Raw genomic sequence first — 111,916 nt, 5'->3', positions numbered from 1 at the left:
GCCACATGTGGATTCAGCGAAATGTCGGCGACCACCAGCCCACCCGGGGCCAGCACCCGGCGCCATTCGGCGAAGGCCTGCTGCGGCTCGAGCACGGTCCAGATGAAGTGCCGGGCCGTCACGGCGTCGAAACTGGCGTCGGCGAACGGCAGCTTTTCGGTGACACCCTCCACGAACCTGACGGCGACCCGCCCGTCGGCGGCCTTGGCGCGAGCGTGCGCCAGCATGGCCTCGGACGCGTCGACGCCGGTCACCTCGTGGCCGAGCTCGGCCAGCAGCAACGCGACAAAGCCGGTGCCCGTGGCGACGTCGAGCACGCGGGACGCCTGCGGGATCGGACTCAGCGCCTCGGTCCAACGCCGACGCTCGGGCTCCGAGGAGATGCCGTGCGCGGCCCGCTGGTCGTATTGAGAACCCTCACGCTCCCAGAACTCGCGGATCGCGGTGCGGGCGACCGGAAGGCTCGCATTGGCGTCGGGCATGAGCACCTCTCGGGGACAAGGGCATTCGGCGAGCCGGGCGGTCGGGTGCCGCGGCGAGCCGGACATCGACGACAAGTCTGCAGTGCGCGCCCGCGTCACCGCAAGGCACGCGGGAGCTCGGGGCCGGCAGCCTGGCGAGTAGCCTGACCGGCGTGGACTATGCCGGAAAATTCCTCGACGAGAACCGAGCCTTCGCGGAGCTGTTCCAGGATGCCGACGAGTCCACGCCGGTGCCCACCTGCCCGGACTGGACCCTGCGCCAATTGTTCCGCCATGTCGGCCGCGGCGACCGCTGGGCGGCGCAGATCGTGCGCGACAAACTCGACAGCTACCTCGACCCGCGCACGGTGGAGGGCGGCAAGCCGCCGCCAGACCCCGCCGGCGCGATCGCCTGGCTGCGCGGCGGCGCCCAGCGGTTGATCGACGCGGTCGAGCTGACCGGCGTGGAGACACCGGTCTGGACGTTCTTGGGGTCGCGGCCGGCGAACTGGTGGGTCCGGCGCCGGCTGCACGAGGTCGCGGTGCATCGCGCCGACGCGGCGATCGCGCTGGGGCGCGAGTTCGCCCTCGATGCGGACGTGGCCGCCGACGGCATCACCGAATGGCTGGAGCGCGTCGCGATCCAGGCGGGCGGCCAGGGCGCACCGCTCCCGCTCGAGGAGGGCGACACCCTGCACCTGCATGCCACCGATCCCGGGCTCGGCGAGGCCGGCGAATGGACGATCACCGTCGAGGGGGGCCGGATCGCCTGGTCGCATGAGCATGGCAAAGGCAGCGCCGCGCTGCGCGGTGGCGCCACCGAGCTGCTGCTGGCGATCCTGCGGCGGCGGCCGCTGGCCGATACGGGCGTGGAGCGCTTCGGCGACGAGGCCGTGTGGGAACGCTGGTTGGACCGTACGCCTCTCTAGCCGCGGGGCCGCACGGTAACTTGCACACCATGACCACATCGGAGATCGCCACCGTTCTGGCATGGCACGACGCCCTCAACAGCGACGACATCGCGACGTTGATCGCGTTGTCCAGCGACGACATCGAGATCGGCGACGCGCACGGCGCCGCGCAGGGCCACGAGGCGCTGCGCAACTGGGCCTCGTCGCACCGGGCGGACACGCAGCTCGGTCAGATGTATGTGCACGACGGCATCGTCGTCGTCGAACAAAAACTCGGCGGCCCCGACGGACCGGGGGCCGCCACCAACGCGCTGGCCTTCCGTGTGGTCCGCGACCACGTCACCTCGGTGTTCCGGCACGACAGCTTGGCCGCGGCGCTGGCGGCCACCGAGCTCACCGCGTCCGACGCCGTCGAATAGGGCCCTTCAAGGCATTAGGAGCTAGCCATGCGCGGAATCATCCTGGCCGGCGGGTCGGGCACCCGCTTGCATCCGATCACCACGGGCATCAGCAAGCAGCTGCTGCCGGTCTACGACAAACCGATGGTCTACTACCCGCTGTCCACCCTGATGATGGCCGGGATCCGCGACATCCTGGTGATCACCACCCCACACGACGCGCCGGGCTTCCAGCGGCTGCTGGCCGACGGCTCGCAATTCGGCGTCAACATCACCTACGTGACGCAGGAACGGCCCGACGGGCTGGCCCAGGCATTCGTCCTGGGTGCCGACCACATCGGCAATGAGCCGGTGGCTTTGGTGTTGGGGGACAACATCTTCTACGGCCCGGGCCTGGGCACCAGCTTGAGCCGCTTCCAATCCATCAGCGGCGGAGCGGTTTTCGCGTACTGGGTGGCCAACCCGTCGGCGTACGGTGTCGTGGAGTTCAGCGACGACGGCAGGGCGCTGTCGCTGGAGGAGAAGCCCAAGACACCGAAATCCAATTACGCGGTGCCGGGCCTGTACTTCTACGACAACGACGTGATCGACATCGCCAAGGGCCTCAAAAAATCGGCGCGCGGCGAGTACGAGATCACCGAGGTCAACCAGATCTACCTGAACCGGGGCCGGCTCTCGGTCGAGGTGATGGCCCGCGGCACGGCCTGGCTGGACACCGGGACGTTCGACTCGCTGCTCGACGCCAGCGATTTCGTGCGCACCCTGGAGCGCCGCCAGGGCCTGAAGGTCAGCGTGCCCGAGGAAGTGGCGTGGCGGCGGGGCTGGATCACCGACGAGGAGCTGGCCGAGCGTGCGCACAGCCTGCTCAAGTCCGGCTACGGCGGCTATCTGCTGGATCTGTTGGAGCGGAGCCGGTTTCAGTAGGTTTGGCCAGCACCGCGGCGATGGCCGTGGTCAGCGGGACCGACAGCGCCAGAGCGATGCCGCCCACCGCGGAGCGGGCGATCTCGATGGCCACGCTCTCGCTGGTCAACACGTCGGTCAGCGAGCGATTGGCCACGCTGAATAGCAACAGCAGCGGCAGCGAACTGCCGGCGTAGGCCAGCATCAGGGTGTAGACCGTGCTGGCGATGTGATCGCGGCCCACCCGGATGGCGCCGACGAAGATCGCCCGCCGCGAGCCGCCGAGGCGGGCGAGCTCGAACACCGTCGAGGCCTGCGTCACCGTCACGTCGTTGAGCACACCGAGGGACCCGATGATGAAGCCGGCCAGCAGCAGACCGCCGATCGACACGCTGCCCAGATACGCGCTGACGGTGCTGTTCTGCTCGTCGGACAACCCGGTCAGTTGCGCCAATTGTATTGCCGCCCAAGATAACCCGGCTGCCAGCAGCAGCGCCGACAGGGTGCCCAGCAGCGCGGCGCTGGTCCGCAGGTTGACCCCGTGGGCGAGATAGATGACCGCGTACAGGATGGCCGCCGACGCGACCAGCGCCACCGGTATGGCCGGCGCGCCGTCGCGCAGCGCCGGCAGCAAGAACGTCACCAGGACCACGAACGCGACCACGATGCCCACCAGCGCCAGCAGCCCGCGCCAGCGCGCCACCGCCACGATCACCACGGCGAACGCGATCGCCAAACCGGCCAGCGCCCAGCCGCGTTCGAAGTCGTAGAACGCATAGCTGGTGGCGCCCTGGTCGTCGACCTGCCGGACGAGTCGAATGTGGTCGCCCACCGCGAATTTCGGCTGCCCGGGACCGGGGGAGGACTCCAGCAGCGTCTGGGCGCCGGCGTTGGGGCCGGAATCGATCGACACCTGGGTCAGGACGCACCGGCCGGCGCCGGGCGGCGCCTGTTGCGGCGGGCCGGTGAGGACCTGGCTGACCGACGGGCTGCCGCAGTCGCCCATCCCGCTGGACAGCACGTGCCCGGCCTGCGTGCTCACCGCGCCGCCGGCGGCGTTCTGCAGCGGCATCGGGATGTCGACGTGCTGGCGGCTGGGCCACAGCACGATCGCGCCGACGGCGACCGCCACGCCGATCGCGATTAACAACCCGACGACGATCCTGGCGGGCAACGGATCAACAGCGGACGGCCCCGGCGGCAAGCTGTGCGAGTGGGAGTGGGTCACCCGGTCGAGAGTAGAGGCGGGCGCCCCGGGGCTTACGGTCGATAGCCGACGAGGAAGTTACCCAGCCGCTCGATCGCGGCCGCCAGATCGCGGGCCCACGGCAGCGTCACGATGCGCAGGTGATCCGGTGCCGGCCAATTGAAGCCGGTGCCCTGAGTGACCAGAATCTTTTCCTGCAGCAGCAGATCGAGGACGAGCTGTTCGTCGTCGTCGATGTCATAGACCTCGGGGTCGAGCCGGGGGAACGCGTAGAGCGCACCGGCGGGCTTGACGCAGGACACGCCCGGGATCTCGTTGAGCTTGGTCCAGGCGACGTCGCGCTGCTCGAGCAGCCGGCCGCCGGGCAGCACCAGGTCGTCGATGCTCTGATAGCCGCCCAGGGCCACCTGGATCGCGTGCTGTGCCGGCACATTCGGGCACAGCCGCATGTTGGCCAGCAGGTTGATTCCCTCGATGAAGCTGCCGGCGTGGTCCTTGGGCCCGGTGATCGCCAGCCAGCCGGCCCGATAGCCGGCCACCCGGTAGGCCTTGGACAGGCCGTTGAAGGTCAGGCACAGCATGTCCGGGGCCAGCGTGGCCAGGTTGGTGTGCTTGGCGTCGTCGTAGAGGATCTTGTCGTAGATCTCGTCGGCGAGCAGCAGCAGCTCGTGCTTGCGCGCCAGATCGACGATCTGGGTGAGTACTTCGCTGGTGTAGACCGCGCCGGTCGGGTTGTTCGGATTGATCACGACCAGCGCCTTGGTCCGCTCGGTGATCTTGGACTCCATGTCGGCGATGTCGGGCTGCCAGCCCTGCGTCTCGTCGCACAGGTAGTGCACGGGCGTGCCGCCGGCCAGGGAGGTCGACGCCGTCCACAGCGGGTAGTCCGGCGACGGGATCAGCACCTCGTCGCCGTTGTCGAGCAGGGCCTGCAGCGTCATGGTGATCAGCTCGGACACGCCGTTGCCCAGGTAGACGTCGTCGACGTCGAAGCGGGGGAATCCGTCGACCAACTCGTAGCGGGTCACCACGGCCCGGCGGGCGGGCAGGATGCCCTGTGAGTCGGAGTAGCCCTGGGCGTACGGCAGCGCCTGAATCATGTCGCGCATGATCACGTCGGGTGCCTCGAAGCCGAACGGCGCCGGGTTGCCGATGTTGAGTTTGAGGATGCGATGCCCCTCGGCCTCCAGCCGCGCGGCGTGCGCGTGCACCGGTCCGCGGATCTCGTACAGGACGTCCTGGAGCTTCGACGACTGCGCGAAACTGCGCTGCGGCCGGTGATGAGCCGACGCGTGCAGGGGCAGCTGATGGGTGGTCACACCACTAATGGTGCCATCACTGTCCACTGAAATTTGCTGTCAAGCGGCAAAGACGCAGGTCAGCGCTTGCCCGGGGGACGCGCCCCACGGGCGATGCCCAGGCCTTTCACCGGTGGCTGCGCCGGTGCGTCGTCGCCGCCGGTCTCCTTTGCCGGCTCCGCGTTCGGCGCCGGCTCGGCTTCGGCCTTGGGTGTCTCCGCCTGAGGTGCTTCTGCCTTGGGTGCCTCGGCCTTGGGTGCCTCGGCCTTGGGCGCCGCCTTCTTGGCCCCGGGCCGCTTGGCGCCCGCCGCGATGCCCAGCCCCTTGACGGGCGCCGCGGGTGCCTTGGCCTCGGCCGCGGGGGCGGCTTCCGGCGTGGCCTCGGCCGGAGTGGCCTCGGTCTTGGGGGCTTCCGCCTTGGGGGCCGCCGGGGCGGCCTTCTTGGCGCCGGGTCGCTTGGCGCCGGCGGCCAGACCCAGGCCCTTGGCCGGCGCGGCGGGCGCCTTGGCTTCGCCGCCCGTCTCCGCCGGGGCTTCCGTCTTGGCGGTCTCGACCGCGGGGGCGGCCTTCTTGGCGCCGGGTCGCTTGGCGCCGCCGGCGATCCCCAGCCCCTTCACGGGTGCGGCGGTGTCCGCCGTGGCCTCGGCCGCGGGGGCCGCCTTCTTGGCGCCGGGCTTCTTCGCCCCGCCGGCGATGCCCAGGCCCTTGGCGGGGGCGGCCGGCGCGGCCGCGGCCTTCGGGGCCTCCTCGACCGGGGCCTCCTCGGCGGGTGCCTCGGCGGGCGCGGTGGCGGTGGCCGTCGAGGCCTTGGGCGCCTCGGCCGCGCGCGCTTCGGCCCTTTCGGAGGCCTCCTTGGCGGCCGTGCCCTTCTCCGGCAGCGTCGCCTTGTCGTACTCGAGGGACCCGAGCAGGATCTGCGCGACGTCGAGCACCTCGACACCGCTGCGGCCGGCCTCCTCCTGACGGTCGTTGACACCGTCGGTGACCATCACCCGGCAGAAGGGGCAGCCGGTCGCGATGGTGGCGGCCCCGGTGGCCAGCGCCTCGTCGACGCGTTCGTGGTTGATGCGCTTGCCGATGTGCTCTTCCATCCACATCCGCGCGCCGCCGGCGCCGCAGCAGAAGCTGCGCTCGGCGTGGCGTGGCATCTCGGTCAGGTTCGCCCCCGCGGCCCCGATCAGTTCCCGCGGCGCCTCGTAGACCTTGTTGTGCCGGCCCAGGTAGCAGGGGTCGTGATAGGTGATGTCCTGCGACACCGGCGTCACCGGCACCAGCTTGTTGTCCCGGATCAGCCGGTTGAGCAGCTGGGTGTGGTGCAGCACCGAGTAGTTCGCGCCGAGCTGGCGGTACTCGCGCCCCAGGGTGTTGAAGCAGTGCGGGCAGGTGACGACGATCTTGCGGTCGACGGTCTCGACGCCCTCGAACAGTCCGTCCAGCGTCTCGACGGCCTGGGCGGCCAGCTGCTGGAACAGGAACTCGTTGCCCGAACGGCGCGCGGAGTCGCCGTTGCAGGTCTCGCCGGTGCCGAGCACCAGGTACTTCACGCCGGCGATGGCCAGCAGCTCCGCGACGGCCTTGGTGGTCTTCTTGGCCTTGTCGTCGTAGGCGCCGGCGCACCCTACCCAGAACAGGTACTCGTAGCCGTCGAAGCTGTCGACGTCCTCGCCGTAGACCGGCACGTCGAAGTCGACCTCGTCGATCCAGCTGGTGCGGTCCGACGCGTTCTGGCCCCACGGGTTGCCCTTGGTTTCCAGGTTCTTGAACAGCACCGACAGTTCCGAGGGGAACTCGGATTCCATCATCACCTGGTAGCGGCGCATGTCGATGATGTGGTCGATGTGCTCGATGTCCACCGGGCACTGCTCGACGCAGGCGCCGCAGGACACGCAGGACCACAGCACGTCGGGGTCGATGACGCCGCCCTGCTCCTCCGTGCCGACCAGCGGCCGGGTGGCCTGCTCGGGGCCGGATCCCATGACGCGGCCGAAGCCGGACTCGGGAACGTGGTGGGCCTCGGCGTGCTTTTCGCCGGACAGTTCCTCGCCGACCCCGCCTTCCGGCGTGCTCTCGAGCGGGCTTTCCTTGGAACCCAGGATGTAGGGCGCCTTGGCCATCCAGTGGTCGCGCAGGTCCATGATGACGAGCTTGGGCGACAGCGGCTTGCCGGTGTTCCACGCCGGACACTGCGACTGGCAGCGCCCGCACTCGGTACAGGTGGCGAAGTCCAGCATGGCCTTCCAGCTGAAGTCTTCGATCTTGCCGCGGCCGAATTCGGCGTCGTCGGGCGGGTTTTCGAAGTCGATCGGCTTGCCGTCGTGCTCCAGCGGCAGCAGCGGGCCCAGGCCGTTGGGCAGCCGCTTGAAGATGACGTTGATGGGCGCCGTGAAGATGTGCATGTGCTTGGAGTGCAGCACGATGATGAGGAACGCCAGCATGACCAAGATGTGCAGCAGCAACGCCGTCGTTTCGATGATTTCGTTGGCGGGCTGGCCCAGCGGTCGCAGGATGACGCCGAACAGCTGCGACAGGAAGGCGCCGTTGCCGTAGGGCAGGGTGCCGTTGTTGACCGCGGCTCCGCGCACGAACACGTAGGTGAAGACGACGTTGAAGATCATGAACAGCACCAGCCAGGCACCGCCGGTGTGCGAGCCGTAGAACCGTGACTGGCGCCCGATCTCCTTCGGGCTGCGCATCAGACGGATGATGGCGAAGGTGACGATGCCGAGGAAGACGGCCGTGGCGAAGAAGTCCTGTAGGAAGCCCAGCGCGTCCCAGCGCCCGATGATCGGGATGTGGAAGTTGTCCTGGAACAGCAGGCCGTAGGCCTCGATGTAGACCGTCAGCAGGATGAAGAAGCCCCACATGGTGAAGAAGTGGGCCAGGCCGGGGATCGACCACTTCAGCAGCTTGCGCTGGCCGAAGACCTCGGAGAGCTCGGCCCAGACGCGTTTGGCGGGCTCGTCGGTGTGACCCGGGGCCGGCTTGCCGGACGTGATCAGCTTGAACAGCCACAGGACACGCCGTGCGGCGAGTGCGGCCACGATCAGCGTCATGCCCATGCCCACGATCAGCCTGATGAGCATCTGCGTCGTCACAGAAGTTCTCCCCAATGCATAGATAAATTCGGCCCGTGCTTATTTGCCTGCTTAAGCCCCGCTCATAGTTACATCTCCGCGGCTTTCGGCGCGAGAAAGGCTGCCCTAACTTGGCAGTTCACCGGTGCCTCTGGCCTGCCGATTAGTACCCACTCACCCAATGTGACGCTTGCGGAAGTGATGAGCGCCACCAAATTTCGCTAAATGACCTTTTGTCGGGGCCTTTGGCGGCCCGGACGCAATTCGTCTCGTCAGCGCCCGAACGGCGGTTGAAAGATGGGCGGCAGCGGCCGCGTGCGGGTCGTGGTCGGCGCCGCGGTGGTGGTCGCCTGCGACGTCGTGGTGGGCGGCGCGGTCGTGGTGGTGGTCGTGCTCGGCGGCGGCGCCGTTGTGGTCGTCGTCGACGGTGCCGGCGCGGGTGTCGTGGTGGTGGCCGGTGCCTCGCTGGACGGCGGCGGCGCCGGGATCACGGTGACGGTGGTGCTGTCGTTCGGCCCGGTGATGGTGACCGTTTGCGGTGGTGCCGTGGTAGTCGGCGACGTGGGACTGACCGGGGTGGACTTGGTCAGCAACAGGTTGATCGCCAAGATCAGGGCCACCAGCACCGCGGCGCCCGCTCCGGCCACGCTGAGCACCAGCGCGGTGCGTTTGTACCAGGGCAGCCGCCCGGGGGCGGTGGCGTAACGGCTGCCGGTCGCGTCGTCGAATTCCCTTGCCTCATTGGCGTATTCGCCGGTGGCATCGCGGCCGGTGTAGGGCACCGGCTCGTCGTTGTCGGCGTCTTGCGACCACGCCAGCGCGTCGTCCACGTCGGTGGCCTGCGCCGCCCAGGCGGCCTGGGTCATGTCGAGCCCGGCGGAGCCCACCATCTCCGTCGGCGTTTCCACCGCGGCGGCCGCGGCGGTGGGGGCGACGCCCGACGCGTAGTGCGGGCCCAGCACCGCGGCCCCGAGGGCGGCGCTGAGCGCAGGCTGCGCGGTGCTGTGCACCGGCAACCCGAAACGCTGCGACAGGCGCGCTTTGAGCAGCGGGATGTTCGCGCCACCTCCGGTGATCGCCACGGCGCTCAGCCCGGCGTTCGCAATGCCGTTGCGGCGCAACGACTCCTCGACGGACGCGAGGAACCGGTCCAGCGGTGCGGAGAGCAGCTGCTCGAAGTCGGTGCGGGAGAGCTGGGCGCCGTCGCCCGACGCCCCGGCGATGGTGCCCACCGCGGCCGTCGAGAGTTGTTCCTTGGCGCGGCGGCAGGCGCCGAGCAGACGGGCCTGCGACCCCATCCGCGCCGCGCCACCGAGCATGGCGGTGCTGACGTCGGAGGCCAGCAGGTGATCGAGGACCAGCTGATCGATCTCGTCGCCGGAGAAATCGGTGTTCCGCGTGGCCGGCCCGACGGGCGCGAAGCCGGCCTTGGCGTCCATCAGCGTGACGGTGGTGCCGCCGGCGCCGAAGTCGCACAGGGCAATCACACCGTCGGCCCCGAATCCCGGCGTGCCGCGCAGGGCCGCGAGCGCGGCCGTGGCGTCGGAAACCAGCATCGGTGCCACCCCACCGCGCGCCAGATCCGACTGCGCGAAGAACTCCTCCCGCAGCGCCGCGAACTGCGCGTCGGACCAATAGGCGGGCACCGCGATGGTGATCGGTGAGCCGTAGCCCACCGCCCGGGCCATGGCTTCGATCGCCTCGACCGTCAGTGCCGCACCCAGGTACTTGGTGCCGTCGGCCGCCACCAATGGCGCCCGGTCGCCCACGCGTTCGACGAACCCCCGCAGCACCAGGCCCGGTTCGGTCAGGTTCGGATTCTCTTCTGGCAGGCCAACTTCGGTGGGCCGCTGCTCGAACAGGGTCACCACCGAGCTGCGGGTGATCGGAGTGCTGCCCGCGCGGGCCGCCACCAGGTTGGCCACCCCGATCGATAGGCCGAGCGACTCGCTCATGTCCCGCACCCCTGTGTCAGTCGTCCCATTGCCGTCGCACGGTGATCCTCACCGTAACGACCGTGGATTGCAGCGAGTGTAGGGCTTCCCCGGCGCGCCGCCAGGGAACCACGGCGGGGTTTGCCACCGTCTCACTAACGCAGGCCGGGCGGCACCGTGACCGGATTCGGCACCCCCGGAACGGTGATCACCGACGGCAGCTGCGGCAAATGGTGATGATGCGACGGCTGCTGCGTCTGTCCCCCGGTGGGCTGCTGTTGCGTCGGCTGCTGCGCCGGCGGCTCTTCCGCGCTGCTGCTGGGCGAGGACGAGGTGGTGGTCGTGGTGGTCGTCGGCGTCGTCGTGGTGGTCGTGGGCGTCGTGCTCGTCGTCGTCTTGGGGACGTGGCTGACGGTCTGACCGTGGATGAGTTCGATGATGCCGAACACGATCAGCGCGATCAGGATGACGACGGAGACCAGCCAGGCGATGAGCATCGCCGGCTTGCGATACCAGGGAGTCGGCTCGCTCTCCTGGTCAAAGGGGTCGCCGCCGTCGGGCTGCTCGAGCCCCTGCGGCGGGTTCGGCGGGGGGGCCGGTGGCGGAACATCGCCGGTGGGCGGCTGTTCGCTCACCCCGAAGTCGCCGTGCTGCGTCGGCTGGTTGTGGAAGTCGTCTCGTGGGCCATTGGATGCCACGGGACCGATCGTACTGACCCCGCCTGCCAATCTCCTGATGCCAGCCCGGTGCGAGAAGTCCGAGCGCTCAGAACGCGCTCCGACGAGCCGCGATTGGTGGTTAGGTCGAGATCGTGGATTCCCTGGTGAAGTTGTTTCGGGACACCGGCGCGGTCCGGATCTTGGTCTCCGTGGCGCTCGGAGTGGCCGTCGCCGTCGTGGTGGGCAACACCGCCGGTTGGCGTTTCGCGCTGGCCGGCTGGGTCGTCACCGCCGGAACGTATGTGGTGTGGACGCAGCTCATCGTGCTCGGCATGGACGCCGAGCAGACCTGCCGATGGGCGACGCGCGAGGACCCGACCCGGTGGATCGCCGACGCCGTCATCCTGTCGGCGAGCGTCGCGAGCCTGGGCGGGGTCGGCTACGTGGTGGCCGCGGGGTCGCGCGCGGGCCACGAAGCTCTGGTCGCTGCCGTTTTCGGCATCCTGACCGTCGCGGCGTCCTGGGTGGCCGTGCACACGCTGTACACCGTGCACTACGCGCGGCTCTACTACTCGGACGAGCCGGGGGGCATCAACTTCCACGACCCCGAGCCGCCGCGCTTCCGGGACTTCGCCTATCTGGCCTTCACCGTCGGGATGACCTACCAGGTGTCGGACACCGAGATCGGACTGACCACGATCAGAGCGACGGTGTTGCGCCATGCGCTGCTGTCCTACCTGCTCGGGGCGGTCGTGCTGGCGGTGACGATCAACTTGATCGCGGGGCTGGGCTCCAAGATCTGACCGACGCGGTCACACGCCGGCCATCGAGCGGCCTCGAAGGATCCGCTCAATGTGATCCATCAGCTCGCTCGGGTGGTCGGCAGCGCCGTCTCGCCAGACGATGAGTGCGTTGAGAAGGTTGTCCGGCTGGACGGTCAGCCGCAGGCCCAGGAGCACGGTCGCGGTGGTGTCCCCGGCGGCGTCCAAGGGGCGGTAAGTAATAGCGACCTGCAACGACTCACCACCATTCGGTCTTGGGAAGATCTTGGGCTCGATCGACTGCACCAGTTCCCGCCGGATTTCGGTCAGCTCGCTCCCGCGCTCGACCAGTCGCACGGTCAATGTCCGCGGGCCGAAGCAGAGAAGACAACGTCGCCACATGCGCACGACGCCCCACACGGTCAGTGGGGTCACGCCCAGCAGCAGGAAGCCGCCGTACCGGAGCCACGCCGGATTGCCAGGCGCGAACCCCAAATCGACCATGGCGACCCCCATCAGCGGCAGCAGCAACGTCACGCTGTAGGCGCTGCCCTCGTACCAGGGGATGTAGCGGCAGACGATCTCGTCACCGGTCCGGCTGACCGCGGCACGAAGAACCCGCCGCTGACCGATGAGGATGATGCCGCCGACCACAGCCCCGCCGACAGCTAGAGACCAACGAGCTCCGACCAGCGCGTCGATGACCGCCATCAGGCACAATGCACCACCGAAGGAATAACGCAGCACCCGCCAGCGGGGCTTTGGTTTGCCGCCGGGCATCAGTGCCCCTCTCGCTTTCCGCTGCCCGGCGCGCAGTGACGACCGGCGGACGCCGGAATTGCCGCCGGACCCGGTCGGGCGGAAAGCCAGATCTGGGTCGGATCTACCGACGAGTCGCGCAGCGCGGTGACCGTCAGCTGGGCTATCAGCGTCTCCTTTTCGGCCATGATGATCCGGGACTGCGACGTGCTGTCGACGGTGCCTAGCTCATGTGCGATTTGCATCGTGAGCGCTCCCACCATACCGACGCCCTCGGCGGCCGCTGTGAATTCCCGATGCAGTTCACGGCATCTCGGCGCCGTCTGCAACTGCTGCTCGCACAGCATGACGAACACTTCGAGGGGGTCCAGCGCGGCCTGGACCCGATGCATCGTCAACACCGCGTTGGCGCAGAACACGTCGGTGCGCGGGTCATCGCGCCAAGCCCACACCCGTACACCGATGGCGGAATCGAAGGGTTCCCACCGTGGCGGTACCCCTACTTCTACAACGAAGCCGGCAAACCGATCGACCGGGGCCACAGCGAGGCCGGTCTCCGCTACGAACTCATCGAATCGCATAGGCCTACCCGAAACCGAAGACAGATTCCACGCCGCGCACGGCACTTCCGACCGCGTCCGAGACCGGCTGCCAGAGCACTTCGACCCCTTTGGACGCCACGAAGGCAGCGCCAGCACCCACGACGGCGCCTGCCACCAAGCCAACCGCCGTTCCTGCCCCGGGAACGGCCGAACCGATCAGTGCGCCAAACTCCGCGCCCGCATACATTCCTGCGGCGATACCCGCAGTCTCCCGGGTGATCGCCTCCGGCACGGAGTTGCCGTCTTTGATGTCGGACATGACGGCCGGTATGGCGCCGGCCGCACCGACCACACCGCCGATCCGCGAGAACCCCGGGATTTCGACCCCGCCGATCTTTGTGTCTTCCAGCCATCTCAACAAGGCCGGGTCCGTCTTACCGGGGCCCGTACCGGGGGACTCGGCGATCAAGTTCGTCGTCGCCTGACGAACACCGTCGGCGGTACCACCGGCGATCGCACCCGCAGCCCCGGTCGCCACCTCCCCCTTCGTGGGGGCCAACGCGGGGCCTCCGCCGGGCGGGTCGCCCGGTGCCTGACCGGGTGCCGGGCCGGGTCCCGCCTGACCGGCTGCCGCCGGGGCGGGCCCCGCCTGGGGGCCGACGGTGTCATACCCGTCCGCGTGCAAGGTCCCCATCGCGTCCTGAAACGACTTGGAGTAGCCGTCGCGTGTCGCCTGCAGCTGGGTCAGCGCGGCTTTCGTGTCACCGATGGCGTCGTCTTCGCATTTGGCGATAAACGCTTCGAGTGCGTCGAAGTCGGCCTGGCTGAGGTCGTCGTCGTCTTCCATCTCGTCGGCTTCGCCGATCAGCTCGTCGAGGTTCTGCAGCTTTGCCTCCAGTGACGCGATCTGACCGGCCGCGGTTTTCTGCGCCTCGGCCAACGTCGCGGCGATGTTCTCCAGGTCCGCGCCGATCTTCGGTATCTGCAACGATTGCGCCCCGAGGGCTTTCGTGACTCGCTGCACTTCGTCGGAGCCGGTGATCGGATGATCGCCGTTTTGGTGGTTCCAGGCGGCCTCGAAGCGCGTACGGGCCTGCTCGAATGCGTCGTTGGCCTCTTTCGTGCAGCGTCCCGCTTTGCGAAAGGCCTCTGCGAGGTTGGAAATCTGCAGTGGGTTCCCGGCTTGCAGGCTTGCGTTGATCGCCCAGGGGTCGCCGCCCGCAGCGGCGATCAGCGCCGGGATGCTGAGATATCGCAGTTGCATGGCGTCCTCAGCTGCCCGTCCGACTGCCAGTCAAGCCGGTTCTGGGCGTGGCCGAACCGACAAGCATCGCCACCCCCCTGTTGAGCTCAGGAGCAAGGTTAGTGATCCAGGCTCGGTAATCAATTCACGTCGCACCCTCGCGTCGCACGCCGGGCAAGCTGTCCTCATGGAGCGGGTGTTGTTGACCGTGGGCCATGGCGCGGCCCGCCGAGAGCGGCTCACGGAGTTGCTTGCCGGAGCGGGAATCGCGCTGGTGGTGGACGTGCGGCGCTACCCAGCCAGCCGGACCAATCCGGACGTGCGTCGGGAGGCCCTGGAATGCTGGCTGCCGCACGGCGGCATCGACTACCGGTGGGAGCCGCGCCTCGGCGGGCGCCGGCACATCGCGGCCGGCGAGCCGGAGCCCGACAGCTGGTGGACGGTGGCCGCGTTCCGCGCCTACGCCGCCTACACCCGGACGCCGGAGTTCGACGCCGCGCTCGACGAGGTCCTCGCCGACGCGGCCCAGCGCACCACGGCGGTGATGTGCAGCGAGAGCGTCTGGTGGCGCTGCCATCGGCGGCTGATCGCCGACGTGGCGGTGCTCGGCCGCGGGGTGCCCGTGCGGCATCTCATGCCGGACGGTCGGCTCAATGCGCACCGGCCCGCCGACGGTGCCCGCCGCCGCCCCGACGGCCGCCTGGTCTGGGACGGATGATCGACCGAATTACGTTGTAGCGCAAGCGATCTGATGTTCCAGGCTAGAACGTGCTGACCTTCTCGACGCTGACGAACATGCCGTGCTTGGTCTGGTCGTTGGTGAAGCGGGTGCCGTCGGCGTTGGCGATGATCGTCCAGCCCTGCGCCGCGTAGGTCTTGTAGTCGATGGTGACGGTCGGGATGGCCCCCAGGTTGCCCAGCACCCACTGCACCTTGCCGCCGCTGTTGATGCTGACGCCGTTGGCGTGCTCGCCGTCCTGCATCGGGGAGTTGGTGAAGGGCGCCTCGCAGCCGACGGTGTCCTTGTTGATCTGGCAGCGCGTCACACCGGATTTGGTCTCGATGAAGACGTAACCGTTCTGGTCGGGCGGCAAGGGGATGGCGCCGGCCGGGTTGGTGGGGTTGGCCGGCGCGGTCGACGGGCCCGGTGCCGGGGCCGCGGTGCCCGGCGGCGGCGTGGACCTGGGGGTGGGGAAAGACGGTTCGGTAGGTCCGGCTCCCGGCGAGGCCACCGGTCGGCCGCCGATGATGGAACTGCAGCCCGAGACCAGCTCCGAGCCGGCCATCAGGGCCACGAGCAGCAGCGAACCACCGGCCAGGCTTCGCCGCGCATTCTCCGAAAACCGCACCCGCCGCTCCCCAGACGATTCATATAGCGGCACTCAGGTTACGCACGCCGACGCACAAGTCGCTGCCCCGGCGCGGGTTCGATACAGAGCCGATGGCCCAGGTTTATCGCCGCGTGACCGCCCCAGCGTGGCGAGCGTCCGGATCACCGGCCACGACCTGCAGTGGCGGCTCTACGTCGCGACCTCGGCGACCCGGCAGGCCAGCGCGGCCACCCGCGCGCTGCTGGCGCTGATCGAGGAGGTTGCCGGGACCGCCACAAATTCTCTGGCACCCCGGGAACAAGCCGGGACCGACCGCCGTTAGCATTATCGACAAGTTGAGCGAACCACACTCAATACTGGGTTGACAGCCCACCGCCCCAGGGGCAGGCTTGAGCGGGGTTCACTCAGCATAGTGGCACCAGACAAGCTCTACATATTCAGGAGGAATCACTATGGCTCGTGCGGTCGGTATCGACCTCGGGACCACCAACTCCGTCGTCGCAGTCCTCGAGGGCGGTGACCCGGTCGTCGTCGCCAACTCCGAGGGTTCGCGGACCACGCCGTCCATCGTCGCGTTCGCGCGCAACGGGGAGGTGCTCGTCGGCCAGCCCGCCAAGAACCAGGCGGTCACCAACGTCGACCGCACCATCCGTTCGGTCAAGCGGCACATGGGAACCGACTGGTCCATCGAGATCGACGACAAGAAATACACCGCTCAGGAGATCAGCGCCCGCGTCCTGATGAAGCTGAAGCGCGACGCCGAGGCGTACCTGGGTGAGGACGTCACCGACGCGGTGGTCACCGTGCCGGCGTACTTCAACGACGCCCAGCGCCAGGCGACCAAGGAAGCCGGCCAGATCGCCGGCCTGAACGTCCTGCGGATCGTCAACGAGCCGACCGCGGCGGCGCTGGCCTACGGCCTGGACAAGGGTGAGAAGGAACAGACCATCCTGGTCTTCGACCTCGGTGGCGGTACGTTCGACGTCTCGCTGCTCGAGATCGGCGAGGGTGTGGTCGAGGTCCGCGCCACCAGCGGTGACAACCACCTCGGTGGGGACGACTGGGACGACCGCGTCGTCGAATGGCTGGTCGACAAGTTCAAGGGCACCAGCGGAATTGACCTGACCAAGGACAAGATGGCGATGCAGCGGCTGCGTGAGGCCGCCGAGAAGGCCAAGATCGAGCTCTCGAGTTCGCAGAGCACCTCGATCAACCTGCCCTACATCACCGTCGACGCGGACAAGAACCCGTTGTTCCTCGACGAGCAGTTGACGCGCGCCGAATTCCAGCGCATCACACAGGATCTGCTGGACCGGACCCGCAAGCCGTTCCAGTCCGTGATCAAGGACGCCGGCATCTCGGTCTCCGAGATCGACCACGTGGTCCTGGTGGGTGGTTCCACCCGGATGCCCGCGGTGACCGACCTGGTCAAGGAACTCACCGGCGGCAAGGAGCCCAACAAGGGCGTCAACCCCGACGAGGTTGTCGCGGTCGGAGCGGCCCTTCAGGCTGGCGTGCTGAAGGGTGAGGTGAAAGACGTTCTGCTGCTTGACGTTACGCCGTTGAGCCTGGGTATCGAGACCAAGGGTGGTGTGATGACCAAGCTCATCGAACGCAACACCACGATCCCCACCAAGCGGTCGGAGACCTTCACCACGGCCGACGACAACCAGCCGTCGGTGCAGATCCAGGTCTATCAGGGTGAGCGCGAAATCGCTTCGCACAACAAGCTGCTCGGCTCCTTCGAGCTGACCGGCATCCCGCCGGCTCCGCGCGGCGTCCCGCAGATCGAGGTCACCTTCGACATCGACGCCAACGGCATCGTGCACGTCACGGCCAAGGACAAGGGCACCGGCAAGGAGAACACGATCAAAATCCAGGAGGGCTCCGGCCTGTCCAAGGAGGAGATCGACCGGATGATCAAGGACGCCGAGGCGCACGCCGAGGAGGACCGTCAGCGTCGCGAAGAGGCCGACGTCCGCAACCAGGCCGAATCGCTGGTCTACCAGACGGAGAAATTCGTCAAGGACCAGCGCGAGGCCGAGGGCGGCTCCAAGGTTCCCGAGGACACGCTGTCCAAGGTCGACGCCGCGATCGCCGAGGCCAAGACGGCCCTGGGCGGCACCGACATCACCGCGATCAAGGCGGCGATGGAGAAGCTGGGTCAGGAGTCCCAGGCGCTCGGACAGGCGATCTACGAGGCCACCCAGGCCGCCGGCGAGCAGGCCGGTGGCGGCGCGGCGGGCGACGGGGCTGGCTCCGCTGACGACGTCGTGGACGCGGAGGTGGTCGACGATGACCGGGAGTCCAAGTGACGGAAAGCAATCCACACGAACAGGTGACGGTCACCGACAAGCGGCGAATCGATCCCGAGACCGGTGAAGTACGGCAGGTCCCTCCCGGCGACACGCCGGGAGGGACGCCGGCCGGCGAGCCGGCCGAGCACGCCGACGGCAAAGTCGCCGAGCTCACCGCCGATCTGCAGCGGGTGCAGGCCGACTTCGCCAACTACCGCAAGCGGGCGCTGCGCGACCAGCAGGCCGCGGCGGACCGGGCCAAGGCCGCCGTCGTCAACCAATTGCTGGGCGTGCTCGACGATCTCGACCGGGCCCGCAAGCACGGCGACCTGGAATCCGGGCCGCTCAAGTCGGTCGCCGACAAGCTGGAAAGCGCGCTCAACGGCCTTGGCCTGACGGCATTCGGCGAGGAGGGCGAGGACTTCGACCCGGTGCTGCACGAAGCCGTGCAGCACGAGGGCGACGGCTCGCGGCCGGTGATCGGCACGGTTATGCGGCAGGGCTACAAGCTGGGTGATCAGGTGCTGCGCCACGCGCTGGTCGGCGTCGTCGACACGGTCGCCGACGAGGGCGATGCGCCGGCCGCCACCGGCGAGTCCACCACGGCGGCCGGGGAAACGAAGCCGGCCGAATCGGACGATAACGCCGGCACATCCGGTGACTAGACCACACAATCAGCACAACAGAAGAAAGGTGAGGGGGTGACGCGACATGGCCCAGCGTGAATGGGTCGAAAAGGACTTCTACAAGGAGCTGGGCGTCTCCTCTGACGCCAGCCCCGAAGAGATTAAACGCGCCTACCGCAAGTTGGCGCGCGATCTGCACCCGGACGCGAACCCCGACAACCCCGCCGCCGGCGAACGATTCAAGGCGGTCTCCGAGGCGCACAACGTCTTGTCGGATCCGGCCAAGCGCAAGGAATACGACGAAACCCGAAGGCTGTTCGCCGGCGGTGGTTTCGGCGGGCGCCGGTTCGACAGCGGCGGGTTCGGTGGCTTCAACGTCGGCGGTGACGGCGCTGAGTTCAACCTCAACGATTTGTTCGACGCGGCCGGCCGCAGCGGTGGCACCAACATCGGTGACCTGTTCGGCGGCCTGTTCGGGCGCGGTTCGGGCGCCCGGCCCAGCCGGCCGCGGCGCGGCAACGACCTCGAAACCGAAACCCAGCTGGATTTCGTCGAGGCCGCCAAGGGCGTGGCGATGCCGCTGCGGCTGACCAGCCCGGCGCCGTGCACCAACTGCCATGGCAGTGGCGCGCGGCCGGGCACCAGCCCGAAGGTGTGTCCCACCTGCAACGGTTCCGGCGTGATTAACCGCAACCAGGGCGCGTTCGGATTCTCCGAACCCTGCACCGACTGCCGCGGCAGCGGCTCGATCATCGAGCACCCCTGCGACGAGTGCAAGGGCACCGGCGTGACCACCCGCACCCGCACCATCAACGTGCGGATCCCGCCGGGCGTCGAGGACGGACAGCGCATTCGGCTGCCGGGCCAGGGCGAGGCGGGGTTGCGCGGTGCGCCCTCGGGCGACCTGTACGTGACGGTGCATGTGCGCCCGGACAAGGTGTTCGGCCGCGACGGTGACGACCTCACCCTGACCGTCCCGGTCAGCTTCACCGAGTTGGCTTTGGGCTCAACCATTTCGGTGCCCACCCTGGACGGCAAGGTCGGTGTCCGGGTGCCCAAGGGCACCGCCGACGGCCGCATCCTGCGGGTGCGCGGGCGCGGCGTTCCCAAGCGCAGCGGCGGCAACGGCGACTTGCTGGTGACCGTCAAGGTCGCCGTACCACCGAATGTGGAGGGCGCGGCCCAGGAGGCGCTGGAGGCGTACGCCGCCGCCGAGCGCTCCAGCGGCTTCGACCCCCGGGCGGGATGGGCAGGTAATCGCTGATGGCCAAGGGCTCGAGCAATTCGAGAAAAGAGGACGCCCGGACCTTCCTGATCTCGGTGGCCGCCGAGCTGGCCGGCATGCACGCGCAGACGCTGCGCACCTACGACCGCCTCGGCCTGGTCAGCCCGCGCCGGACTTCCGGTGGGGGACGGCGGTATTCGGAGCACGACGTCGACCTGCTGCGCGAGGTGCAGCGGCTCTCGCAGGACGAGGGCGTCAACCTCGCCGGCATCAAGCGCATCATCGAGCTCACCAATCAGGTCGAGGCGCTGCAGGCCCGGGTCAAGGAGTTGACCGAGGAGCTTTCGCAGATCCGCGCCAGCCAGCGCCGCGACGTGGCGGTGGTACCCAAGAGCACCGCGCTGGTGGTGTGGCAGCCGCGGCGGGGGCGCTGATTCTCGCTCGTTTCACTTACGCCCCAAGGGTTCCTGCCTCCGGAGGCATGCAAAATTCGCGAAAGCGCTAGCCCATGTGCTAGCGCTTTTCGCATTCACCTGGTGACCACCAGACAGCGACTGCAGTGGCCCGAGTGGTCACTGAGATCACACCAGGATCGAAAACTGCGTGACGGCCGGCTCGCCCGGCCGCGCGCAGCGGTAGCCACCCCGCCGCAGCGCGTCGGTGGGCGCGGTCATCGGCTCGAAGGACACGATCGTCTTCGTGGGGTCCTCGGGCGCCGGGGCGAAGATCTGCGCCGCCGGATAGCCCCGCTCGAAATGCACCTCGATGCGCCGCCCGCCACCGGACACCGCGAACACCGCGCCGTCGGCCACCTGGTCGTAGGCGTCGTCGAAGGTGTTGTCGCGCAACGCCTCTTGCCGCGCCGGCTGCGGCTCGGAAGCGCCGGTGGGCAGCCCGGTATCGTCGAGGCCCAGATGCCGCAACGGCGGTGTCTCGATGATCCAGTCGGCCCGCGGGGCCTCGGGCACCTGCAGGTAGGGATGAAACCCGAAGCACAGCGGCACCGCCCGGTCACCGGTCGCTCGCACGGTGGTCCGCACCGTCAGCGTCCGGTCGGCCAGCCGCACCGCGACCGTCAGCACGTGCGGATACGGGAAGCTGGCCAGCAATCGGGGATCGGCGCCGAAGTCCAGTTCGGCGGTCAGCTCGTTGTCGGTCTCGGCCGTCACCCGCCACCCGGGGTAGGCGGCCAGGACGCCGTGGATGGGTAGCCCGTTGGGGTCGGCGCGCACCCCGTTTTCCCCCGGCGTCAAGGTCACCGTGACGTCCTGGGCCGTATAGGTGTTCTCGCCCAGGCGGTTTGCCCACGGGTACAGAATCGGGATTCCCATCGTCTTGCCGTCGGAGACGTAGGCGTCCAGGCCGCGGCGCTGCCCCAGCAGCTCCACACCCGCGTCGCGCAGCGACGTGCCGATCATCCCCGCCTCGGGAACGAACTGGGCGACCACGGGCGATGCCGGATCGCGCAGGGTGACGACATGCATGGCTACCTCCATAGCGGATCATGCTGAATGCGCTCGGGCGGAGCGCCTTTCGCGACCAGGGCTGCCTTGGTGGCGCTGACCATCGCCGGCCCGCCGCAGACCAGGATCTGCCGGTCGCCCCAGCCGCCGTATTTGGTCACCACGTCGGGCAGCCGCCCGATCTGGTGCACATGCAGGCCACGTGGCGGCGTGACGTCGGGATAGTCCGCGGCCCACGACGGGTCGCTGTTGTACTCCGAGACGGGGGAGACCGCCAGCCACGGACTGTGCGCGGCGACCTGCCACAGGGTCGGCAAATCGTAGAGCTCGCAACGGTATCGGGCGCCGAAGAACAGATGGATGCGCGGGTTCACCGCGAACCGAGACAGGTCCATGATCAGCGCCCGCAGCGGCGCCAGGCCCGTACTGCCGGCGACCATCAGCACGTCGCCCCCGTCGCGGTCGACCCGCAGACCGCCGTGCGGGCTGGACAGCCGCCACCGGTCGCCGATGCGGGTTTCGCCGACGATCGCGGGGCTGACCAGGCCGCCGGGGACCAGGCGGACGTGAAACTCGATCCCGCCGCCGGGGTCGGCCGGAATGGCCGGGCTCAGAAACCGCCAGCGATGCGGACACTGGGGCACGTGGACGTTGACGTACTGGCCGGCGTGGTAGTGCATGGGTTGATCGAGCTGCAGCCGCACGACCGCCAGGTCCCGCGACACCCGCATGTGCTCGATGACGGTGCCGTCCCACCAGGCGGGGCCCTCCTCTGCGTCCGCGGCGCCGCTCATCACCCCGGTGATCAGATTCAGCGACTGCCGGGCCGCCGCGTCCACGGCGTCGGTCCACCCCGCGCCCAGGTGCGCGCGCAGCGTCGACAGCAGCGCGCGCCGCAGGGTCTCGTAGTGCGCGGGCAGCACACCGTATTTGCGATGGTCGCGGCCGAGCTGGGCCAGGAACGCCACCGGCTCCTGCGCGCGCCGGGCGACCAGCTCGCCGTACACCCAGTGCAACGCGTGACCGAAAGCGATCCGCTGGGCGGCCATTTCGGGCGGGAACAGATCGCGCACCGAGCCGTCGAGCGCGAACCACTGGGTGTAGAAGCGGTGCACGAGTGCGGCGGAGTCACCGGCCGAGTCCGCGGGCGCGAAGGCGTCGCGCAGCACCCGCAGCGCTTCGGTGTCCTCCAGGCTCACGGGCCCCGATTCTAGGCTCGGCCGCCGGCTCAGCCCTGTCGCACGACGTTGGCCGTCCCGGCGTTGGCGATTTTGGGCGAACCCCAGTGATAGAGAACGACGTTGCCGCTCCCCGATGCGCTGACCGCGTCGGTGCTGTCGACCGCGACGTGGTTGCCGCTGCCCGAAACGCTGACGCTGGTGCAGTGCCCGGTGAGCGTGATGGTGTTCTTCTCACCACTCACCGACAGGTATCCGCCGTGGCAGGGCAGCGTCTTCGTCATACCCGTCCCGCTGACCTGCAGCGTCCCGGCCTGCGGGACCGCCGACGGGCTGCCGCCGGAGAGATCGGTGTGGAACCCGACCGCAAGCAGGCCGACGAACGCCAGCGCGAAGGCCACGCCGGCCAGCCACAGGCCGGCGCGCGGGCGCGGCGCCGTCTCGGGGTCGGTGTCGGCCTGGTCGGGGGGCTGCATCGTCTGCGTCATCGCTACGGGGGTACCCCCTGTGCCGTGCTGCTCAAAACTCGATAGAGTTGAGCGGAACACACTCAACCTTGACGGCGTTGAACTAGCGGACAAGCATTTTTGCAAACCTTTTTGTACCCGAACGGAGCTCGTCGTGGACTCTTTCAACCCGACCACCAAGACCCAAGCGGCGCTGACCTCGGCGCTGCAGGCGGCCTCGGCCGCCGGTAACCCCGAGATCCGGCCCGCACACCTGCTGATGGCCCTGCTCACGCAGGCCGACGGCATCGCCGCGCCCCTGCTGGAGGCGGTCGGCGTCGACCCGGCCACCATCCGCGCCGAAACCGAGCGGGTGCTCGAGCGGCTGCCGCAGGCCAGCGGTGCCAGCTCGCAGCCGCAGCTGTCGCGCGAGTCGCTGGCCGCCGTCACCACCGCCCAGCAACTGGCCACCGAGATGAACGACGAGTACGTCTCGACCGAGCATCTGCTGGTGGGCCTGGCCACCGGCGACTCCGACGTCGCCAAGCTGTTGACCGGCCATGGGGCCTCGCCGCAGGCGCTGCGCGAGGGCTTCGTCAAGGTGCGCGGCAGCGCCCGGGTCACCAGCCCCGAGCCGGAGGCCACCTACCAGGCGCTGGAGAAGTACTCCACCGACCTGACGGCGCGCGCCCGCGACGGCAAACTCGACCCGGTTATCGGGCGCGACAACGAGATTCGCCGCGTCGTGCAGGTGTTGAGTCGGCGCACCAAGAACAACCCGGTGCTGATCGGCGAGCCCGGCGTCGGCAAGACCGCGATCGTGGAGGGCCTGGCCCAGCGCATCGTCGCCGGCGACGTGCCCGAGAGCCTGCGCGACAAGACCGTCATCAGCCTGGACCTGGGCTCGATGGTGGCCGGCGCGAAGTACCGCGGCGAGTTCGAGGAACGCCTCAAGGCCGTCCTCGACGACATCAAGAACTCCGCCGGGCAGATCATCACCTTCATCGACGAGCTGCACACCATCGTCGGCGCCGGCGCGACCGGCGAGGGCGCGATGGACGCCGGCAACATGATCAAGCCGATGCTGGCCCGCGGCGAGCTGCGCCTCGTCGGCGCCACCACACTCGACGAGTACCGCAAGTACATCGAGAAGGACGCCGCGCTGGAGCGCCGCTTCCAGCAGGTGATGGTCGGCGAGCCCTCGGTGGAGGACACCGTCGGCATCCTGCGCGGGCTGAAGGACCGCTACGAGGTACACCACGGCGTGCGGATCACCGACTCGGCCCTGGTGGCCGCGGCGACCCTGTCCGACCGCTACATCACCGCGCGCTTTTTGCCGGACAAGGCCATCGACCTGGTCGACGAGGCCGCCAGCCGGCTGAAGATGGAGATCGACTCGCGGCCCGTCGAGATCGACGAGGTTGAACGGCTGGTGCGCCGGCTCGAGATCGAGGAGATGGCGCTGGCCAAGGAGGAGGACGAGGCCTCCAAGGAACGGCTGGAGAAGCTGCGCTCCGAGCTGGCCGACCAGAAGGAAAAGTTGGCGGAGCTGACGACGAGATGGCAGAACGAGAAGAACGCCATCGACGTCGTGCGCGAGCTGAAGGAACAGCTGGACACGCTGCGCGGGGAGTCCGAGCGCGCCGAGCGCGACGGCGACCTGGCCAAGGCCGCCGAGCTGCGCTACGGGCGCATCCCCGAGGTGGAGAAGAAGCTCGACGCCGCGCTGCCGCAGGCCGAGGCCCGCGAGAACGTGATGCTCAAGGAGGAGGTCGGTCCCGACGACATCGCCGAGGTGGTGTCCGCGTGGACCGGGATCCCGGCCGGGCGGATGCTCGAGGGCGAGACCGCCAAGCTGCTGCGGATGGAAGACGAGCTGGGTCAGCGCGTCATCGGGCAGAAGAAGGCAGTCACCGCGGTCTCGGACGCCGTGCGGCGGTCCCGGGCCGGCGTCGCCGACCCGAACCGGCCCACCGGCTCGTTCATGTTCCTCGGGCCGACCGGCGTCGGGAAGACCGAGCTGGCCAAGGCGCTGGCGGAGTTCCTGTTCGACGACGAACGCGCGATGGTCCGCATCGACATGAGCGAATACGGCGAGAAGCACTCGGTGGCACGGCTGGTGGGCGCCCCGCCCGGCTACATCGGCTACGACCAGGGCGGCCAGCTCACCGAGGCCGTGCGGCGGCGCCCGTACACGGTGATCCTGTTCGACGAGATCGAAAAGGCGCACCCGGACGTGTTCGACGTGCTGCTGCAGGTGCTCGACGAGGGCCGGCTGACCGACGGGCAGGGCCGCACCGTCGACTTCCGCAACACCATCCTGATCCTGACGTCCAACCTGGGTTCGGGCGGCGACGAGGAAATGGTGATGGCCGCGGTGCGCTCGGCGTTCAAGCCGGAGTTCATCAACCGGCTCGACGACGTGATCATCTTCGCCGGCCTCGAGCCCGGTGAGCTGGTGCAGATCGTCGACATCCAGCTGGCCCAGCTGCAGAAGCGGCTGGCTCAGCGCCGCCTCACCCTGGAGGTGTCGCTGCCGGCCAAGCAGTGGCTGGCCCATCGCGGATTCGACCCGGTCTACGGCGCGCGGCCGTTGCGCCGGCTGGTGCAGCAGGCCATCGGTGATCAGCTGGCCAAGATGTTGTTGGCCGGCGACGTGCACGACGGCGACACCGTTCCGGTGAACGTCAGCCCCGACGGTGACTCGCTGATCCTCGGCTGAGCCTCGCCACCGTGCGGCGCCAGGGGGACCATCCCACGGGACGGCTGTTCCGTCCTGTAATTGGGTTGTGACCAGCCGGACTTCTTTATTCCGGCGCGATTGCGGATACCCTGTGTGGGATGGTCCCCCTTTGGTTCACGCTCTCCGCGCTGTGCTTTGTCGGTGCGGGGGTGTTGCTGTACGTCGACATCGATCGGCGGCGCGGGCGCAGCAGGCGCCGCAAGTCGTGGGCGCGATCGCACGGTTTCGACTACGAGCCTGAATCAACCGACATCCTCAAGCGCTGGAAGCGCGGCGTGATGTCGACGGTGGGCGACGTCGCCGCCCAGAACGTGGTGCTGGGCCAGATCCGCGGCGAGGCCGTCTACATCTTCGACCTCGAAGAGGTCGCCACCGTGATCGCGCTGCACCGCAAGGTGGGCACCAACGTCGTGGTGGACCTGCGGCTCAAGGGGCTCAAAGAGCCACGCGAGAGCGACATTTGGCTGTTGGGTGCGATCGGGCCGCGGATGGTGTACTCCACCAACCTCGACGCCGCCCGCCGGGCCTGCGACCGCCGGATGGTCACCTTCGCGCACACCGCACCGGACAGCGCCGAGATCATGTGGAACGAGCAGAACTGGACGCTGGTGGCCATGCCGATCACCAGCACCCGCACCGAGTGGGACGAGGGCCTGCGCACCGTGCGCCAGTTCAACGACCTGCTGCGGGTGCTGCCGCCGCTGCCCGAGGAGGCCCCGCAGGAGACGGGGGCGCCGTCCGGACTGCGCAGCGCCTCGCCCAGCCGGCCGCTGGCGCCCGCGGGCCGCGCGGAGCTGCCGCCCCGGCGCGCGCAGCAGGATGTCGCGGGGCTGCTCGGCCCCGACGTGCAGCCGGGTCGGCGGGCCGCCGAGCCGCTGCGCCGGGAGCAGCCGCGGCCGGAGGGCCGCCCGGATGCCCTCCGGCGTCCGCCGCCGAGCGGGCGCAACGGCCACCAGGCCAGCAACTATCAGCGCTGACGGCGGGCGCCGGGCGGCCGCAAGGCCGGCGATGCCGCCGTCATTAAGATGTCGCTCATGCCTCGCCCCGTCGCCCTGATCACCGGGCCTACGTCCGGAATCGGCGCCGGGTTCGCGCGACGCTACGCGCGCGACGGCTACGACCTGGTCTTGGTCGCCCGCGACGTCGACCGCCTGACCAGGCTGTCCGACGAACTGCAGAAGCATTCCGGCTCCGTCGAGCTGCTGCCCGCCGACCTGGCCGACGCCTCCGGCCGTCAGCGGGTCTGCGAGCGGCTCGCCGCCGGGGGAGTGCGCGTCCTGGTCAACAACGCCGGCTTCGGAACGTCCGGCGACTTCTGGTCCGCCGATCCCGCCCTGCTGCAGTCCCAGCTCGACGTCAACGTCACCGCCGTCATGCACCTGACCCGCGCGGCCCTGCCGGCCATGCTCGAGGCCGGCGAGGGCACCGTCATCAACATCGCCAGCATCGCCGGGCTGGTGCCCGGGCGCGGGTCGACGTATTCGGCGTCCAAGGCCTGGGTGATCTCGTTCAGCGAGGGCCTGTCCGTCGGCCTGCAGGGCACCGGTGTTTCCGTGCACGCGGTGTGCCCGGGCTACGTGCACACCGAATTCCATGACCGCGCCGGGATCGACATGGCCAAGTCGCCGTCGTTCATGTGGCTCGAGGTCGACGACGTGGTCAGCCAGAGCCTGGCCGATATCGCCCGCGGCAAGGTGATCAGCATCCCGGGCCTGCAGTACAAGGCGATCATCGCCGCCGAACGCCTGATGCCGCGGACCTTGATGCGGGCCGTCACCAAACGAATCGGGAGTGGCCGTGGCCGGACCTGACCTTGAAGAGCTGGCTCAGCTGGTGCGACGCCTGTCGGTGGTGCACGGGCGGGTCACGCTGTCCTCGGGCAAGGAGGCCGACTACTACGTCGACCTGCGCCGGGCGACCCTGCATCACCGCGCCTCGGCGTTGATCGGTGTGCTGATGCGCGAACTGACCAGCGACTGGGACTACGCCGTCGTCGGGGGCCTGACGCTGGGCGCCGATCCGGTGGCCACCGCGGTCATGCACGCGGCCGGCCGGCCGATCGACGCCTTCGTCGTGCGTAAGTCCGCCAAAACCCATGGGCTGCAACGCCTTATCGAAGGCTCGGAGGTTTCCGGCAAGCGGGTGCTGGTGGTCGAGGACACCAGCACCACCGGAAACTCGGCGCTGACGGCGGTGCGCGCCGTGCAGGAGGCCGGCGGCGACGTGGTGGGGGTGGCCACCGTGGTGGACCGCGCCACCGGCGCCGCCGAGGCCATCGAGGCCGAGGGGCTGCCCTACCGAAGTGTGCTCGGGCTCGCCGATCTGGGGCTGAGCTAGGCCGACCTCACCGTGCGCACATTCCTTGCGATGGCGGCCTGCCTGACGCTGTGTCTGGCCGGCTGCTCGTCCTCCAGCCAGCCCGTGCGTCCCTACGGCGCCCAGGGCGCGCGGATCGGCGAATCGCTGGCCCTGCTGGGCTGGAACATGTCGGTGTCGAATCTGCGCTGGGACGGCGACTACGTGCTGGTCGACGTCGACGCGAGCCCGGCCTCGGCCAAGGATCCGCACGCCAAACCCGAGGACATCCGCTTCGGTCTCTACGGCGCGCTGGCCCACCCCATGGAGACCGCCGGCCTGGGCAGCTGTGACAACGCGAAGACCGGCGTGCGTGACGTGCCCGCGCCGCTCTCGGCGCCCCGCGACCGGCTCACCGGCACGGTTTGCCTTGGGCCGCTGAAGGATCGAAGCCAGGTGCGCGGCGTCTACGGCTACTCGCCGCGCGACCGGATCCCGAACAGCTCGTCGGCGTATCCGGTCGCCTTCCCGGTGGGGCTGCTGCCCACCAACCCCAACGACAGCGGAGGGCTCGCCGTCAAGACCGCCAGCCTGTCAGCATGGCGCGCCGACGGCGCCCCGGTGACCAAGACGCAGCTCGGTGATCCGGGAGCGTTCACCGGCAACGGCTACATGCTGCTGGGGTTGGAGGCCACCGCGGTCGCCGCCCGTTACCGCGACGAGTCCGTCAAGCGCGGCGGCCCGATGATGCTGCTGGCCTCCCCGACCCTGCCCGCCCCCGGACTGAATCCGGCGTGCTCGACCTACGGGTCGTCGGTGCTGATCCTGCCCGACGCGTCGTTGGATGCGGTGCACGTCAACGCGTCGCTGTGCACCCAGGGCGAGATCAACGACGCGCTGCTGTACGCGACGGTGGCCATCGACGGCACGCACGCCGGGGTGTGGACGCAGCGATGAGCGGACCCGGGCCCACCGAATGGTCCGCGACCCCGCCGGCCGGTGTCGGCCCGTGGCAGGGCGAGGTGCCCGACGACCCGCGGTATGACCCAATCCTGTTGCGCGAGGGCGACACCCGCAACGTCGTCGACGCCTACCGGTACTGGACCCGCGAAGCGATCATCGCCGACATCGACCGGCGCCGGCATCCCCTGCACGTCGCGATCGAGAACTTCGGCCACGACGCCAACATCGGTTCGGTGGTGCGCACCGCCAACGCCTTCGCCGTGCACACCGTGCACATCGTGGGGCGGCGGCGGTGGAATCGCCGGGGCGCCATGGTGACCGATCGCTATCAGCGGTTGTGCCACCACGACAGCACCGCCGAGCTGCTCGACTTCGCGGCCGACGCCGGCCTGACCGTGGTCGCCGTCGACAACGTGCCGGGCGCGGCGCGCCTGGAGGAGGCCGCGCTGCCGCGCGAGTGCCTGCTGGTGTTCGGCCAGGAGGGACCCGGCATCACCGACGACACCCGCACCGGCGCAACGCTGACGGTGTCGATCGCGCAATTCGGCTCGACGCGCAGCATCAACGCCGGCGTCGCCGCCGGCATCGCCATGCACGCCTGGGTCGAGCAGCACGCCGACCTGTCCCAGGCCTGGTAAGTCCCGACGCCCCCACGCGCGCACTCGACCGGGTGCGGCAGGATCGACAAGTATGGATCAGCTCTGGGCCAATCGCGCGGCCAGCAGCGAAGCCGCTGTCACGCAACGACACCTGAAACGCCTCTGGGGACTGCCGGCCACACAGCTGGGGGTGGTGGCCTGGCCGGCGACGCGGCGCGACCGCTGGTTCGGCACCTGGCACTACTGGTGGCAGGCGCATCTGCTGGATTGCCTGGTCGACGCCCAGGCGCGGGATCCGCAGCCGCACCGCCACACCGAGATCAACCGGCAGGTGCGCTCGCACCGGCTGCGCAACAACTTCTCGTGGATCAACAGCTACTACGACGACATGGCCTGGCTGGCGCTGGCGCTCGAACGCGCCGCCCGGATCGCCGGCGTGCAGCGGCGGCGCGCATTGCCCAAGCTCGCCGCCCAGTTCGTCAACGCCTGGGTGCCCGAGGACGGCGGCGGGATCCCGTGGCGCAAGTCCGACCAGTTCTTCAACGCCCCGGCCAACGGACCCGCCGGGATCTTCCTCGCCCGCTACGGGGACCACCTGAAACGCGCTGAGCAGATGGGGAATTGGATCGAGGCGACGTTGATCGACCCGGAGACGCACCTGGTGTTCGACGGCATCAAAGCCGGCTCGCTGGTGCGCGCGCAGTACACCTATTGCCAGGGCGTGGTGCTCGGACTGGAGACCGAGCTGGCCGCCCGAACCGCCGTCGAGGTCAGGCAGCGCCACGCCGCCCGGGTGCACCGGCTGGTCGCGGCGGTGGACGAGCACATGGCGCCGGCGGGCGTGCTGGCCGGGGCCGGCGGCGGCGACGGCGGCCTGTTCGCCGGCGTGACCGCCCGCTACCTGGCGCTGGTGGCCACCACGCTGCCGGGGGAGTCGACCGACGACGCGCTGGCCCGCGACACCGCCCGGCGGATCGTGCTGGCCAGCGCGAAGGCGGCCTGGGACAACAGGCAGACGGTGGACGGGCTGCCGGTGTTCGGCCCGTTCTGGGACCGCGACGCCCAGCTGCCCACGGCGGGCGGCAAAGAGGCGGAATTCGTCGAGGGCGCGGTGATGGCCTCCGAGGTCGCCGAACGAGACCTGTCGGTGCAGCTGTCGGGGTGGATGCTCATGGAGGCCGCCTGTAACGTCTCCGCCGAGTCGCCGCACGAGAAGGGGAGCACCCTGTGAGCAATAAGGTCCACGCGGACGCAGAGTCGGCTCTGCATGGCCTGCTGAAGGACGGCATCACCATCGCCGCGGGCGGCTTCGGTCTGTGCGGCATCCCCGAGAAGCTGATCCAGGCTCTGGTCGACAGCGGCATCAAGGACCTCACCATCGTCGGAAACAACGCCGGCGTAGACGATTTCGGCATGGGACTGCTGCTCAAGGGGCGGCAGGTCAAGAAGGTGATCGCCTCCTATGTCGGCGAGAACAAGGAATTCGAGCGCCAGGTGCTGGCCGGCGAGCTGGACCTGGTGCTGACGCCGCAGGGCACGCTGGCGGAGAAGCTGCGCGCCGGCGGCGCCGGCATCCCCGGCTTCTACACCCGCACGGCCTTCGGCACCAACCTCGCCGAGGGCAAGGACACCAGGGTCTTCGACGGCACCGAATACGTTCTGGAAGAAGGCATCCGGGCCGACGTCGCGATCGTCAAGGCGTGGAAGGGCGACACCGCCGGCAACCTCGTCTACCGCAAGACGGCCCGCAACTTCAACCCGATGATCGCCACCTGCGGCGCCATCACGGTGGCCGAGGTCGAGGAGCTGGTCGAGGTCGGCGAGCTGGACCCCGACCTGATCCACACCCCCGGCATCTACGTGGACCGCATCATCGCGGGCTCCGGCTACGAGAAGCGCATCGAGTTCCGCACCACCAGCGGCGGCGCCGCGCTGAAGAGTGACAGCCCGCTGCGCGAGCGGATGGCCCAGCGCGCCGCCCAGGAACTGCGCGACGGCTTCTACGTGAACCTAGGCATCGGCATCCCGACGCTGGTGGCCAACTTCATACCCGACGGCATCAAGGTCACGCTGCAATCGGAGAACGGTCTGCTCGGCATCGGGGCCTACCCGAGCGAGGACGCCGTCGACCCCGATCTCATCAACGCGGGCAAGCAGACCATCACCAGCCTGCCCGGGTCGAGCTTTTTCAGCAGCGCCGATTCCTTCGCGATGATCCGCGGCGGCCACATCGACCTTTCCATCCTGGGCGCGCTCGAGGTCGCCGAGAACGGCGACCTGGCCAACTGGATGGTGCCGGGCAAGATGGTCAAAGGGCCTGGCGGCGCAATGGATTTGGTGTCGGGTGTCAAGCGCGTGATCGTGCTGATGGATCACACCGCCAAAGACGGCAGCCCGAAGATCCTCAGCCAGTGCACGCTGCCGCTGACCGGCAAGAACGTGGTCGACATGATCATCACCAACCTGTGCGTCTTCGACGTCGCACCGGGACAGGGGCTGGTGCTCACCGAATTGCAGCCCGGCGTGACGGTCGAGGACGTCCGCGCCAAGACGGGCTGCGACTTCACCGTCGCGCTCTGACCCCGCGGCCGGTTACTCGGCCGCCGGCAGTCGCTCGGATTCCCGGTCCTCGCTGCCCTGCGCCTGCCGCCGTCCGCGGTAGCTGCGCCAGGCGGCGATGAACGCCGGCATCAGCGAGACGACCAGGATGGCCAGCAGGATCTTCTGCAGGTTGTGGTGCACGAACGGCACGTTGCCCAAGAAGTAGCCGGCCACCGTCACGCCGCCACCCCACAGGATGCCGCCGACGATGTCGAAGCCCAGGAACACCGGGTAGCGCATGTAGGACACCCCGGCGACCACCGGGGTGAACGTCCGAATGAACGGCGCGAACCGGGCCAGGATGATCGCCCAGGGCCCGTACTTCTCGAAGAACGCGTGCGACTCCGTCACGTGGTGCTTCTTGAAGAACCGCGAGTCTTCCTTCTTGAACAGCGCCGGACCGATGCGCCGGCCGATGAAATAGCCGGTCTGGTCGCCCAGAATCGCCACGGTGGCCACGGCGGGGGCCAGCACCCAGATTCTCGCCGGCGGATTGGGGTGGGCGGCCAGCAGGCCGCCGGTGAACAGCAGCGACTCGCCCGGCAGCAGCGGAAACAGCAGCCCGGTCTCGATGAAGACGATGATCAGGATGCCGGGCAGCACCGCCGACCCGAAGACGCCGTTGGCGCCCAACCAATACATCGGGTCGAAGATGTCGGGCAGGGCCGTCACGGCGGTGCTCATGATCCCTCAACATACCGGCGAAACGACCCTGGCCCGCACACACCGGGCCTTAAGGGGCGGACTGACCCGCGCCCCGCCTCGCCGGGTAGCTGTCAACCACGCATCCGTGGTTGGGTAGGACCAGCCGTCAGGAGGTGTCTGATGCCCATCGCCACGCCCGAGGTTTACGCCGAGATGCTGCGACGCGCCAAGGAAGAGGTGTACGCCTTCCCGGCGATCAACTGCACGTCGTCGGAGACGGTGAACGCGGCCCTCAAGGGATTCGCCGACGCCGGCAGCGACGGGATCATCCAATTCTCCACCGGCGGTGCGGAATTCGCGTCCGGGCTGGGCGTCAAGGACATGGTGGCCGGTGCGGTGGCGCTGGCCGAGTTCACGCGCCGCATCGCCGACAGGTACTCGATCAACGTCGCGCTCCACACCGACCACTGCCCCAAGGACAAGCTGGACAGCTATGTCCGCCCCCTGCTGGCGATCTCGGCCGAACGGGTGGCGGCGGGCCGCGACCCGCTGTTCGGGTCGCACATGTGGGACGGCTCGGCCGTGCCGATCGACGAGAACCTGGTGATCGCGCGGGAACTGCTCGCCGAGGCGGCGGCCGCCAAGATCATCCTCGAGATCGAGATCGGCGTGGTGGGCGGCGAAGAGGACGGCGTCGCCAACGAGATCAACGACAAGCTCTACACCACGCCGGACGACTTCGAGAAGACCATCGACGCGCTGGGCCATGGCGAGCACGGCAAATACCTGCTGGCCGCCACCTTCGGCAACGTCCACGGCGTCTACAAGCCCGGCAACGTCAAGCTGCGCCCCGACATCCTTGCCCAGGGTCAAAAGGTGGCCGCGGCCAAGCTGGGTCTGGGCGATGACGCCAAGCCGTTCGACTTCGTCTTCCACGGCGGGTCCGGGTCGCTGAGCTCGGAGATCGAGGAGGCGCTGCGCTACGGCGTGGTGAAGATGAACGTCGACACCGACACCCAGTACGCGTTCACCCGCCCGATCGCCGGCCACATGTTCGCCAACTACGACGGCGTGCTCAAGGTCGACGGCGAGGTCGGCGTCAAGAAGGTCTACGACCCCCGCAGCTACCTCAAGAAGGCCGAGGCGTCGATGTCCGAGCGGGTGGTGCAGGCCTGCACCGACCTGCATTGCGCGGGAAGGTCATTGGGCCGCTAGCCGGCGCGCTCAGCCGCGACACGTAAACCACGCACACGACACGCCGATGCGGGTCGCCGTGGTTTAAGTCTCGCGGAGGGCGCCGCGGCCCGAAAGCCCGATCTACCCGCTGGCGGACTGGCAGACCTTCCACTGGTCGTCGCGGTACTGCAGATCCAGGCTGCGGGTGGAGCGCAGCTGCGGGTCATACGCCATGAACGTGGTGACGTTCGCCTCGGCGTGCTGGCCGTTGACCACCACCTGGTCGATGCTGGCGATCACCGGATACTGCTTGGCCGCCGACACGCGCCGGTAGGTCTCGTCCCACGCGTGCTCGTCGTAGTCGGCGTAGCCGTCGCGGGTGGCGCCGCAGGTGATGGTGCGCAGCGTGGTCAGATCACCGCGCTGGATCGCGACGTCGAAGGTCTGGATGGTGTGGCGAACCTGGTCCTCCTGCGAGACGCTGGCGTGCTTGCCGCGGGTCAGCAGCACCGTGCCCAGGATCGCGATCGCCGCCAGCGCCAGCACGATCACCACCAGCGCCAGTATCCAGCCCCAGTTGAATTGCCGGGAGGTGCGCAGCTTCGCCCCGAAGCGCGGCGGAATCGATTGCGGGACAGCGGCTTTGGGTGGGACACCGAACTGCGCGGTGCCGTCGGGTCCCGGCGGCGTCGCGAACACCTCGGTGGCCGGTTCCGCAGTGGTGTTGATGATCGCGGTCTCTTTGGCGTCGAACCCGGGCGCGGTGAAGCGACGTTCGCGCTGCGGCCCATCCGGTATCTCTTCGGGGCCACCCTGCGGGTCGGGCCTGTTGATCACCACGGTCTCGGTCTCGGCGTCGTTGGGGACCATGGGGACGCTCTCGGTGGCGTCTTCGCCGGTGTCGAAGCCGGACTGGGCCCCCCATTCGTCGCTGTGTTCGGCGCGAGGATCGCGTGGGTCGAACCCGGGCCGGTTCGGCGCGCCGCCGCGGTCGGGTTCGGATGGGTTGGGCATGAGTACTACTGTCCTCCCGCTTCGTGGGGTAGTTGCAGAGCTTAGCGACCAAGCGCCCGGCTCGCGGCGATGCCCGAGGTGCGTCACGCGGGCAAAACGAGCGAGCTGCAGAATAGAGCCATGACGCCGATGGGAGATCTTCTAGGGCCCGACCCGATCCTGCTGCCCGGAGATACCGATGCCGAGGCGGAACTGCTCGCCGGTGAAAAGCCCGGCATCGTCGCCGCCGCGCATCCGACCGCGTCGGTGGCCTGGGCGGCCCTGGCTGAGCAGGCGCTGGCCGACGACCAGGCCATCACCGCCTACGCCTACGCGCGCACCGGCTACCACCGCGGCCTGGACCAGCTGCGCAGAAACGGCTGGAAGGGCTTCGGGCCGGTGCCTTATGCGCACGAACCCAACCGCGGCTTCCTGCGCTGCGTGGCGGCCCTGGCGCGCGCCGCCGACACCATCGGCGAGACCGACGAGTACGCGCGCTGCCTGGACCTGCTCGACGACTGCGACCCCGGGGCGCGCGCCGCGCTGGGGCTGTGACGCCCTAAAAGCTGTCCGAACAGTCGCTGTCGTCGGGGCAGTCGATCTGGACGGTGGCGTGCTCGAGCCCGCGCGCCGAGAGCACCGCGCGCGCGTCGTGCAGCACCCGGGCGGAGTCGCCGGTGCTGATCAGGTGCGCGGTGCACATGTCCTTGCCGGGCGACAGCGTCCACACGTGCAGGTCGTGCACGTCGATCACGCCGTCGACGGCACCGAGCGCGGCGCGCAGCTCCTCGACGTCGATGTGGGTCGGCGACGATTCGGAGAGGATCCGCAGCGCGTCGCGGGCCAGCGAGATGGCCCGGGGCAGCACCCACAGCGCCACGAGCACGGCCACCACCACGTCGGCGTAGGGCCAGTGGGTCGTCACCGTCACCACGCCGGCGATCAGCACGCCCAGGCTCCCGACGGTGTCGGCCACGACTTCCATGTAGGCGCCCTTGACCGCCAGGCTGCCCGACGAGTGCGAACGCAACAGCAGCGCGACGCCGAAGTTGGCGGCCAGCCCGGCCAGCGCGACCACGATCATCGGCACGCCGGGCACGGCCGGGGCCTCGCGCAGGCGCCGGATGGCCTCGTAGAGGATGAACGCCGCGACGCCGATCAGCAGCGCCGCGTTGGCGACGGCGGTGAACACCTCGGCGCGGTGCCAGCCGTAGGTGCGCGCGGGCGACGAGCTGCCGCGGCGGGCCAGCGTGACGGCGGCCAGCCCCATGAACACGGCGACGACGTCGGTCAGCATGTGGCCGGCGTCGGCCAGCAGCGCGATCGAGTTGATCAGCAACGAGGTGGCCAGCTCGACCACGAAGAATGCCGCCAGAATCGCCGCGGCCATGATCATGCGCGGGATCAGCCGAGCGTGGTCCGTCTCGGCCGGGGTGTGGTTGTGGCCTGCGCCCATGGCCCGGAATATATGCGTCAAAGCGCATATATGGCAAGGGTCAGAACCAGCGGCTCCAGAACCGGGTCAGCGCGTTGCCCCAACCCACCAGCACGCCCGGCACGCCGGACAGGTCGAACAGCGACAGCACCAGCCCGAAGAACCATTGGTTGAGCACCGGGGCCAGCAGCAGGAACAGCAGGATGACAAAGCCCCACTGCTTGGCCGGTGCCAGCGCCCGCTGGGTCTCGCGGCTCAGGTGCGGTTCCAGGGCGTCGTATCCGTCCAGGCCCGGGATGGGCAGCAGATTGAGCAGCACGGCGGTGAGCTGGAGGAACGCGAGGAAGGCCACCCCGGACCACAACACCACGTGCGCCGGGTCGAAGAACGACCGCGTCACCACCAGCAACAGCACCGCCAGCACGAGGTTGGCCGCCGGGCCCGCGAGGCTGACCAGGGTGCGCCGGGCGGGGGTCATGAACCAGGTCCGCAGGTAGACCGCCGCGCCGGGCAGGCCGATCCCGCCCAGCGCGATGACGACCATCGGCAGCGCCAGCGATAGCCCGGGATGGGCGTAGCGGCGCGGGTCCAGGGTCAGGTACCCGCGCACGGAGTCATCGTGATCGCCGAACCGCCAGGCGGTCAGCGCGTGCCCGAATTCGTGCAGGCACAGCGAGACCAGCCAGCCGGCGATCACGAAGACGAAGACCCCGGCGTAGGCCAGCGGCCGTGCGCTGGCCCCGGCAGACCAGGCCAGCGCGCCGCCGCCGGCCGTCAAGGCGAGCAGGCCCAAAAAGATCGGGCTGGGCCGTACCGATTCGTGTTGGGAGGCAGGGAAGCTCACCGAACGAAACTAGCGGACCAGCAGCCAGCCTTCGATGTGGCGGTAGAACGCCGACCGTCGCGCGGTGCGGGGCGCGGGGACGCTGTCGCGCAGCACGGCGACTCCCGTGCTGCCCAGCTGGGCCGCGCGGCCGGTGACCCAGCCGCGCCACGGCCGGCCGAGTCCGCGGCCGCCGACCGCCGCGCGCAGCCCCGGCATGGTCAGCGTGGGCTCGATCCACACGGCGGCGGCGTCGCCGTCGAACAGCGTCGTGTCGTCGACGACCGCCTCCCCGTGGATGCACCGTGCGTCATCCGGCGGCAGCCAGCCCGCCCGCCCGACGATCACCGATCCGGTCTCGTCGCGGATCAGCGGCACCCGCCCAGCGGCGCCACGCCCGGCCCGCCGCGCCGCCCGGCGCCCGGCCGGCAGCCGATAGATCCGGGTCGCCGGGGTGCGCCGGCGCGCCACGTAGGCAACCTCGATGTCGAGCCGCTCGGCGCGCAGCAGCCGGGTCAGCACCGCGGCCAGCCCGGCGTCGTCGCCCACCACGACCAGCCGCCGATGCGGGCCGATGGCGGCATCGATGTCGGTTTCGCTGACCACCCGGTGGGTGTGCATGCCCCGCAAGGCCCGGTAGCGGGGCCGTTGGCCGAACAGCAGGGCCGCGACGGATCGATCTCCTTGCGTCACAGTCCATCCAATCACGCGGTGCTCAATGCCGTTGTCTACCAGCATCTCTGGCCAAAGATGGCCGCGGCGCCGGAAGGGCTCGCGATAACGACACAGTCACAACATGGTGTCGACTGCGAAAGTTGTTGCAACGCTGCCGGTAAACAACCGGATACTTTACTCCTGCCACAGGGCCGGCGTTGCGCGGAATCCCGCCACGAGTGGTTAAGGGAACGGAGAACTACCATTCGCCGATTTACCGTCGTCTTGTCAACCGCGCGAACCGCATTGGTCGCGTCGGGTGCCGGCCCCACGCACTTGCGGTGCTGAAGAGGCAACTGCGCCGCGTCGGGGCCGTGTGGCTTTCGATTGTCCTGGCGTGCAGTGGATCTGCGACGGCCTCGGCGGACGAATCGATCGTGATCGACTTGGTGCGGCACGGGCAGTCGACGGCCAACGCGGCGAGCCTGATCGACACGGCGCCGCCGGGGGCATCGCTCACCGCGCTTGGTCAGCAACAGGCTCAGGCCGTCGCCGGCGTCCTCGCGGCCAATGGTCCGGTCGCCGCGATCTTCGCGTCGCAGTTGATCAGGACGCAGCAGACCGCGGCGCCGCTGGCTTCCGCGTTGGGGATGAATGTGCAGGCGTTGCCGGGGCTCAACGAGATCGACGCCGGCGCTTTCAACGGCCAGCCGCAAATCAGCCTCGGCGGGCTGGCCTATCTGCTGGCCCCGGTCGCGTGGCTGCTCGGGCTGCGGATCGTGCCGATGCTGGCCCCCGGCTCCACCGACTCCAACGGCTTCGAGTTCCGCAGGCGTTTCAACGGGGCGCTGCAAACCGTGTACGGGAACGCCGCGACCAACGCCGGCGGCTTCGGTGACGCGCTGCAGACGATGTACACGAGCGCGGTGGCCAACCCGGTCCGCGCCGCCAACAGCAGGATCACCGAGGTGGCGTTCTCCAGCGAGTTCGCCATCGGCGTCGGCACGATGATGAGCGTGAAGAACCCCGATCCGTTGCTCCTGCTTTTCGATCCGCTGCCCAATACGGGCATCGTCGTGATCGAGGGCAGCCCCCACGATGGCTGGACGCTGATCAGCTGGAACGGGAAACCGGTGCACGCGGGCTGGTCGGGCGCAAGGAGCGCCCGCGGCGCCAACGGCCTGTGCCTGATGCTGGACGCGTCTTCTCGGACCGGTGTGTGCGCGACCAAACCGCCCGCGTCGGCAAGTGCACCGGTCGGGGCGTCTCCTGGCTTAAGCTGATTTGCCCGGCTCCGCAGCCGGCCACCGGCGGCCCGCGTGGTCGCCAGGCTAGGGTGGGTCACCGGCTGGACCACAATACGCAGGCGAGATCAGGTGGGAGCGTGTCATGCCGGCAATCGTCCTCATCGGCGCCCAATGGGGTGACGAGGGCAAAGGGAAGGCCACCGATTTGCTCGGTGGGCGAGTGCAGTGGGTGGTGCGCTACCAGGGCGGCAACAACGCCGGGCACACGGTCGTCTTGCCCACCGGCGAGAACTTCGCGCTGCACCTGATCCCGTCGGGGGTGCTCACGCCCGGCGTCACCAACGTCATCGGCAACGGTGTGGTGGTCGACCCGGGCGTCCTGCTCGACGAGCTCAAGGGCCTCGAGGACCGCGGGGTGGACACCTCCAAGCTGCTCATCTCCGCCGACGCGCACCTGCTGTTGCCCTACCACGTCGCCATCGACAAGGTGACCGAGCGCTACATGGGCAACAAGAAGATCGGCACCACCGGCCGCGGCATCGGTCCCTGCTACCAGGACAAGATCGCCCGCATGGGCATCCGGGTCGCCGACGTGCTCGACCGGGAGGTCCTGACGCATAAGGTCGAAGCCGCGCTGGAGCTCAAAAACCAGATCCTGGTCAAGATCTACAACCGCAAGGCGCTCGACCCGCACCAGGTGGTCGAGGCGCTGCTGGAGCAGGCCGAGGGTTTTCGGCACCGCATCGCCGACACCCGCCTGCTGCTCAACACCGCGCTGGAGGCCGGCGAGACCGTCCTGCTGGAGGGCTCGCAGGGCACCCTGCTCGACGTCGACCACGGCACCTATCCGTATGTGACGTCGTCGAATCCGACCGCCGGCGGCGCCGCCGTGGGGTCGGGCATCGGCCCCACCCGGATCACCACCGTGCTGGGGATCCTCAAGGCCTACACCACCCGCGTCGGGTCGGGCCCGTTCCCGACCGAGCTGTTCGACGAGAACGGCGAATACCTGTCGAAGACGGGCGGGGAATTCGGCGTCACCACCGGACGGCGCCGGCGCTGCGGCTGGTTCGACGCCGTCATCGCCCGCTACGCCACCCGGGTCAACGGCATCACCGACTTCTTCCTGACCAAGCTCGACGTGCTGTCCAGCCTGGAGACGGTCCCGGTGTGCGTCGGCTACCAGATCGACGGGGCGCGCATCCACGAGATGCCGATGACGCAAAGCGACCTGGCGCGCGCCGAACCCATCTACGAAGAGCTGCCCGGCTGGTGGGAGGACATCTCGCACGCGCGGGAATTCGACGACCTGCCCGCCAAGGCGCGCGACTACGTGCTGCGGCTGGAAGAGCTTGCGGGAGCCCACATTTCGTGCATCGGCGTGGGCCCCGGGCGGGAACAGACCATCGTGCGCCGCGACGTGCTGGCAGCCCGCCCGTGACGGATGCCGCCCAGGACCCCAAAGACCTCGACCCCGACTACGAACACCACGGCGGCTTCCCCGAATACGGGGTGGCCAGCCCGGGCCCGGGCTTCGGGCGGTTCGTGGCGGCCATGCGGCGCCTGCAGGACCTCGCGGTGTCGGCCGACCCCGACGACGACGTGTGGGACGACGCGGCCGACCGTGTCACGGCGCTGACCGACCTGCTGGGCCCGTTCCAGGCCGCCGTGGAAGGCCAGGCGCCCGCGGGGCGCACACCCGACCTGCCCGGCATGGGCAGCCTGCTGTTGCCGCCCTGGACGTTGACGCGCTACGAGCCCGACGGCTGCGAGATGCGGGGCCGCTTCACCCGGTTTCACGTCGGAGGCAACTACGCGGTGCACGGCGGCGTGCTGCCGCTGTTGTTCGACCACATGTTCGGGATGGTCTCCCACGCCTCGAACCGCCCGATCAGCCGGACCGCGTTCCTGCACGTCGACTACCGCAAGATCACCCCGATCGATGCGCCGCTGGTGGTGCGCGGACGGGTCACCAGCACCGAGGGGCGCAAGGCGTTCGTGTCCGCGGAATTGACCGACGCCGACGACGCGCTGCTGGCCGAGGCCAACGGCCTGATGGTGCAGTTACTCCCAGGCCAGCCCTGAGATCGGCGGCCCGCGGCGGCAACCGACCTATCCTTGACCCGTGACTGACGGCGTGAGCGACGGACGGGACGACGAAACGACGGCGCTCGTCGTGCCCCAGCAAGCCCCGGCACGCGCCGAGGCCCCCGCCGACGGCAGGCCCACGGTGGTGCTCCTGGGTGCCGGCGAGATCGGCCGGGAGCTGGCGATCGACCTGGGGCGCCTCGGCGCCCGGGTGGTCGCCGTCGACGCCCGCCCGCACGCGCCCGCGCACGGCGTGGCCGATGAGGCGCTGGTGCTCGCGCTGGGCGACGCCACCGAGCTGTCCGCGGCGCTGCAGCGGCTGCACCCCGACTTCGTGGTGACCGCGACCGACTCCGTCGCGGTCGAGGCCCTCGAGAAGCTCGCCGCCGGATCCGGTGGCGACCACCCCGTGCTGGTGCCCAGCGCTCGCGCCGTGCGGCTCAGCGCCGACCGCGAGGGCCTGCGCCGCTTGGCCGCCGACGAGCTGGGGCTGCCCACCGCGCCGTTCTGGTTCGTCGGGTCGCTGGGCGAACTCGAGGCGGTGGGCGCGCACGCCGGATATCCGTTATTGGTCAAGCCGGTGGCCGGTCAGACTGGATCCGCACAGTCGGTGGCGGCGCGCCGCGAAGACCTCGGGCCGGCCTGGCAGCGGGCGGTGGGCGGTCATGCGGGGCCGGGCCAGCCCCGGGTGCTGGCCGAAACCGTGGTCGAGGTCGAGTGCTACGTGACGCTGTTGGCGGTGCGCAGCGACGGCCCGGCGGGCCCGGCGATCGAATTCTGTTCGCCCATCGGTCATCGCGACTCCGGCGGTCAGGTGCTGGAATCCTGGCAGCCGCAGAAGTTGAGCGCGGCGGCGACGGACGCCGCGAGGTCGATCGCCGCGCGGATCGTCAAGGCGCTGGGCGGCCGCGGCGTCTTCGCCGTCGAATTGATGATCAACGGCGACGAGGTGTATTTCGCTGATGTCACCGCGCACCCGACCGAGAGCGCCTGGGTGACGCTGCGCAGCCAGCGCCTGTCGGCCTTCGAGCTGCAGGCCCGCACCGTGTTGGGTCTGCCGGTGGACACCATGATGGTGTCGCCGGCCGCCACTCGCGTTATCGAGCCGGTCGACTCCCATGACCGCGCCGCGTTGGGTGGCGCGTTGAGCGTGCCCGAAAGCGACCTGCGCGTCCTCGGGGGCGGTTACCGGGCCCTGGCCACCGCCCCGGAGGTGACGGCGGCGCGAGAGCGTGCGGGCCAGGTCGCAGGCCGGCTGGCCGCGCCGCGCTCACCCGCCTGAGCCCGGCCGGCGTGGGCCGGGAACCCACCGCCGCCAGTGGGGTACGGCGGGGGCCTCGATACCATCTCAGGTCAGGTAATCGCTGTGGGTACGGGGGGAATCCGGCCGGGGCTGGACCGCCCGGGCGCGGATAGTGTGGCTGACAACGCGTACGAAGAACGAGGGAAACGAGCATGAGCACAGAGCGCGCACACTCCTACGCCGGGGACATCTCGCCCCTGGACGCATGGAAGATGCTCAGCGACAACCCCAACGCCGTGCTGGTCGACGTGCGGACCGACGCCGAATGGCGATTCGTCGGTGTGCCGGATCTGTCCAGCCTCGGGCGCGAGGTGTTGTTCCTGGAGTGGAATTCGTCCGAAGGGCGGCGCAACGAGAAATTCGGCGAGCAACTGCGCGAGCAGGTGGCGCCGGCGCAGGGCGAGGCGGAACGTCCGGTGCTGTTCCTGTGCCGCTCGGGTAACCGCTCCATCGGCGCCGCCGAGGTGGCCACGGAGCTGGGCATCACACCGGCCTACAACATCCTGGACGGCTTCGAGGGCCAACTCGACGCGAACGGTCACCGGGGCGAAACCGGTTGGCGGGCCATCGGATTGCCTTGGAAGCAGGGCTGAAACGGCGATGACCCCGGCCGACGACGATTCCATTCGCACGCCCGCGGCGTTGCCCGAGGGAGTCAGCCAGGCGACCATCGGTGTGCGCGGCGGGCTGTTGCGTTCGGGATTCGACGAGACCGCCGAGGCGATGTATCTGACGTCGGGCTATGTCTACGAGTCGGCGGCGGTGGCCGAGCAGTCGTTCACCGGCGAGGTGGACCACTTCGTCTACTCGCGCTACGGCAACCCGACCGTGACGATGTTCGAGGAGCGGCTGCGCCTGTTGGAGGGGGCGCCGGCGGCGTTCGCCACCGCGAGCGGCATGGCGGCGGTGTTCACCTCGCTGGGCGCGTTGCTGGGGGCGGGGGACCGGTTGGTGGCCTCGCGCAGCCTGTTCGGTTCCTGTTTCGTGGTGTGCAACGAGATCCTGCCGCGGTGGGGGGTCGAGACCGTCTTCGTCGACGGCGACGACCTGGCCCAGTGGGAGCAGGCATTGTCGGTGCCCACCACGGCCGTGTTCTTCGAGACGCCGTCGAATCCGATGCAGTCGCTGGTCGATATCGCCGCGGTGTGCGAGCTTGCCCACGCAGCGGGCGCAAAGGTGGTGTTGGACAACGTTTTTGCCACACCGCTCCTGCAACAGGGCATTCCCCTTGGCGTCGACGTGGTGGTGTATTCGGGCACCAAGCACATCGACGGTCAGGGCCGGGTGCTCGGCGGGGCCATTCTGGGCGACAAGGAGTACATCGACGGCCCGGTGCAGAAGCTGATGCGGCACACCGGCCCGGCGTTGAGCGCATTCAACGCCTGGGTGTTGGTCAAAGGGCTTGAGACGATGGCGGTCCGGGTGGACCACAGCAATTCGTCGGCGTTGCGGATCGCCGAATTCCTGGAAAGCCATCCGGCCGTGAGCTGGGTGCGCTACCCGTACCTGTCCTCGCACCCGCAATACGACCTGGCCAAGCGCCAGATGTCGGGCGGGGGAACGGTGATCACCTTCGCGCTCGACTGCCCGGACGGCGTGGCCAAACAGCGGGCCTTCGAGGTGCTGGACAAGCTGGCGCTGATCGACATCTCGAACAACCTCGGTGACGCCAAATCCCTTGTGACACATCCGGCGACCACCACGCACCGGGCGATGGGCCCGGAGGGTCGCGCGGCGATCGGGCTCGGCGATGGCGTGGTGCGCATCTCCGTCGGGCTGGAGGGCACCGACGATCTGATCGCCGACATCGACCGGGCGTTGGGCTAGCCGGCCTGTTTTTCGGCGGAGTCGACGTGCTCGGCGGCCGCCAGCGTCCCGTCCTGCGCTTGCCGCTCCAGCCAGTCCACCACCGGCCGGGCGTAAATCATCTGGCTGGTGATGGCCATCTGGCCGCGGGTGCGGCCCAGGAACGAGATGCCCCAGGCGAACATGGCGGCCAGCCGGTTGCGGTGGCCGATCAGGTAGTACAGGTGCAGCAGCAGCCACGCGAGCCAGGCGATGAATCCGGCGAACTCCACCTTGCCGACCTGCGCGACGGCGCTGTAGCGCGAGATCAGCGCCATGCTGCCCTTGTTGACGTATTTGAACGGCTTGCGTTCGGCCGGGTTGTCGTCGCCCTTGACGGCGCGCTTGATGAGGGTGGCCGCGTACTTGGCGCCCTGGATCGCGCCCTGCGCCATGCCGGGGACGTCGGGCACCGACATCAGATCGCCGACGACGAAGACGTACGGGTGTCCCTTGACGGTGAGGTCGGGCTCGACGATTACCCTGCCGGCGCGGTCGGTTTCGGTTCCGTCGGACTGTTCGGCGAGCATCGCGCCCAGTGAGCTGGCTTGCACCCCCGCCGCCCACACCTTGCACGCGCATTCGATGCGGCGCTCGCTGCCATCCTTTTCCTTGACGGTGATGCCCATGTAGTCGACCGCGGTCACCATCGCGTTCAGCTGCACCTCGACATCCATCTTCTCCAGCCGCCGTTGCGCCTTGAGGCCGAGTTTCGGTCCCATCGGGGGCAGCACCGCGGGCGCCGCGTCCAGCAGGATGACGCGGCATTCGCTGGGAGTGATCGTCCGGAACGCCCCGGCCAGGGTGCGCTCGGCCAGCTGCACGATTTCACCAGCCAACTCCACACCCGTCGGCCCGGCCCCGACCACCACGAAGGTCAGCCGGCGCTTGCGCTCGGCCGGGTCCGTCGCGACCTCGGCCGCCTCGAACGCGCCCAGGATACGGCCGCGCAGCTCCAGGGCGTCGTCGATGCTCTTCATCCCGGGCGCGAACGCGGCGTACTCGTCGTGGCCGAAATAGGACTGCTGCGCGCCGGCGGCCACGATCAGGCTGTCGTAGGGCGTCACCGTCTCCATGCCCATCAGGTGGGATCTGACGGTCTTCGCGGTGAGGTCGATGGCCGAGACGTCGCCCCACAACACCCGGACGTTCTTTTGACGGCGCAGGATCAGCCTGGTGGTCGGCGCGATGTCGCCCTCGGACAGGATGCCGGTGGCCACCTGATACAGCAGCGGCTGGAAAAGATGCGTGGTTGTCCTCGAGATCACGGTGATGTCGACGTCGGCGCGCTTGAGCGCCTTGGCCGCGGACAGCCCGCCGAAGCCGCTTCCGATGATGACGACGCGATGGCGCGACATGCCTGTCCCTTCTGCGTGGGCCTGGGTGCCGATCTTCCCCAGCGCATGTCCACCGTACGACGCCACCCCGCAGAAAGGCGAGCATCGGACCGAACGCGGATGCCGCGCGACGACCACAGATGGCCGGCGGCCCTCTGGCCCGTAGTGAAACCCGTTGCAGGAGACCGAGTCTGGAGATCACCGGTGGGGTGGCTGCGCGCCAAGACGCCCCGGGTCCACCCGAAAGGCTCTGTGTCGTACGGGATCCCGACCGGAGCCGCGCCGTGCCATGGGCGCGTGTCGCGGCCCCGGCCGGTCACCCGTTGATCTTCGCCACGCGAAGTTTTATGCGAACGAAAAGCCACAAATTGCTTTGTGGCTTTTCGGTTACTGCACCGCTATCCGGTGCAGGTCAAACCGGGTCCGCAGTCGATAACTAGCGGAACCGTACAAGCCGAGGTCATCGGTGCTGCGAGAGCAATGACCAAGGCGAGGACGATTTTGCCGGTACGACGTGACATAAGAACCCCCTTCGTCTGGGAGACGATTGTCTGATGCCCGACGCGGGCGAGTTTACGCGGTCAACCGCTCGCGGCTAAGGGATTTCGTGAATATTGCCGCTCGATTCGTCAAACGGGCGATTCGCGATCGCCGGCGGTACGCGGCGGCGGTGGCGTGAATTCAATTTCAGCAAAATCGGGCACCGGCGGGAAATGGAAATATCCTGCGCCGCTATCCCGGCGGGGCTATATTGGGTCGCTATTCAACCGCTACTGGGGGCGGTGTGCGCACAGCGGATATGAATTCAAAAGAGCGCGCGGGCCGGCGGTGTCCGGATCGCGGCGAAAGTGTCGATCCGGCAATTGGTTTCACCGCAGGGGCCGTGGTACCCGCGCTCGGGGCCTAGAACGGCCACGCGTTGGCGTCGGTCTTGTACTTGCCGTTGAGGTCGCTGCAGAAGTCGGCGGCGGTGCCGGCGAGCAGGATGTAATACGTCTCGCCGCGGCGGCTTTCGTACGAGGTGGGGGTGGTCCAGCCGTTGTTGCACATCGCGGCTTCGCCACCGGCCGACGACTTGCGCCAGTTGGTCTTGGCGCAGGCGACCAGGCCGTCGACGTTCGGCGTGGCGCTCTTGGCCGCCACCACCATCGCGCCGCCCCACTGGCCGTCGTTGCGTCGGTAGGCGCGGGCGCCGAAGCCGGCGTTGTTGGTCTGGCAGGTCAGCGCCCTGCGCAGCAGGGCGAAGGGGCCCGACAGCTGCTGGTTGGCGGCCCCGGCCGCGGCGTTGATGAACTGCGCCGCGTCCGAACCGTCCACCTCCTGCACGACGTTAGGGTTGCCAAAGCTGAAGAGCTGCTGGGAGATTCCCTGTCCGGCCGTCGAGCCGCCGCCGATGATCGGCCCGCTGCCGCCGTGGGGTCGGCGCCCGCCGCGGGCACGCCGGCGGCGGCGCCCAGGGCCAGCAGCGCGATCGTGCTGCGAATCCGGCGCGCGGTGAGTCTCATGACCTTTATTTCAGCACGTCTGCGTAGTCGGCGCGGCGGTCGTCGGCGATCAATCCGGTCAGCACGTGGCGCGTCTGCAGGGCGATGTACTGATCGAGGCTGTAGTTCGTCCCGAAGTGCCAGTGTTTGAGCGCCCAGCCGTGGGCGAGCAGCAGGATGTCGAACACGGTGAGATCGACGTCGACGCCGCGGAAGACGCCCCGCGCGATGCCCGCCTCGATCACCGCGCGCAGCGGTGCGGCGGTGGCGATTTCGAGGTCCTTGATCTGGCTGCGGCCGGGCGACCCGAGGGTGCGGCTCTCGCGGTAGGTCAGCACCACGCCGTCGAGGTTGGCGTCGACGATCTCGATGTAGCGGCGCACGCCCGCCCTCAGCTGGTCGACGACGTCGTCGCCGGCCGCGGCGATGACCGGTGCCAGTTGATCGCGGAACGCGTCCAGGATCCGCACGATCGTCGCGAGCAGCAGGTCCTCCTTGCCGCCGAAGTAGGTGTAGATCAGGCCGACGGAGACCTTGGCCTCGGCCGCCAGCTCCTGCATGGACATCTGGTGAAACCCGTTGCGGCCCATGACCTTGACCGCGGCGTCGAGCACCTGGCGGCGCCGCGACTCGGCCCGGGCCGCGCGCACCGCCACCTCGACCGGAAGCTCGCTGTAGTCGACGGCCATCAGATGCCCAGGTCCTTGGCGATGATCGTCTTCATGATCTCGTTGGTGCCGCCGTAGATGGTTTGGATGCGGGCGTCGACGAAGGCGCGCGCCACGCCGTATTCGCGCATGTAGCCATACCCGCCGTGTAACTGCAGGCAGCGGTCGGCGGTGCGCACCTGCAGGTCGGTGGTCCACCACTTCAGCCGCGCGGCGCGCGCGGCGGTCAGCTCGCCCGCCAGGTGCTCGGCGAGGCAGTCGTCGAGATAGGTGCGGGCGATGTCGATTTCGGTGGCCAGTTCGGCCAGGACGAATTGGCTGTTCTGGAAGCTGGCGATCGGCGAGCCGAACGCCGTGCGGTCACGCACGTAGTCGAGCGTCTCGGCGAGGATGGCTTCGGCGGCGGCCACCGCCCCCACCCCGAGCGCCAGCCGCTCCTGGGGCAGGTTGTTCATCAGCTGGTAGAAGCCCTTGCCCTCTCCCTCGAGCAGATTGGCCCTCGGCACCCGCATATCGGTGAAGGTGAGCTCGCTGGTGTCCTGGGCGTGCAGGCCGATTTTCTCCAGGTTGCGGCCGCGGGAGAAGCCGGGTGTGGCGGGGTCGACCACCAGCAGCGACAGCCCGTCGTGGCGGTCCGGCGAGGTGCGCACCGCGACGACGAAGAGGTCGCCGATCTGTCCGTTGGAGATGAACGTCTTGGCGCCGTTGACGACGTAGTCGTCACCGTCGGGCACCGCCGTCGTGCGGATCCCGGCCAGATCGCTGCCGGTACCGGGCTCGGTCATCGCGATGGCGAGCACCGTCTCGCCGCTGACCACGCCGGGCAGCCAGCGCCGTTGCTGCTCGGGGGTGGTCAGATCGGTGAGATAGGGCAGCACCACGTCGTTTTGCAGCGTGAAGGCGATGGCTTCGGCGGCCGCCCCCGCCCGCTGCAACTCGTCGATGACGATCGCGTTGTAGCGGAAGTCCGCCACGCCCGGGCCACCCAGTTGCTCGGGCACCGAAAACCCCAGCAGCCCAAGCTTTCCGGCTTCGATGAACAGCGAGCGATCCCACTGGCCGTCCCGTTCCCACTTCTCGTGATTGGGCACGACCGTCCGCCGCACGAAATCGCGCACCAGTTCCCGGAACTGGTGATGCTCGGACGTGTATTCCAGGCGGGTGGCCATCGGTCTCCTGTCAGCGGAAGGCGTCGCTGCCGGTGAACGCCTGGCCGAGGACGAGCTGGTGCATCTCGGGTGTGCCCTCGTAGGTCAGCACCGATTCCAGGTTGACCATGTGCCGGATGACGGGGTACTCCAGCGATATCCCGTTGCCGCCCAATATGGTTCGCGCCGTGCGGCAGATCTTGATCGCCTCGCGGGTGTTGTTGAGCTTGCCGAAGCTGACCTGCTCGGGTCGCAGCCCGACGCTGTCCTTGAGGCGGCCGAGGTGTAGCGAGAGCAACTGGCCCTTGTGCAGCTCGACCGCCATGTCGACGAGCTTGGCCTGGGTCAGCTGGAATCCGGCGATGGGACGGCCGAACTGGGTGCGTTGCGTGGCGTAATCCAGTGCCGCCTGCCACGCGGAGCGCGCCGCCCCCATCGAGCCCCAGACGATCCCGTAGCGCGCCTCGGACAGACAGGACAGCGGCCCGCGCAGCCCCTTGGCCTCGGGCAGCATCGCCTCGGCGGGCACCCGCACGTCGTCGAGCACCAGCTCGCTGGTGATCGAGGCCCGCAGCGACAGCTTGTGATGAATCGTGTTGGCGGAGAACCCCGGTGTCTTGGTGGGCACGATGAAGCCGCGGATCCCGTCGTCGGTGGCGGCCCAGACGACCGCGACATCGGCCACCGAGCCGTTGGTGATCCACAGCTTGCGGCCGTTGAGCACCCAGTCCGAACCATCTTGGCGCGCCCGGGTTTTCATGGCCGCGGGATCGGAGCCGACGTCGGGTTCGGTCAGCCCGAAGCAGCCGAGCAGCTCGCCGGTGACCATGCCGGGCAGCCATTCCTGCTTCTGCTCCTCGGATCCGAAATTCCAGATCGCGAACATGGCCAGCGAACCCTGCACCGAGACCATCGATCGAAGGCCGGAATCGGCGGCCTCCAGCTCCACGCACGCCAGCCCGTAGTGCACGGCCGAGGCGCCGCCGCAGCCGTAGCCCTCCAGGTGCATGCCCAGCAGGCCGAGCTGGCCGAACCCCTTGGCCAGTTCCCGCACCGGGAGGTCGCCGATCTCGAACCACTCCGCCACGTGCGGCAGGACGTGCTCGGCGCAGAATTCCCTGACGGTGTCGCGCACCGCGATCTCGTCGCTGGAAAGCGAGGCGTCGAGGCCGAGCGGGTCGTCGCGGTCGAAGGCGGGCGGTGTCTGAGTGCTCATGCCCTCAGCCTGCCACCGCCGGGCCGCCGGTTACCACGCCGGACCGTCGCAGTGAATGAACATTCATTGCGGACGAATTTAGGTTCACCGCGGCTGCGCGGTCAAGGATTGTGCGGCGTCCCGGTAGTCTCGCTGCATGCTTAGGCTCCAACGGCCGGCCTGGCTCGCGGTGGACGTCATCGGCGTGCTGGTGTTCTGCGCCGTGGGGCGCCGCAGCCACGACGAAGGTCTCGACATCACCGGCGTCGCCGTGACGGCGTGGCCGTTTCTCACCGGCACCGTCGTCGGGTGGCTCGTGTCCCGCGCGTGGCGGCGGCCGACCGCGGTGGCGCCGACCGGGGTCGTCGTGTGGTTGTCCACCGTGGTCGTCGGCATGCTGTTGCGCAAGGCGAGCTCCGCGGGCGTGGCGGCAAGTTTCGTGGTGGTGGCGACGACCGTCACCGCGCTGTTGTTGCTGGGCTGGCGGGTGGTCGCCGGCCTGACCCTGCGGCGCCGCTCCGGGGTCTGAGACGACCATGGCGCAGACGGCCGACCTGGCGGTGACCGCGACCTTCGGGGCGGCGGCGCGGGCGGTGGCCACCCACCAGGGCCTGCTGAACGATCCGTTCGCCGAGCCGCTGGTGACCGCCGTCGGCATCGACTACCTCACCCGCGCGATCAAGGATCACGTCTTCGCGGCCGACGAGGGCGACGACCCGGCCATGACGGCGCTGATGGACGTGCTGGCGGCGCACACGCGGTTCGTGGACGAATTCCTCGCGGGCGCCGGCCGGGCGGGGATCCGGCAGGTGGTCATCCTGGCGGCGGGCCTGGACACCCGGGCGTACCGGCTGTGGTGGCCCAAGGGCACCACGGTCTACGAGATCGATCGGCCGCAGGTGCTCGACTTCAAGGCCGAGGTGCTGCGCGGACTGGACGCCGCGTTGGCCACCCGCCGGTGCGCGGTCGGCGTTGAGCTGCGCCAGGATTGGCCGGCGGCGCTGCGCCGGGTCGGGTTCGACGCCGCCGAGCCCACGGTCTGGGTCGCCGAGCAGTTGCTCGTCGGGTACCTGCCACCGGGCGAACAGAATCAACTGCTCGACGCCGTCACCGCGTCGAGCGCTCCCGGTAGCCGGTTCACCGCCGACCACATGCCCACGTGGAATCCGTTGCAGCTCGGGGCCGAGCGCGCCTTCGTCGAGGGCTGGCGGCAGCGCGGTCTGGACGTCGACCTGGCCAGCCTGACCTATCCCGGTGAATACCATTATGTGCCAGACTATTTGGCGTCCCACGGTTGGGAAACGACTGGCCGCCGCATCGCCGAACTGTTGGGTGCGATGGGCCTGGGCGGCCGGCGACGGACCGGGCCCGGCGACTCGGAGTTCATCCCGGAATACGTCACCGCGACACGCGTTTGATGCTTGGTGATGCCGGAATCAACGCCCCACGGCCAGCTGCGGTTCTTCTCGGCCGCCCACGACGACCCGCTGGCGCAACCGCTGCTGGCCGAACTGGCCGTCGAGTATGCGCAACGGTACGGCGGCACGCCGAGCACCCACCTGACCTGGCTGCCCGTGCCGGAGGCCGAGTTGGCGCCGCCGGACGGCGGCCTGCTGATCGGCGTGGTGGACGGCGTGCCGGTGACCGGCGGCGCGTTTCGCCGCTACGACGCCGACACCGCGGAACTGAAGCGGATCTGGACCGACGCCGCGCACCGGCGCCGCGGCTACGCGAAGGCGCTGCTGGCGGCGCTGGAGGCCGAAACCCTGGCGCGCGGCTATCGGCGGCTCTACCTGATCACCGGCAACCGGCAGCCCGAGGCCGAGGCGCTCTACGACGCGACGGGATACACCCGGATACCACCGGACCCGCTGCCGTCGTGGGGCCCGTTCGTTCCGATCGCGTTCGAGAAGTGGCTGACCTGAGCGTGTGCGTGGCCTTGGCCGTCGCCGGGTCGCCTTCGCCGTCGCCGGTTGAGTGTGAATCGTCGGCTTTCAGTGTGAATTCTTGGCGGCGACACGCCGACAGCACCCGCCCTAGGTTCACACTCAACGCCGACGATTCACACTCAAAGCCGTGAATTCACAGCCAGTTTCGCCAGGGCTGCTCGTGCCCGCCGGACGACCGTCTTTGGCCTATTGCCGTCGATCGGTCACCGGAGCGAGATCGGGCCCCGAATCGGCGGTCACCGAGCCAGCGAGATCGCCCGAGCGGTCGCCTCCCGGATCGGGCCGCGCCACACGTCGCCGTGCCCGGGCAACAAGACCTCGGTGTCCAGCAGCGCCAGCGCGTCCAGGCTGCGCAGCGAATTCTGCTGGCTGTGGCTGAACACCGCGGGCAGCAGCTGCGGACCACCCCGGCGCAGCAGTGGGTGCCCGGTGATCAGCGCGTCGCCGCTGACCAGCACCCCGTCCACCACGTACGAGCAATGCCCGCTGGTGTGCCCCGGGGTGAACACCGGCCTCGGCCGGCCCGGCAGCCCGTCCGCCACGTCGGCGGTCAACGGCTGGGTGGAGGGGATGCCGTCGCGGATCAGGCCGCCGCTGCGCAGCACGTGCAGGCCCCACGCCGCCCAGCGTGGCCGCCAAATACGCAGCGCCACATCGAAAACGGATGCCTGCTCCAGATATTCGCGCTTGGCGTGGCCCACTTCCTCGGCGTGGCAGTACACGGCGGTGCCGTATTCGTGGGCGAGCCAGATCGCCGAACCCAGGTGGTCGATGTGTGCGTGGGTGAGCAGCACGGCGCGCACGTCGCCGGGGCCGTAGCTCAGCTCCCGCAGCGACGACAGCACGTTCTCGCGGTCGCCGGGGTACCCGGCGTCGATCAGCAGCACGCCAGTGCCGTCGACGACCAGCGTCCAGTTAACGGCCTCGCCCTGGGCGAGGTACACCGTGTCGGTCACTTGAACAAGCGTCGGGGCCGATCCCATGCCCGCGAGTGTAGGAGCGGCGCGAGGAGCGATCGCAAGCGCTTCGCAGCCGGGCCGCGGCGGATCGCGACGGTCAAGACAGGAGTAGAAAGAACGAGTGGCTGAACTGAAACTCGGATACAAAGCGTCCGCTGAACAATTTGCACCGCGCGAGCTCGTCGAACTCGCTGTCGCCGCCGAGGGGCACGGCATGGACAGCGCCACCGTCAGTGACCACTTCCAGCCGTGGCGGCACGAGGGTGGACACGCCCCGTTCTCGCTGGCCTGGATGACCGCCGTCGGCGAGCGCACCAAGAGGCTGGTGCTGGGCACCTCGGTGCTCACCCCGACCTTCCGGTACAACCCCGCCGTCATCGCGCAGGCGTTCGCCACGATGGGGTGCCTGTATCCGGATCGCATCTTCCTCGGTGTCGGCACCGGCGAGTCGCTCAACGAGATCGCCACCGGATACGAGGGCGAGTGGCCGGAGTTCAAGGAACGCTATGCCCGGCTGCGTGAATCGGTGCGGCTGATGCGCGAACTGTGGCTGGGCGACCGCGTCGACTTCGAGGGCGAGTACTACCACACCAAGGGCGCCTCCATCTATGACGTGCCCGAGGGCGGCATCCCGATCTACATCGCCGCGGGCGGTCCGCAGGTGGCCAAGTACGCCGGCCGCGCCGGTGACGGCTTCATCTGCACCTCCGGCAAGGGCGAGGAGCTGTACAAGGACAAGCTGATGCCCGCCATGAAGGAGGGCGCGGAGGCGGCCGGCAAGAATCCCGACGACATCGACCGCATGATCGAGATCAAGATCTCCTACGACACCGACCCGGACAAGGCGCTGGAGAACACCCGGTTCTGGGCGCCGCTGTCGCTGACGGCCGAACAGAAGACCAGCATTCACGACCCGCTGGAAATGGAGAAGGCCGCCGACGAGCTGCCCATCGAGCAGGTCGCCAAGCGCTGGATCGTGGCGTCGGATCCCGACGAGGCGGTCGAAAAGGTCGGCCAGTACGTGAAATGGGGCCTCAACCACCTGGTGTTCCACGCGCCCGGCCACGACCAGCGCCGGTTCCTGGAGCTCTTCGAAAAGGACCTGGCGCCGCGGCTGCGGCGGCTGGCATAGGTCTGCGCCGCCGTGCCCATCCAGTGACAGCGATCTACATCGCGGCCCCCGAGCCGGAGACCGGCAAGTCGACGGTCGCGCTGGGGTTGCTGCACCGGCTGACCGCGACCGTCGCCAAAGTCGGTGTGTTCCGGCCCATTACGCGCTCCGACGACGGCGAGGACCGCGACTACATCCTCGAATTGTTGTTGTCGCGGACCACCGCGGGGCTGACGTACGAACAATGCGTCGGCGTCACCTATCAGCAGTTGCACGCCGACGGCGACGCGGCCATCGCCGCCATCGTCGACGCCTACCACGCGGTGGCCGACGCGTGCGACGTGGTGGTGATCGTCGGAAGCGATTACACCGACGTGACCCGGCCCGCCGAGCTTTCGACCAACGCGCGCATCGCGGTCAATCTCGGTGCGCCGCTGTTGCTGACGGTCAGCGGCAAGGGGCGCACGCCCGCCGAGGTCGCCAGCGTCGTCGAGGTCTGCCTGGCCGAACTGGACGCCCAGCACGCCCACACCGCCGCCGTGGTGGCCAACCGCTGTGAGCCCGCCGAGCTCGCCGACGTCGCCCAGGCCCTGCGTAGCTTTCCGCAGCGCAGCTACGTGCTGCCCGACGCGCCGCTGCTGTCCGCGCCGACGGTGGCCGAGCTGGAAAAGGCGGTCGGCGGAACGCCGGTCAGCGGCGAGGAGTCCCTGCGCGAGCGCGAGGTCACCGGCGTGCTGGTCGCCGGAATGACCGCCGACCACGTCCTGGAACGCCTGCGCGACGGCATGGCGGTCATCACGCCCGGTGACCGCTCCGACGTGGTGCTCGCCGTTGCCAGCGCCCATGCGGCGGAAGGCTTCCCGTCGCTGTCGTGCATCGTGCTCAACGGGGGATTTGCGCTGCATCCATCCATCGCCGCCCTGGTCGCCGGGCTTCGGCTGCGCCTGCCGATCGTCGCGACGGCGCTGGGCACCTACGACACGGCCAGCGCGGCGGCCTCGGCCCGCGGCCGGGTCACCGCGACCTCGCAACGCAAGATCGACACCGCGCTAGAGCTGATGGACAGCCACGTCGATATCGCCGATCTGCTTGCGCAGCTTGCTATTCCGATTCCCACCGTGGTCACGCCACAGATGTTCATTCACCAGCTGACGCTGCAGGCACGGGCGGATCGCAAGCACATCGTGCTACCCGAAGGGGACGACGACCGTATCCTGCGGTCGGCCGGCCGGGTGCTGCAGCGCCGCGTCGCCGACCTGACCATCCTGGGCGACGAAGGCCACATCCGCCAGCGGGCAGGAGAGCTCGGCGTAGATCTGGGCGACGCGACCGTCATCGATCCGCGCAGCAGCCCGCTGCGCCACGAATTCGCCGACCAGTACGCCGAATTGCGCAAAGCCAAGGGCGTCACCGTCGAGCAGGCCCGCGAGGCCATGCGCGACGCGACGTATTTCGGCACCATGCTGGTGTACAACTCCCATGTCGACGGCATGGTGTCCGGCGCCGCGCACACCACGGCGCACACCGTGCGGCCGGCATTCGAGATCATCAAGACGGTCCCGGATGTCTCGACGGTGTCCAGCATCTTCCTGATGTGCCTGCCCGACCGGGTGCTGGCGTACGGTGACTGTGCGATCATCCCGAACCCGACACCGGAGCAGCTGGCCGACATCGCCATCTCTTCGGCGCGCACCGCCGCGCGGTTCGGCATCGAACCGCGGGTGGCGATGCTGTCGTATTCGACCGGCGACTCCGGTACCGGTGCGGACGTCGACAAGGTCAGGGCGGCAACGGAATTGGTGCGCAAACGCGATCCCGACTTGCCGGTGGAGGGGCCCATCCAGTACGACGCCGCGATCGAACCGTCGGTCGCGGCCACCAAATTGCGCGACTCGCCGGTGGCCGGTCGTGCCACCGTGCTGATCTTTCCCGACCTCAACACCGGCAACAACACCTACAAGGCGGTGCAGCGCAGCGCGGGCGCGCTCGCCATCGGCCCGGTGCTGCAGGGCTTACGCAAGCCGGTCAATGACCTGTCGCGGGGCGCGCTGGTCGAAGACATCGTCAACACCGTGGCCATCACCGCGATCCAGGCGCAGGGACAGCCGTGACGGAAGCGAGCGGCTCGCGCCTGGTGCTGGTGATCAACTCCGGCTCGTCGTCGCTGAAATACCAAGTGGTAGATCCGGATTCGGGCGCCGCGCGGGCGACCGGCCTGGTGGAGCGGATCGGGGAGGAATCGTCGTCGGTTCCCGACCATGATGCCGCGCTGCGCCGCGCGTTCGACGCGCTGGCAGACGACGGCATCGACCTGAAGAACAGCGGCATCGTCGCGGTGGGGCATCGGGTGGTGCACGGCGGCAACACTTTCTATCAGCCCACGCTGCTCGACGACGCGATGATCGGCCGGCTGCACGAATTGTCCGAGCTGGCCCCGCTGCACAATCCGCCCGCGCTCACAGGGATCGAGGTCGCGCGAAAGCTGCTGCCCGACATCGCCCACATCGCGGTGTTCGACACCGGGTTCTTCCACGACCTGCCGCCCGCGGCGGCCACCTATGCGATCGACCGGGACCTGGCTCAGCGATATCAGATCCGCCGGTACGGTTTCCACGGCACGTCGCACCGCTACGTCAGCGAGCAGGCCGCGAGCTTCCTGGACCGGCCCGTCGGCAACCTGAAACAGATTGTGCTGCACCTGGGTAACGGTTGCTCCGCCTCGGCGATCGCCGGCACCCGGCCGTTGGACACCTCGATGGGGCTGACCCCGCTGGAGGGGCTGGTGATGGGCACCCGCAGCGGTGATATCGATCCCAGCGTCGTCGGTTACCTGTCCCACGCGGCCGACATGGGAGTCGACGACATCGAGTCGATGCTCAACCAGCGGTCGGGAGTGCTGGGGCTGTCCGGCCAGCGCGACTTTCGCCGGCTGCGCACCATGATCGAATCCGGCGACCAGGCAGCGCAATTGGCATACAGCGTGTTCACCCACCGGCTGCGCAAGTACGTCGGCGCCTACCTGGCGGTGCTGGGGCACACCGACGTCATCAGCTTCACCGCCGGCATCGGCGAGAACGACCCCGCGGTGCGCCGCGACGCGGTGGCCGGCATGGAAGAACTGGGCATCGTGCTTGACGAGCGCCGTAACCTCGGTGGCGGCAAAGGGGCGCGCCAGATTTCCGCCGACGATTCACCGATCGCCGTGCTGGTGGTGCCGACCAACGAAGAACTGGCCATCGCCCGCGACTGCGTGAGTGTGCTAGGCGCCACCTAGCCCTAGCGGCCCTGTGGATAGCCGCACACCCCGACCGACTTCCGGGTGCGAGTGTGCCCGGCATGGAGGAACCCTTCATCGGCAGCGAGGAGTTGACGTCGGGAAGGCTGAGTCGCCACCAGCTGCGGGCGGCCTATCGCGCGGTGTTTCCGAACGTCTATCTGCCCGCACACGTGGAGGCGTCGCTGCCGGTGCGCACCCGGGCCACCTGGCTTTGGTCGGGCCGCAGGGCGGTCATCGGGGGAGCGGCCGCGGCGGCGCTGCACGGTGCCGACTGGATTCCCGACGGTGTTCCGGTTGAGCTGATCCACACCAACACCCGCCCTCCGGGCGGGGTGCTGACGCGCCGGGACACGCTGCGTGCCGGCGAGACGCAGCTGCGCGACGGGCTCGCCGTCACCACACCGGCGCGAACCGCCTTCGACATCGGGCGGCGGGGCGCGGTCCGCTCGGCCGTCGTCCGGCTCGACGCGCTCGCCCGCGCAACGGGTTTCAAGGCCGAGGACGTGTTGGGGGTCGCCATGACACACCCCCGTACGCCCGGGCTGCGGCGGCTGGAGGCCGCGCTCGACCTGGTCGATCCAGGCGCACAGTCGCCGCGGGAAAGCTACTTGCGGCTGCTCCTGATCGACGCGGGCCTGCCCCGGCCGAAGACCCAGATTCCGGTGCCGGGGGTCGACGGCCTTCCGGTCGCCTACTTGGACATGGGCTGGCCGGAATCGATGGTCGCGGTGGAGTACGACGGCGATCAACATCGCACCGACCGAAGGCAATACGTCAAGGACATTCGGCGGCTGGAGATGCTCGAGCAGCTGGGGTGGATCGTGGTCCGGGTGGTCGCGGAGGACCCGCCGGCCGCGATCATCCGCCGGGTGCGGGCGGCGCTGGCGAAATCGACTGTGAATCCTTGGCTTTGAGCGTGAATCCACGGCGGCGTTTCTCGGCGTGTCGCCGCCCAGCGTTCACACTCGAAGGCCCCGGCCGGGCCAGGCCCGGCTAAGGCGCCACACGCTAGAACGTGCTGGTGGGGCGCACCCTGTTCGCCATGTCCACCAGCGCGTAGCGGTGCCGCTGGGTGGGGGCAACGCGGGCCAGGTTGCGCAGCGCGGCCTCGACGCCGAGCCGCAGCCCGTGCTCGGTGAACGGGAAGCCGAGGATGTGGTTGGTGCTGGCCTTGTTGTCCTCCAGCCAGTCCATGGCGCAGCCGAGCACCAGGGCGCGGATCTGCAGCACGCGGGGCTCGGTGGGCGGCAGCGCCTCCACCCGCCGCGCCGCGTCGCGGATGTCCTCCTCGGTGATCTCGCTCTTGGTCCGGCCGGACAGCAGCGTCACCGCGCTGGTCAGTCGCGCGGTGGTGAAGTGCCGGGAGGTGGCGGGCACCTCGTCCAGCGTGCGCACCGCGGCGGACCGATCCCCTTCCGCGGACAGCGATCTGGCCAACCCGAACGCAGCCGAGATCACGCCGTCGTTCGTCTTCCACACCGTCTCGTAGAACTTGTGGTTGTCCACGTCGCCGGCCAGCTCGGCGGTGGCGGCCAGCGCCAGCTTGGGCGCCAGCTCGCCGGGGAAGGTGTCCAGCACCTCGATGAAATGTGTTGTGGCCGAATCGTAGTCGCCGGTGAGCAGCTCGGCGACGGCCTTGTACCACACCAGCCGCCATTGCCAGCCGACCCGCTCGGCCAGGTCGTCGAGCTTGCGGGTGGCCTTGGCCACGTCGCCGAGGTCCAGCAGCGCGCGCACCTCCATCAGGGGCAGCTCCACCGACTCGGACACCTCGACCCCGTCGGCGTCCAGCGTCCCGTGCCGGGCGGCGCGCAGCGAATCCAGCGTCTGCACCGGCTGCGACAACACCGTCGCCTGCAGCACCGGAGCCGCGACGTCGGCGGGATCGACCAGCGGCACGGGCAGGGCGGTCACGATCTCGCGGGCGGTCAGCTTCTCCGAGTGAACCTGGCCGTCCAGGTAGACGTCGGTGTGCGCGACCAGCAGGTCCACCCCGAAGGTCGAGCGGCTGGGGGAAAAGATCGTCGACAGGCCGGGCCGGGGGATGCCGCTGTCGTGGGCGACGACCTCGCGCAGCACGCCCATCAACTGCGCGGACATCTCCTCGGTGCTGCAGAACCGGCGCCGCGGGTCGGTGTCGGTGGCGCGACGCAACAACCGGCGGAAGGAGTCGTAGGTGGTCAACACCGGGTCGTCCTCGGGCAGGCCGTCGACGTAGCGGCCGTTGCGGGTCTGCAGGTTCAGCGTGAGCGCGGCCAGCGTGCGGCCCACCGTGTAGATGTCGGTGGCCACCGTCGGCCCGGTCCGCACGATCTCGGGCGCCTGGAAACCCGGTGTGCCGTAAAGGTATCCGAACGAATTGATCCGCGACACCGCTCCCAGGTCGATCAGCTTGAGCTGCTCTTCGGTGCGCATGATGTTCTCCGGCTTGAGGTCGTTGTAGACCAGGCCGATGGAGTGCAGATAGCTCAGCGCGGGCAGGATCTCCAGCAGGTAGGCGACGGCCTCGGCGACGGGGAGCTTCTCGCCCTTCCCGTGCTTGAGCGGCTGCCCACCGACGTACTCCATGACGATGAGGCCGACCGGATTGTTGTGCTGATCCTTGTGCTCGACGAAGTTGAAGATCTGCACGATCTGCGGGTGGACCACCTCGGCCAGGAACTGTCGTTCGGCCATGGCGATCGCCTGGGCCTCGGCGTCACCGGAGTGCACCAAACCCTTGAGCACCACCGGCCGGTCGTTGACGTTGTGGTCGACCGCCAGGTAGACCCAACCCAGCCCGCCGTGGGCGATGCAGCCCTTGACCTCGTACTGGCCGGCGACGATGTCGCCCGGATTGAGTTGCGGCAGAAAGGAATACGGGCTTCCGCAGGACGGGCACCAGCCCTCGGAGGTGCCCTTGGATTTCTTGCTGGACCGGCCGACTGGCTTTCCGCAGTTCCAGCAGAATCGCTTGGACTCCGGCACCACCGGATTGGTCATCAGGGCTTCGCGCGGATCGATGTCGCGCCCGCGCGGGATCTCGACGAGGCCCCCGCCGAGCTGGCGGACCGCCGGCAGCGATCGCGTCGCCACCGTCAAGCGGTCCTGCGGGTCGGTGTCCAGGGCGCCCAGCGAGATGTGCGGAAAGTCGTCGTCATCGTCGTCGTCGAAATCGGGACGGAACAGCGCCTGGGTGGCCTGCAGCCGCCCGGTCGCCGCGCCGGTCTGGGCGTCGGCCGGTTGGGTGCCCGGGGCGACGTCCGCGACGTCTTCCGGGCCGGGTTCCGGCTGCTCGGTTTGCTTGTCCGGCTCGGCCATCAGTCCAGATACCTCGGCGTGGGCGGGGCCGGCGCGGGACCGAGCACCGTCAACCACTTGCGGTACAACGTGTTCCACGTGCCGTCCCGGCGGATCCGTTCCAGGGTGCCGTTGACGAACCGCACCAGTCCGGTGTTGTTCAGGTTGACCCCGATGCCATAGGGCTGGGTGGCCATGTTGGGCCCCACGATGTGCAGATAGGGGTCCTCCTCGACCAGCCCGGCCAGGATGGAGTCATCCGTGCTGACCGCGTCGATCTCGCGCTGCTGCATCGCCACCAGGCAGTCGGCCCAGTTGACCACGGACACCACGACCGGCGGCGGGTCGATCTGCTGGATGCGGTGCAGCGACGTCGTGCCCTTGGCGACGCAGACCCGCTTGCCGGACAGGTCGGAGACCTTGACGATCGACGAGTCGCGCGGGGCCAGGATGCGCTGGTTGGCGTCGAGGTAGACGGTCGAGAAGTTCACCAGCTTGCGCCGGTCGCAGGTGATGGTCATGGTCTTGACCACGACGTCGACCTCGGAGTTCTGCAGCGCGGTGACCCGCTCGTCCGACGACAGGATCCGGTACTCGACGTGCGACGGCGCCCCGAAGATGTCGCGCGCGATCTCGCCGGCGATGTCGACGTCGAAACCGGTGATCTCGCCGGTGATCGGGTCGCGGAAGCTGAACAGGTTGCTGCCGATGTCCAGGCCGACGATCAGCCGGCCGCGGGCGCGGATGTCGGCGACCGCGGCGTCGGCCTCCGCCTTGGTGGGGAACGGACGCAGGCTGGCCGTCAGATCGCAGTTCTGGTTCGGGCCGTCGGGCGGCAGCGGGGGTTGCGGCGGCAACTGCTCCATGCCGACCGGTGTCGGCGGCGGCAGCGTCGGCACGCTGGCCACCCGCAACGATTCCGTGTGTCCGCAACCCGCGAGCACCACCGCGGCGGCGGCCACGGTGCACGCCCGGCGAAGCAGGGGCAGGCGGATCACTATCGGTACTCTTTCAGCCTCGGCCACAGGCCCAGCGCCACCGCGATGGCGGCGCCGAGGCTGAGCACGACGCCACCGACCTGGGCGCCGGACAGTCCGCTGCGCGCGTTGATGACGTCGTTGCGCAACGTGATGCGGCCCTGATCCATGGCTTTGGCCAGCTCGTCTTCCAGCTTGTCGAACGCCGGGGTGGAGTCTTCTTCGCTGCTGCCCAGCGCCACCTGCGTGGCGGCCCGGTAGTTACCCACCGAGATGTAGGAGGTGATCCGGTCGTTGGCCTGCCGCCAGCGCAGCAGCAGCTGGTCGGCGCCCTCGAGGTCCGGCTTGTCCACGGCGTCGCTGCGCGACATGTACTGGTCGAGCTGGCGGTGCATGGAATCGATGCGCTGGTAGAACGACTGCTTGCGTTTTTCTTCGTCGCCGCGGCGGATCAGTGACAGGGTTTCGTCGGCGCGCGCCTGCTGGGCGGTGATCGCGACGTTGGTGACGGTCTTGAGGGATTCCGCGGCAGTGTCCTTCGCGCTACGACTGGCCGTCGTAGAAATGGTCAGTGCAGTTCCAACCCAAACCACCATGACGAGAATAGCGAGTGCGCCCACCACCAGGCCCGGGTTGATTCGGCGCCGGGTGCGCCGCGCCAGCCAGCGGTGGGAGAACGCCCCGAAGACCACGGTGGCCCCGACCACCATGATGACCGGGGCGGGGATCTGCGTCGACGCCGTGGTTTCGGCGTCCACCCGCTCCGACGTCGCCTGATACAGCCGCGCCGCGTCGGGCAGGATCGTCGATTGCATCAGGCCCGACGCCTCCGACAGGTACGACGAGCCGACGGGATTGCCCTCCCGGTTGTTGGTGCGGGCGATCTCGATCAGGCCGGTGTAGACGGCCAGCTCGGCGTTGATCCGGCCCAGCAGCTGCACCAGCGGTTCGTCGGTGAGCCCGCTCGAGGCCCGGGTCACGGCGACGGACGCGTCGGTGATGGCCTGCTCGTAGCGCTGGCGCACCGGCTGCGGCTCCGCCTCGGCGATGAACGCGGTCGCCGCGGCGGCGTCGGCCACCGACAGGGTGGTGTAGAGCCGCCCGGCGGCGAACGACAGCGGCTCGGTGTGATTGAGCACCGTGGTCAGCACCTGCTGGCGGTGGTTGATGGTGGTCGACGTGGCGAAGGCGCTGATGCCGCCGAGCGCGGCCAGCACGATGCCGATGGTCAAGATGCGCCCCGGCGTCGTCGAGATGAACCACCAGCGTGGATGAGCCGGTTCGGCCGGCGACCGCGATCCCTGCGGCTCGGTCGACGGGTGTGCCAGCTCAACCGTCACGTTTGATCAGCCCTCATCTCTCGGCCACTCGATTTCGCTGCACGGACCTCTATAAGCGAAGTCTAAGAGCATGTTCGGGTGGATGGGTGGAGGCAGACGCAATTGGCGACGCCCCAACCAAGTCTGCATATCCTGAATCGGTGCAGGGCGACGGTGACGGTTGGGTGATCTCCGACAGCGGCGCCCATTACTGGGGCCGCTACGGCGCGGCGGGTTTGCTGCTGCGGGCCCCGCAGTCCGACGGTACCCCGGCCGTGTTGCTGCAGCATCGCGCCGTGTGGAGTCATCAGGGCGGAACCTGGGGGCTGCCGGGTGGCGCCCGGGACAGCCACGAAACACCGGAGGAGACCGCGGTCCGCGAGGCCAACGAGGAGGCCGGGCTGCTCGGCGAGCGGCTGACGGTGCGCGCGACCGTGGTCACGGCCGAGGTCGCCGGCATCGCCGGCACGCAGTGGAGCTACACCACCGTGATCGCCGACGCCGATGAATTGCTGCACACCGTGCCCAATGGGGAGAGCGCCGAGATCCGTTGGGTCGCCGAAAACGAGGTGGCCGACCTGCCGCTGCATCCGGGCTTCGCGGCCAGCTGGCAGCGGCTGCGTACCGCGCCGGCGGTGTTGCCGCTGGGTGAGGGCGACGAACGACGGCGATACCTGCCGCGCACGATCGAGATCGAGGCCGGCGTCTTCGTGTGGTGCATGCCCGGTGACGCCGGCCACGAGCCTTCGCAGCTGACCCGCCGGATCAGCTCGCTGCTGCCAGCGCCGAACTGAGCCGCGCGGCCGCGGCCCGCGGGTCGGGGGCCGCGGTGATCGCCCGCACCACCACGATGCGCCGGGCGCCGGCCTCGAGCACCTCGGGCAGCCGGCGCTCGTCGATGCCGCCGATGGCGAACCACGGCTTGTCGGTTCCCAGCGCGGCGGCCGCCCGCACCAGCGGCAGGCCGGGCGCCTCGCGGTCCGGTTTGGTGGGCGTGGGCCAGCACGGGCCGACGCAGAAGTAATCCGCTTCGCCGCTCGCCCCCGCGGCGGCCTGGTCGGCGCTGTGGGTGGACGCCCCGAGCAGCACGCCCGGCCCGACGATGTCGCGCGCGATCGCCAGCGGCAGGTCGCCCTGGCCGAGGTGCAGCACGTCGGCGCCGGCCGCGCGGGCGATGTCGGCGCGGTCGTTGACCGCGAACAGGGCGCCGTGCCGGCGCGCCGCGTCGGCCAGGATCTGGCACGCCGCCAACTCCTGGCGCGCCTCCAGCGGACCGAACCGCTGCTCACCGGCCGACCCCTTGTCGCGGAGCTGGATGACGTCCACGCCACCGGCCAGGGCGGCGTCGGCGAACTCGGCCAAATCGCCGCGCTCACGGCGCGCGTCGGTGCACAAATAGAGTCGCGCCGCGGCCAGCCGGGTAAGAGGTTGATGCACACCGAGACGCTAGCGCGCTAGCGTGGAGCCGAAGAGAACTACCAGACACGGGAGTCCCGGGTGGTCGAGGCGACTGCGGGGCTGAGAGTGGGCACAGCCGGAGCCTTCCGGACCTGCCCTTACCGTCACACCTGATCCGGATCATGCCGGCGAAGGGAGGCTCCAAAATGACCGGGATGCCCGCGGGACCCCCATCGGGGTCCCTGGCCGTCATCGGCGGCGGCGTCATCGGGCTCGCGGTGGCGCGCCGCGCCGCACAGGCCGGCTGGTCGGTGCGCGTGCATCGCAGCGACCACAAGGGCGCATCCTGGGTGGCCGGCGGCATGTTGGCGCCGCACAGCGAAGGCTGGCCGGGCGAAGAGCGGTTATTGCGGCTGGGCCTGGAATCGCTGCGGCTGTGGCGCGAGGGCGGGTTCCTCGACGGGCTGCCGGCCGGGGTGGTCACCGCCCGCGAGTCGCTGGTGGTGGCCGTCGACCGCGCCGACGTCGCCGACCTGCGTACCGTCGCGGAGTGGTTGTCCGGCCAAGGCCACCCGGTGGTCTGGGAGTCGGCGGCCCGCGACGTCGAACCCCTCCTGGCGCAGGGCATCCGGCACGGCTTCTCCGCACCCACCGAACTGGCCGTCGACAACCGGGCGGTGCTGGACGCGCTGGCCGCGGAGTGTGAGCGCCTCGGGGTGCGGTGGGCGCCGCCGGTGCACGACCTGTCGCGCGTCGAGGCCGACGCGGTGGTGATCGCCAACGGCATCGACGCCCCCGCGTTGTGGCCCGGCCTGCCGGTGCGCCCGGTGAAGGGTGAGGTGCTGCGGCTGCGGTGGCGAAGGGGTTGTATGCCGTTGCCGCGGAGGGTCATTCGCGCCCGCGTGCACGGCCGGCAGGTGTACCTGGTGCCCCGCGCGGACGGGGTGGTCGTCGGCGCCACCCAGTACGAGCACGGGCGTGACACCGCGCCGGTGGTCTCGGGGGTGCGCGACCTGCTCGACGACGCCTGCGCGGTGCTGCCGGCCCTCGGCGAATACGAGTTGGCCGAGTGCGCCGCGGGGCTGCGCCCGATGACCCCCGACAATCTGCCGTTGGTGCACCGGCTGGATGCGCGCACGCTGGTCGCCGCCGGCCACGGCCGGTCGGGATTCCTGTTGGCGCCCTGGACGGCAGAACAGATCGTTTCCGAACTGGCCCCGGTGGGAGCGCACCAATGATCGTCGTGGTCAACGAGCAGAAGGTCGACGTCGAGGCGCGCATCACGGTCGCGGCGTTACTGGACTCCCTGGGCTTCCCGGACCGCGGCGTGGCCGTGGCCATGGACGACGCGGTTCTCCCGCGATCACGTTGGACCACCGAGCTTTTCGACGGTGCCCGGCTCGAGGTCGTGACGGCGGTGCAAGGTGGCTAAATCCGAATTGCCCAAACTGACCATCGCTGACCGCAGCTTCGCGTCGCGGCTCATCATGGGGACCGGGGGAGCGAGCAACCTCGCGGTGCTCGAAGAGGCGCTGGTGGCCTCGGGCACGGAACTGACCACCGTCGCGATACGCCGCGTCGACGCCGAGGGCGGCACCGGATTACTCGATCTGCTCAACCGGCTGGGCATCACCCCGCTGCCCAACACGGCGGGCTGCCGCGGCGCGGCCGAGGCGGTGCTCACCGCGCAGTTGGCGCGCGAGGCGCTGAACACCAACTGGATCAAGCTCGAGGTGATCGCCGACGAACGCACCCTGCTGCCCGACGCGGTCGAATTGGTGCGAGCCGCAGAGCAATTGGTCGACGACGGGTTCGTGGTGCTGCCCTACACCAACGACGATCCGGTGCTGGCGCGCCGGCTCGAGGACGCCGGCTGCGCCGCCGTCATGCCGCTGGGTTCGCCGATCGGCACCGGCCTGGGCATCACCAACCCGCACAACATCGAGATGATCGTCGCCGGGGCCGGCGTTCCGGTGGTGCTCGACGCCGGCATCGGAACCGCCAGCGATGCCGCGCTGGCGATGGAATTGGGTTGCGACGCGGTGCTATTGGCCACGGCGGTGACCCGGGCCGCCGACCCGGCGGCGATGGCCGCCGCGATGGCCGCCGCCGTCACCGCGGGATATCTGGCCCGGCGCGCCGGGCGGATCCCCAAGCGATTCTGGGCGCAGGCTTCGAGCCCGCAACGATGAATCGTTATGTCGCGCTGGGTAGTTCGATGGCCGCAGGCCCGGGCATCCGTCCGCGCGCGGCGGGGGCTCCGCGATGGTCGGGCCGATCGGCGCGCAACTACGCGCACCTGATCGCGCACCGTTACCGCTACGACCTGGTCGACGTCACCTTCTCCGGGGCGACCACCGCCAACGTGCTCGCCGAGAGCCAGCGCGGGGCGCCACCCCAGATCGCGGCGCTGGACGGCACCGAGAATCTGGTCACCGTCACCATCGGCGGCAATGATGTCGGCTACATCCCGCTGTTGATGGCCGCGTCGCTGCCGCGGGCGCTGCGGCACCTGCCGGTGCTGGGGGAGCGCATCGCCGAACTGATGGACCGCCAGGCCCGAGATCGGGCGCTGGACGCGGTGTTTGAATCGCTGTGCGCGGTCGGCCGGGAAGTGCGCCGACGGTCCGCGAGGGCACGGATCTTCTTCGTCGACTACCTGACGATGCTGCCGCCGCCGGGCGTGCCGGCCGCGCCCCTGTCGCCCACCGATGCCGACCTGGGTCGACACGTGGCCGCGACGCTGGAAACGATGACGGCCGATGCCGCCGCGGCGACCGGTTGCGAACTCATTCGCGCCGCCGCGGCCAGCCGCGAACACCACGCGTGGTCGGCACAGCCCTGGACGACGCTGCCGTCGCGCCTCGGTGTGTCACTGCCGGGTCGCCCCGCCCCGCTACACCCGAACGCCCAGGGGATGCGCGCGGTGGCGGATCTGCTGGCGGCCGCGCTGTAACGTCAGCCGTTGGTGCGCCACCACTGGTAGAGCGCGTTGACATCGGAATTGGACGAAGTCAGGTGTCCCAGCACGTTTTTGGCGTCGGTGGTCCAGGTCAGCGTCGCGTAGTTCTTGTACGTTCCGCAGGCGATCTGGCCGCCGGTCTGGCCGTTCTGCTTCCAGGTTCCCGGTGACTGACCGGCGTCCCCACACGCGGCCAGGGAGACGTCTTTGATGGTGGAACTGAACGCCGAGCCCAGGTTCGTGCTGTTGGAGAAGAGCGCGTAGACACCCGATCCGGGTCCGCTGGAGTCGGGGCTTTGCCCGCACACCAGTTCGGCCAGTTCGCCGGCCTCGGTGAGCTCTTGGGACTTGCAGTTGTTCAGGCCGTAGCCCTTCGACAGCGAGGCGGCCAGCGTGTTCATGTCCGCCGCGTTACCGGTGTTGGGCTCGGCGTTAGCGGTGGCACAACCCGCGAAAGCCAAACTGCCCGTGAAGGCTGCGGCCGACACGACGCGCAGCGCGGTGTTGAGATGTGACATTTTCCTGACTCCCTGCGGTTGATGGAAATAAAGAGGGGCGAACGTTTGCCCGCTAAGGCCAAACCGGCGGTGAATGCCGCCGCCACCGCTGTCCTCAGCACGTTGCTGAAATCGGACATGAATGGCTCCTTAACGGCGTCTTCTAAACACGGATAGTAGGGCTATGTCGTGGTAAAGCAATACATTCCGCAGGCAATTGTCTGTGTGGGCATCCTTCCCCGGCCGAACCCGCGCCGGACCAGGCAAATGATAGTGCCGTGCGGGCCGTCGCGTGGGGTATCGAATTATGTTGAGGTGCGGGGTTTATCGAGCCCGCCGCCGAATGCTGTCGTGTTGCCGACGGGTCGCGACTGGCCCGGCCTAAACCAGATTTTTGCATTGCTAGTGCCGATCAGAGCCCGCTCGGGTATGGTTAGCACCGCTTTACGCCAGCTAACTTCTCTTGACTGGAGAATCCATGACACAACCCCCTCCTCCGCCGCCGCCTCCCCCCGGTTATCCGCCGCAGCAGCCGGCAGCCGCGCAGCCGAATAACTATCTGGTGTGGTCGATTCTGGCGACCCTGTTCTGCTGTCTGCCCTTCGGAATCGTGGCGATCGTCAAGTCGAGCCAGGTCAATGGGTTGTGGGCGCAGGGCCGGTACGCGGAGGCGCAGGCGTCCGCCGACAGCGCCAAGAAATGGGTGATCTGGTCGGTGGCCATCGGCATCGTCGTGGGCATCATCTACGGCATCCTGATGGCGGTGGGCGCGCTCAACACGGACACCAACGCGGCACTCGCCGCGATGTTCTAAAGCCTCTAGAGTTCAATCATGGTGACCCGCTGGGGGGCGGCGCACGCGAGCATGGGCGCACCACTGGTGGTGGCCGCATCCACGACGCTGATGTGCGCCGCCATCTGGGCGGGTGACCCGACCACCCCGCACGGCCCGCTGCCGGTATGCCCCACCAAGGCGTTGTTGGGGATCGACTGTCCCGGCTGCGGCAGCTTGCGCATGGTGTATTCGCTCCTGCACGGCAATCTGTTGGCGGCCGCCAGGTTCAACGCCTTGGGCCTGGCGGCTGTCGTGCTGTTGACGTGGGCCTACTTTTCCTGGACCTACGGGCGCCTGGTGGGTCGGCGCATCCGCAGCTGGCAGCACCGACGATGGGCCGCCGCACTGACGCTGTCACTGGTGCTGGCGTGGTTCGTGGTGCGCAATATCCCCTTTGCGCCCTTCAGCGCACTGTATGTCTGATACCGCCGTGTCCTGATCCGGGCCGGTTGCGCCGCGGTCTAACCTGGGGCGCGATGGTGAACAAATCCACGACGATTCCGGCGATGGTGGCCGTGATCGCCCTGACCGCGTTCTCGACCGGCTGCGCGCATCGGTCGTCCGGCTCGCAGCAAACGCATCCCGCCGCCGCCGAATTCGCCGCGGGTCTGCGTGACAAGGTCACCGCCGACGCGATGATGGCCCACCTGTCCAAGTTGCAAGACATCGCCAACGCCAACAACGGCACCCGGGCGGTGGGTACACCCGGGTACGAGGCCAGCGTCGACTACGTGGTGAACGTGCTGCGCGGCAGCGGATTTGACGTGCAAACCCCCGAATTCTCGGCACGCGTGTTCCACGCCGAGAAGCCGGTGCTCACCGTCGGCGGCAAGTCGGTCGAGGCGCACGCGCTGGACTTCAGCCTAGGCACCGGGCCGGACGGGGTGAGCGGGCCGCTTGTCAGCGCACCGCCGAACAACCTGGGTTGCGCGGCCTCCGATTACGCCAGCCTGCCGCTGCGGGGCGCCGTGGTGCTGGTGGATCGCGGCACCTGCCCGTTCGCCCAGAAAGAGGACGCCGCGGCGCAGGGCGGTGCCGTGGCGATGATCATCGCCGACAATGTCGACGAACAACAGATGGGCGGCACGCTCGGTCCGGCCACCGAGGTGAAGATTCCGGTGCTGAGCGTGACCAAGTCGGTGGGGGTTCAGCTGCGCGGCCAGCCCGGCCCCACCACGATCAAGCTCACTGCGAGCGCCCAAAGCTTCCGGGCCCGCAACGTGATTGCGCAGACCAAGACCGGCTCGGCGACCGACGTGGTGATGGCCGGGGCGCACTTGGACAGCGTGCCCGATGGCCCGGGCATCAACGACAACGGATCGGGTGTGGCCGCGGTCCTGGAAACCGCTGTGCGGCTGGGTAATTCGCCGCCCGTGCACAATGCGCTGCGTTTCGGCTTCTGGGGTGCCGAGGAGCTCGGACTGATCGGTTCGCGCAATTACGTCGAATCGCTGGACCTGACAGCGCTGAAAAACCTTGCGCTGTATCTCAATTTCGACATGCTCGCGTCGCCTAACCCCGGCTATTTCACCTACGACGGTGACCAATCGCTGCCCGCGGACGCGCGCGGCCAGCCGGTGGTGCCCGAAGGTTCGGCCGGTATCGAACGCACGCTGGTCGCCTACTTGAAGTCGGCCGGAAAGACCGCGCAGGACACCGCGTTCGACGGTAGGTCGGACTACGACGGGTTCACGCTGGCGGGCATCCCGTCCGGCGGCCTGTTCTCGGGGGCCGAAGGGAAGATGTCCGCCGACCAGGCCAAGCTGTGGGGCGGCACCGCCGATCAACCGTTCGACCCGAACTACCACCAAAAGACCGACACCCTGGACCACATCGACCGCACCGCACTGGGAATCAACGGTGGCGGTGTGGCCTACGCGATCGGGCTGTACGCGCAGGACCTCGGCGGGCACAACGGTGTCCCCGCCATGGCGGATCGCGTCCGGCACGTGCTCGTCAAATCATGATGTCCCGGCTGGCCGCGACACTGCTGCTGATCGCCGGGCTGGTGGCCGGGTGTTCGCAGACCCGGCCGGGGCCGCCGACGGCCACTCCGGACCTGGCGCACGGCCTGGCCACGCGGGTGAACGTCGAGGGCCTGCTGACCCACCTGCGAGCCCTGCAGAACATCGCCAACGCCAACGGCGGCAACCGTGCAGACGGCACACCCGGCTTCAACGCCAGTGTGGACTACGTGGCTAAAGCACTGCGCGACAAGGGTTTTGACGTCCAGACGCCGCAGTTCGACCGGCTCTACACCGTGTCGTTGGGCAAGCCGGCGTTGACGGTCGCGGGCCGCGCCTTTCCCGTCGACCAGGCCTCGCTATTGGTCCAGACGCCGCCCGGCGGACTGACCGGCCAGCCGATCCGGCCGGCCCAGCCCTCGGGCTGCGCGGCCAACGATTACCCGGCGACCCTGCCCAAGGGGTCGATCGCCGTCGTCGACGACGCGCACTGTTCGGTGGTCGACAAACAGAACAGCGCGGTGGCCAAGGGCGCGAGCGCACTGATCGTGCTCAGCGCGCCCACCGGGCGGGGCGCGCCGCCCACGCTGTTCACCCCCGGCTATTTCAAGCAGCTGACCGTGCCCGTCGCCGTGCTGGGTTCCTACGGCGCCGCCGCGCTGAGCGGCTCGACCGCACCGGTACGCCTGGTGCTCGATGCGCAGAACGTCAAGATCACTTCGCGAAACGTCGTGGCGCAGACCAAGACCGGGTCGGCCCACGATGTCGTCGTGGTCGGCGCGCACCTGGACGGCTCCCGCGCCGGGCCCGGCATCAACGACGACGGCTCCGGGGTGGCCGCCGTGCTGGAGACGGCGTTGCAGCTGGGCCCGCTCGCGCCGGTCAACAACGCGGTGCGGTTCGTGTTCTGGGGTGCCGAGGAGGACGGCCGCAACGGCGTCATGGATTACGTGTTCGGCATGGACCGCGACCAGCTCAACGACATCGCGCTGTACCTGAACTTCACCATGCTGGGTTCACCGAATGCCGGATTCTTCACCGACGACGGTGATCAGTCCGGGCCGCCCGCGCCCGGTATCTCCGCCGCCGACGTGCCCGAGGGATCGGCCGGCATCGAACGCACCCTGGCCGGATATCTGAACCTCGCCGGCAAGCGTCCCGCCGACATGCCGTTGGACACCCGGGCCGACTATCACCCGTTCATGGTGGCCGGCGTGCCGGTCGGGGGCATGACGACCGGTGCCTCGCAGCCGAAGAGCCCCGTGCAGGCCAGGTTGTGGGGCGGGCAGACCGGCGTGGCGTTCGATCCCGATTTCCAGACACCTCGCGACACCGTCGACAACATCAATCGGGAAGCGTTGGCGGTCATGGGTTCTGGCGTCGCTTTCGTGGTCGGCAGTTACGCGGAATCCATCGGGGGCGTCAACGGGGTGCCGCCGCACAACAAGCGGCATCGCACCCGGGTGCCGTAACGGCGCGGCGTGTCGAACCCGGCTGCTACAACCGGATGGACGTGCGGGAGACGCCGCGCAACGTCAAGCCGAATTCGCAACAGGACAACACCGGCTTTCTGTAGAAGGATGAAGCGGTGCGAATGCGTCTCGTGCTGGCGAGCTTCGCCGCGGTGATCGGTGCGGCCACGCCGGCCCAAGCCGAGCCGGGCGACAACCCGGATGCGAACTTCTTGGCGGCGCTCGATCAGGCCGGCGTCCCTTACCGCAACGGCACGGTCGCCATTCAGGTCGGCAAGAGGGCGTGTGAACTGATGGACCAGGGTCACTCCCAGGCCGACGTCATCCAAAGCGTGTCGTCGGAAAATGCCGGATACACCGTGGCGGACGCGACCCGCTTCACGACCAGCGCCGTCAGTGCCTATTGCCCACAACACCTGGGCGAGCCGACCACCGAGCCGCCGCCCCCGATCGCCTGGTGGAATATTCCGTGGATTCCCTTCCCGCCGCCGGGGGCGGCGTAGGTGATGGACATACGTCCGCACCATGCGAGGTCGGCATCGGCGCGCCAATCGCACTGGCACTGTGGCTCGCAATCCCTAGTTGGCTGAGGGGTTCGTGTGAACCCTTTCGCCTGCGCGGTGTGCCGCACCGCCGCTCGGGTACCTGCGTGGCCCGCGTTTGCTGGGTCGCTCGATTCTTGCTGCCGGGTGTGGTCGATGCCTCTAGGATGAGTTTCCTTGATGCTGCGCCGTAGCCGGTCGGGATGAGGTTGGTCATGAATAGCCATGCGTTCAGGTCGGCACTCGTGTGGGCGGTGACGGCGCTGGTGGTGGCCGGCTGCACGACGTTCGTCGACGGACGCGCGCTGTCGATGCTCAACGACCCGTTTCTGGTCGGCGGCCTGCCCGCGACCAACGGACCCAGCGGAATCCGTTCGAACGCACCCAGTCCCACCGGCAAGGTGCTCAACACCGACAACGGCCCCATCGACACCCTGGCGCTGCTGTCGGTCAACGACATCGAGGACTACTGGCAGTCGGTGTACGACCAATCGCTGCAGGGCAAGTTCGTTCCGGTCAGCAAGATGGTGTCCTACAACTCCACCGATCCGAGCAGCCCGATCGTGTGCCACAACGACACCTACAAGCTCGTGAACGCCTTCTACACCGGCAAGTGCAACCTGATCGCCTGGGACCGCGGCGTGTTCATGCCCATGGCGCAGAAGTACTTCGGTGACATGTCCGTCACCGGCGTGCTCGCACACGAATTCGGCCATGCGCTGCAACAGATGGCGAAGCTGGTGACCAGACGGGACGCGACCATCGTCCGCGAGCAGCAGGCCGACTGCTTCGCGGGTGTCTATCTGTACTGGGTCGCCGACGGCAAGTCGCCGCGGTTCACGCTGAGCACCGCCGACGGGCTCGACCACGTGCTGGCCGGGATCATCACCACGCGGGATCCCGTCATGGACAGCGAGACCGAAAACGACGACGCCCACGGGTCGGCCCTGGATCGGATCAGCGCCTTCCAAATGGGATTTCTCAACGGCGCCTCGGCCTGCGCGGCGATCAACCGCAAGGAAATCGAAAAGCGCCGCGGCGACCTGCCGAACGCCCTGCGGGTCGACTCCACCACCGGCGCACCCGAAACCGGCGAGGTGCCCATCAATCAGGACACCATGTCGAACCTCATGGAGCTGCTGGGAAAGATCTTCGCGCCGACCAGCCCGCCGGCGCTGTCCTACCAACCGGCAGCGTGCCCGGACGCCAAGGCCACCCCGCCCGCGTCCTACTGCCCGGGCACCAACACCATTGTGATCGACCTGCCCGGGCTCGCCGCCATGGGCACGGTCGCCGACGAGAAACAACAGACCCTGCCGCAGGGTGACGACACCGCGCTGTCGGTCGTGATGTCGAGATACGCGCTCGCCGTGCAGCATGAACGCGGCCTGCCGATGCAGAGCCCCTGGACCGCGCTGCGCACCGCATGCCTGACCGGTGTGGTGCATCGCAAGATGGCCGAACCGATCGACCTGGCCTCGCACAACCAATTACTGCTGACCGCAGGCGATCTCGACGAGGCGGTCGCCGGCCTGCTCACCAACCATCTGGTCGCCAGCGACGCGGACGGCACCAGCGTCCCGGCCGGGTTCACGCGGATCGCTGCATTCCGCGGCGGAGTGACCGGCAACGCGGACGCCTGTTACTCGCGCTATCCGGGATAACCGAGCACCAACCGGGTCAGCCTATTTCGGCGAGCCGGGGAATCACCTCGTCGCCCAGGCGCCGAACGAAGCCGACCGGATCCGGATTGCCGGGGAACGGGCCGGCGTTGACCAGCTTGACGCCGAGTGCGGCGTAGCCCTCGACGGTCCTGAAATAGCCGTCGAGGTCCTCGAAAGGATCGACGAAATAGCCGACCGTCTTGCGGATCTCGCCGGGATCGCGGCCGACCGCGTCGCAATGACGGTGCAGGACCTCGATCTTGTGCCTGATCGCGTCGACTTCGGTCACCGTGGAGTTCCAGATGTCGGCGTATTGCGCGACCAGACGCAGCGTCTTCTTCTCACCGTCCCCGCCGATCAGCACCGGGGGACGCCGAATCGGTTGTGGCGCACAGATTGTCTCGGCCAGCTGATAGTGCTTGCCTTCGTACGGGCCGTCGTTGTCGCTCCACATCTGCCGGCAGATCTGCAACGTCTCCTCGAGCATCTCGAAGCGCCGGCTGACCGGCGGATAGGGGAAGCCCAGCGCGGCGTGCTCCCGGTCGTACCAGGCCGCGCCGAGTCCCAACATCGCCCGGCCCTGCGACAAGACGTCCAGCGTCGTGACCGCCTTGGCCAGCAGCCCCGGATATCGGTAGGTGACGCCGGTGACCAACAGGCTCAGGTCGATTCGCGACGTCTGCCCCGCCAGAAATCCCAGTGACGTGTACCCCTCGAGGAACGGATCCTCCGCCCGTCCCATGGCTTCCATCTGGAAGAAGTGGTCGGCCAGGGTGAACAGCGTGGCGCCGCCCTGTTCGGCCGCCCTGGCCGACTCGGCCAGCGCCGGGCCCAGCTTGGCCGGGTCTCCGGGTAGGAAGTCTATGAAATGCAATCCCAATTCCATTGCCGATGCCGTCCTTTCGCGTCCTCATTGCTCGGTCAAGCGCTCGAGTAGCGACAACGCGTCGACGATGACACGCCGCTCGCGCTCGGTGTAGCGCTCCTGGATGGCGCGGGCCAGCCACTCCTCGCGGGCGCGCCGGTCATGCTCGGCACGCTTTCCGCAGACGCGGGCGAAATTCCCTGGCGCCGACCGCCATTCGGTTTCAGCCGGCGGCGTAGCGGGCTGAACACCACCCGGATACCGCGTGCTGCAGTCCACCGCGGGACGCTGACGCCATCCACGCCACCACCCTAGATTAGACGCCGGAGCGGTTGCAGCCGACGTGGATCACGGTGCAGGGGTAATCGCCGATTGCGATTGCCCGTGCCGTGGCGGTAGGCCGGACCGTGCGAACGAATGTCTTTCCGCCCCAATGTTTACGACGCTCCGATAGCCGGGCTAATTGGTTGTCGGTGGTGGTTGGGGTTGGAAGGGTGTGTACCACCACCAGTCGGCGCGCTCGCCGATGGGTCCGGGGCACGGCGACACCGCGGGTGGGGGTGTGGTGGGTGGGCGCGCCAGCGATCCCGGGCTCAGTGACCGGCCGACGTCGTCGGTGACCACGAGGGCGTCTGCGGGTCCGGTGATCTCCAGGCCCCCACGGTGGTGCAGCCGGTGATGATAGGGGCACAGCAGCACCAGGTTGGCCAACTCGGTGGGGCCGCCGTCTTCCCAGTGCCGCAGGTGGTGGGCATGCAGACCACGGGTGGCCCCACAGCCGGGGACCACGCAGGCGCGGTCGCGATGCTCGAGCGCGCGGCGCAGCCGCCGGCTGATCAGCCGGGTCGCCCGGCCCGCCCCGATGGGCTCTCCGGACCGTTCGAACCACACCTCGGCCGTGGCATCACAGGTCAGGTAGCGGCGTTCGGCATCGGTGAGCAGCGGACCCAAATGCAGTGCCGCGGCGGGTTGCTCGACATCGACATGTACGACCACGGTGGTGTGCTGCCCGTGCGGGCGCCGCGCCGCCTCGGCGTCCCAGCCGGCCTCGACCAGACGCATAAACGCCTCGTCAAGCCTCGGCATTGGTGGCGCCTGATCGCTGGTGTGGTCAGCGTGATCGGCCTTCCATTCGGCGATCAGCGCGTCGCGATGAGAGGCCAAGGCAGCGTCGAACTTCGCCGCATCGAGGTGCGGAAGCCTGATTCGGTAGCACGCCCCTTGGTCGTCGGTGGTCCGGGTGATCGAACGCTCGGCCTCGGGTCGGGATTCGGGGTCGGGTTGGGGTCGTGGTTCGAGCCTGACCGCGGTGCGCAGCTGGTTGACCGTGGCCACCGCGGCCAGCTGCGCGTAGTGGGCATCGGATCCGTCAGCGGCGCGCGCGGCGATGACGCCGACCTGATCGGCCGATAGTCGGCCCTCTCGCATGCCTTGGGCGCAGCGGGGAAACTCCTGCAGCCGGCGCGCGATGGTGGCGATCGTGTGCGCGGTTCCCGAGGACGAACCGAGCTTCCATGCCACCAACGCCGGCACCGACCGCGCCCCGGTGAGGCCGCAGAGCTCGTCGCGCTCGATCTCGGCGACGATCTCCACGATGCGCCCATCAATCGCGTTGCGCTGACCGCTCAACTCCGCCAGTTCGTCGAAGAGCACCTCGAGACGTTCCTTCGGGGACACTTCGACGCTGGCTGCGTTCGCGGTCGGGGACATGACGCCATCATCGCAGCCACCACCGACAAGTTCGGCCCGCGGCGATCCCCGCTCAGGTCAAGCCATCTATTTCCGGCCGAGCAGTTGCAGCGCGGCGTCGACGGCCAACGCCGGCACGTTCAATGTCTTGGACCGCAGATCGTGGCGGGCACTGGCGATCTCGACGACGGCGGTCGTCCCGCTGACCAGCGCCGCCGCGGCGCGCAATTCGTCGGGCGTGCCGAACGGATCCGACGTCCCGTGCGTGAACACCGTCGGTACCGTGATGTCGGGCAGGTGCTCGGTGCGGGCCCGTTCGGGTTTGCCCGGGGGGTGGACCGGATAGGAGAACAGCGTCAGCACGTCCACCGCCGCCTCCCCGGCCGCGACGACCATGGACGTCTGCCGGCCGCCGTAGGAATGTCCACCGGCGATCAGCGGCCCGTCGGCCAGGCCTCGGCACACCGCGATGGCCTCGGCGATTCCGGCCCGGTCGCTGGCGGCGGAACCGGACGGCGGCCCGCTGGGCCGGCGGCGCCGGTAGGGCAGGTTGTAACGCACCGCCAGCCAGCCGCGTTGCGCCCACTCGTCGCAAACCTGTTGCAGCAGAACCGAATCCCGGTTGCCGCCGGCGCCGTGGGTCAGCACCACCACGCCCTCCGGCGTACCGTCCGGTTGGTGCGCGAGGCCCGCGATCCGATCGAGGTTCATGCGATCACGTGAGCCGGAACAGTGGGGAGACGGGTCCGTGGCCGTGACCCAGCGGGTATGCGGCGCGCAGGCATTCGGTGACCCAGCGCTTGCCGAACCCGACGGCCTCCGGCACGGGCAAATCGTGCGCCAGCGCGCACGCGACGGCGCTGGCCAGTGTGTCCCCGCCGCCGTGGTCGTTGCCGGTGGCGACCCGCCCGGCGTCGAACTCGTAAAAATCGGCGCCGTCATAGAGCAGGTCGCAGCTGCGATCCGATGACCGCAGATGACCGCCCTTCACCAGCACCCACTGCGGGCCCAGCGCATGCAGCGCCTTGGCCGCCGCCCGCTGCGACTCGGCGTCGGTCACGTCGATGTCGACCAGCAGCCGCACCTCGTCCAAGTTGGGCGTCACCAGCGTCGCCAACGGAAACAGTTGGTTGCGAAGCGAATCCAGGGCCGCAGGCGCCATCAGCGCGTCGCCGTGCATGGACGCGGCCACGGGGTCGACGACGAGCGGAACCGACAAGCCCAGCGCGCGCCAGGTGGTGGCCACGGTGTCGATGATGCGCGGCGATGCCAGCATCCCGGTCTTGGCGGACTGGATGCCGATGTCGCCGACGACGGCCTCGATCTGCCCGGCGACGACATCACCGGGCACCTCGTGAAAACTCTGCACGCCCAACGTGTTCTGCACGGTGACGGCGGTGACCGCGACGCACGCGTGCACGCCCAGCAGCGCCATGGTGCGCATGTCGGCTTCGATGCCCGCGCCGCCCCCGGAGTCCGACCCGGCGATGGTCAGCACCCGCCGCGGCGTCGTCCCGGGCGCGGGCAGCGGCAGGAAACTCACAGGGCGAGATGGCAGCGACCCGCTGCGCCCGGCTGCGCCGCGCTTGCGATCATTGCTGGGCCAGCGGTAGATACACCCGGTTGCCGTGCTCGGCGAACTCGCGAGACTTCTCCGCCATGCCCTCGGACATGGCCGCCTCGATCGCCTCCTCGCTGTCGAGCCCGTGTTTGGCGGCGTAGTCGCGAACGTCCTGGGTGATGCGCATCGAGCAGAACTTCGGTCCGCACATGGAGCAGAAGTGAGCGGTCTTCGCCGGTTCGGCCGGCAGCGTCTCGTCGTGGTACTCGCGCGCGGTGTCCGGATCCAGCGACAGCGCGAACTGGTCGTTCCACCGGAACTCGAACCGTGCCGTCGACAACGCGTTGTCACGCTCCTGCGCGTGCGGGTGCCCCTTGGCCAGATCGCCTGCGTGCGCGGCGATCTTGTAGGCGATCACCCCGTCCTTGACGTCCTTGCGGTCCGGCAGCCCCAGGTGTTCCTTGGGGGTGACGTAGCACAGCATCGCGGTGCCGGCCTGGGCGATGATGGCCGCGCCGATCGCCGAGGTGATGTGGTCGTAGGCCGGTGCGATGTCGGTCGCCAGCGGCCCCAGCGTGTAGAACGGGGCCTCCTCGCACCACTCCTCCTCGAGCCGCACGTTCTCGACGATCTTGTGCATCGGGACATGGCCCGGGCCCTCGATCATCACCTGCACGCCATGCGATTTCGCGATCTTCGTCAGTTCGCCCAGGGTGCGCAGCTCGGCGAACTGAGCGGCGTCGTTGGCGTCGGCGATCGACCCCGGCCGCAACCCGTCGCCCAGGGAGAACGTGACGTCGTAGCGGGCGAAGATCTCGCAGAGCTCGTCAAAGTTGGTGTACAGGAACGACTCCCGGTGATGCGCCAGGCACCACGCCGCCATGATGGAACCGCCGCGCGACACGATGCCGGTGACCCGCTTGGCGGTCAGCGGCACATAGCGCAGCAGCACGCCGGCGTGCACCGTCATGTAGTCCACGCCCTGCTCGCACTGCTCGATCACGGTGTCGCGGTAGAGCTCCCAAGTCAGTTCGGTCGGGTCGCCCTTGGTCTTTTCCAGCGCCTGATAGATCGGCACGGTGCCGACCGGCACCGGCGAGTTGCGCAGGATCCACTCGCGGGTCTCGTGGATGTTCTTGCCGGTGGACAGGTCCATGATGGTGTCGGCGCCCCACCGGGTGGCCCACACCATCTTGTCGACCTCCTCGGCGATCGACGACGTGACTGCCGAGTTGCCGATGTTCGCGTTCACCTTGGTCGCGAACGCCTTGCCGATGATCATCGGCTCGATCTCGGGGTGGTTGTGGTTGGCCGGGATAACCGCACGGCCCCGGGCGACCTCGTCGCGCACCAGCTCGGCGGGCATCCCCTCGCGGGCCGCGATGAACGCCATCTCCGCGGTGATCTCCCCGGCGCGGGCGCGCTGCAGCTGGGTGCCGCGGTCGCGGACCACGCCGGGCCGCGCCGGCAGTCCGGCCGTCAGATCGATCGTCGCCTCCGGATCGGTGTAGGGCCCCGAGGTGTCGTACAGATCGAAGTCGTCGCCGGTGGACAGGTGCACCCGACGCAGCGGCACCCGCAACGTGAGCCCGCCCGGTCCCTCGACCTCGCGGTAGGCCTTGCTGCTGCCCCAGATGGGTCCGGTCGTGACGGCCGGTTCGACGCTGGGCGAGGCGGCGCCCGACGCGGTTCCGGAAAGGACGTCAGTCATTTTTCATCTCCCTACGCCGGCATTACCCGGTCAGGTTCGTACGGTCGACGGCCCCGAGCCGTCCTCTCAGCGCACTGGGCGTGCGCTCCCGCGTCGTATGGATGGGTCCGCACGCGACGTTACCCCCACGGCCGACCGCACGGCAGGGTGCGACGGCCTTTTCACCCGGGGCGGTAGCCGAGGGCGCTCCCCTAGTGGAAAAATGCAAACGTGCAACAGCGCAGGCGAGCAGGGGAATCGTCATCCAACGGGGACGGCGCCCGAGTTTCCGACCCGATCAAACAGGCCCCCGGATACCTGAACATCGGCGCGTTCCGCTTCTGGTTCGTCGGCCAGCGCTGGGAATGGTCCGACGAGGTGGCCAGGATGCACGGCTACGAACCGGGCGAGGTCGAGCCGACGACCGAACTGCTGCTGTCGCACAAGCATCCCGACGATCGCGCGCATGTGCAGGAGTTGCTCGACTACGCCCTGCAATCCGAAGAGTCGTTCTCGAGCCGGCACCGGTTCATCGACACCGCCGGCGCGGTGCACGACGCGATCGTCGTCGCCGACCGCATGCTGGACGAGTCGGGCGCCGTGCAGGGCACCGCGGGTTACTACATCGACCTCACCAACACCTTCGACGAGGCCCGCCAGGAGGTGCTCGACACGGCACTGCCCGACCTGTTCGAGAGCCGCGCGGCCATCGAACAGGCCAAGGGCGTGCTGATGTACGTCTACCGGGTCAGCGCCGCGCAGGCGTTCCGGGTGTTGCAGTGGCGCTCGCAGGAGACCAATGTGAAGCTGCGGGCGCTGGCCAAGCAGCTGCTGACCGACGTGGCCGCCCTGCCGGTGCCGGCGGCCGCTCTGCAGAGTCAGTTCGATCATTTGCTGCTGACCGCGCACGAGAGGATTCCGGCCGAGCCCGCCGGGTAACCTGAATCGGCAAACGGGCAGTTCGGGTACGGGTTACTCTCGGGTCATCTGCGATGCGCGACCGCGCATCTACGCCGCGTCGTCGGGCTTAGCGGCAGCAGATCCCAACGTTGGCTGCGGCGAAAGGCATGAAGTTTGTTGGCGGTCGAACACGAGGCTAACGACGACGCAGTGATCGTCAGCGTCAAAGGCGATGTCGACTCCAGTAACGTCGGTGAGCTTGCCGCTCACCTGACCACCGCGCTCGGGCTGGCCTCGACGCAGCCGGTGCGCGCGGTGGTGATCGACCTGCTGGCTGTCGAGTTCTTCGGTAGCGCGGCGCTGAACGTGGTGCTCGATTGTCATGAGGGCGCCAAAGCCGCCGGGACCGCGGTCCGGCTTGTCGCCGACCATGACCAAGTGCTTAGGCCTATCCAGGTCACCGAGTTGGACCGGGTCTTCGACATCTACCCGTCCCGGTCCGCGGCATTGCACCGAAGACGACCGCAATGAACTCGCGACTGCCGGCCGATCTGGCCGCTGCCGTTTCGTTGGGCGGTGAGATGGGCCGGCGGTTCGCCGAATACGACTGGGACACTCATCCGTTGGGGCCGCCGAGCGGCTGGTCCAGCGAGATGCGGGCGGCGGTCGCCACGACGCTGGCGTCGCGGTTCCCGCTGGTGCTGTGGCTGGGCACCGAGGACCTGTTCGTGGTGTACAACGAGGCCTACATCGAGATCCTGGGCGACAAGCACCCCCACTCGCTGGGGCAGCCCGGCCGCGAAGTGTGGTGGGACATCTGGGATTCGATCGCCCCGATGCTCGCCGGCGTGGTCGCGACCGGTGAGGCGACCTGGTCGCGAGATCTGATGCTGCCGATGGTGACCACCGGGCGGCGCGTCGAGCGCTACTTCACCTTCACCTACAGCCCCCTGATCGACGGCGACGGCAAGCCCTTCGGCATTTTCTGCCCCTCCTACGAAACCACCGAGCGGGTGCTGAGCGAGCGCCGCCTGCACCTGCTCAACACGGTCGCCTCCGCGATAGTCGAGAGCCGCAGCATCGACGACGCGGTCGGCGTCGCTGTCAGGATCTGTGCCGGCCAGCCCGCCGACCTGGCGTTCATCGCCGTGTACGCCGACGACGGCGCGACGGGAAGGGTCACGGTGCGCGGGGCGACGCCCGCCATTCTGCCGTTGCTGCCGGGCGAACTGGCCCAGCTGACCGCGTGGGATGCGGCGTCGCGGACCCGGGCCGAGGTGCAGCTGATCGACGACGTGGCTGCCGCGATCCCCGCCATCGAAGAGGCGCTGGGTGGCGACTGCCCGCAGGAAGCTCTTGTGGTGCCCCTCGGGGAGGCCTCTACGGCGGGGGCGCTGGTGGTCGCCGCCAACCCCCGGCGTCCCATGGACGCCCAATTCCAGGGTTTCTGCCAGCTGCTGGCCGACCAGTTGACGTCGACCTTCGCCTCGATCGTTTCCTACGAGCAAGAGCGGCACCGAGCCGACGTGCTGGCCGAACTGGATCGGGCCAAGACCGCATTCTTGACCAACGTCAGCCACGAGTTCCGCACCCCGTTGACCCTGCTGCTCGGACCGCTGGACGACGCGCTGTCGGACGCGAAGCCGGAAAGCGTTCTCGCGGAGCGGCTTACCACCGCGGGACGCAACGCGCGGCGGCTGCAGCGCCTGGTCGACTCGCTGCTCGACTTTTCGCGCATCGAGGCCGGCCGGGCCAACGCGAAGCTGGTGTGCACCGACGTCGGCGCGCTCACCGCGCAGATCGCGTCGTCGTTCACCGAGCTGTGTCACCGCGCCGGGCTGGAGTTGAAGCTGGACTGCGCGCCGGCTTTGGCCGATGTCGATCCGGCGATGTGGGAGACGATCGTCCTCAACCTGCTGTCCAACGCGGTGAAATACACGCTGCAGGGCACGATTTCGGTGCGGGTGCGCACCGAGGCCGCGCAGTGCGTGATCGCGGTGCGCGACACCGGCGTCGGCATCGGCGCCGAGGATCTGAAGCTGCTGTTCGAGCGCTTCTACCGAGCCGACAACGTTCGCGGCCGCAGCGTCGAGGGCACCGGGATCGGGTTGTCTCTGGTCCGCGGGCTGGTAGACCTGCACCGCGGCATGGTCGAGATCGATAGCGAAGTGGACCAGGGCACCACCGTGACGATCCGCGTGCCGCGATCGGCCTCCGGCGCGGTCGTCGACCCGTCGCCGGCGGGGCCGGACGAGACCAATCCGTATGTCGCCGAGGCTAGCCAGTGGGTAATGCCGGTCGCCGAACCCGTCGCCGCCACACCGACGATGACCCGCCAGGTGGTGCTGATCGCCGACGACAACGCCGACATGCGTGCCCACCTCGAGCGGGTGTTGTCGCCGCACTGGGAGACGGTGTCGGTCGCCGACGGCGAGTCGGCGCTGGCCGCGACCCGCAGCCTGCGTCCGGACGCGATCGTCACCGATGTGATGATGCCCGGGCTCGACGGCTTCGAATACGTCGCCGCCGTTCGCGCGGACCCGGACCTGGCGGCGACGCCGATCCTGATGCTGTCCGCGAGGGCCGGCGCGGAGGCCGTCAACGAGGGCTACGCCGGTGGCGCGGACGACTACCTGCCCAAGCCGTTCCGATCGCAGGAGCTGATCGACCGGCTGGCGTCGAGGCTGTCTGCGGTGGGCCGCGAGCGTGACCGGCAGCGTCGCGAGGCGCAGTCGCGGCTGGCCTCGGAGCTAGTGCACCTCGACTCGGCGCTGCAGGGCACCAGCTCGGTGGCCGGGATCATGGACGCACTGCTCGGCTCCTCCTTCGGTTCCGGTGACGCCGGTGCCGTTGCGATCGGCGTCCTCGACGGCGAGGACTACCTGCGGTTCGAATACGCCGGTGACCTACCCGCGGAGTTTCGGGACCGCTACCACGTCGTCGCGCTCGACGCGCCCTTGATCGGCGCCGACGTCGCGCGCACCGGCGAGTCGATGATCGTCGCCGACACGTTCGACCTGCCCCCGCGCTACGAGCACGCCGTGCAGGACAGCGCGGCGCGCATCCGCGCCTGCGTCAGCCATCCGCTGCGGGACGGGTCCGGTCGCATGCTAGGCGTGCTGGCGTTGCTGTGGCCGCAGCCGCGCCATTTCGAGGCCGCCGACCTCGACGCCTTCGCGCGGGTGACCGAGCTGACGTCGGCGGCCCTGGACCGAGTGCGGCTGATGGCCCGCGAACACGAGATCGCCATCGACTTCCAGGAGCACCTGCTCGACCTGGATCGCGGCTCCACCGCCGCGGTCGTCGCGGCCGTCTACCAGCCGGCGGGGGAGGCCATGCGGGTCGGCGGCGACTGGTATTCGGTCACCCCGCTGGAGCACCCCGGCAGGATCGCGATATCGGTCGGTGACGTGGTCGGCCACGGCCTGTCCGCGGCGATCGTGATGAGCAGGTTGCGCGCCGCGGTCGCCGCGTTGGCGCTCACCGCGGGCGAACCCGACGCGGTGCTGGGTTCGCTGGACCGATACGGCGCCAGCGTCGACGGCGCGCGCTGTGCGACGGTGGCCTACGCCCTGATCGACACGGACGGCCACGGCGGAGGCGCCACCGTCAGCTACAGCTGCGCCGGGCATCCCTATCCGCTGCTGGTGCTGCCCGACGGCCGCGCGATCTTCCTCGAGTCCGGCCGCCGCGCCCCGGTCACGGTGACGGCGACCGGCGCCCACCATGCGCCGGACCAGCCCCCGGGCCACACGGCGACGGCGGAGCTGCCGCCCGGCGGGCTGATCCTGCTCTATACCGACGGGCTGATCGAGCGGCCCGGCGAGACGCTCGACGACGGGTTCGCGCGTTTGCAGGCGGCGGCGGCGCAGTGCGCCGGACTGCCCGTGGAATCGATCTGCGCGGAACTGCTGTCCCGAATGGCCCCGCCGACGGGCTACCGTGACGACGTCGTCGTGCTCGCGCTGCGGCCGAGCCACCTCGCCCGGGCCAGTTTCGCCACCGTGCTGCCGGCCGCGCCGGCTCAGATTCCCGCCGCGCGCGAACGGTTGCGCGAATGGCTGAGCACCATCGTCGTCGCGCCGCATCGCGAGACCGACATCTTGTTGGCCACCGGCGAAGCGGTCACCAACGCGATCGAACACGGCAGCCGCAACAATGCCCGCCAAACGGTGTCCATCGAGGCCTTCCTGCATCAGGACACCGTGACGATCACCGTCAGCGACACGGGCCAGTGGAGCGGCGATTCGTCGGCCAGCCTGCGCAGCCGCCGCCGCGGACGCGGGCTCACGCTGATGAGCGGATTGGCCGACGGCGTCGAAACGCTGCGGACCGCGTCCGGCACCCGGGTCACCTTGCGGTTCGATCGCGCGGTCGCGGGAAGCGCCACGGCGACTCGGACCGGCTAGGCCTCCTCCATCGCCTCGCCGAGTTCCTCCAACAGCTTGTTGTGGTGGTTGCTGGCCAGGAAGTGTCCGGCGGCGATGACCAGCGCCACCGGCCAGTCGATGAGTTCGAGGGCCGCCAGGGCCGCCAGCCCGCCGAAGTAGGCCAACTGCTCTGGCCTGGGGATTTCCACCTGGCCGATCGCCGGCAGGTTCACCGCAAAGGTCTCACCCTCGCGGATCTTGTCCACCGCCTCGCGCTGGGTAGTGCCGCGCCGCGACTTCTTTTCCGCCATCATTTGCCTTTCGGTAACGAAGGGTTTCCCGTCTCGCTGGTTCGCGCGTCCACCGTCGGACTTATGTCGACGATGACCGACACCGGGGGCGATCCGTTAGTTTCATCGTTCGCTTCGGTGCTGAGGGTGCCGCTAGTCGAACTCTATGCGTTGTTGTGGCGCGTCGGGGTTGTCGAGATTCGGCACAGCGATCGGGCGCCTCGTCGCGGCGCGGTGTCGCCCTCCCGGGCGGTGCGGGGAGCGGTCTGCCCGGATCCGAGCGCCCATCAGCCGGATCGCGTGCTGCGCTGGACGTCGCAGCAGTTGGCCCCGGCGGTGATCAGCCGGGCGATCGGCTGATCGCGGGTTCGCCTAGTTGGTGCTGCGCAACCGCGTGCTGCCCGCCCGGCGTCCGGCCGTCTTCTTGGCCGTCGACTTGGCGGCCTTGGCGGGCGCGGCTTTCGCGGGCGCGGATCCCTGCGGCGTCGGTTTCTGCGGCGCCGAATCCACCGGCACCGATTTCAGATTCGCTTTGACCGCCCGCGGTTCGGGCTCCTGTTTGCGGCTCAACCTCTGCAACAGCAGCGCGCTGCCGCCGACCGCCAGCAGCAGCGGCCATTCGACCAATCCGGCGACGCCGAGCGCGCCGATGGCCAACGCGGCCGCGGGCGCCGAGTGGCTGCCGCTGTTCATGCCGCGCTTGACTCCCTCGGCGGCCCCGGTGACGCCGCCGATGACTCCGTTGACCGCTGCGCCGCCCACGGCACCGGCGGCCGCGGTCGTCGCGTTCGCCGCGCGGTTCACCGCCTGACTCACGCCTCGGACTGCTCCGCCGATGACACTCATGATGACTCCCTGCTCTTGCTACTGACTTTTAAAGCCTGCCACCAAGCCATCGCGCAGACAACGCGAAGCCGCATCAAAATTTGCCGGAGCTGGATGTCATGTTGCGCCCGGCCCGGGCGCGAGGGACCCGGTCAGTCGCGCCGCACATCGACGAGGACCGGCGCGTGATCGCTGGCCGCCTTGCCCTTGCGTTCGTCGCGGACGATCTGCGCGTCCGTCACGCGGCCGGCCAAAGCCGGTGAGCCGAGGATGAAATCGATGCGCATGCCCTGCCCCTTCGGGAACCGCAACCGGGTGTAGTCCCAGTACGTGTAGACCCCCGGGCCCGGCGTGAAAGGGCGCACCACATCGGTGAATTGCGCCTCGACGATGGCGGCGAACGCCCGGCGCTCCGGCTCGGAGACGTGCGTGGCGCCGGCGTAGAAGTCCATACTCCACACGTCGTCGTCCTGCGGGGCGATGTTCCAGTCGCCGGCCAGTGCGATCTCGGCGGTGGGATCGTCGCGAAGCCAGCCCGATGCCGAATCACGCAGTGCGGCAAGCCATTCGAGTTTGTAGACGTAGTGCGGGTCGCCCAGGGCGCGGCCATTGGGAACGTAGAGGCTCCACATCCGCACGCCGCCGCACGTCGCCGCGAGGGCGCGGGCTTCCGCCGCCGCGGCGACTTCGGGCTTGCTGCTCCAGCTGGGTTGCCCGTCGAACCCGATCTGCACGTCGTCGAGACCGACGCGCGAGGCGATCGCCACGCCGTTCCATTGGTTGAAACCGACATGGGCGACCTCGTAGCCGAGTTCGAAGAACGGCAGGGTGGGGAACTGGCTGTCGGAGCATTTGGTCTCCTGCATCGCCAGCACGTCGACGTCGGCGCGGGACAACCAGTCGATGACGCGGGGCAGCCGGGAGCGAATCGAATTCACGTTCCAGGTGGCAAGCCGCAGCGGCCGGTCGCCGGCGTCGATCGTGCCTTCGGGCATGGCTAGACGCTATCCCAGACGCCCGGGCGCACCGGGACGTAGCGGCGGCGGTGGTGCAGCCGGAAGCCGAGCGCCCCGGCAAGCGTCGCCACGCCGGCGTCGGGCGCCCGCAGGTAGCCGCGCGTCGCACCGCGATTCGCGCCCCACGCCAACAACGCCTCGCACAGCTGCGCCGCCGCGTGCTCGTCGGCGCCGGCCACCGAGCCCACCGCCGAGATGCCGACCCACCGCGCGCCATCGGGCGCCTCGGTCACCGCGGCGCCCGCGACGGCGATGCCGCGATGCGTGCCGAACATGAGCTCCCCGTCGACAGCGGCGGTGAGCACGTCGACCGGAACGCGGCCGTCGTGGATGCCCAGCCAGCCGTCATCGGGCAGCGGTGCCAACGTGATGGACCGGTCGGCCTCCGGGACGCTCACCTCGGAAAGGTCGCGCACGACAAGCTGTTCCGTGTACTCGTCGGCCAGCCCGGGCGGGGGTGTCAGCATCCGGTCGGGCAGGGCCAGCCGCGGCGTCAGGCCGCGGCGCTCGTACCAGTCGACGATCGCCGGAACCGTGCTCACCTGGGCAGAAATATCAAGCGGCACAGCGGAATTCGCGGCCACATCGACGCCGTGGCCGGCGCGCAGCAGCCAGCCGTCCAGCCAGGTGCGCTCCGCGCCCGGCCAGGCCGCGGCGGCGGCATGCTCGAGCGCGCGGATCTGTGAGGTGCGGATGGGGGCGTCGGTGAGCACCCGCAGCGCCACCGCGTCGGACGGCGCGAACTCGACGACCGCGCCGCTCTTCGTGCGCACCCGCACCAGCGGGTCGACCGCCAGCAGGTGTCCGACCGCGTCGGTCAACGGCGGCACCGAACCGGCCGGGCGGCGGTAGCGCACGGTCACCCGGGTGCCGGGGTCGGGCCACGAGAGCATCAGTGACCGAACGGGTCCGGTCCCTCCCCGGGCATCCAGGAGAGGCCGGGAACGCCCCAGTTGTGGGATTTGACGGCGCGTTTCGCGCTGCGCGCGTGCCGGCCGATGAGACGGTCCAGGTAGAGGAAACCATCCAGGTGCCCGGTCTCGTGCTGCAGCATCCGGGCGAACAGGTCGCTGCCTTCGATGGAGATCGGCGTCCCGTCGGCGTCGAGTCCGGTGACCCGCGCCCACTTGGCGCGCCCGGTGGGGAACGACTCGCCGGGCACCGACAGGCAACCCTCGTCGTCGTTCTCCGGATCGGGCATGGTCTCGGGTATCTCGGAGGTTTCCAGGATGGGGTTGACGACGACGCCGCGCCGCCGGTCGGTGCGGCCCCGGTCGTCGGCGCAGTCGTAGACGAAGACCCGCAACCCGACCCCGATCTGGTTGGCGGCCAACCCCACCCCGTGCGCGGCGTCCATGGTGTCGTACAGGTTGGTGATCAACTCGGCCAGATCCGCCGGCAGTGAACCGTCGGCAGCGACCGGCACCGGCTGTGTCGGGGTGTGCAGGACGGGATCTCCCACGATGCGGATCGGAACGACTGCCATGGTCGGCTAAGCTACCGCACGCCCGCGAGCTGTTCGGCCGGCGATCGGCGTCTGGGCAATCTTGGTCAATCGGCCGACTCGCGGGTCTGGATGACGGCTTGAGGGTTTGGCGCGTGTTTCAATTATCGCCGAAACACGCCCTTAGCTAAGTCAAGTCATTCGAGCAGTTCGGAATTCGCCGAAAGGGTCCAGGGGAAGCGATATGGACAGCGCCATGGCGCGGGCAAATCGATCGGGGGACGACTCTGAGATCGCAGATGGGCTGACCCGCCGCGAGCACGACATCCTGGCCTTCGAGCGCCAGTGGTGGAAGTTCGCGGGTGTGAAGGAAGACGCCATCAAAGAGTTGTTCTCGATGTCGGCGACGCGGTACTACCAGGTGCTCAACGCGCTCGTCGACCGGCCCGAGGCGCTGGCCGCCGACCCGATGCTGGTGAAACGGCTGCGCAGGCTGCGCGCCAGCAGGCAGAAGGCGCGCGCGGCGCGGCGCCTCGGCTTCGAGGTGACCTGACTCGTTACAGTAGGGCTCGATGAAAGAACGAGTTCCCGACTCCACTGGGCTGCCCCTACGGGCCATGGTGATGGTGCTGTTGTTCCTCGGCGTCATTTTCCTGCTGCTCGGTTGGCAGGCTCTGGGTTCGTCCGGGAGCTCCGACGACGATTCGGCATCGCCGGCCTCCAGCGCGAGCGCCAGCAGTTCCGCGTCCGCGTCGCCGACCACCAAGCCGGCGAGCACCCAGGCCGAGGTGCAGATCTACAACATCTCCTCGAAAGAGGGTGTGGCCGCGCGCACCAAGGACCAACTGACGTCCGCCGGTTTCAAAGTCACCAAGGTCGACAACATGACCGTGCCCGACGTCTCGGCCACCACGGTGTACTACACCGACGCCGGTGACGAGCACGCCACCGCCGACGCGGTGGGCAAAAACCTGGGCGTGCCCGTCGAACCCCGAATTCCCGCGCTCAGCGGCGAGCCGCCGGGTGTCATCGTCCTCGTCGCGGGCTAACTCCGCGCTAGGCTGCTGGCTATGCGTAAGCTGCCTCTGGTTCTGGCCGGTGGCGTCGTGCTGCTGGGTGCCTGCTCGTCGCCCGAGCAGGTGTCGTCGGTGCCGGGTACCACCCCCGCGATCTGGACGGGATCGCCCTCGCCGTCGGGCGCCAAGGCTTCGGAGGCCGGGCCCGCGGCGGCGCCGAGCGTCATCACGCACCTCAAGGCGCCGGACGGCACCCAGGTGGCGACCGCGACGTTCGAATTCAACAACGGCTATGCCACCGTCACCATCGAGACGACGGCCAACGGTGTGCTCGCGCCCGGCTTCCACGACGTGCACGTCCACCAGGTCGGCAAGTGCGAGCCCAACTCGGTCGCCCCGACCGGCGGCGCGGCGGGCGACTTCCTGTCCGCCGGCGACCACTTCCAGGCGCCCGGGCACGCGGGCGAGCCCGCCAGCGGGGCCCTGCCCTCGTTGCAGGTGCGCAAGGACGGCTCCGGGATGTTGGTCACGACCACGGACGCCTTCGCGATGGACGATCTGCTCACCGGGCAGAAGACCGCGATCATCATCCACGCCGGTGCGGCCAACTCCGCCAATGCCCCATCGGGGCGCACCAACCAGACCAGCGGCACGCCGGGCCCGGACGACATGACGATGAGCACCGGTGACCCCGGCAAGCGGGTGGCGTGCGGTGTCATCGGTGCAGGCTAAGCGGGCCGTCTCCCGCATCGACTTCGCCCGTTCACCGCGGCCCACCCTCGGGGTGGAATGGGAGTTCGCTCTCGTCGACGCCCACACCCGCGACCTGAGCAACGAAGCCACCGCTGTGATCGCCGAGATCGGCGAAAACCCGCGTGTGCACAAGGAATTGCTGCGCAACACCGTCGAAGTGGTCACCGGCATCTGCCATTCCGCGGGCGAGGCGATGGAGGATCTGCGCCAGACCCTGGGGCCCGCGCGCCGCATCGTGCGGGATCGCGGCATGGAGCTGTTCTGTGCCGGCGCACACCCGTTCGCGCAGTGGACCTCTCAGAAGCTCACCGACGCCCCGCGCTATGCCGAACTGATCAAGCGTACCCAGTGGTGGGGACGGCAGATGTTGATCTGGGGCGTGCACGTGCACGTCGGCCTGTCCTCGCCGAACAAGGTGATGCCGATCATGACGTCACTGCTCAACTACTATCCGCACCTGCTGGCGCTGTCCGCCTCCTCGCCGTGGTGGGCGGGCGTGGACACCGGTTACGCGAGCAACCGGGCGATGATGTTTCAGCAGCTGCCCACCGCCGGGCTGCCGTTCCAATTCCAGACCTGGGCGGAGTTCGAACGCTTCGTCCACGACCAGAAGAAGACCGGCATCATCGACCATGTCGACGAAGTCCGTTGGGACATCAGGCCTTCACCGCACCTGGGCACGCTGGAAATGCGGATCTGCGACGGCGTGTCCAACCTGCGCGAGCTGGGCGCGCTGGTCGCGTTGACCCATTGCCTGGTGGTCGACCTGGACCGCCGGCTCGAAGCCGACGAGTTGTTGCCGAGCATGCCGCCCTGGCACAACCAGGAGAACAAGTGGCGCGCCGCGCGCTACGGCCTGGACGCGGTGATCATCCTGGACGCCGACAGCAACGAGCGACTGGTCACCGAGGATCTCGACGACGTGCTGAACCGGCTGGAGCCGGTGGCCAAAAAGCTGAATTGCGTCGACGAGCTGGCCGCGGTGGCCGACATACCCCGCCAGGGCGCCTCCTACCAACGGCAGCGGCGGGTGGCCGAAGAACATGATGGCGACCTGCGCGCGGTCGTCGACGCGCTGGTGGCCGAACTGGAAATCTGATGACGGAACCCCTTGAGCTGGCCATGTTTCCGCTGGAGTCGGCGCTGCTGCCCGACCAGGACCTGCCGCTGCGGATCTTCGAGCCGCGCTACGGCGCGCTGGTGCGTCATTGCACGGACACCGGTGAGCCGTTCGGGGTGGTCCTGATTTCGCGCGGGCGTGAGGTCGGCGGCGGCGATGCGCGCTGCGACGTCGGCGTGCTGTCGCGGATCACCGAATGCGTCGACCACGGCGCCGGCCGGTATTCACTGAATTGCCGGACCGGGGAACGAATCCGGGTGATCGAATGGCTGCCCGACGAGCCCTACCCCCGGGCGAGGGTCACGCCGTGGCCCGACGAGCCCGGCGACGCGGTCTCGGACGCCCAGCTGCTCGACGTCGAAGACCGGGCCATGGCGCTGTTCGAGCGGATCGCGCAGGCGCGCGACATCAAGCTGCCGGGCCGCGAGGTGATCCTGGGCGACGAGCGGGGCGGTCCGGCCGGAAAGCGCCTGCTCGCGTTGGCATCTCGCATCCCGATCGGCACGGCCGATCGCTATTCGGTGCTGTCCGCGCCGACGGCCGCCGCCCGCCTCGCCGCGCTGCGCGAGGCCGTGGACGCGGTCGCCGAAGTGGTGGAGTTTCAGCTTTCCGAATGACGGGCGGGTTTCGCAGAAGGGCGGTGCATGAAGGTACAGCTTCAGGTCAGCGGTTCGCCGGCGCAGGCGGCCGCAAGCGCCGCCGAGATCGCCGCGACGGGCGCGGACGGATTGTTCACCTTCGAGGGCCAACACGATGTCTTCTTCCCGCTGCTGATCGCCGCAGGCACGACCGGCCTGGACCTGATGACCAACGTCGCGATCGCCCCGCCGCGCAGCCCCTTGCACATGGCGCACTCCGCGTACGATCTGCAGCTCTACAGCGGCGGCCGGTTCCGCCTCGGCCTCGGCTCACAGATCAAGGTGCACATCGAAAAGCGTTATGGCGGTAGATGGGAACCTCCGGCCCCGCGAATGGCCGAAGCCATCGCCGCGATCAAGGCGATCTTCGCCGCGTGGGAAGGCCAGGCCCGATTGGACTTTCGCGGCGAGTTCTACACCCACACCATCATGGCGCCCAACTTCAACCCCGGGCCCAATCCGTTCGGGCCGCCCCCGGTGCTGCTGGGCGCGCTGGGTCCGGTGATGACGCGCACCGCCGCCGAGGTCGCCGACGGCCTCTTGGTGATGCCGTTCAACAGCGCCCGCCACTTCGCCAACCGCACCGTGGCCGCCATCGCCGAGGGGCTGCGCCGCTCGGGGCGCAGGTTCGATGAGTTCCAGGTCATCGCCCAGGCCATGGTGGCCGTCGGGCGCGACGAGTCCGACCTGGAGGCCGCGGTCAACGGGGTGGCTTCCCTGATCGCGTTCTACGGCTCGACACCGGCCTACCTCCCCGTGCTCGAGGTCGAGGGCTGGGCCGAGGCGCAGCCCGAACTCAACGCGCTGTCCAAGCAGGGCCGCTTCGCCGACATGCGGCGGCTGATCACCGACGAGATGGTCGGGCGGATCGGGATCGTCGGCACGCCCGAGCAATGCGCGGAGCAGATCGCCGCGCGGTTCGGTGCGCACGCCGACGAGGTGTGCTGCTATTTCCCCGGCTACACGCCGCGCCGCGCGGACGTCGCCGACATGATCGGCGCCCTGCACCGGGTGCCCGCGCTGCCATGAGCGAGGACCTGACGGTCGACATCGACTCGGGCGTGGCGGTCCTCACCCTCAACCGGCCCGAACACCTCAACGCCTACACCGCCGAGATGGGCGCGCTGCTGAGCCGCGCGTACCGCGAGTGCGACGACGATGACGACGTGCGGGCCATCGTGGTGACCGGGGCCGGACGCGCCTTTTGCGTCGGGGCCGATTTCTCCGACGACACAAGCCCTTTCGATGCGCCCACCGATCCAGGCGCGTTCTCGGCGTCGCCGATCACGCCAGCCGCCTTCGAATTGCGCAAACCGGTGATCGCCGCCGTCAACGGCCACGCCATCGGAATCGGCCTAACCATCGCGCTGCAGGCCGACCTCCGCATCGTCGCCGAGGACGCGAAATACGGTGTGGTGCAGGTCCGCCGGGGCGTGCTGCCCGACTGCATGGCGCATTGGACCTTGACCCAGCTGACCAGCCTGGGCGTGGCCGCCGACATCATGTTGACCGGGCGGACCTTCGGCGGCGCCGAGGCCGCCGCGCTCGGCGTCGCCAACCGTGCGCTGCCCGCCGACCGGGTGCTCGACCACGCGCTGACCGTGGCCCGCGACATCGCGGACAACGTCGCGCCGCTGTCGGCCGCGCTGTGCAAACGCCTGCTGTGGGACACCGCGATCCATCGCTACACGCCGCGACAGGTCGCCGCGCTGGAAACCGCCCTGCACGAGCGGGTGATGGGCGGCGACGACGCCGGGGAGGGTGTCGCCGCGTTCCTCGAGCACCGGCCGCCGAACTTCACCGCGCGGCTGTCCCGCGAGTGGACGCCGCTTCCCGATCCGTGAACCCGGCGCGCGGTCACCGTGTCGCGCAGAGCCTTTCGGAGAGCTCCCACAGTTCGGCCGCGCGCCGCGGGTCGCGGGCGTGTGGCGCGGCCTCGCTGATCCGGCAGTCCTCAAGGTAGAGGCCGCCCCGGTCGGCCAGCTCCGGGGCGATTGCGGCCCACACCTGGGTGGCCGCACCCTGTTCGGGCATGACGAAGTCGAGGAAACCGTCGGAGGGCTCGGGCCGGTTCTCGGCGGCGAGCGCGCGCAGCTGCGAGAAATCCGCGCGCGACATGTACCGCGCGAGGGAGGTGGCCACGGTGCCCGGATGCACGGCGTAGGACCGGATTCCGTCCCCGCGCAGGCGCCGGTCGGCTTCCACGGCGTGCAGGACGTTCGCCGTCTTGGATGCCCCGTAGGCGGCGAACTTGTCGTACTCGCGGCGCTCCCAGTTGGGGTCGTCGAAGTCGACGTCGCCCATCACGTGGCCGCCCGATGACAGGGACACGATCCGGGCCCCGCCGGCGGCGGCGAGCTGGGGGATGAGCAACCGGGTGAGCTCGAAGTGGCCGAAATGGTTTGTCCCGATTTGGTATTCGAAGCGGTCCTGGGTGCGCCCGAACGGCGTGAACATGACCCCTGCGTTGTTCATCAGCACGTCGAGGACCGGGGTTATCTCGGCGATCGCGGCCGCCGCCGCGCGCACGCTGGACAGCGCCGTGAGGTCCAGCGGCACCGTCGACGTCCGCGCGCCGGCGACCTCGGCCGCGATCCACCGCGCCGCCTCCGCGAGGGCGTCGGCGTTGCGGGCGGCCAAGATGACGTGCGCGCCGGCGGCGGCCAGCGCCCGGGCGGCCTCGCGGCCCAGGCCCGATGATGCGCCGGTGATCACACACGTCATGGGGGACAGGTCGACCCCGTCGACGATCTGCAGCGCGGTCGGTCGTTCGGTCATGCCGGTACACGCTGCCACACCGCGGCGCGCTTCATCAGCCGCGGCGCCACGGCCCGGTGCAGCGGGCCGACGAAAGCCCAGGCCGTTCGGCCGGCGGTTTTGCGGCAGTACTGCACGCGAGTGGTGAGGCTGGCACGCGGACCGTCCTGGCGGCGCAGCGTCAACTCGCCGAGCATGAGTGGCCCGCGCGCCGTCAGCACGAGCTCGTCGCGATCCGACCGCGCGATCGTCCAGCCGATGATGTGCTCGGCCGACGAATGCGGCCCGAGGCGCAATCTCAGCACGTGGCGGTGGATCCACGGGACGACGCCACCGCCCCCGCTCCGCCCGACCGCATCGCGGAAGGTCTGTTCGGCGGTGCGTGAGTCGCCTTGCGGGAGAGGGACTTCGAAGACGTCCGTGTAATCGGCCCGCTCGGCGGCCGCCGCGATGCGTTTGAGCGTCCAACGGACGGCGAGGCGGTGCCCCCCGGTGCCGATGACGAGCACCCGGTAGACCTTGCCGTGTAGGCCCGGGAAGGCCGCCCAGGTCGCCGAGCGCACGCGGGTGCGGCCGCCGGCGACGGGGTCCAACTCGAACGCCCACCGGTAGACGGCGAAGGGGTGGCGGCCCTTGAGCGCGAACCGCGCCGGCGGCCGGGCCTTGTCCAGCGTGAAGCCGACCGGCACCGTCGACGGGTCGTGCGGGTCGCGGCACATCACCCGCAGCAGCGCCGACCACGTGTCGTCGCGGTTCGCGTCGATGGTTATGGCATGCTCATCGATATAGGGTAATCGTTCCATATAGAAGGAATGTACTAGATCATGGCCCCTCCGCGGAAGCACGAAACCGATGTGATTCTCGACGCCGCCCGAATGCTGGTGCTCGACGGCGGTCCGCGAGCCGCCAGCGTGGCCGCGATCGCGAAAGCCAGTGGCGCACCGGCGGGCACGTTGTATCACCGGTTCGGTAACCGCGACGGCATCCTCACGGCGGCCTGGCTGCGCGCGCTGCGCCGCTTCCAGGAGCGGGCGCTGGCCGCCGACGGCCAGACCCCGATGGAGGCCGCCGTCGCGATGGCCGTGGCCGCCGTCGGCTTCGCGCGGGCCCTGCCCGAGGACGCCCGGCTGCTGTTGACGATCCGGCCCGGCGACCTGCTCGACGACGAGCCGGACGCGGCGTTCCGGCACACACTCGCCGAGATGAACGCCCCGCTGACCGACCGCGTCGCCACGCTGGCGCGCGAACTCTATGGGAACTCCCGGCCGCGATCCGTCGACGCGGTCGCGCGCGCGGTGGCCGATCTGCCCTACGCCGTCGTGCGGCGTCACGCGCACGACGACCCGATGCCGTCCTGGCTGGAAAAGGACGTGGCGGCGTCGGCGCGGGCCGTGCTACAAAGCTTTGGCGAACGCCCGTAGCGATTCGACCTGCGTGGAATCCAAAGAGGGACGGACGTTTTCGCGCGCCGCGGCGAGGTCGGCGGCCGTCACGTCGGTGGCGTCGATGGAGCGGCGCATCGCGGTCAGTGCGGCCTCGCGCAGCAGCGCCACGCAGTCGGCCGCGCTGTAGCCGTCGAGTCCGGCCGCCACCTCGTCGAGATCGACATCGGCGCTCAACGGAATGGATTTGCCTGCGGTGCGCAGGATTTCGCGGCGGGCCGCGGCGTCGGGCGGTTCGACGAACACCAGCCGCTCGAGCCGGCCCGGGCGCAGCAGCGCGGGGTCGATGAGGTCGGGCCGGTTGGTGGCGCCCAGCACCACCACGTCACGCAGCGGGTCGACGCCGTCGAGTTCGGTCAGGAGCGCCGCCACCACGCGATCGGTGACACCGGAGTCGAAGCTCTGCCCGCGTCGGGGCGCCAGCGCGTCCACCTCGTCGAGGAAGACCAGCGAGGGCGCCGAATCGCGGGCGCGCCGAAACAGTTCGCGCACCGCCTTTTCCGAGCTGCCCACCCACTTGTCCATCAGCTCGGAGCCCTTCACGGCGTGCACGGACAGCTGACCGGTGCTGGCCAGCGCGCGCACGATGAAGGTCTTGCCGCAGCCCGGCGGCCCGTACAGCAGCACCCCGCGCGGCGGTTGCACACCCAGGCGGGCGAAGGTGTCGGGATGCTGCAACGGCCACAACACGGCCTCGGTCAGCGCCTGGCGGGCCTCGGCCATGTCGCCGACGTCGTCGAGGGTGATGTTGCCGACGCTGACCTCCTCGCTGGCCGAGCGGGACAGCGGCCGGATCACGGTCAGCGCACCGGCCAGGTCCTCCTGTTTCAGCTCCGGCGGCAGGCCGTCGGAGCTGGCCCGCGACGCCGCCCGCAGCGCCGCCTCACGCACCAGCGCGGCTAGGTCGGCGACCACGAAACCCGGTGTGCGAGAGGCTATCTCGTCGAGGTCTAGGTCGCCGATGGGCACGTTGCGCAGCAGCGACTCCAGCAGCGCCTTGCGGGTGCCGGAGTCGGGAAGCGGCAGGCCCAGCTCACGGTCGCACAGGTCGGGGGCCCGCAGCCGGGCGTCGAGCTGGTCGGGCCGCGCCGAGGTGGCGATCAGGGCGACGCCCTCGCTGGCCACCGCGGCGCGCAGCTCGCCGAGGATCAGGGATGCCACCGGTTCGGCCGCGGCCGGCAGCAGGGCATCGACGTCGGTGATCAGCAGCACCCCGCCTCCGTCGCGGACCGCCTGCACCGCCGACGCCACCGCCTTGAGCCGGTCCTCGGCGGCCAGCGCGCCGACCTCGGGGCCGTCGAGCGTGACCAGCCTGCGGTCGCCGCACACCGCGCGCACCAGGGTCACCTTGCCCACGCCGGCCGGGCCCGAGACCAGGACGCCGAGGTTGGCGCCGGCGCCCAATGTCTTGAGCAGATGCGGTTCGTCGAGCGCGAGCTTGAGCCACTCGACCAGCTTGGCGGCTTGGGGCTGGGTGCCCTTGAGTTCCTCGACGACCATCTCCGGCCTGGCGTTCTCGACCGATATCCGCGACGCGGCACCGGCGCTCGACGGAACACCGCCGCCCCAGGTGACCAGCGAGTTGGGTTGCACGCTCACCGGGCCCTCGGGGTCGGTGCCGGTGACCGTCAACAGCTCCGAGGTCCAGCTGATCCCCACCGCGGTGGCCAGCACGCGGGTGGCCTCTGACGTCGAGGTGCCCGGGCCCAGGTCGCGGGGCAGCAGCGATACGGCGTCGCCCACGGTAATCACCTTGCCCAGCAAGGCTTGTCGCAACGTGACCGGCGTGATCGACTGGGTGGCCAGCGTCGAGCCGGCCAGCGTCACCGATCGCGCGCCGTAGACGGTGACCGCGCCGACGACCACCGGGGTCCCCTCGCGCAGGCCCGCGTTGGACAGCGTCACGTCATCGAGCAGCACGGTGCTCACCGGCGTGTCCGGGCCGGCCAGGCCGGCGACCGCCGCCGTGGTCCGAGAGCCGATCAGCGACACCGCGTCCCATTCCCGAATTCCCAGTGCGGCAATGGCATTCGGATGCAATCGGATGACACCGCGGCGGGAGTCCACGGCGGAGGTGTTCAGCCGGGCGGTCAGAGTGAGTTGACGGGCCGGGCCCGCGTCGTCGCCGGAGCGACTCACGGCAGGCGCCTGCCCGGCTTGCGCAGGCCCAGCCGCGCCATCGACCGGCGGTTGGGCTGGGCCCGGCGGATCGCCCGCCGCGCGGCGCGGCGCTGCTTGGGCTCGTGATCCCACGCCTCGGGATGCGCGGCCAGCCAGCGCGAGTTGCGGATGGCGAACGGCACATGGCACAGGTAGGCGACGATGAGCACCCAGATCAACACGTAGGGCGCCAGCACGGCGGCCGCCGCGCAGATCGCCAAGACCGCCAGCAGGGGTGCCGCCCAGCTCGGCGGCACCGCGACCGCGTGCATCTTACGCATCGGGATCTTGCTGACCATCAGGATCGACGTCCCGGTGATCCAGCTGCAGAGGAACAGCGGTGACGTCCACCAGCCGTCCCCGAACTGCAGCTTGAGTCCGATCAGGCCGATCATCGAGATCGCGCCGGCCGGCGCGGGCATGCCGACGAAGAACTCGTGCGCGTAGGACGGCTGACTGCCGTCGTCCTGCAAGGCGTTGAACCGTGCCAGCCGCAACACCACGCAGACCGCGTAGAGCAGGATCACCACCCAGCCGGCCGGCGACTTGGTCAGCAGCGTCACGTAGAGCACGATCGCCGGCGTCACGCCGAAGTTCACGGCGTCGGCCAGCGAGTCGATCTCCTCACCCATCCGCGACTGGGCGTCCAGGATGCGGGCCACCCGCCCGTCGAGCCCGTCCAGGATCGCGGCCGCCGCGATCAGCGCCATGGCCGCCTTGGGCTGGTGTTCGAGGGCGAACCGGATCGAGGTTAACCCCGCACAGACCGAGAGCACCGTCATCGCGCTCGGCAGGATCTGCAGGTTGACCGCCGGCCGTCCGCGCGGCTTGCTGATCATGGCAGCTCGGCCAGCACGGTCTCGCCGGCGATCGCGCGCTGGCCGACCTTCACCAGCGGCTCGGCGCCCGGCGGCAGGTAGGTGTCCAGCCTGGAGCCGAACCGGATCAGGCCGTAGGTGTCCCCGATCGACAGCTTGTCCCCGACGTGCGCGTCGCAGATGATGCGCCGGGCCAGCAACCCGGCGACCTGCACCGCGACGACGTCCGCGCCGTCGGGGGTGCGGATGCGCAGGCTGGTGCGCTCGTTCTCGGTGCTCGCGGCGGCCAGGTCGGCCGAGCCGAAGCGGCCCAGCCGGTGCTGCACGGCGATCACCTCGCCGCTGACCGGCGCGCGCTGCACGTGCGCGTCCAGCAGCGACAGGAAGATGCTGACCCGCGGCAGCGGCGCGTCGCCCATGTTCAATTCGGCGGGCGGCGCGGCGAAGTCGATCACGCAGATCTCGCCGTCGGCGGGTGCGACGATCGCGCCCGGCCGGGTGGGTGGCACCCGCGGGGGATGCCGGAAGAATCCCGCGCAGGCACCGGCGGCCAGCAGGCCCGCCCGTCGCAGCCATCGATGCCTGCGGCCGACCAGGGCCAGCGCCAGCCCGGCGCCGACGAACGGTCGCCCGGCCGGATGCACCGGTGGGACGGCGGAGCGCACCAATTCCAGTGCATGCTGCGGGCTGAAGCCCGGGTCTTGAGCGGAGGGGCCGACAGTGCGGGGGCGGCGTGCCACGCGGCCATCTTACGGAGCCCGCGACTGATTCGTAGCGGCCCGCAGGGGGAACGCCCACCTTCGACATGCAATCGCACAGCGCCGATCGACCGGCAGTACGAGTGCGCCGGGCGAAAGTCGCGGTCACGGCGGTCTTCGTCGCCCACGGGACGATGTTCTCGTCCTGGGCCGCCCACATTCCCCACGTCAAGGCCGAACTCGGCCTTTCCGACGCGGCGCTCGGAACGGCGCTGTTCGGTGCGCCGCTGGGATCGGTGGTGGCCACCGCGCTGATGCCACTGGGCGCTGCCCCGCTGGGGTAGCCACCGGCTGATCCCGGTCACGGTGGCCGGCTATGCGGCGGCCGGAATGACGGTGGGCCTGGCCCGATCCGGGGCTTGGTTGTTCGCGGCGCTGGCGCTGTGGGGACTGTTCCAGGGTGCGCTGGACGTCGCGATGAACACCCAGGCCGGCACGGTGGAGCGGCTCGCCGAGGCTCCGATCATGGCGCGCTTCCACGGCATGTGGAGTGTCGGGGCGCTGGTGGGAGCGGTGATCGGGGCGGGGTGCGTCACCGCGGGCGTCGGCCTGACGGTCCAGCTGGCGGCGCTCGGACTGGTCGTCCTGATCGTGGCGGAAACGCTGACCCGGCGCCTGATCCCCGACGCGGCGGAGAGGGCGGCGCCGTCGGGCCGGCCGGAAGGCAACCGCGCGTGGCTGACGCCGACGGTGGCGATCCTGGCGGCCGTGTCGTTCGCCTCGTTTCTGTGCGAAGGCGCCGCCACCGACTGGTCGGCCAACTACCTGCGCAACGTCCTCGGCGCCGGCCCGAGCGTCGCCGCGGTGAGCTACGCCGCCTACACGGGCGCGATGGTGGTCACCCGGTTCGGCGCCCCGCGGCTGCACGCGCGGGCGCCCAGTCGCCGGCTGCTGCCCGCGCTGGCGCTGGTGGCCGTGGTGGGCATGAGCGTGATGCTGGCGAGCCCCAACCCCTGGATCGGCGTGCTCGGTTTCGCGGCGTTGGGCGCCGGCGTGGCGTTGCTGGTGCCGACCGCCTTCAGCGCGGCCTACGGCGCGAGCGGCGCCGGATCGGCGATCGCCATCGTGGCCGCGACCGGCTGGCTGGGTTATCTGCTCGGGCCGCCACTGATCGGGCACCTGTCCGGTCGGGTGGGGCTGTCGGCTGCGCTGGTCACCATTCCCGTGATGATGGCGATCGTCGGCATCGCCATCCGCTGCACCCCGGCTTTCGACAAGGCCGACGAGTTCCATCGCGACGTGGCCACGCCCGCGGCCTAGTGAGCCCTAGCGCAGATCCCAGACCTGCAACGGGGTGCCCTCGGGCACCTCGACGACGTCCTCGGGGATGTCCAGCAGCCCGTTCGCCGACGCCAGCCACCGCAGGTGATGCGACGCCGGCGGCCCGTAGCTGGTGACCGTGCCGGCGTCGTCGCTCAGCACCGCGCGCCGGAATTGGCGCTTGCCGCGCGGTGAGGTCAACGACTCGGCGAGCACGGCGGTGCGATGCGGACGGTCCGGGTCCGGCAGACCCATTGCCCGGCGCAGCGCGGGACGGATGAACACCTCGAAGGACACCAGCGCGCTGACCGGGTTGCCGGGCAGCGTGACGATCGTCGCGCCGGCCACCCGTCCCACGCCTTGGGGCATGCCCGGCTGCATCGCGACTTTGACGAATTCCACACCCTGGTCGCCCTCGCGGCCGAAGGCGTCCTTGACCACCTCGTAGGCGCCGGCGCTGACGCCGCCGCTGGTGATGATCAGGTCCGCGTCAGCCGCGTATCGGTCGACGATCGAACTGAATTGCGCCACTTCGTCTTCCGCGGTCGCGACGGCGACCAGTTCGGCGCCCGCATCCCGGACGGCGCCGGCCAGCATGATCGAATTGGACTCGTAGATCTGCCCGGGCTGCAGCGCGGTGCCCGGCGTCACCAGCTCCGATCCGGTCGAGATCACCAGCACCCGCTGACGCGGAATCAGCCGCAGCTCGGCGATTCCCAGCGCCGCCGCCAGGCCGAGCACCGCGGGCGTCACGACCTGCCCCTGCCTCAACACGGTGGTGCCGGGGGAGACGTCCTCGCCCGCGTGCCGGATATGCCTGCCCGCCTCGCGCGGCGCGCGGATCGACACGACGTCCACGCCGCCGTCGGTGTCCTCCACCGGCACGACGGCGGTCGCCCCGGCGGGCAGCGGTGCGCCCGTCATGATCCGGTGGGCCGTGCCGGGCTGCAGCGTCAGTTGATCGGTGCGCCCGGCCGGAATGTCTTCGGCGACGGGCAGCACCACCGGGTGTTCGGGTGTGGCGGTCGAGATGTCTTCGGCGTGCACCGCGTAGCCGTCCATCGCCGAGTTGTCGAAGACCGGCAACGCCAGCTGCGCCACCACGTCTTCGGCCAGCACCAGGTCCTGGGCCTCGGTGAGCGGGACCGCGACCGGCGGGCGGGGGCGAATCAACTCGGTGACCACCCGCTGATGTTCGGCGACTGAGCGCATCGGAGCCATTATGTCCCGGGTCAGACCGGGAAGCTGACGCCGGTGAGCTCTTCGGAGACGGCCCAGAGCCGACGCTGCAGTTCCTCGTCGTGGGACTGGGCGCTGGACTCGACCAGCTTCGGGCGGCCCCGCTGTTCGAGGAATCCCGACGGGCCGTAGTACTGCCCGCCCACGACGGCCGGATCGGTGGCGGCCCGCAGCGTCGGCAACGCGCCCATGGCCGGGCTCTGGAACAGCACCGGCCCCAGCACGGCCTTCACCGGCCGGAACACGCCCGGCAGGTTGCGGGCCAACTCGGTGTTGGAGCCGCCGGGATGCGCGGCGACGGCGATGGTCTTCGCGTCGGCCTTGGCCGCCAGCCGTCGCTGCAGCTCGTAGGTGAACAGCAGGTTGGCCAGCTTGGACTGCCCGTACGCCGCGATCCGGTCGTACCGGCGTTCTGACTGCAGGTCGTCGAAGTGGATCGCGGCGCGCAGCCGGTGACCCAGGCTGCTGACCGTCACCACCCGCGAATCCCGCACCACCAGCAGGTTTTCGAGCAGCAGCCCGGTCAGCGCGAAGTGGCCCAGATGGTTGGTGCCGAACTGCAATTCGAAACCGTCCCGGGTGACCTGCTTGGGCGTCCACATCACGCCCGCGTTGTTGACCAGCAGGTCGATGCGCGGGTAGGCCGCGCGCAGCGCGTCGGCGGCCGAACGGATCGCGTCCAGCGAGGTCAGATCCAGCTGTTGCAGAGTGACGTCCGCACGCGGGCTGGCGGCGACGATGCGCGACAGCGCCGCGTTGCCCTTCTCCAGGTTGCGCACCGCGAGCACGACGTGGGCGCCGCGGTAGGCCAGCACGGCGGCCGCCTCATACCCGATGCCGGTGTTCGCGCCGGTGACGACGACGACGCGGCCGCTCTGGTCCGGGACGTCGCCCTCCGACCAGTTGCGGTTTTCTGTGTCGTTGGAAGCCATGGCCCAAAACATACTCATCGGCGGTCGACCCGGTCGGGTTGGGCGACGGCCCGGTGACGGTGCGGCTTGTCGTGTCCTTCGCGAAAAACCGTTACCCGGACAGCGATTTCCACCGGATCCGACGCGCTCGTGGGGCTCGTCGAGGGTGGGGCAGTCGCACGCTCGCCGCGATCGCGCCCACGTGCCGCGCTACGTCGACGGCGACCTGGGGGGCGCGACGTAACGGCGGCGCGGCGCGCGCCGTACGCGGGGCCCTCGGGTCATCGCGGCCGGTGCGAGCGACAGGCGTGCCCGGGCACGATCGCGGACTCCTCGCCCGCCCCGTTGATAGCCGACGACCCGGGTGCTGCGCTCCCGCACGGCGACCGGCGTGGGCGGGCGGGGCCGAAAGTCCGGTGTGCTGCGGGGTTTTGGGCGTTTGATCCGCAGGCTGATCATCACCGGGGCGCTCATCGACCAATCGATCCTCTGCCGCATCCAGGCCGCAGCCCGTTTCGACGGCTTCCGCGTTCGCACGGACACACCCTACGCCCACTGTTCCCGCGCTCGACCTCACCGTCAGAAACGTTACGGCGGAACGAATTTCGGGTTAACGCAAGGGTTTACTGCACCCAGAAATTATCGTGGCGGATGAACCATTCCCGGCGTTCCTCGTCGGTCATATCCGCCAGTGCCGCAAAGCCTTCGAAGTATGCCTCGCGGGGTGCGCCGGGCGCGAACAGCATCAGAATCGATGCCGGTTCGTCCGCCTCGTTGCGAAAACCGTGGACGCCCCCGGGTGGCACGTAGAGGAAGTCGCCTTGGTGGCCGTCCGTCCACTGGGTGCCCTCGTAGAGTTTCATCGTCCCGGACAGGACGAAGAACGCCTCGGACATGGCGCGGTGGAAATGCGCCGGCGGGCCGCCGCCGGCCGGGGCGATGTCGACCCGGTAGAGCCCGTAGTCGCCGGCGGTGTCCTGTTGGTTGGCCAGGTAGTGGTACTTGGCCCCGGTGGTCTCGTAGTCGGGGGGCTCTTCGGCCCGCTTGAGCCAGGCGCTGATCTCCGGTTCGTCCTTGGTGTAGCGGGCTGGCGGGTAGGGCGGCACGACGAGGGACATGGTTCCAGTGTGCGCATAACATCGCCGGTGTGAAGGGATCGAGCGCCGAAGACGTTCGCGTGCAACGGCTGCTGGACGCCGAGGACAAGGCCGGGCGGCTGTTCGACGAGATCGAGCGGCGGGCCATGATCCGCCCCGGGCTGGCCGAAAAGGAACTCTCCGACCAGATCCACGACCTCGCCGGGGAGATGTTCGGGGTGACGCGGCACTGGCACCGGCGGATCGTGCGGGCCGGGGAGAACACGCTGCAGCCGTTCCACGAACGCCCGCCGGACCGGGTGATCGTCGACGACGACATCGTCTTCCTGGACCTGGGGCCGATCTTCGAGGACTGGGAGGCCGATTTCGGGCGGACGTTTGTGCTCGGCGACGACCCGCACAAGATGGCCGTTCGCGACGCGCTGCCGCGGGTGTGGCAGGCCGGCCGCGACCACTTCGCGAGCAATCCCGAGATCACCGGCGCCGAGCTGTTCGACTACGTCGTCGGCGTGGCCCGCGCCGAGGGCTTCGACTGGGGCAGCCGCATCGCGGGCCACCTGATCGGCGAATTCCCGCACAAGAAGATCGCCGGCCCGGGCGTCCAGTGGTACATCATGCCCGGATCGACCAAGCCGATGCGCCGCACCGATCCGCGCGGGCGCATCTGTCACTGGATCCTCGAGATCCACCTCGTCGATCGCGCACGCGGTTTCGGCGGCTTCTACGAACAGCTGCTCGACCTCAGTTAATCGAGGGGATAGACCACCCCGGTGAGCTCCTCGGAAATCGCCCACAGCCGGCGCTGCCGGTCGGCATCGTGCGACTTCTTGCTGGAGCCCACGATCGTCGGGTAGCCGCGGGTCTGGCCGAGGCCGTCGGGACCGTAGTACTGCCCACCGAGCACCGCCGGGTCGGTGGCCGCGCGCAGGGTGGGCAGCGCGCCCATGGCCGCGTCCTGAGCAATCCGCGAGAAGAACAGGTCGACGGCGGGCTTCAGCAGCGTGGGCGTGTAGCGACCCAATTCGGTGTTCGAACCGCCGGGGTGCGCGGCGGCGGCGATCGTCGTGCCGTGCGGGGCGAGCCGTCGTTGCAGTTCGTAGGTGAACAGCAAGTTGGCCAGCTTGGCCTGCCCGTAGGCGGCGACGCGGTTGTAGCGGCGCTCCCAGTGCAGGTCGTCGAAGTGAATGTCGGCGAGGATGCGGTGGCCGACGCTGCTGACCGTGACGATCCGCGAGCCGGCGACCGGCAGCAGCCGGTCCAGCAGCAGACCGGTGAGGGCGAAGTGGCCCAGGTGGTTGGTGCCGAACTGCAGCTCGAAGCCATCCTTGGTGGTCGACTTCGGCGTGTACATCACCCCGGCGTTGTTGATCAGCAGGTCGATGCGGTCGTGTGCGGAGCGCAGCTGTTCGGCGGCCGCGCGGACGGACTCCAGCGAGGTGAGGTCGAGTTCCTGCAGAGCGACGTCGGCGTCGCGGCTCTCGGCGGTGATGCGCGCGACGGCGTCCTTGCCCTTGTCCAGGTTGCGCACGGCCAGCACCACGTGGGCGCCGTGCGCGGCCAGCGCCTTGGCGGTCTCGTAGCCCAGGCCGGTGTTGGCCCCGGTGATGACGGCGACCCGGCCGGTCTGGTCGGGAATGTCCGCGGTGGTCCACTTCGCCATGACAGGCTCCTTGAACTTGTAGAGTAAACGGGGCGGGCGCTCCGGTTGACTCCGACTATACGGAACGCACGCCCCGCTTTGTCAACCGATGGGTGATGAACAGATGGCACAGCCCGAACGCCGGTTACGCGCCGATGCGGCGCGCAACCGCGCGCGCGTGCTGGAGGTCGCCTACGACACCTTCGCGGCCGAGGGCCTGTCGGTGCCCATCGACGAGATCGCGCGCCGGGCCGGCGTCGGGGCCGGCACCGTCTACCGGCACTTCCCGACCAAGGAAGCGCTGTTCCAGGCGGTTATCGAGGACCGGATGCAGCGGCTGGTCGACGACGGCCGCGCACTGCTGCACTCCGAAGGCTCCGGCGAGGCGCTCTTCGCCTTCCTGCGGTCGATGGTGCTGCAGTGGGGCGCGACGGATCGTGGTCTGGCCGACGCGCTGGCCGGGCTTGGCGTCGACATCGCCACCGCCGCCCCCGACGCCGAGGACGCCTTCCTGGCCATGCTCGACGAGCTGCTGCGAGCCGCGCAGCGGGCGGGCACCGCGCGCCGGGATGTCGGGGTCCGCGAAGTGAAGGCGATCATGGTCGGCTGCCAGGCGATGGAGGCATACAACTCGGCGTTGGCCGAGCGGGTTACCGACGTCGTCGTCGACGGTTTACGCGCTGGGCGATAGGGCTGACCGCTTCTTGCACTCGACATGGGCGAGTGCTAAGAATGACGTTGGCACTCGCGACCAGTGAGTGCTAGGTCGGGACGGTGAGGCCAGGGCCGCGCCAAGCGGGAGACACCTAGCCGTCCGTCGCGGGCACTGCACCCGGCCAGAACGTGTCATCCCCAATCCGGAGGAATCACTTCGCAATGGCCAAGACAATTGCGTACGACGAGGAGGCCCGTCGCGGCCTCGAGCGGGGGCTCAACGCCCTCGCCGACGCGGTAAAGGTGACGTTGGGTCCCAAGGGCCGCAACGTCGTCCTGGAGAAGAAGTGGGGCGCCCCCACGATCACCAACGATGGTGTGTCCATCGCCAAGGAGATCGAGCTGGAGGACCCCTACGAGAAGATCGGCGCCGAGCTGGTCAAGGAAGTCGCCAAGAAGACCGACGACGTCGCCGGTGACGGCACGACGACGGCCACGGTGCTGGCCCAGGCGTTGGTCCGCGAGGGCCTGCGCAACGTCGCGGCCGGCGCCAACCCGCTGGGTCTGAAGCGCGGCATCGAGAAGGCCGTCGAGAAGGTCACGGAGACCCTGCTCAAGTCGGCCAAAGAGGTCGAGACCAAGGACCAGATCGCTGCCACCGCGGCCATCTCCGCGGGCGACCAGTCGATCGGCGACCTGATCGCCGAGGCGATGGACAAGGTCGGCAACGAGGGCGTCATCACCGTCGAGGAGTCCAACACCTTCGGCCTGCAGCTCGAGCTCACCGAGGGCATGCGGTTCGACAAGGGCTACATCTCGGGCTACTTCGTCACCGACGCCGAGCGTCAGGAAGCCGTCCTCGAGGACCCCTTCATCCTGCTGGTCAGCTCCAAGGTCTCGACCGTCAAGGACCTGCTGCCCCTGCTGGAGAAGGTCATCCAGGCCGGCAAGCCGCTGCTGATCATCGCCGAGGACGTCGAGGGCGAGGCGTTGAGCACCCTGGTCGTCAACAAGATCCGCGGCACCTTCAAGTCGGTGGCCGTCAAGGCCCCCGGCTTCGGTGACCGCCGCAAGGCGATGCTGCAGGACATGGCCATCCTCACCGGTGGCCAGGTCATCAGCGAAGAGGTCGGCCTGTCGCTGGAGAGTGCCGACGTCGCCCTGCTGGGTAAGGCCCGCAAGGTCGTCGTCACCAAGGACGAGACCACCATCGTCGAGGGCGCCGGTGACTCCGACGCCATCGCCGGCCGGGTGGCCCAGATCCGCAGCGAGATCGAGAACAGCGACTCCGACTACGACCGCGAGAAGCTGCAGGAGCGCCTGGCCAAGCTGGCCGGCGGTGTTGCGGTGATCAAGGCCGGAGCCGCGACCGAGGTCGAGCTCAAGGAGCGCAAGCACCGCATCGAGGACGCGGTCCGCAACGCCAAGGCCGCCGTGGAGGAGGGCATCGTCGCCGGTGGTGGCGTGGCCCTGCTGCACGCGACCCCGTCGCTGGACGAGCTGAAGCTCACCGGTGACGAGGCGACCGGCGCGAACATCGTCCGCGTGGCGCTCGAGGCTCCGCTGAAGCAGATCGCCTTCAACGGTGGTCTGGAGCCTGGCGTGGTCGCCGAGAAGGTCCGCAACTCGCCCGCCGGTACCGGCCTGAACGCCGCGACCGGTGAGTACGAGGACCTGCTCAAGGCCGGCGTCGCCGACCCGGTGAAGGTGACCCGTTCGGCGCTGCAGAACGCGGCGTCCATCGCGGGCCTGTTCCTCACCACCGAGGCCGTCGTCGCCGACAAGCCGGAGAAGGCGGCCGCACCCGCGGGCGACCCGACCGGTGGCATGGGCGGCATGGACTTCTAAGTCCGACGACTCAAGTACGGGAAAAGCCCGGCCCCCCATCAGGGGCCGGGCTTTTTCGTTGCGACTGCCGGTCCGCCTTTACCGAGTGTGAAGCTAGCCGCACGTTCGACGGCGAGCGTGCGGCCAGTTTCACGTTCGGCGGCGGTGAGCGCTCCGAACCCGCGGCGCTCTAGGGTGAACGCGTGGCCCTTCCGACTCCCTCACCCGCCAGCACCGCCGTCGTCACCGGCGCATCATCGGGCATCGGCGCCGACATCGCGCGCGAATTGGCCGACCGCGGGCACGGCGTGACACTGGTCGCCCGCCGGGAGGACCGGCTGCGCGAGCTGGCCGACGAACTCGCCGGCCGGGTGCGCGTCGAGGTGATCGCCTGCGACGTCGCCGATTCCGCCGCCCGCGCCGGCCTTCTCGACGAGGTGGGACGCCGCGGCCTGACCGCCGACATCCTGGTCAACAACGCCGGCATGGGCACCATGGGTTCGGTCACCAAGACGCCCGTCGACGCCGAGATCGCGCAGGTGCGGGTCAACGTCGAGGCCGTCATCGACCTGTCGACCCGCGCGGTCCAGCAGATGGTGCCGCGCGGGCGCGGCGCGATCCTCAACATCGGCTCGACCGCGGGCTACCAACCCTTTCCGGGGCAGGTCGGCTACGCGGCCACCAAGGCGTTCGTCAACAACTACACCCAGGGGCTGCGCGGTGAACTCGCCGGCACCGGCGTCACCGTCGCGCTGCTGTGCCCGGGCCCGGTGCGCACCGAGTTTGTGCAGAGCGCCGGCATGGACGAGCGGGACTTCGCCGACGCGTTCCCGAAGTTCATGTGGAAGCCGTCGCGCGAGGTGGCGCGCGCCGGAGTCGACGCGCTCGAGCACGACCGCGGAACGGTGATCCCCGGGCTGCCGGGCCAAGTCAGCACCCGCGTGTTTCAGTTCATGCCGCGGCGAATCCTTTTGCCGCTATTGAAGAATCAGCATCCGAGCCTGCGCAGGGACCGCTCAGCGCGCTGACCCAGGCCAGGGCCGCATCCAGCCCTCCACCGGAAGCGCGAGCGCATTGCACAGCGTGCAGATCGTGCGATACCAGCCGACGGCCGTGAGCAATTCGATGCGCTGCTCGTCGTCGAGGTCACGGCCCAGCGCGGTCCACGTCGCCTCCGACCACGAGCCCGTGCGTTCGAGTTCGTCCACCGCCTCGATCAGCGTCCGCTCCGCAACGCTCCACCGCGGGTCGTCCGGTCCGCCGGTGACCAGCGCGTCGCACTCGTCGTCGCTGACCCCCGCGATCGGCCCCCAGAACGCCGCCTGCCCGCCCCACTCGTATGCGCAGCCGACCAGCGCGCAGATCCGCAAGATGGCGATGGTCCGCGTGCGGGCGGGCAAAAGCGCCGCGACATAAAGGGATTCGCCGAGCTTGCGCAGCCGGGAGGCCAGCGTCGGATGGCGCTGCAGGCAACGCACCAACAGCAGCGGCTCATAGGTGCGGTCGGGGTGACCCCAGCTGTTGATGCCAGTGGCATCTTCTTCGCTCCAGGGCGGAGCGAGCGGTGCGACGCGGCTCACGGATGAGACTGTACGGCCTGGCCTGACGGCGGCGCTTGCGATCGCCGCTAGGCCGGCAGCGAGAACACCACGCAGTCGTGCAGGCAGCCCTTGGCGGCGTCCGGCGAGTCGGCGTCGCGGTGCAGCAACGCGCGGGTGGGGATCACGGTCAGGCGGGCGGTCTCCTCGCGGGCGTCGGTCACCTGGGCGTTGCCGTCGACGATCAGCGAGTAGCCGCCCGGCTCGGCGGGCGGCCACAGCAGGGTCACGTCGGCGCGCCGGGCGAGGTTGTTGCGGGTCCGGCCGCCGATGAGTCCGACGTCGAGAGTGGCGTCCTCGAGCCGCGGTTCGACCGTCACGGTGTGCACGCGGTACGCGTCGTCGACCGTGATCAGGTACGCGTACGGGTAGTCGGCCAACGCATCGGCCAGCGCCTTGAGGTCGACCTTCTTCTTGGTCCGCATGATCTTCCAGGATAGGCGCGGCTGCCGCGCGCTACTGCGGCGCCGAGGGCCGCAAGAACCCGGCGATGCGTGAGGTGTAGCCGCGGGCGACGGCGCCGGAGCTGGCCGGGCGCGTCACGGCGGTGCTGGTGTTGGAGAAGCCGAGGTTTTGCAGCACCTGATTCCAGGGCGGCAGCTTGGCCACGGCCGCCGACGCGTCGGCGTGGTAGCCGAACATCGCCGCCACGTCCGAGGCCCACATCTGCTCGTAGGCGGCCTCGATGTCGGCGATGGCCGCGGTGCTCTGGCCGAGGTGGTTATTGGCCGCCAATGCGCGCACCAGGGCGCGGTTGGCCGCCACGACGGCCGGCTGCACGGTGGCCGCCAGCGCCACCTCGAATGCGGTCGCGATGGCCGACGCCTGGTGTGACACCTCTTCGGCCTGGGCGGCCGCCGCAGACAGCCAGCTCACGTACTGGCTGGCGACCGACATCATCGCCGTCGACGACGCGCCCTGCCACGACCCGCTGGCGAGATCTGACGTCACCGAAGAAAATGACGATGCCGACGATGCCAACTCTTCGGCCAGCCCGTCCCACGCGGCCGCGGCAGCAAGCAGCGGCCCGGGACCAGGACCGGAGAAAATTAGTGCCGAGTTGACTTCTGGCGGCAACCACGCAAAATGCGGGTTCGTCACGGACCCAACTTAGCTGGTATATGCCACTTTTGGTGGCGTTATCGCGAGGCTGCGGGGATGGGCTGGCGCCCACGGACCAACTTGCCTGGGCGGGCGTCGGTCGGAACGCCGTTTTCGGCGATCACTTGCCCGGCCACGATCGTGGCGACATACCCCTCGGCGGTCTGGTCCAGGCGCCGCCCCCCGGCGGGCAGGTCGTAGCTGATCACCGGCTTGTGCAGCCGCAACGCGGCGTGGTCGATGACGTTGAGATCGGCCTTGTAGCCCACCGCGATTCGGCCGCGATCACCCAGCCCGGCGACGCGGGCCGGCACC

General features: G+C 69.3%; 111 protein-coding genes, 3 pseudogenes and 1 riboswitch (2 of these 115 cut by a window edge). Of the genes and pseudogenes, 61 read left to right on the top strand and 53 right to left on the bottom strand.

Annotated features, from left to right (window positions below; all coding sequences use genetic code 11):
• Nucleotides 1–482 carry the 5' portion of a class I SAM-dependent methyltransferase gene (locus AC5Y5B_RS03050; RefSeq protein ID WP_500003393.1) on the bottom strand. 175 nt of this gene lie to the left of the window's left edge, so only the first 482 of its 657 coding nucleotides appear in the window; it begins with the start codon at nt 480–482; its stop codon lies off the left edge, out of view.
• 152 nt (nt 483–634) lie between these two features.
• Between AC5Y5B_RS03050 and AC5Y5B_RS03045 the strand changes: the two genes are divergently transcribed.
• The 3 genes from AC5Y5B_RS03045 to rfbA are packed head-to-tail and all read left to right on the top strand — an operon-like array spanning nt 635 to nt 2,694.
• Complete coding sequence (locus tag AC5Y5B_RS03045) at nt 635–1,390, top strand: maleylpyruvate isomerase family mycothiol-dependent enzyme (RefSeq protein ID WP_500003390.1); 756 nt, start codon at nt 635–637, stop codon at nt 1,388–1,390.
• A 29-nt stretch (nt 1,391–1,419) separates the two neighbouring features.
• Nucleotides 1,420–1,791 (top strand): nuclear transport factor 2 family protein, encoded by a 372-nt coding sequence (locus tag AC5Y5B_RS03040; protein ID WP_112634585.1) that lies wholly within the window; start codon nt 1,420–1,422, stop codon nt 1,789–1,791.
• 27 nt (nt 1,792–1,818) lie between these two features.
• Nucleotides 1,819–2,694 (top strand): glucose-1-phosphate thymidylyltransferase RfbA, encoded by an 876-nt coding sequence (rfbA, locus tag AC5Y5B_RS03035; protein WP_112634579.1) that lies wholly within the window; start codon nt 1,819–1,821, stop codon nt 2,692–2,694.
• On the opposite strand, the gene AC5Y5B_RS03030 is transcribed toward rfbA, so the two are convergent.
• The 5 genes from AC5Y5B_RS03030 to AC5Y5B_RS03010 all read right to left on the bottom strand — a co-directional run bounded on the left by AC5Y5B_RS03030 (nt 2,636) and on the right by AC5Y5B_RS03010 (nt 10,884).
• On the bottom strand, nt 2,636–3,901 hold the full coding sequence (locus AC5Y5B_RS03030; RefSeq protein ID WP_500003384.1) for a YibE/F family protein: 1,266 nt from the start codon (nt 3,899–3,901) through the stop codon (nt 2,636–2,638). The genes rfbA and AC5Y5B_RS03030 overlap by 59 nt on opposite strands.
• A 32-nt stretch (nt 3,902–3,933) precedes the next feature.
• Complete coding sequence (locus tag AC5Y5B_RS03025; RefSeq protein WP_500003382.1) at nt 3,934–5,226, bottom strand: pyridoxal phosphate-dependent aminotransferase; 1,293 nt, start codon at nt 5,224–5,226, stop codon at nt 3,934–3,936.
• 32 nt (nt 5,227–5,258) lie between these two features.
• Nucleotides 5,259–8,273 carry a heterodisulfide reductase-related iron-sulfur binding cluster gene (locus tag AC5Y5B_RS03020; protein ID WP_500003380.1) on the bottom strand — a complete coding sequence of 1,005 codons (3,015 nt, stop codon included), beginning with the start codon at nt 8,271–8,273 and terminating at the stop codon, nt 5,259–5,261.
• A gap of 251 nt (nt 8,274–8,524) precedes the next feature.
• On the bottom strand, nt 8,525–10,207 hold the full coding sequence (locus AC5Y5B_RS03015; protein ID WP_500003379.1) for an Hsp70 family protein: 1,683 nt from the start codon (nt 10,205–10,207) through the stop codon (nt 8,525–8,527).
• Between the two features lie 134 nt (nt 10,208–10,341).
• Nucleotides 10,342–10,884 (bottom strand): hypothetical protein, encoded by a 543-nt coding sequence (locus AC5Y5B_RS03010; RefSeq protein ID WP_112634574.1) that lies wholly within the window; start codon nt 10,882–10,884, stop codon nt 10,342–10,344.
• Between the two features lie 113 nt (nt 10,885–10,997).
• Between AC5Y5B_RS03010 and AC5Y5B_RS03005 the strand changes: the two genes are divergently transcribed.
• The gene (locus tag AC5Y5B_RS03005; protein WP_112634573.1) at nt 10,998–11,648 is read left to right on the top strand and encodes a DUF1345 domain-containing protein; all 651 of its coding nucleotides are present in this window, start codon (nt 10,998–11,000) and stop codon (nt 11,646–11,648) included.
• Nucleotides 11,649–11,657: 9 nt separating this feature from the next.
• Here the strand turns inward: AC5Y5B_RS03005 and AC5Y5B_RS03000 are convergent, their stop codons facing one another.
• The 3 genes from AC5Y5B_RS03000 to AC5Y5B_RS02990 all read right to left on the bottom strand — a co-directional run bounded on the left by AC5Y5B_RS03000 (nt 11,658) and on the right by AC5Y5B_RS02990 (nt 14,171).
• On the bottom strand, nt 11,658–12,386 hold the full coding sequence (locus tag AC5Y5B_RS03000; RefSeq protein ID WP_500003376.1) for a hypothetical protein: 729 nt from the start codon (nt 12,384–12,386) through the stop codon (nt 11,658–11,660).
• A complete protein-coding gene (locus tag AC5Y5B_RS02995) occupies nt 12,386–12,817 on the bottom strand; it encodes a hypothetical protein (RefSeq protein WP_500003374.1) in 432 nt (143 codons plus the stop codon). Before AC5Y5B_RS02995 ends, AC5Y5B_RS03000 begins: the two co-directional genes overlap by 1 nt.
• A 133-nt stretch (nt 12,818–12,950) precedes the next feature.
• Nucleotides 12,951–14,171, bottom strand: coding sequence for a putative alpha/beta hydrolase (locus AC5Y5B_RS02990; protein WP_500003372.1), 1,221 nt, complete (start codon nt 14,169–14,171; stop codon nt 12,951–12,953).
• Nucleotides 14,172–14,346: 175 nt separating this feature from the next.
• On the opposite strand from AC5Y5B_RS02990, the gene AC5Y5B_RS02985 reads away from it, so the two are divergent.
• Complete coding sequence (locus AC5Y5B_RS02985) at nt 14,347–14,868, top strand: DUF488 domain-containing protein (RefSeq protein WP_205869191.1); 522 nt, start codon at nt 14,347–14,349, stop codon at nt 14,866–14,868.
• Between the two features lie 43 nt (nt 14,869–14,911).
• Here AC5Y5B_RS02985 and AC5Y5B_RS02980 read toward each other — a convergent pair whose 3' ends face one another.
• Nucleotides 14,912–15,499, bottom strand: coding sequence for a hypothetical protein (locus AC5Y5B_RS02980; RefSeq protein ID WP_112634584.1), 588 nt, complete (start codon nt 15,497–15,499; stop codon nt 14,912–14,914).
• 127 nt (nt 15,500–15,626) lie between these two features.
• Between AC5Y5B_RS02980 and AC5Y5B_RS02975 the strand changes: the two genes are divergently transcribed.
• The 5 genes from AC5Y5B_RS02975 to AC5Y5B_RS02955 all read left to right on the top strand — a co-directional run bounded on the left by AC5Y5B_RS02975 (nt 15,627) and on the right by AC5Y5B_RS02955 (nt 20,063).
• Entirely contained in the window at nt 15,627–15,803 is a 177-nt protein-coding gene (locus tag AC5Y5B_RS02975) for a hypothetical protein (RefSeq protein ID WP_500003368.1), read from the top strand.
• Nucleotides 15,804–15,933: 130 nt separating this feature from the next.
• The gene (gene dnaK / locus AC5Y5B_RS02970) at nt 15,934–17,796 is read left to right on the top strand and encodes a molecular chaperone DnaK (RefSeq protein WP_112634568.1); all 1,863 of its coding nucleotides are present in this window, start codon (nt 15,934–15,936) and stop codon (nt 17,794–17,796) included.
• A complete protein-coding gene (grpE, locus tag AC5Y5B_RS02965; protein ID WP_500003364.1) occupies nt 17,793–18,443 on the top strand; it encodes a nucleotide exchange factor GrpE in 651 nt (216 codons plus the stop codon). Before dnaK ends, grpE begins: the two co-directional genes overlap by 4 nt.
• Before the next feature lie 46 nt (nt 18,444–18,489).
• Complete coding sequence (gene dnaJ / locus AC5Y5B_RS02960) at nt 18,490–19,668, top strand: molecular chaperone DnaJ (protein ID WP_500003362.1); 1,179 nt, start codon at nt 18,490–18,492, stop codon at nt 19,666–19,668.
• Nucleotides 19,668–20,063, top strand: a complete 396-nt coding sequence (locus AC5Y5B_RS02955) for a heat shock protein transcriptional repressor HspR (RefSeq protein ID WP_112634565.1) — start codon at nt 19,668–19,670, stop codon at nt 20,061–20,063. Before dnaJ ends, AC5Y5B_RS02955 begins: the two co-directional genes overlap by 1 nt.
• 147 nt (nt 20,064–20,210) lie before the next feature.
• Here AC5Y5B_RS02955 and AC5Y5B_RS02950 read toward each other — a convergent pair whose 3' ends face one another.
• From AC5Y5B_RS02950 to AC5Y5B_RS02940, 3 genes are read right to left on the bottom strand one after another with little or no spacing between them, the layout of a single operon-like run.
• Nucleotides 20,211–21,113, bottom strand: a complete 903-nt coding sequence (locus AC5Y5B_RS02950; RefSeq protein ID WP_112634564.1) for an aldose 1-epimerase — start codon at nt 21,111–21,113, stop codon at nt 20,211–20,213.
• 2 nt (nt 21,114–21,115) lie between these two features.
• On the bottom strand, nt 21,116–22,291 hold the full coding sequence (locus AC5Y5B_RS02945; protein ID WP_112634563.1) for an FAD-binding oxidoreductase: 1,176 nt from the start codon (nt 22,289–22,291) through the stop codon (nt 21,116–21,118).
• A gap of 29 nt (nt 22,292–22,320) precedes the next feature.
• A complete protein-coding gene (locus AC5Y5B_RS02940) occupies nt 22,321–22,758 on the bottom strand; it encodes a DUF3060 domain-containing protein (protein WP_240631830.1) in 438 nt (145 codons plus the stop codon).
• 133 nt (nt 22,759–22,891) lie between these two features.
• Here AC5Y5B_RS02940 and clpB point away from each other — a divergent pair, with 133 nt between their 5' ends.
• The 8 genes from clpB to AC5Y5B_RS02900 all read left to right on the top strand — a co-directional run bounded on the left by clpB (nt 22,892) and on the right by AC5Y5B_RS02900 (nt 31,896).
• The gene (gene clpB / locus AC5Y5B_RS02935) at nt 22,892–25,438 is read left to right on the top strand and encodes an ATP-dependent chaperone ClpB (RefSeq protein WP_112634562.1); all 2,547 of its coding nucleotides are present in this window, start codon (nt 22,892–22,894) and stop codon (nt 25,436–25,438) included.
• 119 nt (nt 25,439–25,557) lie between these two features.
• Nucleotides 25,558–26,436: a trehalose monomycolate transport factor TtfA gene (gene ttfA, locus AC5Y5B_RS02930; protein WP_289176266.1), complete on the top strand. Its 879-nt coding sequence runs from the start codon at nt 25,558–25,560 to the stop codon at nt 26,434–26,436.
• Between the two features lie 57 nt (nt 26,437–26,493).
• Nucleotides 26,494–27,270, top strand: coding sequence for an SDR family NAD(P)-dependent oxidoreductase (locus AC5Y5B_RS02925; RefSeq protein WP_112635467.1), 777 nt, complete (start codon nt 26,494–26,496; stop codon nt 27,268–27,270).
• Nucleotides 27,257–27,796 carry an orotate phosphoribosyltransferase gene (pyrE, locus tag AC5Y5B_RS02920; RefSeq protein WP_112635465.1) on the top strand — a complete coding sequence of 180 codons (540 nt, stop codon included), beginning with the start codon at nt 27,257–27,259 and terminating at the stop codon, nt 27,794–27,796. The genes AC5Y5B_RS02925 and pyrE overlap by 14 nt, the downstream gene beginning before the upstream one ends.
• Before the next feature lie 30 nt (nt 27,797–27,826).
• Complete coding sequence (locus AC5Y5B_RS02915) at nt 27,827–28,711, top strand: hypothetical protein (RefSeq protein ID WP_430920178.1); 885 nt, start codon at nt 27,827–27,829, stop codon at nt 28,709–28,711.
• On the top strand, nt 28,708–29,355 hold the full coding sequence (locus AC5Y5B_RS02910) for a TrmH family RNA methyltransferase (protein WP_112635438.1): 648 nt from the start codon (nt 28,708–28,710) through the stop codon (nt 29,353–29,355). The genes AC5Y5B_RS02915 and AC5Y5B_RS02910 overlap by 4 nt, the downstream gene beginning before the upstream one ends.
• 52 nt (nt 29,356–29,407) lie before the next feature.
• Nucleotides 29,408–30,547: a glycoside hydrolase family 76 protein gene (locus AC5Y5B_RS02905; RefSeq protein ID WP_500003349.1), complete on the top strand. Its 1,140-nt coding sequence runs from the start codon at nt 29,408–29,410 to the stop codon at nt 30,545–30,547.
• Nucleotides 30,544–31,896 (top strand): 3-oxoacid CoA-transferase, encoded by a 1,353-nt coding sequence (locus tag AC5Y5B_RS02900; protein WP_112635442.1) that lies wholly within the window; start codon nt 30,544–30,546, stop codon nt 31,894–31,896. Before AC5Y5B_RS02905 ends, AC5Y5B_RS02900 begins: the two co-directional genes overlap by 4 nt.
• Before the next feature lie 12 nt (nt 31,897–31,908).
• Here AC5Y5B_RS02900 and AC5Y5B_RS02895 read toward each other — a convergent pair whose 3' ends face one another.
• The gene (locus tag AC5Y5B_RS02895) at nt 31,909–32,601 is read right to left on the bottom strand and encodes a DedA family protein (RefSeq protein WP_500003347.1); all 693 of its coding nucleotides are present in this window, start codon (nt 32,599–32,601) and stop codon (nt 31,909–31,911) included.
• A 141-nt stretch (nt 32,602–32,742) separates the two neighbouring features.
• On the opposite strand from AC5Y5B_RS02895, the gene fbaA reads away from it, so the two are divergent.
• Nucleotides 32,743–33,777 carry a class II fructose-bisphosphate aldolase gene (gene fbaA / locus AC5Y5B_RS02890; RefSeq protein ID WP_500003345.1) on the top strand — a complete coding sequence of 345 codons (1,035 nt, stop codon included), beginning with the start codon at nt 32,743–32,745 and terminating at the stop codon, nt 33,775–33,777.
• A 102-nt stretch (nt 33,778–33,879) separates the two neighbouring features.
• Here the strand turns inward: fbaA and AC5Y5B_RS02885 are convergent, their stop codons facing one another.
• The gene (locus tag AC5Y5B_RS02885) at nt 33,880–34,752 is read right to left on the bottom strand and encodes an Rv0361 family membrane protein (RefSeq protein WP_112635448.1); all 873 of its coding nucleotides are present in this window, start codon (nt 34,750–34,752) and stop codon (nt 33,880–33,882) included.
• A 120-nt stretch (nt 34,753–34,872) separates the two neighbouring features.
• Between AC5Y5B_RS02885 and AC5Y5B_RS02880 the strand changes: the two genes are divergently transcribed.
• Nucleotides 34,873–35,286, top strand: coding sequence for a DUF3151 domain-containing protein (locus AC5Y5B_RS02880; protein WP_112635469.1), 414 nt, complete (start codon nt 34,873–34,875; stop codon nt 35,284–35,286).
• A gap of 4 nt (nt 35,287–35,290) precedes the next feature.
• Here the strand turns inward: AC5Y5B_RS02880 and AC5Y5B_RS02875 are convergent, their stop codons facing one another.
• The 3 genes from AC5Y5B_RS02875 to AC5Y5B_RS02865 are packed head-to-tail and all read right to left on the bottom strand — an operon-like array spanning nt 35,291 to nt 37,610.
• Nucleotides 35,291–36,187 carry a cation diffusion facilitator family transporter gene (locus AC5Y5B_RS02875; RefSeq protein WP_500003340.1) on the bottom strand — a complete coding sequence of 299 codons (897 nt, stop codon included), beginning with the start codon at nt 36,185–36,187 and terminating at the stop codon, nt 35,291–35,293.
• Nucleotides 36,188–36,227: 40 nt separating this feature from the next.
• The gene (locus tag AC5Y5B_RS02870; RefSeq protein WP_112635463.1) at nt 36,228–37,010 is read right to left on the bottom strand and encodes a site-2 protease family protein; all 783 of its coding nucleotides are present in this window, start codon (nt 37,008–37,010) and stop codon (nt 36,228–36,230) included.
• Nucleotides 37,011–37,019: 9 nt separating this feature from the next.
• On the bottom strand, nt 37,020–37,610 hold the full coding sequence (locus AC5Y5B_RS02865; RefSeq protein WP_289176277.1) for a peptidase M50: 591 nt from the start codon (nt 37,608–37,610) through the stop codon (nt 37,020–37,022).
• A gap of 407 nt (nt 37,611–38,017) precedes the next feature.
• Between AC5Y5B_RS02865 and AC5Y5B_RS02860 the strand changes: the two genes are divergently transcribed.
• From AC5Y5B_RS02860 to AC5Y5B_RS02835, 6 genes are all read left to right on the top strand, one after another.
• Entirely contained in the window at nt 38,018–38,926 is a 909-nt protein-coding gene (locus AC5Y5B_RS02860) for a histidine phosphatase family protein (RefSeq protein WP_500003832.1), read from the top strand.
• Between the two features lie 106 nt (nt 38,927–39,032).
• Entirely contained in the window at nt 39,033–40,331 is a 1,299-nt protein-coding gene (locus tag AC5Y5B_RS02855) for an adenylosuccinate synthase (protein ID WP_112631715.1), read from the top strand.
• On the top strand, nt 40,328–40,975 hold the full coding sequence (locus AC5Y5B_RS02850) for a PaaI family thioesterase (RefSeq protein WP_112631714.1): 648 nt from the start codon (nt 40,328–40,330) through the stop codon (nt 40,973–40,975). Before AC5Y5B_RS02855 ends, AC5Y5B_RS02850 begins: the two co-directional genes overlap by 4 nt.
• Before the next feature lie 40 nt (nt 40,976–41,015).
• Nucleotides 41,016–42,260, top strand: a complete 1,245-nt coding sequence (purT, locus tag AC5Y5B_RS02845) for a formate-dependent phosphoribosylglycinamide formyltransferase (protein ID WP_500003337.1) — start codon at nt 41,016–41,018, stop codon at nt 42,258–42,260.
• Nucleotides 42,261–42,433: 173 nt separating this feature from the next.
• Nucleotides 42,434–42,874 carry a rhodanese-like domain-containing protein gene (locus tag AC5Y5B_RS02840; protein WP_500003335.1) on the top strand — a complete coding sequence of 147 codons (441 nt, stop codon included), beginning with the start codon at nt 42,434–42,436 and terminating at the stop codon, nt 42,872–42,874.
• 7 nt (nt 42,875–42,881) lie between these two features.
• A complete protein-coding gene (locus AC5Y5B_RS02835) occupies nt 42,882–44,108 on the top strand; it encodes an O-succinylhomoserine sulfhydrylase (RefSeq protein WP_500003332.1) in 1,227 nt (408 codons plus the stop codon).
• Here the strand turns inward: AC5Y5B_RS02835 and AC5Y5B_RS02830 are convergent.
• The 5 genes and pseudogenes from AC5Y5B_RS02830 to AC5Y5B_RS02810 form a co-directional block, all read right to left on the bottom strand.
• On the bottom strand, nt 44,105–45,484 hold the full coding sequence (locus AC5Y5B_RS02830; protein ID WP_112631710.1) for an NAD(P)/FAD-dependent oxidoreductase: 1,380 nt from the start codon (nt 45,482–45,484) through the stop codon (nt 44,105–44,107). The two genes, AC5Y5B_RS02835 and AC5Y5B_RS02830, sit on opposite strands and share 4 nt — an antisense overlap.
• An 882-nt stretch (nt 45,485–46,366) precedes the next feature.
• Nucleotides 46,367–46,968: pseudogene (locus AC5Y5B_RS02825) on the bottom strand (hypothetical protein).
• 5 nt (nt 46,969–46,973) lie between these two features.
• On the bottom strand, nt 46,974–47,636 hold the full coding sequence (locus AC5Y5B_RS02820; RefSeq protein ID WP_112631708.1) for a TetR/AcrR family transcriptional regulator: 663 nt from the start codon (nt 47,634–47,636) through the stop codon (nt 46,974–46,976).
• Complete coding sequence (locus AC5Y5B_RS02815; RefSeq protein ID WP_500003325.1) at nt 47,636–48,784, bottom strand: acyl-CoA dehydrogenase family protein; 1,149 nt, start codon at nt 48,782–48,784, stop codon at nt 47,636–47,638. The genes AC5Y5B_RS02820 and AC5Y5B_RS02815 overlap by 1 nt, the downstream gene beginning before the upstream one ends.
• 10 nt (nt 48,785–48,794) lie before the next feature.
• Entirely contained in the window at nt 48,795–49,979 is a 1,185-nt protein-coding gene (locus tag AC5Y5B_RS02810) for an acyl-CoA dehydrogenase family protein (protein ID WP_500003322.1), read from the bottom strand.
• Between the two features lie 136 nt (nt 49,980–50,115).
• Here AC5Y5B_RS02810 and AC5Y5B_RS02805 point away from each other — a divergent pair, with 136 nt between their 5' ends.
• From AC5Y5B_RS02805 to AC5Y5B_RS02795, 3 genes are read left to right on the top strand one after another with little or no spacing between them, the layout of a single operon-like run.
• Nucleotides 50,116–50,487, top strand: a complete 372-nt coding sequence (locus AC5Y5B_RS02805) for a DUF3054 domain-containing protein (protein ID WP_112631705.1) — start codon at nt 50,116–50,118, stop codon at nt 50,485–50,487.
• A gap of 7 nt (nt 50,488–50,494) precedes the next feature.
• Nucleotides 50,495–51,376 carry an SAM-dependent methyltransferase gene (locus AC5Y5B_RS02800; RefSeq protein ID WP_500003318.1) on the top strand — a complete coding sequence of 294 codons (882 nt, stop codon included), beginning with the start codon at nt 50,495–50,497 and terminating at the stop codon, nt 51,374–51,376.
• A 6-nt stretch (nt 51,377–51,382) separates the two neighbouring features.
• The gene (locus AC5Y5B_RS02795) at nt 51,383–51,883 is read left to right on the top strand and encodes a GNAT family N-acetyltransferase (RefSeq protein WP_112631703.1); all 501 of its coding nucleotides are present in this window, start codon (nt 51,383–51,385) and stop codon (nt 51,881–51,883) included.
• A 260-nt stretch (nt 51,884–52,143) separates the two neighbouring features.
• Here AC5Y5B_RS02795 and AC5Y5B_RS02790 read toward each other — a convergent pair whose 3' ends face one another.
• Nucleotides 52,144–52,890, bottom strand: a complete 747-nt coding sequence (locus AC5Y5B_RS02790; RefSeq protein ID WP_112631702.1) for an MBL fold metallo-hydrolase — start codon at nt 52,888–52,890, stop codon at nt 52,144–52,146.
• A 97-nt stretch (nt 52,891–52,987) separates the two neighbouring features.
• Here AC5Y5B_RS02790 and fgd point away from each other — a divergent pair, with 97 nt between their 5' ends.
• From fgd to AC5Y5B_RS02770, 4 genes are all read left to right on the top strand, one after another.
• On the top strand, nt 52,988–53,998 hold the full coding sequence (gene fgd, locus AC5Y5B_RS02785; RefSeq protein ID WP_007768513.1) for a glucose-6-phosphate dehydrogenase (coenzyme-F420): 1,011 nt from the start codon (nt 52,988–52,990) through the stop codon (nt 53,996–53,998).
• A 23-nt stretch (nt 53,999–54,021) separates the two neighbouring features.
• Nucleotides 54,022–56,088: a phosphate acetyltransferase gene (gene pta / locus AC5Y5B_RS02780; protein WP_112631701.1), complete on the top strand. Its 2,067-nt coding sequence runs from the start codon at nt 54,022–54,024 to the stop codon at nt 56,086–56,088.
• The gene (locus tag AC5Y5B_RS02775) at nt 56,085–57,251 is read left to right on the top strand and encodes an acetate kinase (protein WP_500003315.1); all 1,167 of its coding nucleotides are present in this window, start codon (nt 56,085–56,087) and stop codon (nt 57,249–57,251) included. Before pta ends, AC5Y5B_RS02775 begins: the two co-directional genes overlap by 4 nt.
• Before the next feature lie 62 nt (nt 57,252–57,313).
• Nucleotides 57,314–58,168: an endonuclease domain-containing protein gene (locus AC5Y5B_RS02770; RefSeq protein ID WP_500003313.1), complete on the top strand. Its 855-nt coding sequence runs from the start codon at nt 57,314–57,316 to the stop codon at nt 58,166–58,168.
• A 94-nt stretch (nt 58,169–58,262) separates the two neighbouring features.
• On the opposite strand, the gene AC5Y5B_RS02765 is transcribed toward AC5Y5B_RS02770, so the two are convergent.
• From AC5Y5B_RS02765 to glnX, 3 genes are read right to left on the bottom strand one after another with little or no spacing between them, the layout of a single operon-like run.
• Nucleotides 58,263–60,554 carry a serine/threonine-protein kinase PknG gene (locus AC5Y5B_RS02765; protein WP_112631698.1) on the bottom strand — a complete coding sequence of 764 codons (2,292 nt, stop codon included), beginning with the start codon at nt 60,552–60,554 and terminating at the stop codon, nt 58,263–58,265.
• Complete coding sequence (locus tag AC5Y5B_RS02760) at nt 60,554–61,531, bottom strand: glutamate ABC transporter substrate-binding protein (RefSeq protein ID WP_112631697.1); 978 nt, start codon at nt 61,529–61,531, stop codon at nt 60,554–60,556. The genes AC5Y5B_RS02765 and AC5Y5B_RS02760 overlap by 1 nt, the downstream gene beginning before the upstream one ends.
• Entirely contained in the window at nt 61,531–62,850 is a 1,320-nt protein-coding gene (glnX, locus tag AC5Y5B_RS02755) for a protein kinase G-activating protein GlnX (RefSeq protein WP_112631696.1), read from the bottom strand. The genes AC5Y5B_RS02760 and glnX overlap by 1 nt, the downstream gene beginning before the upstream one ends.
• A 140-nt stretch (nt 62,851–62,990) precedes the next feature.
• Between glnX and AC5Y5B_RS02750 the strand changes: the two genes are divergently transcribed.
• The gene (locus AC5Y5B_RS02750; RefSeq protein WP_112631695.1) at nt 62,991–63,623 is read left to right on the top strand and encodes an NUDIX hydrolase; all 633 of its coding nucleotides are present in this window, start codon (nt 62,991–62,993) and stop codon (nt 63,621–63,623) included.
• On the opposite strand, the gene thiE is transcribed toward AC5Y5B_RS02750, so the two are convergent.
• A complete protein-coding gene (thiE, locus tag AC5Y5B_RS02745) occupies nt 63,595–64,266 on the bottom strand; it encodes a thiamine phosphate synthase (RefSeq protein ID WP_112631694.1) in 672 nt (223 codons plus the stop codon). The genes AC5Y5B_RS02750 and thiE overlap by 29 nt on opposite strands.
• 176 nt (nt 64,267–64,442) lie before the next feature.
• Here thiE and thiO point away from each other — a divergent pair, with 176 nt between their 5' ends.
• From thiO to AC5Y5B_RS02725, 4 genes are read left to right on the top strand one after another with little or no spacing between them, the layout of a single operon-like run.
• Nucleotides 64,443–65,465, top strand: a complete 1,023-nt coding sequence (thiO, locus tag AC5Y5B_RS02740; protein ID WP_500003307.1) for a glycine oxidase ThiO — start codon at nt 64,443–64,445, stop codon at nt 65,463–65,465.
• The gene (gene thiS, locus AC5Y5B_RS02735) at nt 65,462–65,659 is read left to right on the top strand and encodes a sulfur carrier protein ThiS (RefSeq protein WP_112631693.1); all 198 of its coding nucleotides are present in this window, start codon (nt 65,462–65,464) and stop codon (nt 65,657–65,659) included. Before thiO ends, thiS begins: the two co-directional genes overlap by 4 nt.
• 55 nt (nt 65,660–65,714) lie before the next feature.
• Complete coding sequence (locus AC5Y5B_RS02730) at nt 65,715–66,419, top strand: thiazole synthase (protein ID WP_430917870.1); 705 nt, start codon at nt 65,715–65,717, stop codon at nt 66,417–66,419.
• Nucleotides 66,416–67,183: an SGNH/GDSL hydrolase family protein gene (locus AC5Y5B_RS02725; protein WP_500003304.1), complete on the top strand. Its 768-nt coding sequence runs from the start codon at nt 66,416–66,418 to the stop codon at nt 67,181–67,183. The genes AC5Y5B_RS02730 and AC5Y5B_RS02725 overlap by 4 nt, the downstream gene beginning before the upstream one ends.
• A gap of 2 nt (nt 67,184–67,185) precedes the next feature.
• Here the strand turns inward: AC5Y5B_RS02725 and AC5Y5B_RS02720 are convergent, their stop codons facing one another.
• Nucleotides 67,186–67,707 (bottom strand): serine/threonine protein kinase, encoded by a 522-nt coding sequence (locus AC5Y5B_RS02720; protein ID WP_112631690.1) that lies wholly within the window; start codon nt 67,705–67,707, stop codon nt 67,186–67,188.
• Between the two features lie 457 nt (nt 67,708–68,164).
• Between AC5Y5B_RS02720 and AC5Y5B_RS02715 the strand changes: the two genes are divergently transcribed.
• From AC5Y5B_RS02715 to AC5Y5B_RS02690, 6 genes are all read left to right on the top strand, one after another.
• The gene (locus AC5Y5B_RS02715) at nt 68,165–68,500 is read left to right on the top strand and encodes a CD225/dispanin family protein (protein ID WP_112631689.1); all 336 of its coding nucleotides are present in this window, start codon (nt 68,165–68,167) and stop codon (nt 68,498–68,500) included.
• An 18-nt stretch (nt 68,501–68,518) separates the two neighbouring features.
• Nucleotides 68,519–68,944 carry a DUF2752 domain-containing protein gene (locus tag AC5Y5B_RS02710; protein ID WP_112631688.1) on the top strand — a complete coding sequence of 142 codons (426 nt, stop codon included), beginning with the start codon at nt 68,519–68,521 and terminating at the stop codon, nt 68,942–68,944.
• Between the two features lie 53 nt (nt 68,945–68,997).
• Nucleotides 68,998–70,488, top strand: coding sequence for a M28 family metallopeptidase (locus tag AC5Y5B_RS02705; protein WP_500003299.1), 1,491 nt, complete (start codon nt 68,998–69,000; stop codon nt 70,486–70,488).
• Nucleotides 70,485–71,957: a M28 family peptidase gene (locus tag AC5Y5B_RS02700; RefSeq protein ID WP_500003297.1), complete on the top strand. Its 1,473-nt coding sequence runs from the start codon at nt 70,485–70,487 to the stop codon at nt 71,955–71,957. The genes AC5Y5B_RS02705 and AC5Y5B_RS02700 overlap by 4 nt, the downstream gene beginning before the upstream one ends.
• 122 nt (nt 71,958–72,079) lie before the next feature.
• A complete protein-coding gene (locus AC5Y5B_RS02695) occupies nt 72,080–72,460 on the top strand; it encodes a DUF732 domain-containing protein (protein ID WP_112631685.1) in 381 nt (126 codons plus the stop codon).
• Between the two features lie 254 nt (nt 72,461–72,714).
• Entirely contained in the window at nt 72,715–74,163 is a 1,449-nt protein-coding gene (locus tag AC5Y5B_RS02690; RefSeq protein WP_112631684.1) for a neutral zinc metallopeptidase, read from the top strand.
• Between the two features lie 16 nt (nt 74,164–74,179).
• Here the strand turns inward: AC5Y5B_RS02690 and AC5Y5B_RS02685 are convergent, their stop codons facing one another.
• The 6 genes and pseudogenes from AC5Y5B_RS02685 to thiC all read right to left on the bottom strand — a co-directional run bounded on the left by AC5Y5B_RS02685 (nt 74,180) and on the right by thiC (nt 79,989).
• Entirely contained in the window at nt 74,180–75,049 is an 870-nt protein-coding gene (locus tag AC5Y5B_RS02685; RefSeq protein ID WP_112631683.1) for an LLM class F420-dependent oxidoreductase, read from the bottom strand.
• A gap of 24 nt (nt 75,050–75,073) precedes the next feature.
• Nucleotides 75,074–75,330, bottom strand: a pseudogene (locus AC5Y5B_RS02680) (hypothetical protein).
• Nucleotides 75,331–75,487: 157 nt separating this feature from the next.
• Nucleotides 75,488–76,738, bottom strand: coding sequence for an HNH endonuclease signature motif containing protein (locus tag AC5Y5B_RS02675; RefSeq protein WP_500003291.1), 1,251 nt, complete (start codon nt 76,736–76,738; stop codon nt 75,488–75,490).
• Between the two features lie 66 nt (nt 76,739–76,804).
• Complete coding sequence (locus AC5Y5B_RS02670; protein ID WP_500003289.1) at nt 76,805–77,428, bottom strand: alpha/beta hydrolase family protein; 624 nt, start codon at nt 77,426–77,428, stop codon at nt 76,805–76,807.
• Nucleotides 77,429–77,432: 4 nt separating this feature from the next.
• The gene (gene thiD / locus AC5Y5B_RS02665; protein WP_500003287.1) at nt 77,433–78,260 is read right to left on the bottom strand and encodes a bifunctional hydroxymethylpyrimidine kinase/phosphomethylpyrimidine kinase; all 828 of its coding nucleotides are present in this window, start codon (nt 78,258–78,260) and stop codon (nt 77,433–77,435) included.
• 49 nt (nt 78,261–78,309) lie between these two features.
• Entirely contained in the window at nt 78,310–79,989 is a 1,680-nt protein-coding gene (thiC, locus tag AC5Y5B_RS02660) for a phosphomethylpyrimidine synthase ThiC (RefSeq protein ID WP_112631679.1), read from the bottom strand.
• A riboswitch (TPP riboswitch) is annotated at nt 79,981–80,091 on the bottom strand. It overlaps the preceding gene by 9 nt.
• A 174-nt stretch (nt 80,092–80,265) precedes the next feature.
• On the opposite strand from thiC, the gene AC5Y5B_RS02655 reads away from it, so the two are divergent.
• The 3 genes from AC5Y5B_RS02655 to AC5Y5B_RS02645 all read left to right on the top strand — a co-directional run bounded on the left by AC5Y5B_RS02655 (nt 80,266) and on the right by AC5Y5B_RS02645 (nt 85,277).
• Nucleotides 80,266–80,907, top strand: a complete 642-nt coding sequence (locus tag AC5Y5B_RS02655) for a PAS and ANTAR domain-containing protein (protein WP_240631670.1) — start codon at nt 80,266–80,268, stop codon at nt 80,905–80,907.
• 135 nt (nt 80,908–81,042) lie between these two features.
• On the top strand, nt 81,043–81,399 hold the full coding sequence (locus tag AC5Y5B_RS02650) for an STAS domain-containing protein (protein WP_112631677.1): 357 nt from the start codon (nt 81,043–81,045) through the stop codon (nt 81,397–81,399).
• On the top strand, nt 81,396–85,277 hold the full coding sequence (locus AC5Y5B_RS02645) for a SpoIIE family protein phosphatase (RefSeq protein WP_500003283.1): 3,882 nt from the start codon (nt 81,396–81,398) through the stop codon (nt 85,275–85,277). The genes AC5Y5B_RS02650 and AC5Y5B_RS02645 overlap by 4 nt, the downstream gene beginning before the upstream one ends.
• Here the strand turns inward: AC5Y5B_RS02645 and AC5Y5B_RS02640 are convergent.
• On the bottom strand, nt 85,274–85,549 hold the full coding sequence (locus AC5Y5B_RS02640) for a hypothetical protein (RefSeq protein WP_112631737.1): 276 nt from the start codon (nt 85,547–85,549) through the stop codon (nt 85,274–85,276). The two genes, AC5Y5B_RS02645 and AC5Y5B_RS02640, sit on opposite strands and share 4 nt — an antisense overlap.
• Before the next feature lie 72 nt (nt 85,550–85,621).
• On the opposite strand from AC5Y5B_RS02640, the gene AC5Y5B_RS02635 reads away from it, so the two are divergent.
• The gene (locus AC5Y5B_RS02635; protein ID WP_112631675.1) at nt 85,622–85,888 is read left to right on the top strand and encodes an Rv1535 domain-containing protein; all 267 of its coding nucleotides are present in this window, start codon (nt 85,622–85,624) and stop codon (nt 85,886–85,888) included.
• A gap of 12 nt (nt 85,889–85,900) precedes the next feature.
• Here the strand turns inward: AC5Y5B_RS02635 and AC5Y5B_RS02630 are convergent, their stop codons facing one another.
• The 4 genes from AC5Y5B_RS02630 to AC5Y5B_RS02615 form a co-directional block, all read right to left on the bottom strand.
• The gene (locus AC5Y5B_RS02630) at nt 85,901–86,374 is read right to left on the bottom strand and encodes a hypothetical protein (protein ID WP_500003281.1); all 474 of its coding nucleotides are present in this window, start codon (nt 86,372–86,374) and stop codon (nt 85,901–85,903) included.
• A 131-nt stretch (nt 86,375–86,505) separates the two neighbouring features.
• A complete protein-coding gene (locus tag AC5Y5B_RS02625) occupies nt 86,506–87,312 on the bottom strand; it encodes an exodeoxyribonuclease III (RefSeq protein ID WP_500003827.1) in 807 nt (268 codons plus the stop codon).
• A gap of 38 nt (nt 87,313–87,350) precedes the next feature.
• Complete coding sequence (locus AC5Y5B_RS02620; RefSeq protein ID WP_500003277.1) at nt 87,351–88,262, bottom strand: N-acetylglutamate synthase, CG3035 family; 912 nt, start codon at nt 88,260–88,262, stop codon at nt 87,351–87,353.
• Nucleotides 88,262–88,855: a peptide deformylase gene (locus AC5Y5B_RS02615; RefSeq protein ID WP_112631671.1), complete on the bottom strand. Its 594-nt coding sequence runs from the start codon at nt 88,853–88,855 to the stop codon at nt 88,262–88,264. Before AC5Y5B_RS02615 ends, AC5Y5B_RS02620 begins: the two co-directional genes overlap by 1 nt.
• A 202-nt stretch (nt 88,856–89,057) precedes the next feature.
• Between AC5Y5B_RS02615 and napA the strand changes: the two genes are divergently transcribed.
• The 7 genes from napA to AC5Y5B_RS02580 are packed head-to-tail and all read left to right on the top strand — an operon-like array spanning nt 89,058 to nt 94,184.
• Entirely contained in the window at nt 89,058–89,366 is a 309-nt protein-coding gene (gene napA / locus AC5Y5B_RS02610) for a nucleoid-associated protein NapA (protein WP_007768412.1), read from the top strand.
• A 19-nt stretch (nt 89,367–89,385) separates the two neighbouring features.
• A complete protein-coding gene (locus tag AC5Y5B_RS02605) occupies nt 89,386–89,862 on the top strand; it encodes a LytR C-terminal domain-containing protein (RefSeq protein WP_500003273.1) in 477 nt (158 codons plus the stop codon).
• Nucleotides 89,863–89,883: 21 nt separating this feature from the next.
• Nucleotides 89,884–90,561, top strand: a complete 678-nt coding sequence (gene sodC / locus AC5Y5B_RS02600) for a superoxide dismutase[Cu-Zn] (RefSeq protein ID WP_500003270.1) — start codon at nt 89,884–89,886, stop codon at nt 90,559–90,561.
• Nucleotides 90,542–91,681, top strand: a complete 1,140-nt coding sequence (locus AC5Y5B_RS02595; protein WP_500003268.1) for a glutamate--cysteine ligase — start codon at nt 90,542–90,544, stop codon at nt 91,679–91,681. The genes sodC and AC5Y5B_RS02595 overlap by 20 nt, the downstream gene beginning before the upstream one ends.
• Nucleotides 91,681–92,319 carry an LON peptidase substrate-binding domain-containing protein gene (locus AC5Y5B_RS02590; RefSeq protein WP_500003267.1) on the top strand — a complete coding sequence of 213 codons (639 nt, stop codon included), beginning with the start codon at nt 91,681–91,683 and terminating at the stop codon, nt 92,317–92,319. Before AC5Y5B_RS02595 ends, AC5Y5B_RS02590 begins: the two co-directional genes overlap by 1 nt.
• 27 nt (nt 92,320–92,346) lie before the next feature.
• A complete protein-coding gene (locus AC5Y5B_RS02585; RefSeq protein ID WP_500003265.1) occupies nt 92,347–93,369 on the top strand; it encodes a TIGR03617 family F420-dependent LLM class oxidoreductase in 1,023 nt (340 codons plus the stop codon).
• Nucleotides 93,366–94,184 (top strand): enoyl-CoA hydratase/isomerase family protein, encoded by an 819-nt coding sequence (locus tag AC5Y5B_RS02580; protein WP_500003262.1) that lies wholly within the window; start codon nt 93,366–93,368, stop codon nt 94,182–94,184. Before AC5Y5B_RS02585 ends, AC5Y5B_RS02580 begins: the two co-directional genes overlap by 4 nt.
• 13 nt (nt 94,185–94,197) lie before the next feature.
• On the opposite strand, the gene AC5Y5B_RS02575 is transcribed toward AC5Y5B_RS02580, so the two are convergent.
• Both AC5Y5B_RS02575 and AC5Y5B_RS02570 read right to left on the bottom strand, forming a co-directional pair.
• Nucleotides 94,198–95,118, bottom strand: coding sequence for an SDR family NAD(P)-dependent oxidoreductase (locus tag AC5Y5B_RS02575; RefSeq protein WP_500003260.1), 921 nt, complete (start codon nt 95,116–95,118; stop codon nt 94,198–94,200).
• Nucleotides 95,115–95,900 carry a DUF2867 domain-containing protein gene (locus tag AC5Y5B_RS02570; protein ID WP_500003258.1) on the bottom strand — a complete coding sequence of 262 codons (786 nt, stop codon included), beginning with the start codon at nt 95,898–95,900 and terminating at the stop codon, nt 95,115–95,117. The genes AC5Y5B_RS02575 and AC5Y5B_RS02570 overlap by 4 nt, the downstream gene beginning before the upstream one ends.
• Nucleotides 95,901–95,921: 21 nt before the next feature.
• Here AC5Y5B_RS02570 and AC5Y5B_RS02565 point away from each other — a divergent pair, with 21 nt between their 5' ends.
• Nucleotides 95,922–96,518 (top strand): TetR/AcrR family transcriptional regulator, encoded by a 597-nt coding sequence (locus AC5Y5B_RS02565; RefSeq protein WP_112631662.1) that lies wholly within the window; start codon nt 95,922–95,924, stop codon nt 96,516–96,518.
• Here AC5Y5B_RS02565 and AC5Y5B_RS02560 read toward each other — a convergent pair.
• The 3 genes from AC5Y5B_RS02560 to AC5Y5B_RS02550 are packed head-to-tail and all read right to left on the bottom strand — an operon-like array spanning nt 96,492 to nt 100,257.
• Nucleotides 96,492–98,678 carry an AAA family ATPase gene (locus AC5Y5B_RS02560; protein ID WP_500003254.1) on the bottom strand — a complete coding sequence of 729 codons (2,187 nt, stop codon included), beginning with the start codon at nt 98,676–98,678 and terminating at the stop codon, nt 96,492–96,494. The two genes, AC5Y5B_RS02565 and AC5Y5B_RS02560, sit on opposite strands and share 27 nt — an antisense overlap.
• Nucleotides 98,675–99,538 (bottom strand): CDP-diacylglycerol--serine O-phosphatidyltransferase, encoded by an 864-nt coding sequence (pssA, locus tag AC5Y5B_RS02555; protein ID WP_112631660.1) that lies wholly within the window; start codon nt 99,536–99,538, stop codon nt 98,675–98,677. Before pssA ends, AC5Y5B_RS02560 begins: the two co-directional genes overlap by 4 nt.
• Nucleotides 99,535–100,257 carry a phosphatidylserine decarboxylase gene (locus tag AC5Y5B_RS02550; RefSeq protein ID WP_500003252.1) on the bottom strand — a complete coding sequence of 241 codons (723 nt, stop codon included), beginning with the start codon at nt 100,255–100,257 and terminating at the stop codon, nt 99,535–99,537. Before AC5Y5B_RS02550 ends, pssA begins: the two co-directional genes overlap by 4 nt.
• Before the next feature lie 38 nt (nt 100,258–100,295).
• Between AC5Y5B_RS02550 and AC5Y5B_RS02545 the strand changes: the two are divergent.
• Nucleotides 100,296–101,535: pseudogene (locus AC5Y5B_RS02545) on the top strand (MFS transporter); the annotation flags it as partial.
• Between the two features lie 6 nt (nt 101,536–101,541).
• On the opposite strand, the gene moeA reads toward AC5Y5B_RS02545, so the two are convergent.
• From moeA to AC5Y5B_RS02530, 3 genes are all read right to left on the bottom strand, one after another.
• Nucleotides 101,542–102,747: a molybdopterin molybdotransferase MoeA gene (gene moeA / locus AC5Y5B_RS02540; RefSeq protein WP_112631657.1), complete on the bottom strand. Its 1,206-nt coding sequence runs from the start codon at nt 102,745–102,747 to the stop codon at nt 101,542–101,544.
• A 20-nt stretch (nt 102,748–102,767) separates the two neighbouring features.
• On the bottom strand, nt 102,768–103,706 hold the full coding sequence (locus AC5Y5B_RS02535; protein ID WP_500003248.1) for an SDR family NAD(P)-dependent oxidoreductase: 939 nt from the start codon (nt 103,704–103,706) through the stop codon (nt 102,768–102,770).
• Between the two features lie 602 nt (nt 103,707–104,308).
• On the bottom strand, nt 104,309–104,803 hold the full coding sequence (locus AC5Y5B_RS02530) for a cupin domain-containing protein (RefSeq protein ID WP_500003246.1): 495 nt from the start codon (nt 104,801–104,803) through the stop codon (nt 104,309–104,311).
• A 29-nt stretch (nt 104,804–104,832) separates the two neighbouring features.
• Here AC5Y5B_RS02530 and AC5Y5B_RS02525 point away from each other — a divergent pair, with 29 nt between their 5' ends.
• Entirely contained in the window at nt 104,833–105,531 is a 699-nt protein-coding gene (locus AC5Y5B_RS02525; RefSeq protein ID WP_112631654.1) for a M24 family metallopeptidase, read from the top strand.
• On the opposite strand, the gene AC5Y5B_RS02520 is transcribed toward AC5Y5B_RS02525, so the two are convergent.
• Complete coding sequence (locus AC5Y5B_RS02520) at nt 105,528–106,442, bottom strand: SDR family NAD(P)-dependent oxidoreductase (RefSeq protein ID WP_112631653.1); 915 nt, start codon at nt 106,440–106,442, stop codon at nt 105,528–105,530. The genes AC5Y5B_RS02525 and AC5Y5B_RS02520 overlap by 4 nt on opposite strands.
• Nucleotides 106,443–106,545: 103 nt before the next feature.
• Here AC5Y5B_RS02520 and AC5Y5B_RS02515 point away from each other — a divergent pair, with 103 nt between their 5' ends.
• From AC5Y5B_RS02515 to AC5Y5B_RS02505, 3 genes are all read left to right on the top strand, one after another.
• A complete protein-coding gene (locus AC5Y5B_RS02515) occupies nt 106,546–107,112 on the top strand; it encodes a TetR/AcrR family transcriptional regulator (RefSeq protein WP_165821742.1) in 567 nt (188 codons plus the stop codon).
• 185 nt (nt 107,113–107,297) lie between these two features.
• On the top strand, nt 107,298–108,923 hold the full coding sequence (gene groL, locus AC5Y5B_RS02510; protein WP_007768358.1) for a chaperonin GroEL: 1,626 nt from the start codon (nt 107,298–107,300) through the stop codon (nt 108,921–108,923).
• 182 nt (nt 108,924–109,105) lie between these two features.
• On the top strand, nt 109,106–109,930 hold the full coding sequence (locus AC5Y5B_RS02505; RefSeq protein ID WP_500003239.1) for an SDR family NAD(P)-dependent oxidoreductase: 825 nt from the start codon (nt 109,106–109,108) through the stop codon (nt 109,928–109,930).
• On the opposite strand, the gene AC5Y5B_RS02500 is transcribed toward AC5Y5B_RS02505, so the two are convergent.
• The 4 genes in view from AC5Y5B_RS02500 to AC5Y5B_RS02485 are tightly spaced (at most 47 nt apart) and all read right to left on the bottom strand, a layout consistent with a single transcriptional unit that may run on beyond the window.
• Complete coding sequence (locus AC5Y5B_RS02500; protein ID WP_500003237.1) at nt 109,919–110,482, bottom strand: carboxymuconolactone decarboxylase family protein; 564 nt, start codon at nt 110,480–110,482, stop codon at nt 109,919–109,921. The genes AC5Y5B_RS02505 and AC5Y5B_RS02500 overlap by 12 nt on opposite strands.
• 47 nt (nt 110,483–110,529) lie before the next feature.
• The gene (locus AC5Y5B_RS02495) at nt 110,530–110,925 is read right to left on the bottom strand and encodes a pyridoxamine 5'-phosphate oxidase family protein (protein WP_500003234.1); all 396 of its coding nucleotides are present in this window, start codon (nt 110,923–110,925) and stop codon (nt 110,530–110,532) included.
• A 31-nt stretch (nt 110,926–110,956) separates the two neighbouring features.
• On the bottom strand, nt 110,957–111,601 hold the full coding sequence (locus AC5Y5B_RS02490) for a PPE family protein (RefSeq protein ID WP_112631648.1): 645 nt from the start codon (nt 111,599–111,601) through the stop codon (nt 110,957–110,959).
• Nucleotides 111,602–111,639: 38 nt separating this feature from the next.
• Nucleotides 111,640–111,916: the final stretch of an N-acyl-D-amino-acid deacylase family protein gene (locus AC5Y5B_RS02485; RefSeq protein WP_112631647.1), read on the bottom strand. 1,466 nt of this gene lie beyond the right edge of the window; 277 of the gene's 1,743 nt are visible here — the last part of the coding sequence; its start codon lies off the right edge, out of view; the stop codon is at nt 111,640–111,642.

This window comes from Mycobacterium sp. NGS33, assembly GCF_059812885.1.
The sequence above is the reverse complement of the archived record's forward strand: the minus strand, read 5'-3'. Positions and strand labels throughout refer to the sequence as shown.

Coding starts and splice junctions, on each gene's coding strand:
- AC5Y5B_RS03040 (WP_112634585.1), top strand. CDS start 1,420: ATGACCACATCGGAGATCGCCACCGTTCTGGCATGGCACGACGCCCTC.
- rfbA (WP_112634579.1), top strand. CDS start 1,819: ATGCGCGGAATCATCCTGGCCGGCGGGTCGGGCACCCGCTTGCATCCG.
- AC5Y5B_RS03015 (WP_500003379.1), bottom strand. CDS start 10,207: ATGAGCGAGTCGCTCGGCCTATCGATCGGGGTGGCCAACCTGGTGGCG.
- AC5Y5B_RS03000 (WP_500003376.1), bottom strand. CDS start 12,386: ATGCCCGGCGGCAAACCAAAGCCCCGCTGGCGGGTGCTGCGTTATTCC.
- AC5Y5B_RS02990 (WP_500003372.1), bottom strand. CDS start 14,171: ATGCAACTGCGATATCTCAGCATCCCGGCGCTGATCGCCGCTGCGGGC.
- dnaK (WP_112634568.1), top strand. CDS start 15,934: ATGGCTCGTGCGGTCGGTATCGACCTCGGGACCACCAACTCCGTCGTC.
- dnaJ (WP_500003362.1), top strand. CDS start 18,490: ATGGCCCAGCGTGAATGGGTCGAAAAGGACTTCTACAAGGAGCTGGGC.
- AC5Y5B_RS02955 (WP_112634565.1), top strand. CDS start 19,668: ATGGCCAAGGGCTCGAGCAATTCGAGAAAAGAGGACGCCCGGACCTTC.
- AC5Y5B_RS02950 (WP_112634564.1), bottom strand. CDS start 21,113: ATGCATGTCGTCACCCTGCGCGATCCGGCATCGCCCGTGGTCGCCCAG.
- AC5Y5B_RS02940 (WP_240631830.1), bottom strand. CDS start 22,758: ATGACGCAGACGATGCAGCCCCCCGACCAGGCCGACACCGACCCCGAG.
- ttfA (WP_289176266.1), top strand. CDS start 25,558: ATGGTCCCCCTTTGGTTCACGCTCTCCGCGCTGTGCTTTGTCGGTGCG.
- AC5Y5B_RS02925 (WP_112635467.1), top strand. CDS start 26,494: ATGCCTCGCCCCGTCGCCCTGATCACCGGGCCTACGTCCGGAATCGGC.
- AC5Y5B_RS02915 (WP_430920178.1), top strand. CDS start 27,827: ATGGCGGCCTGCCTGACGCTGTGTCTGGCCGGCTGCTCGTCCTCCAGC.
- AC5Y5B_RS02910 (WP_112635438.1), top strand. CDS start 28,708: ATGAGCGGACCCGGGCCCACCGAATGGTCCGCGACCCCGCCGGCCGGT.
- AC5Y5B_RS02905 (WP_500003349.1), top strand. CDS start 29,408: ATGGATCAGCTCTGGGCCAATCGCGCGGCCAGCAGCGAAGCCGCTGTC.
- AC5Y5B_RS02895 (WP_500003347.1), bottom strand. CDS start 32,601: ATGAGCACCGCCGTGACGGCCCTGCCCGACATCTTCGACCCGATGTAT.
- fbaA (WP_500003345.1), top strand. CDS start 32,743: ATGCCCATCGCCACGCCCGAGGTTTACGCCGAGATGCTGCGACGCGCC.
- AC5Y5B_RS02885 (WP_112635448.1), bottom strand. CDS start 34,752: ATGCCCAACCCATCCGAACCCGACCGCGGCGGCGCGCCGAACCGGCCC.
- AC5Y5B_RS02880 (WP_112635469.1), top strand. CDS start 34,873: ATGACGCCGATGGGAGATCTTCTAGGGCCCGACCCGATCCTGCTGCCC.
- AC5Y5B_RS02875 (WP_500003340.1), bottom strand. CDS start 36,187: ATGGGCGCAGGCCACAACCACACCCCGGCCGAGACGGACCACGCTCGG.
- AC5Y5B_RS02865 (WP_289176277.1), bottom strand. CDS start 37,610: ATGCACACCCACCGGGTGGTCAGCGAAACCGACATCGATGCCGCCATC.
- AC5Y5B_RS02855 (WP_112631715.1), top strand. CDS start 39,033: ATGCCGGCAATCGTCCTCATCGGCGCCCAATGGGGTGACGAGGGCAAA.
- AC5Y5B_RS02840 (WP_500003335.1), top strand. CDS start 42,434: ATGAGCACAGAGCGCGCACACTCCTACGCCGGGGACATCTCGCCCCTG.
- AC5Y5B_RS02835 (WP_500003332.1), top strand. CDS start 42,882: ATGACCCCGGCCGACGACGATTCCATTCGCACGCCCGCGGCGTTGCCC.
- AC5Y5B_RS02830 (WP_112631710.1), bottom strand. CDS start 45,484: ATGTCGCGCCATCGCGTCGTCATCATCGGAAGCGGCTTCGGCGGGCTG.
- AC5Y5B_RS02820 (WP_112631708.1), bottom strand. CDS start 47,636: ATGGCCGTCGACTACAGCGAGCTTCCGGTCGAGGTGGCGGTGCGCGCG.
- AC5Y5B_RS02815 (WP_500003325.1), bottom strand. CDS start 48,784: ATGGCCACCCGCCTGGAATACACGTCCGAGCATCACCAGTTCCGGGAA.
- AC5Y5B_RS02810 (WP_500003322.1), bottom strand. CDS start 49,979: ATGAGCACTCAGACACCGCCCGCCTTCGACCGCGACGACCCGCTCGGC.
- AC5Y5B_RS02805 (WP_112631705.1), top strand. CDS start 50,116: ATGCTTAGGCTCCAACGGCCGGCCTGGCTCGCGGTGGACGTCATCGGC.
- AC5Y5B_RS02800 (WP_500003318.1), top strand. CDS start 50,495: ATGGCGCAGACGGCCGACCTGGCGGTGACCGCGACCTTCGGGGCGGCG.
- AC5Y5B_RS02790 (WP_112631702.1), bottom strand. CDS start 52,890: ATGGGATCGGCCCCGACGCTTGTTCAAGTGACCGACACGGTGTACCTC.
- AC5Y5B_RS02770 (WP_500003313.1), top strand. CDS start 57,314: ATGGAGGAACCCTTCATCGGCAGCGAGGAGTTGACGTCGGGAAGGCTG.
- AC5Y5B_RS02765 (WP_112631698.1), bottom strand. CDS start 60,554: ATGGCCGAGCCGGACAAGCAAACCGAGCAGCCGGAACCCGGCCCGGAA.
- thiO (WP_500003307.1), top strand. CDS start 64,443: ATGCCCGCGGGACCCCCATCGGGGTCCCTGGCCGTCATCGGCGGCGGC.
- thiS (WP_112631693.1), top strand. CDS start 65,462: ATGATCGTCGTGGTCAACGAGCAGAAGGTCGACGTCGAGGCGCGCATC.
- AC5Y5B_RS02730 (WP_430917870.1), top strand. CDS start 65,715: ATGGGGACCGGGGGAGCGAGCAACCTCGCGGTGCTCGAAGAGGCGCTG.
- AC5Y5B_RS02725 (WP_500003304.1), top strand. CDS start 66,416: ATGAATCGTTATGTCGCGCTGGGTAGTTCGATGGCCGCAGGCCCGGGC.
- AC5Y5B_RS02720 (WP_112631690.1), bottom strand. CDS start 67,707: ATGTCACATCTCAACACCGCGCTGCGCGTCGTGTCGGCCGCAGCCTTC.
- AC5Y5B_RS02715 (WP_112631689.1), top strand. CDS start 68,165: ATGACACAACCCCCTCCTCCGCCGCCGCCTCCCCCCGGTTATCCGCCG.
- AC5Y5B_RS02710 (WP_112631688.1), top strand. CDS start 68,519: ATGGTGACCCGCTGGGGGGCGGCGCACGCGAGCATGGGCGCACCACTG.
- AC5Y5B_RS02705 (WP_500003299.1), top strand. CDS start 68,998: ATGGTGAACAAATCCACGACGATTCCGGCGATGGTGGCCGTGATCGCC.
- AC5Y5B_RS02700 (WP_500003297.1), top strand. CDS start 70,485: ATGATGTCCCGGCTGGCCGCGACACTGCTGCTGATCGCCGGGCTGGTG.
- AC5Y5B_RS02695 (WP_112631685.1), top strand. CDS start 72,080: ATGCGTCTCGTGCTGGCGAGCTTCGCCGCGGTGATCGGTGCGGCCACG.
- AC5Y5B_RS02690 (WP_112631684.1), top strand. CDS start 72,715: ATGAATAGCCATGCGTTCAGGTCGGCACTCGTGTGGGCGGTGACGGCG.
- AC5Y5B_RS02685 (WP_112631683.1), bottom strand. CDS start 75,049: ATGGAATTGGGATTGCATTTCATAGACTTCCTACCCGGAGACCCGGCC.
- AC5Y5B_RS02675 (WP_500003291.1), bottom strand. CDS start 76,738: ATGTCCCCGACCGCGAACGCAGCCAGCGTCGAAGTGTCCCCGAAGGAA.
- AC5Y5B_RS02670 (WP_500003289.1), bottom strand. CDS start 77,428: ATGAACCTCGATCGGATCGCGGGCCTCGCGCACCAACCGGACGGTACG.
- thiC (WP_112631679.1), bottom strand. CDS start 79,989: ATGACTGACGTCCTTTCCGGAACCGCGTCGGGCGCCGCCTCGCCCAGC.
- AC5Y5B_RS02645 (WP_500003283.1), top strand. CDS start 81,396: ATGAACTCGCGACTGCCGGCCGATCTGGCCGCTGCCGTTTCGTTGGGC.
- AC5Y5B_RS02640 (WP_112631737.1), bottom strand. CDS start 85,549: ATGGCGGAAAAGAAGTCGCGGCGCGGCACTACCCAGCGCGAGGCGGTG.
- AC5Y5B_RS02635 (WP_112631675.1), top strand. CDS start 85,622: ATGACCGACACCGGGGGCGATCCGTTAGTTTCATCGTTCGCTTCGGTG.
- AC5Y5B_RS02630 (WP_500003281.1), bottom strand. CDS start 86,374: ATGAGTGTCATCGGCGGAGCAGTCCGAGGCGTGAGTCAGGCGGTGAAC.
- AC5Y5B_RS02620 (WP_500003277.1), bottom strand. CDS start 88,262: ATGCTCTCGTGGCCCGACCCCGGCACCCGGGTGACCGTGCGCTACCGC.
- AC5Y5B_RS02615 (WP_112631671.1), bottom strand. CDS start 88,855: ATGGCAGTCGTTCCGATCCGCATCGTGGGAGATCCCGTCCTGCACACC.
- napA (WP_007768412.1), top strand. CDS start 89,058: ATGGACAGCGCCATGGCGCGGGCAAATCGATCGGGGGACGACTCTGAG.
- AC5Y5B_RS02605 (WP_500003273.1), top strand. CDS start 89,386: ATGAAAGAACGAGTTCCCGACTCCACTGGGCTGCCCCTACGGGCCATG.
- sodC (WP_500003270.1), top strand. CDS start 89,884: ATGCGTAAGCTGCCTCTGGTTCTGGCCGGTGGCGTCGTGCTGCTGGGT.
- AC5Y5B_RS02590 (WP_500003267.1), top strand. CDS start 91,681: ATGACGGAACCCCTTGAGCTGGCCATGTTTCCGCTGGAGTCGGCGCTG.
- AC5Y5B_RS02585 (WP_500003265.1), top strand. CDS start 92,347: ATGAAGGTACAGCTTCAGGTCAGCGGTTCGCCGGCGCAGGCGGCCGCA.
- AC5Y5B_RS02580 (WP_500003262.1), top strand. CDS start 93,366: ATGAGCGAGGACCTGACGGTCGACATCGACTCGGGCGTGGCGGTCCTC.
- AC5Y5B_RS02575 (WP_500003260.1), bottom strand. CDS start 95,118: ATGACCGAACGACCGACCGCGCTGCAGATCGTCGACGGGGTCGACCTG.
- AC5Y5B_RS02570 (WP_500003258.1), bottom strand. CDS start 95,900: ATGGAACGATTACCCTATATCGATGAGCATGCCATAACCATCGACGCG.
- AC5Y5B_RS02565 (WP_112631662.1), top strand. CDS start 95,922: ATGGCCCCTCCGCGGAAGCACGAAACCGATGTGATTCTCGACGCCGCC.
- pssA (WP_112631660.1), bottom strand. CDS start 99,538: ATGATCAGCAAGCCGCGCGGACGGCCGGCGGTCAACCTGCAGATCCTG.
- moeA (WP_112631657.1), bottom strand. CDS start 102,747: ATGCGCTCAGTCGCCGAACATCAGCGGGTGGTCACCGAGTTGATTCGC.
- AC5Y5B_RS02535 (WP_500003248.1), bottom strand. CDS start 103,706: ATGGCTTCCAACGACACAGAAAACCGCAACTGGTCGGAGGGCGACGTC.
- AC5Y5B_RS02530 (WP_500003246.1), bottom strand. CDS start 104,803: ATGTCCCTCGTCGTGCCGCCCTACCCGCCAGCCCGCTACACCAAGGAC.
- AC5Y5B_RS02520 (WP_112631653.1), bottom strand. CDS start 106,442: ATGGCGAAGTGGACCACCGCGGACATTCCCGACCAGACCGGCCGGGTC.
- AC5Y5B_RS02515 (WP_165821742.1), top strand. CDS start 106,546: ATGGCACAGCCCGAACGCCGGTTACGCGCCGATGCGGCGCGCAACCGC.
- groL (WP_007768358.1), top strand. CDS start 107,298: ATGGCCAAGACAATTGCGTACGACGAGGAGGCCCGTCGCGGCCTCGAG.
- AC5Y5B_RS02495 (WP_500003234.1), bottom strand. CDS start 110,925: ATGCGGACCAAGAAGAAGGTCGACCTCAAGGCGCTGGCCGATGCGTTG.